This window comes from Maricaulis maris (assembly GCF_003634045.1).
GTDB classification, from domain to species: domain Bacteria; phylum Pseudomonadota; class Alphaproteobacteria; order Caulobacterales; family Maricaulaceae; genus Maricaulis; species Maricaulis maris.
This window is the reverse complement of record NZ_RBIM01000002.1, coordinates 227,722-339,063: the sequence shown is the minus strand read 5'-3', so window position 1 is coordinate 339,063 and position 111,342 is coordinate 227,722. Positions and strand designations below refer to the sequence as shown.

At 62.8% G+C, this 111,342-nt stretch carries 112 protein-coding genes and 1 tRNA gene (2 of these 113 cut by a window edge); 80 read left to right on the top strand and 33 right to left on the bottom strand.

Going from position 1 to position 111,342, the window contains the following annotated elements; genetic code table 11:
* The 4 genes from C7435_RS04775 to C7435_RS04760 form a co-directional block, all read left to right on the top strand.
* Positions 1–240 carry the 3' portion of an adenosylmethionine--8-amino-7-oxononanoate transaminase gene (locus C7435_RS04775; protein WP_121210241.1) on the top strand. It extends 1,050 nt beyond the left edge of the window, so the window shows 240 of its 1,290 coding nt (coding positions 1,051–1,290); the start codon falls outside the window, past its left edge; it ends in the stop codon at positions 238–240.
* 56 nt (positions 241–296) lie between these two features.
* A complete protein-coding gene (locus C7435_RS04770; RefSeq protein ID WP_075190710.1) occupies positions 297–641 on the top strand; it encodes an ArsR/SmtB family transcription factor in 345 nt (114 codons plus the stop codon).
* Positions 638–1,042, top strand: a complete 405-nt coding sequence (locus tag C7435_RS04765) for a VOC family protein (protein ID WP_121210240.1) — start codon at positions 638–640, stop codon at positions 1,040–1,042. Before C7435_RS04770 ends, C7435_RS04765 begins: the two co-directional genes overlap by 4 nt.
* 103 nt (positions 1,043–1,145) lie before the next feature.
* Positions 1,146–1,222: transfer RNA gene (locus tag C7435_RS04760), tRNA-Asp, on the top strand.
* Between the two features lie 80 nt (positions 1,223–1,302).
* On the opposite strand, the gene C7435_RS04755 is transcribed toward C7435_RS04760, so the two are convergent.
* A complete protein-coding gene (locus C7435_RS04755; protein WP_121210239.1) occupies positions 1,303–2,154 on the bottom strand; it encodes a metal-dependent hydrolase in 852 nt (283 codons plus the stop codon).
* Between the two features lie 356 nt (positions 2,155–2,510).
* Between C7435_RS04755 and C7435_RS04750 the strand changes: the two genes are divergently transcribed.
* On the top strand, positions 2,511–3,878 hold the full coding sequence (locus C7435_RS04750; protein WP_075190707.1) for a DEAD/DEAH box helicase: 1,368 nt from the start codon (positions 2,511–2,513) through the stop codon (positions 3,876–3,878).
* A gap of 21 nt (positions 3,879–3,899) precedes the next feature.
* On the opposite strand, the gene C7435_RS04745 is transcribed toward C7435_RS04750, so the two are convergent.
* Both C7435_RS04745 and C7435_RS04740 read right to left on the bottom strand, forming a co-directional pair.
* Positions 3,900–5,453 (bottom strand): AbgT family transporter, encoded by a 1,554-nt coding sequence (locus C7435_RS04745; protein ID WP_121210238.1) that lies wholly within the window; start codon positions 5,451–5,453, stop codon positions 3,900–3,902.
* A 95-nt stretch (positions 5,454–5,548) separates the two neighbouring features.
* Positions 5,549–6,292 carry a DUF599 domain-containing protein gene (locus C7435_RS04740; protein ID WP_075190705.1) on the bottom strand — a complete coding sequence of 248 codons (744 nt, stop codon included), beginning with the start codon at positions 6,290–6,292 and terminating at the stop codon, positions 5,549–5,551.
* A 156-nt stretch (positions 6,293–6,448) separates the two neighbouring features.
* Between C7435_RS04740 and C7435_RS04735 the strand changes: the two genes are divergently transcribed.
* The 21 genes from C7435_RS04735 (at position 6,449) to C7435_RS04635 (ending at position 27,324) form a co-directional block, all read left to right on the top strand.
* The gene (locus tag C7435_RS04735) at positions 6,449–6,898 is read left to right on the top strand and encodes a hypothetical protein (RefSeq protein WP_075190704.1); all 450 of its coding nucleotides are present in this window, start codon (positions 6,449–6,451) and stop codon (positions 6,896–6,898) included.
* A gap of 259 nt (positions 6,899–7,157) precedes the next feature.
* A complete protein-coding gene (locus C7435_RS04730) occupies positions 7,158–7,526 on the top strand; it encodes an NADH-quinone oxidoreductase subunit A (protein WP_075190703.1) in 369 nt (122 codons plus the stop codon).
* Positions 7,527–7,533: 7 nt separating this feature from the next.
* Positions 7,534–8,100 (top strand): NuoB/complex I 20 kDa subunit family protein, encoded by a 567-nt coding sequence (locus C7435_RS04725; RefSeq protein WP_011643295.1) that lies wholly within the window; start codon positions 7,534–7,536, stop codon positions 8,098–8,100.
* A gap of 13 nt (positions 8,101–8,113) precedes the next feature.
* A complete protein-coding gene (locus C7435_RS04720) occupies positions 8,114–8,731 on the top strand; it encodes an NADH-quinone oxidoreductase subunit C (RefSeq protein ID WP_121210237.1) in 618 nt (205 codons plus the stop codon).
* A 2-nt stretch (positions 8,732–8,733) separates the two neighbouring features.
* Complete coding sequence (locus C7435_RS04715; RefSeq protein ID WP_198928888.1) at positions 8,734–9,942, top strand: NADH-quinone oxidoreductase subunit D; 1,209 nt, start codon at positions 8,734–8,736, stop codon at positions 9,940–9,942.
* The gene (nuoE, locus tag C7435_RS04710; protein ID WP_121210236.1) at positions 9,939–10,619 is read left to right on the top strand and encodes an NADH-quinone oxidoreductase subunit NuoE; all 681 of its coding nucleotides are present in this window, start codon (positions 9,939–9,941) and stop codon (positions 10,617–10,619) included. Before C7435_RS04715 ends, nuoE begins: the two co-directional genes overlap by 4 nt.
* 3 nt (positions 10,620–10,622) lie before the next feature.
* Positions 10,623–11,936 (top strand): NADH-quinone oxidoreductase subunit NuoF, encoded by a 1,314-nt coding sequence (gene nuoF, locus C7435_RS04705; protein ID WP_121210235.1) that lies wholly within the window; start codon positions 10,623–10,625, stop codon positions 11,934–11,936.
* Positions 11,937–11,948: 12 nt separating this feature from the next.
* Positions 11,949–14,036 carry an NADH-quinone oxidoreductase subunit NuoG gene (nuoG, locus tag C7435_RS04700; protein ID WP_121210234.1) on the top strand — a complete coding sequence of 696 codons (2,088 nt, stop codon included), beginning with the start codon at positions 11,949–11,951 and terminating at the stop codon, positions 14,034–14,036.
* A 3-nt stretch (positions 14,037–14,039) separates the two neighbouring features.
* Positions 14,040–15,110, top strand: a complete 1,071-nt coding sequence (gene nuoH / locus C7435_RS04695) for an NADH-quinone oxidoreductase subunit NuoH (protein ID WP_121210233.1) — start codon at positions 14,040–14,042, stop codon at positions 15,108–15,110.
* Between the two features lie 3 nt (positions 15,111–15,113).
* A complete protein-coding gene (gene nuoI, locus C7435_RS04690; protein WP_011643302.1) occupies positions 15,114–15,602 on the top strand; it encodes an NADH-quinone oxidoreductase subunit NuoI in 489 nt (162 codons plus the stop codon).
* Positions 15,603–15,646: 44 nt separating this feature from the next.
* Positions 15,647–16,258, top strand: coding sequence for an NADH-quinone oxidoreductase subunit J (locus C7435_RS04685; RefSeq protein WP_075190697.1), 612 nt, complete (start codon positions 15,647–15,649; stop codon positions 16,256–16,258).
* Entirely contained in the window at positions 16,258–16,566 is a 309-nt protein-coding gene (nuoK, locus tag C7435_RS04680; RefSeq protein ID WP_121210232.1) for an NADH-quinone oxidoreductase subunit NuoK, read from the top strand. The genes C7435_RS04685 and nuoK overlap by 1 nt, the downstream gene beginning before the upstream one ends.
* Before the next feature lie 6 nt (positions 16,567–16,572).
* Entirely contained in the window at positions 16,573–18,711 is a 2,139-nt protein-coding gene (gene nuoL / locus C7435_RS04675; RefSeq protein WP_121210231.1) for an NADH-quinone oxidoreductase subunit L, read from the top strand.
* Positions 18,712–20,226 carry an NADH-quinone oxidoreductase subunit M gene (locus C7435_RS04670; RefSeq protein ID WP_121210230.1) on the top strand — a complete coding sequence of 505 codons (1,515 nt, stop codon included), beginning with the start codon at positions 18,712–18,714 and terminating at the stop codon, positions 20,224–20,226. It begins immediately after the preceding gene.
* Positions 20,227–20,238: 12 nt separating this feature from the next.
* Positions 20,239–21,681 (top strand): NADH-quinone oxidoreductase subunit NuoN, encoded by a 1,443-nt coding sequence (gene nuoN / locus C7435_RS04665; RefSeq protein ID WP_121210229.1) that lies wholly within the window; start codon positions 20,239–20,241, stop codon positions 21,679–21,681.
* A 4-nt stretch (positions 21,682–21,685) separates the two neighbouring features.
* The gene (locus tag C7435_RS04660; RefSeq protein ID WP_121210228.1) at positions 21,686–22,438 is read left to right on the top strand and encodes a biotin--[acetyl-CoA-carboxylase] ligase; all 753 of its coding nucleotides are present in this window, start codon (positions 21,686–21,688) and stop codon (positions 22,436–22,438) included.
* 2 nt (positions 22,439–22,440) lie between these two features.
* The gene (locus tag C7435_RS04655) at positions 22,441–23,220 is read left to right on the top strand and encodes a type III pantothenate kinase (protein WP_075190691.1); all 780 of its coding nucleotides are present in this window, start codon (positions 22,441–22,443) and stop codon (positions 23,218–23,220) included.
* A gap of 47 nt (positions 23,221–23,267) precedes the next feature.
* Positions 23,268–24,887, top strand: a complete 1,620-nt coding sequence (locus C7435_RS04650) for a ribonuclease J (RefSeq protein ID WP_407658336.1) — start codon at positions 23,268–23,270, stop codon at positions 24,885–24,887.
* Between the two features lie 16 nt (positions 24,888–24,903).
* Entirely contained in the window at positions 24,904–25,323 is a 420-nt protein-coding gene (mce, locus tag C7435_RS04645; protein WP_121210226.1) for a methylmalonyl-CoA epimerase, read from the top strand.
* Entirely contained in the window at positions 25,320–25,658 is a 339-nt protein-coding gene (locus C7435_RS04640; protein ID WP_083635167.1) for a DUF1467 family protein, read from the top strand. Before mce ends, C7435_RS04640 begins: the two co-directional genes overlap by 4 nt.
* Positions 25,659–25,728: 70 nt before the next feature.
* Positions 25,729–27,324, top strand: coding sequence for an AbgT family transporter (locus C7435_RS04635; protein ID WP_075190688.1), 1,596 nt, complete (start codon positions 25,729–25,731; stop codon positions 27,322–27,324).
* Positions 27,325–27,335: 11 nt separating this feature from the next.
* On the opposite strand, the gene C7435_RS04630 is transcribed toward C7435_RS04635, so the two are convergent.
* Positions 27,336–27,803, bottom strand: coding sequence for a DUF1203 domain-containing protein (locus tag C7435_RS04630; protein WP_121210225.1), 468 nt, complete (start codon positions 27,801–27,803; stop codon positions 27,336–27,338).
* A 280-nt stretch (positions 27,804–28,083) separates the two neighbouring features.
* Between C7435_RS04630 and C7435_RS04625 the strand changes: the two genes are divergently transcribed.
* The gene (locus tag C7435_RS04625) at positions 28,084–29,175 is read left to right on the top strand and encodes a ferritin-like domain-containing protein (protein WP_121210224.1); all 1,092 of its coding nucleotides are present in this window, start codon (positions 28,084–28,086) and stop codon (positions 29,173–29,175) included.
* 71 nt (positions 29,176–29,246) lie between these two features.
* Here C7435_RS04625 and C7435_RS04620 read toward each other — a convergent pair whose 3' ends face one another.
* The 3 genes from C7435_RS04620 to C7435_RS04610 all read right to left on the bottom strand — a co-directional run bounded on the left by C7435_RS04620 (position 29,247) and on the right by C7435_RS04610 (position 31,483).
* The gene (locus C7435_RS04620) at positions 29,247–29,537 is read right to left on the bottom strand and encodes a type II toxin-antitoxin system RelE/ParE family toxin (RefSeq protein WP_121210223.1); all 291 of its coding nucleotides are present in this window, start codon (positions 29,535–29,537) and stop codon (positions 29,247–29,249) included.
* On the bottom strand, positions 29,534–29,782 hold the full coding sequence (locus C7435_RS04615; RefSeq protein ID WP_121210222.1) for a type II toxin-antitoxin system ParD family antitoxin: 249 nt from the start codon (positions 29,780–29,782) through the stop codon (positions 29,534–29,536). The genes C7435_RS04620 and C7435_RS04615 overlap by 4 nt, the downstream gene beginning before the upstream one ends.
* A gap of 270 nt (positions 29,783–30,052) precedes the next feature.
* Positions 30,053–31,483 carry a helix-turn-helix domain-containing protein gene (locus C7435_RS04610; RefSeq protein WP_121210221.1) on the bottom strand — a complete coding sequence of 477 codons (1,431 nt, stop codon included), beginning with the start codon at positions 31,481–31,483 and terminating at the stop codon, positions 30,053–30,055.
* Between the two features lie 159 nt (positions 31,484–31,642).
* Here C7435_RS04610 and aceA point away from each other — a divergent pair, with 159 nt between their 5' ends.
* Positions 31,643–32,929 carry an isocitrate lyase gene (gene aceA / locus C7435_RS04605; protein ID WP_121210220.1) on the top strand — a complete coding sequence of 429 codons (1,287 nt, stop codon included), beginning with the start codon at positions 31,643–31,645 and terminating at the stop codon, positions 32,927–32,929.
* An 82-nt stretch (positions 32,930–33,011) separates the two neighbouring features.
* The gene (gene aceB / locus C7435_RS04600) at positions 33,012–34,655 is read left to right on the top strand and encodes a malate synthase A (protein ID WP_121210219.1); all 1,644 of its coding nucleotides are present in this window, start codon (positions 33,012–33,014) and stop codon (positions 34,653–34,655) included.
* A gap of 86 nt (positions 34,656–34,741) precedes the next feature.
* Here aceB and C7435_RS04595 read toward each other — a convergent pair whose 3' ends face one another.
* From C7435_RS04595 to C7435_RS04580, 4 genes are all read right to left on the bottom strand, one after another.
* Positions 34,742–35,263, bottom strand: a complete 522-nt coding sequence (locus tag C7435_RS04595; protein ID WP_147422626.1) for a hypothetical protein — start codon at positions 35,261–35,263, stop codon at positions 34,742–34,744.
* Positions 35,260–37,215 carry an acetate--CoA ligase gene (gene acs / locus C7435_RS04590; RefSeq protein ID WP_121210217.1) on the bottom strand — a complete coding sequence of 652 codons (1,956 nt, stop codon included), beginning with the start codon at positions 37,213–37,215 and terminating at the stop codon, positions 35,260–35,262. Before acs ends, C7435_RS04595 begins: the two co-directional genes overlap by 4 nt.
* An 85-nt stretch (positions 37,216–37,300) precedes the next feature.
* Positions 37,301–39,064 (bottom strand): SulP family inorganic anion transporter, encoded by a 1,764-nt coding sequence (locus C7435_RS04585; protein WP_233350684.1) that lies wholly within the window; start codon positions 39,062–39,064, stop codon positions 37,301–37,303.
* 1 nt (position 39,065) lies between these two features.
* The gene (locus tag C7435_RS04580) at positions 39,066–39,935 is read right to left on the bottom strand and encodes an MBL fold metallo-hydrolase (protein ID WP_075190678.1); all 870 of its coding nucleotides are present in this window, start codon (positions 39,933–39,935) and stop codon (positions 39,066–39,068) included.
* A gap of 134 nt (positions 39,936–40,069) precedes the next feature.
* Between C7435_RS04580 and C7435_RS04575 the strand changes: the two genes are divergently transcribed.
* Entirely contained in the window at positions 40,070–40,597 is a 528-nt protein-coding gene (locus C7435_RS04575; RefSeq protein WP_075190677.1) for a rhodanese-like domain-containing protein, read from the top strand.
* Here the strand turns inward: C7435_RS04575 and C7435_RS04570 are convergent.
* Positions 40,594–40,908, bottom strand: coding sequence for an ArsR/SmtB family transcription factor (locus tag C7435_RS04570; protein WP_170150335.1), 315 nt, complete (start codon positions 40,906–40,908; stop codon positions 40,594–40,596). The two genes, C7435_RS04575 and C7435_RS04570, sit on opposite strands and share 4 nt — an antisense overlap.
* Before the next feature lie 142 nt (positions 40,909–41,050).
* Between C7435_RS04570 and C7435_RS04565 the strand changes: the two genes are divergently transcribed.
* Genes C7435_RS04565 through hisIE form a run of 7 tightly spaced genes read left to right on the top strand, consistent with a single transcriptional unit; the run spans position 41,051 to position 46,863 of the window.
* The gene (locus C7435_RS04565; protein ID WP_233350683.1) at positions 41,051–41,371 is read left to right on the top strand and encodes a YerC/YecD family TrpR-related protein; all 321 of its coding nucleotides are present in this window, start codon (positions 41,051–41,053) and stop codon (positions 41,369–41,371) included.
* On the top strand, positions 41,368–42,252 hold the full coding sequence (gene hisG / locus C7435_RS04560; RefSeq protein ID WP_121210215.1) for an ATP phosphoribosyltransferase: 885 nt from the start codon (positions 41,368–41,370) through the stop codon (positions 42,250–42,252). The genes C7435_RS04565 and hisG overlap by 4 nt, the downstream gene beginning before the upstream one ends.
* Positions 42,253–42,262: 10 nt before the next feature.
* The gene (hisD, locus tag C7435_RS04555; protein ID WP_121210214.1) at positions 42,263–44,161 is read left to right on the top strand and encodes a histidinol dehydrogenase; all 1,899 of its coding nucleotides are present in this window, start codon (positions 42,263–42,265) and stop codon (positions 44,159–44,161) included.
* The gene (gene hisH / locus C7435_RS04550; protein WP_121210213.1) at positions 44,158–44,757 is read left to right on the top strand and encodes an imidazole glycerol phosphate synthase subunit HisH; all 600 of its coding nucleotides are present in this window, start codon (positions 44,158–44,160) and stop codon (positions 44,755–44,757) included. Before hisD ends, hisH begins: the two co-directional genes overlap by 4 nt.
* The gene (gene hisA / locus C7435_RS04545; protein ID WP_121210212.1) at positions 44,754–45,488 is read left to right on the top strand and encodes a 1-(5-phosphoribosyl)-5-[(5-phosphoribosylamino)methylideneamino]imidazole-4-carboxamide isomerase; all 735 of its coding nucleotides are present in this window, start codon (positions 44,754–44,756) and stop codon (positions 45,486–45,488) included. The genes hisH and hisA overlap by 4 nt, the downstream gene beginning before the upstream one ends.
* Complete coding sequence (gene hisF, locus C7435_RS04540) at positions 45,470–46,237, top strand: imidazole glycerol phosphate synthase subunit HisF (protein WP_075190671.1); 768 nt, start codon at positions 45,470–45,472, stop codon at positions 46,235–46,237. The genes hisA and hisF overlap by 19 nt, the downstream gene beginning before the upstream one ends.
* Positions 46,234–46,863 carry a bifunctional phosphoribosyl-AMP cyclohydrolase/phosphoribosyl-ATP diphosphatase HisIE gene (gene hisIE, locus C7435_RS04535; RefSeq protein ID WP_075190670.1) on the top strand — a complete coding sequence of 210 codons (630 nt, stop codon included), beginning with the start codon at positions 46,234–46,236 and terminating at the stop codon, positions 46,861–46,863. Before hisF ends, hisIE begins: the two co-directional genes overlap by 4 nt.
* A gap of 67 nt (positions 46,864–46,930) precedes the next feature.
* Here hisIE and hutC read toward each other — a convergent pair whose 3' ends face one another.
* Together hutC and C7435_RS04525 are read right to left on the bottom strand one after the other, a co-directional pair.
* Positions 46,931–47,683, bottom strand: coding sequence for a histidine utilization transcriptional repressor HutC (hutC, locus tag C7435_RS04530; RefSeq protein WP_075190669.1), 753 nt, complete (start codon positions 47,681–47,683; stop codon positions 46,931–46,933).
* Positions 47,680–49,053: a formimidoylglutamate deiminase gene (locus C7435_RS04525; protein WP_121210211.1), complete on the bottom strand. Its 1,374-nt coding sequence runs from the start codon at positions 49,051–49,053 to the stop codon at positions 47,680–47,682. The genes hutC and C7435_RS04525 overlap by 4 nt, the downstream gene beginning before the upstream one ends.
* A 104-nt stretch (positions 49,054–49,157) precedes the next feature.
* Between C7435_RS04525 and hutI the strand changes: the two genes are divergently transcribed.
* From hutI to C7435_RS04500, 5 genes are all read left to right on the top strand, one after another.
* Complete coding sequence (gene hutI / locus C7435_RS04520; RefSeq protein WP_121210210.1) at positions 49,158–50,366, top strand: imidazolonepropionase; 1,209 nt, start codon at positions 49,158–49,160, stop codon at positions 50,364–50,366.
* Positions 50,357–51,886: a histidine ammonia-lyase gene (gene hutH / locus C7435_RS04515; RefSeq protein ID WP_407658333.1), complete on the top strand. Its 1,530-nt coding sequence runs from the start codon at positions 50,357–50,359 to the stop codon at positions 51,884–51,886. Before hutI ends, hutH begins: the two co-directional genes overlap by 10 nt.
* Positions 51,886–52,698 (top strand): N-formylglutamate deformylase, encoded by an 813-nt coding sequence (hutG, locus tag C7435_RS04510; protein WP_121210209.1) that lies wholly within the window; start codon positions 51,886–51,888, stop codon positions 52,696–52,698. Before hutH ends, hutG begins: the two co-directional genes overlap by 1 nt.
* Complete coding sequence (gene hutU, locus C7435_RS04505; RefSeq protein ID WP_121210208.1) at positions 52,699–54,369, top strand: urocanate hydratase; 1,671 nt, start codon at positions 52,699–52,701, stop codon at positions 54,367–54,369.
* 67 nt (positions 54,370–54,436) lie between these two features.
* Positions 54,437–54,838, top strand: coding sequence for a hypothetical protein (locus C7435_RS04500; protein ID WP_075190664.1), 402 nt, complete (start codon positions 54,437–54,439; stop codon positions 54,836–54,838).
* Positions 54,839–55,232: 394 nt separating this feature from the next.
* Here the strand turns inward: C7435_RS04500 and C7435_RS04495 are convergent, their stop codons facing one another.
* Positions 55,233–55,877, bottom strand: a complete 645-nt coding sequence (locus C7435_RS04495; RefSeq protein ID WP_121210207.1) for a hypothetical protein — start codon at positions 55,875–55,877, stop codon at positions 55,233–55,235.
* Positions 55,878–56,041: 164 nt separating this feature from the next.
* Here C7435_RS04495 and C7435_RS04490 point away from each other — a divergent pair, with 164 nt between their 5' ends.
* From C7435_RS04490 to C7435_RS04460, 7 genes are all read left to right on the top strand, one after another.
* Positions 56,042–57,190: a serine hydrolase domain-containing protein gene (locus C7435_RS04490; protein WP_121210206.1), complete on the top strand. Its 1,149-nt coding sequence runs from the start codon at positions 56,042–56,044 to the stop codon at positions 57,188–57,190.
* A 320-nt stretch (positions 57,191–57,510) separates the two neighbouring features.
* Positions 57,511–58,713, top strand: coding sequence for a glycine C-acetyltransferase (locus C7435_RS04485; protein WP_121210205.1), 1,203 nt, complete (start codon positions 57,511–57,513; stop codon positions 58,711–58,713).
* Positions 58,714–58,875: 162 nt separating this feature from the next.
* Positions 58,876–60,054 carry a hypothetical protein gene (locus tag C7435_RS04480; protein WP_121210204.1) on the top strand — a complete coding sequence of 393 codons (1,179 nt, stop codon included), beginning with the start codon at positions 58,876–58,878 and terminating at the stop codon, positions 60,052–60,054.
* A 149-nt stretch (positions 60,055–60,203) separates the two neighbouring features.
* A complete protein-coding gene (locus C7435_RS04475) occupies positions 60,204–61,313 on the top strand; it encodes an NAD(P)/FAD-dependent oxidoreductase (protein WP_121210203.1) in 1,110 nt (369 codons plus the stop codon).
* A 45-nt stretch (positions 61,314–61,358) separates the two neighbouring features.
* The gene (locus tag C7435_RS04470) at positions 61,359–62,198 is read left to right on the top strand and encodes a hypothetical protein (protein ID WP_121210202.1); all 840 of its coding nucleotides are present in this window, start codon (positions 61,359–61,361) and stop codon (positions 62,196–62,198) included.
* Entirely contained in the window at positions 62,195–63,223 is a 1,029-nt protein-coding gene (tdh, locus tag C7435_RS04465; protein ID WP_121210201.1) for an L-threonine 3-dehydrogenase, zinc-binding type, read from the top strand. The genes C7435_RS04470 and tdh overlap by 4 nt, the downstream gene beginning before the upstream one ends.
* A 40-nt stretch (positions 63,224–63,263) precedes the next feature.
* Positions 63,264–63,932 carry a nitroreductase family protein gene (locus C7435_RS04460; protein WP_121210200.1) on the top strand — a complete coding sequence of 223 codons (669 nt, stop codon included), beginning with the start codon at positions 63,264–63,266 and terminating at the stop codon, positions 63,930–63,932.
* A 33-nt stretch (positions 63,933–63,965) separates the two neighbouring features.
* On the opposite strand, the gene C7435_RS04455 is transcribed toward C7435_RS04460, so the two are convergent.
* From C7435_RS04455 to C7435_RS04440, 4 genes are all read right to left on the bottom strand, one after another.
* Positions 63,966–64,655, bottom strand: coding sequence for a phytanoyl-CoA dioxygenase family protein (locus C7435_RS04455; protein ID WP_121210199.1), 690 nt, complete (start codon positions 64,653–64,655; stop codon positions 63,966–63,968).
* A 126-nt stretch (positions 64,656–64,781) separates the two neighbouring features.
* Positions 64,782–66,524 (bottom strand): alpha/beta hydrolase family protein, encoded by a 1,743-nt coding sequence (locus C7435_RS04450; RefSeq protein ID WP_121210398.1) that lies wholly within the window; start codon positions 66,522–66,524, stop codon positions 64,782–64,784.
* Positions 66,525–66,855: 331 nt separating this feature from the next.
* Complete coding sequence (locus tag C7435_RS04445) at positions 66,856–67,059, bottom strand: superinfection immunity protein (RefSeq protein ID WP_075190654.1); 204 nt, start codon at positions 67,057–67,059, stop codon at positions 66,856–66,858.
* A gap of 195 nt (positions 67,060–67,254) precedes the next feature.
* Positions 67,255–68,898, bottom strand: a complete 1,644-nt coding sequence (locus tag C7435_RS04440; protein ID WP_121210198.1) for a long-chain-fatty-acid--CoA ligase — start codon at positions 68,896–68,898, stop codon at positions 67,255–67,257.
* A 164-nt stretch (positions 68,899–69,062) separates the two neighbouring features.
* On the opposite strand from C7435_RS04440, the gene C7435_RS04435 reads away from it, so the two are divergent.
* From C7435_RS04435 to C7435_RS04415, 5 genes are all read left to right on the top strand, one after another.
* Positions 69,063–70,052 (top strand): threonine ammonia-lyase, encoded by a 990-nt coding sequence (locus tag C7435_RS04435; protein WP_121210197.1) that lies wholly within the window; start codon positions 69,063–69,065, stop codon positions 70,050–70,052.
* A gap of 98 nt (positions 70,053–70,150) precedes the next feature.
* Positions 70,151–70,894 (top strand): hypothetical protein, encoded by a 744-nt coding sequence (locus C7435_RS04430; RefSeq protein ID WP_147422625.1) that lies wholly within the window; start codon positions 70,151–70,153, stop codon positions 70,892–70,894.
* A complete protein-coding gene (locus C7435_RS04425) occupies positions 70,882–73,866 on the top strand; it encodes a hypothetical protein (RefSeq protein WP_121210195.1) in 2,985 nt (994 codons plus the stop codon). The genes C7435_RS04430 and C7435_RS04425 overlap by 13 nt, the downstream gene beginning before the upstream one ends.
* A gap of 211 nt (positions 73,867–74,077) precedes the next feature.
* The gene (locus tag C7435_RS04420) at positions 74,078–74,521 is read left to right on the top strand and encodes a helix-turn-helix domain-containing protein (protein WP_121210194.1); all 444 of its coding nucleotides are present in this window, start codon (positions 74,078–74,080) and stop codon (positions 74,519–74,521) included.
* 68 nt (positions 74,522–74,589) lie between these two features.
* The gene (locus C7435_RS04415) at positions 74,590–74,961 is read left to right on the top strand and encodes a hypothetical protein (protein ID WP_121210193.1); all 372 of its coding nucleotides are present in this window, start codon (positions 74,590–74,592) and stop codon (positions 74,959–74,961) included.
* 18 nt (positions 74,962–74,979) lie between these two features.
* Here the strand turns inward: C7435_RS04415 and C7435_RS04410 are convergent, their stop codons facing one another.
* Positions 74,980–75,336, bottom strand: coding sequence for a VOC family protein (locus C7435_RS04410; RefSeq protein WP_121210192.1), 357 nt, complete (start codon positions 75,334–75,336; stop codon positions 74,980–74,982).
* 130 nt (positions 75,337–75,466) lie between these two features.
* On the opposite strand from C7435_RS04410, the gene C7435_RS04405 reads away from it, so the two are divergent.
* A complete protein-coding gene (locus C7435_RS04405) occupies positions 75,467–76,159 on the top strand; it encodes a helix-turn-helix transcriptional regulator (protein WP_233350680.1) in 693 nt (230 codons plus the stop codon).
* Positions 76,160–76,175: 16 nt separating this feature from the next.
* Here the strand turns inward: C7435_RS04405 and C7435_RS04400 are convergent, their stop codons facing one another.
* Positions 76,176–78,236, bottom strand: a complete 2,061-nt coding sequence (locus C7435_RS04400) for a lytic transglycosylase domain-containing protein (protein ID WP_121210191.1) — start codon at positions 78,234–78,236, stop codon at positions 76,176–76,178.
* Positions 78,237–78,381: 145 nt separating this feature from the next.
* On the opposite strand from C7435_RS04400, the gene dapA reads away from it, so the two are divergent.
* Together dapA and smpB are read left to right on the top strand one after the other, a co-directional pair.
* Positions 78,382–79,263 (top strand): 4-hydroxy-tetrahydrodipicolinate synthase, encoded by an 882-nt coding sequence (gene dapA / locus C7435_RS04395; RefSeq protein ID WP_075190643.1) that lies wholly within the window; start codon positions 78,382–78,384, stop codon positions 79,261–79,263.
* An 11-nt stretch (positions 79,264–79,274) separates the two neighbouring features.
* Complete coding sequence (gene smpB, locus C7435_RS04390; RefSeq protein WP_075190642.1) at positions 79,275–79,745, top strand: SsrA-binding protein SmpB; 471 nt, start codon at positions 79,275–79,277, stop codon at positions 79,743–79,745.
* 14 nt (positions 79,746–79,759) lie between these two features.
* On the opposite strand, the gene C7435_RS04385 is transcribed toward smpB, so the two are convergent.
* On the bottom strand, positions 79,760–80,767 hold the full coding sequence (locus C7435_RS04385) for a GlxA family transcriptional regulator (protein ID WP_075190641.1): 1,008 nt from the start codon (positions 80,765–80,767) through the stop codon (positions 79,760–79,762).
* A gap of 73 nt (positions 80,768–80,840) precedes the next feature.
* Between C7435_RS04385 and C7435_RS17235 the strand changes: the two genes are divergently transcribed.
* Entirely contained in the window at positions 80,841–81,074 is a 234-nt protein-coding gene (locus C7435_RS17235; protein ID WP_407658335.1) for a glutathione S-transferase, read from the top strand.
* A 41-nt stretch (positions 81,075–81,115) separates the two neighbouring features.
* On the opposite strand, the gene C7435_RS04375 is transcribed toward C7435_RS17235, so the two are convergent.
* Together C7435_RS04375 and C7435_RS04370 are read right to left on the bottom strand one after the other, a co-directional pair.
* Positions 81,116–81,778 carry a uracil-DNA glycosylase gene (locus C7435_RS04375; protein ID WP_121210190.1) on the bottom strand — a complete coding sequence of 221 codons (663 nt, stop codon included), beginning with the start codon at positions 81,776–81,778 and terminating at the stop codon, positions 81,116–81,118.
* Complete coding sequence (locus C7435_RS04370) at positions 81,775–82,314, bottom strand: LabA-like NYN domain-containing protein (RefSeq protein WP_121210189.1); 540 nt, start codon at positions 82,312–82,314, stop codon at positions 81,775–81,777. Before C7435_RS04370 ends, C7435_RS04375 begins: the two co-directional genes overlap by 4 nt.
* A 35-nt stretch (positions 82,315–82,349) precedes the next feature.
* On the opposite strand from C7435_RS04370, the gene folK reads away from it, so the two are divergent.
* The 13 genes from folK to C7435_RS04305 all read left to right on the top strand — a co-directional run bounded on the left by folK (position 82,350) and on the right by C7435_RS04305 (position 91,782).
* On the top strand, positions 82,350–82,910 hold the full coding sequence (gene folK / locus C7435_RS04365; RefSeq protein ID WP_121210188.1) for a 2-amino-4-hydroxy-6-hydroxymethyldihydropteridine diphosphokinase: 561 nt from the start codon (positions 82,350–82,352) through the stop codon (positions 82,908–82,910).
* 48 nt (positions 82,911–82,958) lie between these two features.
* Positions 82,959–83,330: a DNA-directed RNA polymerase subunit omega gene (rpoZ, locus tag C7435_RS17385; RefSeq protein WP_075190637.1), complete on the top strand. Its 372-nt coding sequence runs from the start codon at positions 82,959–82,961 to the stop codon at positions 83,328–83,330.
* Positions 83,331–83,336: 6 nt separating this feature from the next.
* The gene (locus tag C7435_RS04355) at positions 83,337–85,565 is read left to right on the top strand and encodes a RelA/SpoT family protein (protein ID WP_075190636.1); all 2,229 of its coding nucleotides are present in this window, start codon (positions 83,337–83,339) and stop codon (positions 85,563–85,565) included.
* On the top strand, positions 85,565–86,149 hold the full coding sequence (gene pyrE / locus C7435_RS04350) for an orotate phosphoribosyltransferase (protein WP_121210187.1): 585 nt from the start codon (positions 85,565–85,567) through the stop codon (positions 86,147–86,149). Before C7435_RS04355 ends, pyrE begins: the two co-directional genes overlap by 1 nt.
* A 28-nt stretch (positions 86,150–86,177) precedes the next feature.
* Positions 86,178–86,918, top strand: coding sequence for a pyridoxine 5'-phosphate synthase (locus tag C7435_RS04345; RefSeq protein ID WP_075190634.1), 741 nt, complete (start codon positions 86,178–86,180; stop codon positions 86,916–86,918).
* The gene (acpS, locus tag C7435_RS04340; RefSeq protein WP_121210186.1) at positions 86,915–87,343 is read left to right on the top strand and encodes a holo-ACP synthase; all 429 of its coding nucleotides are present in this window, start codon (positions 86,915–86,917) and stop codon (positions 87,341–87,343) included. Before C7435_RS04345 ends, acpS begins: the two co-directional genes overlap by 4 nt.
* Complete coding sequence (gene rnc, locus C7435_RS04335; RefSeq protein ID WP_121210185.1) at positions 87,336–88,022, top strand: ribonuclease III; 687 nt, start codon at positions 87,336–87,338, stop codon at positions 88,020–88,022. Before acpS ends, rnc begins: the two co-directional genes overlap by 8 nt.
* On the top strand, positions 88,015–88,959 hold the full coding sequence (gene era, locus C7435_RS04330) for a GTPase Era (RefSeq protein WP_075190631.1): 945 nt from the start codon (positions 88,015–88,017) through the stop codon (positions 88,957–88,959). Before rnc ends, era begins: the two co-directional genes overlap by 8 nt.
* Positions 88,960–89,112: 153 nt before the next feature.
* Positions 89,113–89,841, top strand: a complete 729-nt coding sequence (gene recO / locus C7435_RS04325; RefSeq protein ID WP_121210184.1) for a DNA repair protein RecO — start codon at positions 89,113–89,115, stop codon at positions 89,839–89,841.
* A 19-nt stretch (positions 89,842–89,860) separates the two neighbouring features.
* Positions 89,861–90,163, top strand: a complete 303-nt coding sequence (locus C7435_RS04320; RefSeq protein WP_233350678.1) for a hypothetical protein — start codon at positions 89,861–89,863, stop codon at positions 90,161–90,163.
* Positions 90,156–90,377: a nucleotidyl transferase AbiEii/AbiGii toxin family protein gene (locus tag C7435_RS17315; protein WP_121210183.1), complete on the top strand. Its 222-nt coding sequence runs from the start codon at positions 90,156–90,158 to the stop codon at positions 90,375–90,377. The genes C7435_RS04320 and C7435_RS17315 overlap by 8 nt, the downstream gene beginning before the upstream one ends.
* 20 nt (positions 90,378–90,397) lie before the next feature.
* Positions 90,398–90,847, top strand: a complete 450-nt coding sequence (locus tag C7435_RS04310; RefSeq protein ID WP_121210182.1) for a nucleotidyl transferase AbiEii/AbiGii toxin family protein — start codon at positions 90,398–90,400, stop codon at positions 90,845–90,847.
* Between the two features lie 182 nt (positions 90,848–91,029).
* A complete protein-coding gene (locus tag C7435_RS04305) occupies positions 91,030–91,782 on the top strand; it encodes an SDR family oxidoreductase (RefSeq protein WP_075190628.1) in 753 nt (250 codons plus the stop codon).
* Between the two features lie 76 nt (positions 91,783–91,858).
* Here C7435_RS04305 and C7435_RS04300 read toward each other — a convergent pair whose 3' ends face one another.
* Positions 91,859–92,299 (bottom strand): MarR family winged helix-turn-helix transcriptional regulator, encoded by a 441-nt coding sequence (locus tag C7435_RS04300; RefSeq protein ID WP_170150334.1) that lies wholly within the window; start codon positions 92,297–92,299, stop codon positions 91,859–91,861.
* Between the two features lie 60 nt (positions 92,300–92,359).
* Between C7435_RS04300 and C7435_RS04295 the strand changes: the two genes are divergently transcribed.
* The 5 genes from C7435_RS04295 to C7435_RS04275 all read left to right on the top strand — a co-directional run bounded on the left by C7435_RS04295 (position 92,360) and on the right by C7435_RS04275 (position 98,226).
* Positions 92,360–93,049: a glutathione S-transferase family protein gene (locus tag C7435_RS04295; RefSeq protein ID WP_121210180.1), complete on the top strand. Its 690-nt coding sequence runs from the start codon at positions 92,360–92,362 to the stop codon at positions 93,047–93,049.
* Positions 93,050–93,142: 93 nt separating this feature from the next.
* The gene (gene parC / locus C7435_RS04290) at positions 93,143–95,419 is read left to right on the top strand and encodes a DNA topoisomerase IV subunit A (RefSeq protein WP_121210179.1); all 2,277 of its coding nucleotides are present in this window, start codon (positions 93,143–93,145) and stop codon (positions 95,417–95,419) included.
* Positions 95,420–95,494: 75 nt separating this feature from the next.
* On the top strand, positions 95,495–96,046 hold the full coding sequence (locus C7435_RS04285; protein ID WP_121210178.1) for a LemA family protein: 552 nt from the start codon (positions 95,495–95,497) through the stop codon (positions 96,044–96,046).
* Positions 96,047–96,049: 3 nt separating this feature from the next.
* A complete protein-coding gene (locus C7435_RS04280) occupies positions 96,050–97,069 on the top strand; it encodes a M48 family metallopeptidase (protein WP_121210177.1) in 1,020 nt (339 codons plus the stop codon).
* A gap of 338 nt (positions 97,070–97,407) precedes the next feature.
* Positions 97,408–98,226 carry a hypothetical protein gene (locus C7435_RS04275; protein ID WP_121210176.1) on the top strand — a complete coding sequence of 273 codons (819 nt, stop codon included), beginning with the start codon at positions 97,408–97,410 and terminating at the stop codon, positions 98,224–98,226.
* Positions 98,227–98,230: 4 nt separating this feature from the next.
* Here the strand turns inward: C7435_RS04275 and C7435_RS04270 are convergent, their stop codons facing one another.
* Genes C7435_RS04270 through C7435_RS04245 form a run of 6 tightly spaced genes read right to left on the bottom strand, consistent with a single transcriptional unit; the run spans position 98,231 to position 105,555 of the window.
* Positions 98,231–99,397, bottom strand: a complete 1,167-nt coding sequence (locus tag C7435_RS04270) for an AI-2E family transporter (RefSeq protein ID WP_121210175.1) — start codon at positions 99,395–99,397, stop codon at positions 98,231–98,233.
* Positions 99,398–99,407: 10 nt separating this feature from the next.
* Positions 99,408–101,000: a TRAP transporter large permease gene (locus C7435_RS04265; protein WP_121210174.1), complete on the bottom strand. Its 1,593-nt coding sequence runs from the start codon at positions 100,998–101,000 to the stop codon at positions 99,408–99,410.
* A gap of 3 nt (positions 101,001–101,003) precedes the next feature.
* Positions 101,004–101,783, bottom strand: coding sequence for a TRAP transporter small permease subunit (locus C7435_RS04260; protein WP_121210173.1), 780 nt, complete (start codon positions 101,781–101,783; stop codon positions 101,004–101,006).
* A gap of 2 nt (positions 101,784–101,785) precedes the next feature.
* Positions 101,786–102,907 (bottom strand): TRAP transporter substrate-binding protein, encoded by a 1,122-nt coding sequence (locus C7435_RS04255; protein ID WP_121210172.1) that lies wholly within the window; start codon positions 102,905–102,907, stop codon positions 101,786–101,788.
* A 36-nt stretch (positions 102,908–102,943) separates the two neighbouring features.
* On the bottom strand, positions 102,944–103,708 hold the full coding sequence (locus C7435_RS04250) for an arginyltransferase (RefSeq protein ID WP_075190617.1): 765 nt from the start codon (positions 103,706–103,708) through the stop codon (positions 102,944–102,946).
* A gap of 38 nt (positions 103,709–103,746) precedes the next feature.
* Positions 103,747–105,555 (bottom strand): SLC13 family permease, encoded by a 1,809-nt coding sequence (locus C7435_RS04245; RefSeq protein ID WP_233128311.1) that lies wholly within the window; start codon positions 105,553–105,555, stop codon positions 103,747–103,749.
* A 255-nt stretch (positions 105,556–105,810) separates the two neighbouring features.
* On the opposite strand from C7435_RS04245, the gene C7435_RS04240 reads away from it, so the two are divergent.
* Both C7435_RS04240 and C7435_RS04235 read left to right on the top strand, forming a co-directional pair.
* Positions 105,811–106,149, top strand: coding sequence for an ArsR/SmtB family transcription factor (locus tag C7435_RS04240; RefSeq protein WP_121210171.1), 339 nt, complete (start codon positions 105,811–105,813; stop codon positions 106,147–106,149).
* Positions 106,142–106,624 (top strand): SRPBCC family protein, encoded by a 483-nt coding sequence (locus C7435_RS04235; RefSeq protein WP_121210170.1) that lies wholly within the window; start codon positions 106,142–106,144, stop codon positions 106,622–106,624. The genes C7435_RS04240 and C7435_RS04235 overlap by 8 nt, the downstream gene beginning before the upstream one ends.
* On the opposite strand, the gene C7435_RS04230 is transcribed toward C7435_RS04235, so the two are convergent.
* Positions 106,621–107,544 carry a flagellar motor protein MotB gene (locus tag C7435_RS04230; RefSeq protein WP_075190613.1) on the bottom strand — a complete coding sequence of 308 codons (924 nt, stop codon included), beginning with the start codon at positions 107,542–107,544 and terminating at the stop codon, positions 106,621–106,623. The two genes, C7435_RS04235 and C7435_RS04230, sit on opposite strands and share 4 nt — an antisense overlap.
* A 100-nt stretch (positions 107,545–107,644) precedes the next feature.
* On the opposite strand from C7435_RS04230, the gene C7435_RS04225 reads away from it, so the two are divergent.
* A complete protein-coding gene (locus C7435_RS04225) occupies positions 107,645–108,109 on the top strand; it encodes a flavin reductase family protein (RefSeq protein WP_121210169.1) in 465 nt (154 codons plus the stop codon).
* Here C7435_RS04225 and C7435_RS04220 read toward each other — a convergent pair.
* The gene (locus tag C7435_RS04220) at positions 108,091–110,415 is read right to left on the bottom strand and encodes a penicillin acylase family protein (protein ID WP_121210168.1); all 2,325 of its coding nucleotides are present in this window, start codon (positions 110,413–110,415) and stop codon (positions 108,091–108,093) included. The two genes, C7435_RS04225 and C7435_RS04220, sit on opposite strands and share 19 nt — an antisense overlap.
* A 61-nt stretch (positions 110,416–110,476) precedes the next feature.
* Here C7435_RS04220 and C7435_RS04215 point away from each other — a divergent pair, with 61 nt between their 5' ends.
* A protein-coding gene (locus C7435_RS04215; RefSeq protein WP_121210167.1) for an NAD(P)-dependent oxidoreductase crosses the window boundary here: on the top strand, positions 110,477–111,342 show its 5' portion. The gene runs 13 nt beyond the window's last position; the window shows 866 of its 879 coding nt (coding positions 1–866); the start codon lies at positions 110,477–110,479; its stop codon lies beyond the right edge, outside the window.

Sequence of the window (111,342 nt, the reverse complement as noted above, 5' to 3'; positions counted from 1 at the left end):
GACTTGCCGGGCGTGCTCGATGTGCGTTGGCAGGGCGCCATTGGCGTCATCGAAATGCAGAGCCTGCCCGAGTTGGACACGCTCAAGGCGGCCTTCGTTGGTGCCGGTGTCTGGGTGCGACCGTTCAACAATATCATCTATCTCATGCCGCCCTACGTGATCAGTGCCGAGGACTTGCAGGCGCTGATCGAGGCGGCGCTGCGCGTGACAGAGGCTTGGGCGCGCCGCCATTTCCTTTAATTTCAATATTTTGAAATTGAGCTTGTACAATCATTTAATTTCATTATATTGAAATTATGAAAAAGACTGACGCCATAGCCGCGCTCGCGGCGCTTGCCCATTCCGCCCGACTGGATGTGTTCCGTCTGCTCGTTGCTTCGGCATCGCCGCGTGACGGTGAGGGGGGGCTGACGCCTGGCCTGATGGCCGAAAAATTGGGCCTGCCCGCACCGACGCTGTCCTTCCATCTGAAGGAGTTGTCGCGCGCCGGACTGGTAACGTACGAACGGCGTGGGCGATCATTGATCTACTCGCCTTGCGTTGCCGCACTGGAAGCGTTGGCCGGATTTCTTCTCGACGATTGTTGCAAGGGCGTGGCCGCTCAGGGCGCCCCAACCGAAACCAAGGAGACCTGTTTATGAAACGCCTGCATGTCAGTTTCAATGTCCGCGATCTCGATGCGTCTATCCGCTTTTATTCCAAGCTGTTTGACAGTGAGCCGACCCTGGTTCGTAAGGATTATGCCAAATGGCTGTTGGACGATCCGCGCATGAATTTCGTGATCGAAAGCGGTGACGGGCCGGTCGGTTTCAGTCATGCGGGTCTGCAGTCCGACAGCAGTGACGAATTGCATGATGTCTTTGAGCGCATGAAATCGGCGGAAGCGCCCTATCTCCCGGAAGGCGTGACAACCTGCTGCTATCACAAGTCCGAGAAGAGTTGGACGTCCGACCCTGATGGCGTGATGTGGGAAGCATTTCACACCCAACACCGGACTGAAGAGCGCGGGGAAGTTTCACAATTTCTGCCGCAGGAACGCTGACTGCCTTCGATCTGCATTCGGTCTGCAAAGCGTGCTGAAACCCGCTTGACCGGGCCGCGCTCTGCCCATAAACAACGCACCTCGCTTCGGCGAGACGCCTCAAGCGGGTGTAGCTCAGTTGGTTAGAGCGCCGGCCTGTCACGCCGGAGGTCGCGGGTTCGAGTCCCGTCACTCGCGCCATTTCCCACAATGGAAATGACGCAAAACAAAACGGTCGCCCTTCGGGGCGACCGTTTGCGTTTGGGGCCTGCGCAATGCGCCTATTCCGCAGCGACCGGCTCGGCGAGGTCGAGACGGGTCTCGGTGTCAGCAATCAGATTGCGGTCATCGATCTGCCAAGGGTGAAAACCAGGCTGGAAATAGGCCAGCCAGGCCGGCAGGACACGGCGCAGGATGCCTGGTCGTCCCCACAGATACCAGGCGAGACGCGCGCGCGCGCGAACGCCCTTGATACCGTCCTGGGCCAGCAGGTCGAGACTCTCCCGCCAGCGCTTGACAATGAAGTCGCGGGAGACCCGTGCAAAGACCGCGCAGCGGATAGCCCAGCGTTTGATCGGCTTCACCTCACGCATGACATGGGCATAGGTGTCGAAGGCGACACTCTTGTGCTCGATCTCCTCGATCGCATGCCACAGCCACATGCGCTGCGATTCGCGGTCGGTATCGGCGTAGAGGGTGCGGTCTTTCAAGGCGAGGTGGGCGAAGATGGCCGTGAAATGCTCCAGCGAGACCGTGATGCTCAGCTGGGCGACCGGATGGCCTTCGCGGGCCTGGGCCAGGCTCTCCTCGACGGTCTTGAGGGCACGGCTGACATCATAGCCGTCGGCGATGACACGCGCGTTGAAGGCGTTGTGCTCGCGGGTGTGGAAGGCCTCCTGACGGGCGAAGTCCTTGATCTGTGCGGCCAGTTCCGGCGGCACGTCCTTCTGGAAACGACGCACGCTCTCGATGAAGAAGGTTTCGCCGGCCGGGAAAGTGACGGAGAGGGCATTGTGCCAGGCCGTGGCAAAGGCGTTGCCGCCCATCCACCAACGGACCCGTCCGGGCGTGTCCTCAAACCGGCGATTGCGCGGGGTGATGACCAGGTCGGCAGGCGTTGCTGTACGGGCCATTGCAAGTCTCCAATCACGTTACCACCAGCAGGTGAACACCGTTCACATTCTGCGTGAGTTCCCGGCCATGTCAATCAAACGGCCATGCTGCGCTTGCGAAATGATTTGCCATGGCCGGCGAAACATGGGACATGGCCCTCACGACCTGCCGCGTGTAGGCAGCCCTGTGGCTGCGAACGGCAGGCGTTGGCGAGACAGTCCGTCGGTGATCCGGCGCGTATTGATCATTGCCACCGCGGTGCTAGGTCCGGCGCCAGTCAATTGGCAGCTGATCTACGCAAGCTTCCGCAACGCAAAACCCCAAGGATCCGCCAAGCGATGTTTCGCGGCAGGATTTCCAAGAAAGATATTGATTTTTGACCCAGTTTACTGATCTCGGCCTGGCCGAGCCCATTCTCCGCGCCCTGTCCGATGAAGGCTATGAAACGCCGACCCCGATCCAGTGCGAAGTGATTCCCGCGATGATCGACGGACGTGACGTCCTCGGCATCGCCCAGACGGGTACCGGCAAGACCGCCGCCTTCACCCTGCCGATCCTGAATCGGCTCCATACCGAAAATCTTCGGACGCAGCCGAAGACCTGCAGCGCCCTGATTCTGTCGCCGACCCGCGAGCTGTCCGCCCAGATCCTCGAGAATGTCCGCGCCTATGGTCGTCACATGCGTGTCACCTCGACGCTTGTCGTTGGCGGTGTGAAGCCGGGACCGCAGATCCGGGCCCTGTCCAAGGGTGTTGATGTGCTGGTGGCCACGCCAGGCCGTTTGCTCGACCTGATGGAATCCGGTGCCATTCGCCTGAACCAGACCTCGACGCTGATCCTTGATGAAGCCGACCAGATGCTCGATCTCGGCTTTTTCCCGGCGATCCGCAAGATTGTCGGCTTCCTGCCGAAAAAGCGCCAGACCGCATTCCTCTCAGCGACCATGCCCAAGCCGATCCGGGCGCTGGCGCACGAGATGCTGGATGATCCGAAACAGGTTTCCGTCGCCCCGGAATCGCGCCCGATCGAGCGGATTGAACAATCGGTCGTCCTGCTGCCGAAGGAGTCCAAGAAGGACCTCCTGCTCGAACTGATGTCGGATCGTGCCGTCGAGCGGGCCATTGTCTTCTCGCGCACCAAGCACGGTGCCGACAAGATCAACCGCCATCTGGTCGATTACGGCCTCAAATCGGCCGCCATCCATGGCAACAAGTCCCAGGCCCAGCGCATCAAGGCGCTCGATGGTTTCAAGACGGGGGCGGTGAAAATCCTGGTCGCGACCGACATCGCCGCCCGCGGCATCGACGTCGACAATGTCTCGCACGTCGTCAATCACGACCTGCCCAACATTCCCGAAGCCTATGTCCACCGGATCGGCCGGACGGCACGGGCCGGCAAGTCCGGAGTCGCGGTCTCGATGTGCGAACCGGGTGAGTACGAATATCTGCGCGATATCGAACGCCTGACCGGGCTCGATATCGAGCGTGTCTATCTGGGCGATGAGGACAAGTTTCTCGCCGAAGCCAAGAAGGCGACGCCGGCGGCTTCGCAGAAGAAGCAACAGCGTCCGGCCCGCAAGAAGCCCTTTACCGGTGGCTCACGGCCGCAGGGACAGGGTAATGGCCAACGCCAGGGTGGCGGCAATCGTGGTGGTGGATCAGGCCAGCCCGGTGGCGGTCAGTCCGGCGGCGGTGCCAAACGGCCGCGTCGTCGCAACCGTTCGGGCGCCCGCACGCCGGCCTGATCCAGCGCCCGGTATCAGGCGTCAGCCGCCCGTCCCGGCTTCGGCCGGGGCGCTGGCGGCGGCGGGCACCTCATAGGTAAAGTTCGCATCGCCCGGCCCCAGCGGTAGGTCGAAGGCAAACCAGACGAAAATCATGGCCAGGGACGACACCAGGATGGCCATGGAATAGGGCAGCATGACCGCGATCAGGCTGCCGAGACCGAATTCCGGCACATAGCGCTGGCAGAAGATCAGGATCAGCGGCAGATAGGGCATCAGCGGCGTGATGATATTGGTCGCCTGGTCCCCCATCCGGTAAGCGAGTGTCGAGCCTTCCGGTGAAATGCCCAGCAACATCAGCATCGGCACGAAGACCGGTGCCAGAAGCGCCCATTTCGCCGATGCCGAACCCATGAAGAGGTTCAGGACGGCCACCAGCAACACCATGCCCACAATCAATAACGGGGCCGGCAGGTTCAGCGCTTGCAGGCCTTCAGCGCCCGAGATCGCGATCACGGTGTCAATTTCCGACGCACCGAACAGGAAGATGAAGTGCGCCATGGCGAAGGCGAGGATGATGTAGCCGCCCATGTCGGCCATCGATTTCGTGCCGAGTTGCACGACGTCCTTGTCGGACTTCACATTGCCGACCGCGATCCCGTAAAGCGTGCCCGAGACCAGAAAGGCAATCATCAGTATGGCGACGATCGACCGGAAGAAGGGCCCGAGCCCGCCATTGGCGTCGCGCAGGATCCCGCCGGCCGGCACGGTCAGGAAGAGTACGATCACCGTCATGACGAGCAGTGAGAGGCCGGCCCAGGCAAGCCCCTTGCGCTCATTGGCGCTGAGCGAGCCATCGCCTTCCGGGGCGGCGAAATCTGCAGGGCGCTGCCATTCGCCCAGTCGAGGTTCGACCACATAGTTGTTCACCAGCGTGCCGACGAGCACCAGCAGCGGCGTGAGGGCGAAGGTGAAGTAATAATTGTCCAGATTGTTCAGCGTCCAGCCGGGTTCGATTGTCTGGGCGGCGGTCTGGGTAATGCCAAAGAGGAGGGGTTCGAGCGAGGTCACCACCAGATTGGCCGAGAAACCGGCCGAGACACCGGCGAAGACCGCCGCGATACCGGCAATCGGATGGCGTCCGGCGGCAGCAAAAACGACGGCACCCAGCGGCACCATGACGATATAGCCGGAATCAACCGCCAGATTGCCCATTACGCCGGCAAAGACGAGAACGGGCGTGAGCAGGGAACGTGGCGCACTGGAGACCATCACCCGCATGCCGGCCGAAAGCAGGCCGGTTTTCTCGGCGATGCCGGCGCCGATCATCACGACCAGGACCATGCCGAGTGGGGCGAAGCCGGTCAGCACGGCCGGCATGCCAACCAGCAGGGTCTGCAGCTGGCTTCCGGTTAGAAGGTTGATCACCGAGATCGATTCCCCGGTCACCGGATTCTCGACACCGGTACCGAGGGCCGACAGGCCAAGCGAGGCCAGCATGACCACGCCGATCAGGACCAGAAAGATCGTCACCGGGTCGGGCAGTTTATTGCCCGCCTTCTCGACCGAATTGAGAATGGCTGATCCGATGCTCATGGTGTCTCTCCCCCGTGATAAAGCAAGGCGAGTTTGGACGCATTTGATGTCGCGCGGCAATCCTCAACGCAGCATGTGACGGGAGTTATGCGTGATCACACGGCCTCTTGGCCGGTTTCCGGGGCGTTGGCAGACGGTATCGAAACCTCGCCCATGGCGTCATCACCGGCGGCGAGTGCAGCCAGGGCCGGTGAGAAAAACTGCCGTGAAATGAGCAGGCCGGCGACCAGCAGGGTGCCGCCAATCTGAGCCATTGGTCCCGCGATCCAGGCCAGATAGCCGATCGACAGGAAGAGGGCCCGCAAGCCGCGGTTGAATTGTCGTCCGGCGACCACATTCATGGCGCCGGCCCGGTAGGCGCCGCGCAGGGCCTCGGCCGTGGTGTCTTGGTCGCGCGGCACGTCCGGTGTCGCGCCGAGCAGCATGGCGGAATAATTCACCAGCCGGTAGGCCCAGCCGAATTTGAAGAAGGCATAGGCGTAGATCACCAAAAGGCCCAGTGACATGACTTCCCACTGGATACGGGAGGTGGTGTCGAGGAAGGGCACATCGCCGACCGCCGACATGACCGGGTCGAGGGCCGTGATCAGCGTGAAACCGGCGCCGATCCCCAGAAGCGCCGTTGAGGCAAAGAAGGCGATGCCGTTCTGCAGCCCGGCGATGATCTGGCTGTCCATGATGCGGACCGAGCGGGCGGCCATGTTCATCATCCATTGCTTGCGATGTTCATCCATCCGCCGCGACAGGGTGTGTTTGGCCAGCGGGCTGTGGTCGACCAGCCAGGAAAAACCGAGCGCGATCACCGCGAAACCGATGACTCCGTAATAGTTTTCCAGCATGGCCTGCCCTTTCGCCCTTTGGCGGCATGCAGCCATGGGTGAGCGCGGACTTCAAGCTGAAAGCGTCGCTGTGGCCGCGATCCGGCGACCTGGCAGGGGACAGGCCCCGGTTCAGTCCCGCTGGTATTGTCGGTCTGAACAGGTGAAACCTGACGCATGCAGACACAAACCACCGATCCGGCCCGTCATATCTGGTTTCTGCGCGCGACCTGGCCACCGCTGGTGTTGGCAGTGTGCTGTGCGCTGTTGTCACTGGTGCATGCGCAGTTGTGGTGGGGGCTGGTCTGTCTCGGTGGGGCAAGCCTGTTGTGTTTCGACAGTGTGGCCCGTCATCGCGAGTTTCGGGCGCTGCGGCATTCTGTCCGGGTGGCCAAGGGCCTGACCGGCGAAGCGCTGGCGCGGTTCCGGGCGGCGCGATCGACCTGGTGTTCGCGCCGGGCTGCGATCGCTGCGGCGCATGCCGAGGGGTTTGGTGCCGATGCCCGCGCCCTGGTCGATGGCTGGGGGTACAAGCCCTGGCACGTCTTTCCCGATCGGGCGTTCACCTTCGGATCGCCCTTCTTCAAGCCGGCCTTCTGGCAATCCGTGCTCGGTCTGAGGCGGTGAGGGCGATGTCGTCACGCAATGACTGAAATGAGTAGTTGAAAATCATTCTCATCTAGGCTTCCCTATCCGTCGACCCTGACGCAGGCAACTGATGTCAGGCGGTCTTTAGCCCTTGCTCCGAGCGTCCACGCGCTCTAGCTTCCGCGCCAAATCGGGCAGGGGGCCTGATTGGCGTTGGCGATTCGCTTGAAGCGTGTCTTGCCAGCCAATCCGCGGTCTCCCATACCCTACCGGACGCTCTTCAAGGCGAGGCTTGGCGATGGACGCATTGCTTCTGGAATACCTGCCCATCCTGATCTTTTTCGCGATCGCTGCGGCGATCGGGATCGGGTTCATGGTCGCCGCTTTCGTGATCGCGCCGTCGCGGCCTGATCCGGAAAAAGTGTCGACCTATGAGTGCGGGTTCAACGCCTTTGACGACGCCCGGATGAAGTTCGATGTGCGATTCTACCTCGTCGCCATTCTCTTCATCATCTTCGATCTCGAGGTCGCCTTCCTCTTTCCCTGGGCGGTGACCCTTCGCGAGCATCTCGGCCCGTTCGAATTCTGGTCGATGATGGTCTTCCTCACCGTTCTGACCATCGGCTTCGTTTACGAGCTGAGAAAAGGCGCGCTGGATTGGGAGTAGTCCAAAAATGGCATCTGATCTGACACCTCATGCCGGCATGGCCGGACGCGCGACCGTTCCCGGCTATGACCCGAAAAAGCACGACCCGTTCTTTGACGGCGTCAGCGATGCGCTGGCCGACAAGGGTTTCGTGGTTGCGGCCGCCGATGATCTCGTCACCTGGGCCCGTACCGGCTCGCTGATGTGGATGACCTTTGGTCTGGCCTGCTGCGCCGTGGAAATGATGCAGGCCTCGATGCCGCGTTATGACGTCGAGCGCTTCGGCTTTGCGCCGCGCGCCTCCCCGCGCCAGTCGGACGTGATGATTGTCGCCGGTACATTGACCAACAAGATGGCGCCGGCCCTGCGCAAGGTCTACGACCAGATGCCCGAGCCGCGTTACGTCATCTCGATGGGCTCGTGCGCCAATGGCGGCGGCTATTATCACTACTCATACTCGGTCGTGCGTGGCTGCGACCGGATCGTTCCGGTGGATATCTATGTACCGGGCTGCCCGCCGACCGCGGAAGCCCTGGTTTATGGCATTTTGCAATTGCAAAAGAAGATCCGCCGCGAAGGCTCGATCGAGCGCTAGGAGAGAGCGGGAAATGAGCGAAGCCCTCAAACTTCTCGGCGAGCACGTTGCCAACGCCCAGGATGCCGCCGTCACCGGTTGGTCGATCGCCAATGGTGAGTTGACGGTCGAGATCCATCGTGACCGGATCGAAAGCGTGCTGACCTGGCTGCGTGATGATCCGGCCTGCCGGTTCACGACGCTGATCGACATTTGCGGGGTCGACTATCCGCAGCGCGCCGAGCGCTTCGAGGTCGTCTATCACCTGCTCTCGATGCACCAGAATCACCGCATCCGCGTGAAACTGTCGACGGATGAGGAAACCCCGGTCCCGACCGTTATCCCGGTCTATCCGGTGGCCGACTGGTTCGAGCGCGAAGCCTTTGACATGTATGGCATCGTCTTCGCCGACCATCCGGACCTGCGCCGCCTGCTGACCGATTACGGCTTTGAGGGCCATCCGCTGCGCAAGGACTTCCCGCTCACCGGTTATGTCGAAGTGCGCTGGGATGAAGAGCAAAAACGGGTCGTCTACGAGCCGGTCGAGCTGGTCCAGGAATATCGCGACTTTGATTTCATGAGCCCGTGGGAAGGTGCCAAATACATCATCCCGGGTGATGAGAAGGCCCAAGACGGCCAGAAGGGTGGCTGAGCATGGCTGATGACATGATCGAAACCGGCAAGTCCGAACGCAATTTCACGATCAATTTCGGCCCGCAGCACCCGGCTGCGCACGGCGTGCTGCGCCTGGTGCTGGAGCTGGATGGCGAGGTTGTCGAGCGCGTTGATCCGCATATCGGCCTTCTGCACCGTGGCACCGAGAAACTGCTCGAGCACAAGACCTATCTCCAGGGCATCGGCTATTTCGACCGTCTCGACTATGTCGCGCCGATGAACCAGGAGCACGCCTTCTGCATGGCCGCTGAAAAGCTGGCCGGCATTACCGTGCCCAAGCGCGGCGAATATGTCCGCGTGCTCTATTGCGAGATCGGCCGGGTGCTGAACCACCTCTTGAACGTGACCACGCAGGCCATGGATGTTGGCGCGCTGACGCCGCCGCTCTGGGGTTTTGAAGAGCGCGAAAAGCTGATGGTGTTCTATGAGCGCGCTTCCGGTTCGCGCATGCATGCCCATTATTTCCGGCCGGGCGGGGTCCATCAGGACTTGCCGATGAAGCTGGTCGAGGACATTCGCGCCTGGTGTGACCAATTCCCGGCCAAGCTGGACGATATCGACAGCCTTCTGACCGAAAACCGCATCTTCAAACAGCGCAATGTCGATATCGGCGTTGTGACCAAGGAAGACGTGCTGGCCTGGGGCTTCTCCGGTGTCATGGTGCGCGGTTCGGGCCTGGCTTGGGACCTGCGCCGCTCGCAGCCCTATTCGGTCTATGACGAGCTGAAATTCGACATTCCGGTCGGCAAGAATGGCGACTGCTATGATCGTTACCTCTGCCGCATGGAAGAGATGCGCGAGAGCGTGAAAATCATGATCCAGTGCTGCGACTGGCTCATGAAGGACGAGAATGCGGGCGAGGTGCTGGCCACCGACTCGAAATTCTCGCCGCCGCGCCGGGCCGAGATGAAGCGCTCGATGGAAGCGCTGATCCAGCACTTCAAACTGTACACCGAGGGTGTGCGGGTGGAAGAGGGCGAGGTCTATGTTGCCGTCGAGGCGCCCAAGGGCGAATTTGGCGTCTATCTGGTCTCGGATGGCTCGAACAAGCCTTACCGCCTGAAGATCCGCGCACCGGGCTTCGCCCACCTCGCGGCGATGGATTACATGAGCAAGGGCCACATGCTGGCCGACGTGTCCGCGATCATCGGCTCGCTGGATGTCGTGTTCGGGGAGATCGACCGATGAGCGTTCGTCGTCTCGCAAAAGAGCAGCCGGAAAGCTTTGCCTTCAACAAGAAGAGCGAAGCCGAGATCAAGTTCTGGCTGGCCAAATATCCCGAAGCCAAGAAGGCCTCGGCGGTCATTCCCATGCTGTGGATCGCGCAAAAGCAGGAAGGCTGGGTGTCCGAACCCGCCATTCGCGAGATCGCGAACCGGCTGGAAATGCCCTATATCCGCGTCTACGAAGTCGCGACCTTCTACACCATGTTCAATCTCGAGCCGGTCGGGACGCACCTGATCCAGGTCTGCGGCACCACGCCCTGCATGCTGCGCGGTTCGGACGAGCTGATTGATGTGTGCAAGAAGCGCATCGGCAAGCCGCACGAGATTTCCGCCGACGGCAAGTTCACCTGGGTCGAGGTCGAGTGCATGGGCGCCTGCGCCAATGCCCCGATGATCCAGCTCGCCAACCCCGATGGCGACCATTACATTGAGGATCTGGACGGCGCCAAGCTGGAAGCCCTGATGGACGATCTGGCGGCCGGCAAGACGGTCAAGTACGGCCCGCAATCGGATCGCAATGCTTCCGAGCCGCACGGCACCAAGGTGCTGACGGATCCGTCGCTTTATGACGGCTCTCGCGCAAAGAAAATCAAGCTGCCGAATACGGCCAAGCCTGAAACCAGCAAGGCGGAGGGCTAACCCATGGCGACGCAACTCCTCCAGGACAAAGACCGTATCTTCACCAACCTGTTCGGGCATCATGATGCCGGGCTGGACGGTGCCAAGCAGCGCGGCTGCTGGAACGGGACCAAGGAAATCCTCGAACAGGGTCGTGACTGGATCATCGACCAGATGAAAGCCTCCGGCCTGCGCGGCCGTGGTGGCGCCGGTTTCCCGACCGGTCTGAAATGGTCCTTCATGCCCAAGGAAGTGGGCGCCCGCCCGCATTATCTCGTCGTCAATGCCGACGAATCCGAGCCGGGCACCTGCAAGGACCGCGAGATCATGCGGCATGATCCGCACCTTCTCATCGAAGGCTGCCTGATCGCCTCATTCTCGATGCAGGCCCATGCCTGCTACATCTATCTGCGCGGTGAATATGTCACCGAGCGCCTGGCCATGGAGAAAGCCGTCAAGGAGGCCTATGAGGCCAAGCTGATCGGCGATGACAATATTCATGGCTGGCCCTTCCACGTCTATATCCATCACGGCGCCGGCGCCTATATCTGCGGCGAAGAGACGGCCCTGCTGGAAAGCCTGGAAGGCAAGAAGGGGCAACCGCGCCTCAAGCCGCCATTCCCGGCCAATGCCGGCCTCTATGGCTGCCCGACCACGGTCAATAATGTCGAATCGATCGCCGTTGCCGGCACCATTTTGCGCCGCGGCGCCGACTGGTTCGCCAGCTTCGGTCGCGAGCGCAATGTCGGCACCAAGATCTTCTCGATCTCCGGCCATGTGAACAATCCGTGCAATGTCGAAGAAGCCATGTCGATCCCGATGAAGACCCTCATCGAGACGCATGCCGGCGGTGTGCGCGGTGGCTGGGATAATCTGAAAGCCGTCATTCCCGGCGGCTCCTCGGTCTCGCTCCTGCCGAAAGACATTTGCGACGACGTGCTGATGGATTTCGACGCGCTTTCCGCGCACAAATCGGGGCTGGGCACCGCCGCCGTCATCGTCATGGACAAGTCCACCGACGTGGTGAAGGCGATCGCCCGAATCTCCTATTTCTACCGCCATGAAAGCTGCGGCCAGTGCACGCCGTGCCGCGAAGGCACCGGCTGGATGTGGCGCGTCTTGACCCGCATGGCGGCCGGGGAGTCGACGATTGAAGAGATCGACATGCTGCTGGACGTCGCCGGTCAGGTCGAAGGTCACACGATCTGCGCCCTGGGTGACGCGGCCGCCTGGCCGGTCCAGGGCCTGATCCGCCATTTCCGGTCCGAGATCGAGGACCGCATCAACAATTACCGCGCTGGCAAGCCTGTCTTTGTCAGCCAGGTCGCGGCCGAGTAGGGGCATCATCCGATGAGCGAAGATCTCCGCAAAATCATTATCGACGGCGAGGAAATCGAGGTTCCGACTTCCTATACGCTGTTGCAGGCGGCTGAAGCGGCTGGCCGGGAAATCCCGCGCTTTTGCTATCACGAGCGCCTTTCGGTCGCCGGTAATTGCCGGATGTGCCTGGTCGAGCTCGTCGGCGCGCCGAAACCGGCGGCCTCCTGTGCGATGAATGTGCGTGACATGCGCGGCGGGCCGAATGGCGAGCCGCCGGCGATGAATACGCTGTCGCCGCTGGTCAAGAAGGCCCGTGAAGGGGTGATGGAATTCCTGCTCATCAACCACCCGCTCGATTGCCCGATCTGCGACCAGGGCGGGGAATGCGACCTGCAGGACCAGTCGCTTGTCTATGGCCGTACCGGTTCCCGTTTCCCGGAGAACAAGCGCGCGGTTGAAGACAAGGAAATGGGTCCGATCATCGCCACGGAGATGACGCGCTGCATCCAGTGCACGCGCTGCGTCCGTTTCGTGACCGAAGTCGCCGGTTCGCCCGAGATCGGCATGATCGGTCGCGGCGAGGATGCCGAAATCACCACCTATCTGGAAAGCGCTGTGACGTCGGAGCTTTCGGGCAATGTCATTGATCTTTGCCCGGTCGGCGCGTTGACCTCCAAGCCTTATGCCTTCAATGCCCGCCCGTGGGAGCTGACAAAGACCGAGACCATTGATGTGATGGACGCGCTCGGCTCGAATATCCGTGTCGATGCGCGCGGCTCCGCCGTGCTGCGCATTCTGCCGCGTGTCCATGAGGGCGTGAATGAGGAATGGATTTCCGACAAGACGCGCTACGCCTGGGAGGGCCTTGGCCGTCAGCGTCTCGACAAGGCTTATGTCCGCGAGAACGGCAAGCTGCGTCCGGCCGACTGGCCTGAAGCGCTGACAATCGCGGCTGAGAAGCTGGGCGGTGACGCCTCCAAGATCGGCATGATCGCCGGCGATCTGTGCTCGGCCGAAGAGATGAAGGCCGCCAAGGATCTCGCCGATGCGCTTGGTGTTACCTCGGTTGATTGCCGCCAGGATGGCGCGAAAGTTGGAGGCGGTGCGCGTGAGGATTATCTCTTCAACGCGACCATTGCCGGGATCGAGGAGGCCGATGCCATCCTCATCATCGGCGCCAATCCGCGTACCGAGGCTGCCGTCCTCAATGCCCGCATCCGCAAGACCTGGCTGCACAATGACACAAAGGTCGGGCTGATCGGTGAAGCGGTCGATCTGACCTACCCCTATGAGCATGTCGGCACCTCGGCCGCTATTCTCGCCGGTCTCAAGAAAAAGCGCTCCGGCTTCATCAAGACGCTCAAGGACGCCAAGCGTCCGCTCATCCTGGTTGGTTCCGGCGCCCTGACGCGCGCCGATGGCGCCCAGGTGCTGCGCGCCGCCGGTGAACTGGCCGATGCGGTCGGGGCTGTCAGCGCCGAGTGGAATGGCCTGTCCATCCTGCACACGGCGGCCAGCCGCGTTGCCGGTCTCGATCTCGGCTTTGTGCCGGGCGAGGGCGGTCATGATGTCGCCGGCATGCAGTCCAATCCGCTCGACACGGTTGTCCTGATGGGCGCTGACGAGCTGGACTTGGCTCAGTTTGGCGATGCCTTCGTGATCTATGTCGGCAGTCATGGTGATGCCGGCGCGCACCGCGCCGATCTCATTCTGCCGAGTGCCGCCTGGACCGAGCAGGACGGCCTGTTTGCCAATACCGAAGGTCGCGTGCAGCTGGCCTATCGCGCGACCTTCCCGAAGGGCGACGCGAAAGAGGGTTGGGCGATCTTCCGGGCCCTGTCCGAGCGTCTGGGCAAGACGCTGCCCTATAACAACCTCACCGAATTGCGCCACAAACTGTTCGAGGATGTTCCCGTCCTGGCGGGAATCGATCACGCACCGGGTGCAAGTGAGGGGTATGACGCGAAGGCGGCCGGTGCGGCCGGTGATGTCGAGGCGACAGATTTCGTCCCGGCCGTGCGGAATTTCTACTTCACCAACCCGATCGTACGGGCCTCCGAGACGCTGGCGGAATGTTCCGCCCTCGCATCCGGTCCGGCCCAGATGGCTGCGGAGTAAGCGATGACGGATTTCATCGAACAATTCGGTGTCTGGGGCGGGCTTGGCATGGCCGTGGCGCAAATCCTCGCCTTTGCCATCGTCCTCCTGATCTCGCTGGCCTTCCTCCTGCTGATGGACCGCAAGGTCTGGGCGGCGGTACAGATGCGCAAGGGCCCGAACGTGGTCGGCGCGTTTGGTCTGCTGCAGTCTTTCGCTGATTTCTTCAAATTCGTGTTCAAGGAAATCGTCGTGCCGGCCGGGGCGGATCGCTCGCTCTACCTGTTGGCGCCGCTGATCACGCTGATCCTTGCCTTCGTGACCTGGGCCGTGGTTCCGGCCGCACCGGGCTGGGTGATTGCCGACCTCAATGTCGGCCTGCTCTACCTGTTCGCCATGTCGAGCCTGGGTGTCTACGGCATCATCATCGGCGGCTGGGCCTCGAACTCGAAATATCCTTTCCTCGGGGCGCTGCGTTCGGCGGCTCAGATGGTCTCCTACGAGGTCTCGATCGGCTTCATCATCGTCACGGTGTTGTTGTTTGCCGGATCGATGAACCTGTCCGAGATCATCGAAATGCAGGCGGGCGGCTTCTGGAACTGGAATGTGTTGTCCTTCCACGCCTGGCCGATGCCGATGTTCCTGGTGATGATCCCGATGGCGGTGATCTTCTTCATCTCGGCCCTGGCCGAAACCAACCGTCCGCCGTTTGACCTGCCGGAAGCCGAGTCGGAACTGGTGGCGGGTTATCAGGTCGAATACTCCTCGACCCCGTATCTCCTGTTCATGGTCGGCGAGTATCTCAACATCGTGCTGATGTGTGCGATGACGTCGATCCTCTTCTTCGGCGGCTGGAATGACCCGTTCGGCCTGGACGTGTCGGGCTGGCCCTACCTGGCCTCGCATGCGTGGTACTTCTTCTGGTTCGCCGCCAAGATCGTCTTCTTCTTCTTCATGTTCGCGATGGTGAAGGCCTTGGTGCCACGCTACCGCTACGACCAGCTGATGCGGCTGGGCTGGAAAATCTTCCTGCCCATCTCGCTCGCGGCAGTCGCCCTGGTCGGCGCCGCCGTCGTTTACGGACCGCAGGGGTAAGTCATGGGACGCATTCAACAAGCATTTCGCGGCGCGCTCCTGATGGACTTCTGGTCCGCCTTCGGGCTCGGCATGCGCTATTTCTTCGCCAAGAAGGCGACGCTGAACTACCCGTTCGAAAAGGGACCGCTCAGCCCGCGCTTCCGCGGCCAGCACGCGCTGCGTCGCTATGCTAATGGCGAAGAGCGTTGCATCGCCTGCAAGCTGTGCGAGGCCATCTGCCCGGCCCAGGCGATCACGATCGAAGCCGAGCCTCGTTCGGATGGTTCGCGCCGTACGACTCGCTACGACATCGACATGACCAAATGCATCTATTGCGGTTATTGCCAGGAGGCATGCCCGGTCGATGCAATCGTGGAAGGCCCGAATTTCGAATTCGCCGCCGAGACCCGCGAAGAACTTTTCTACGACAAGGCAAAACTGCTCGAGAACGGCGATCGCTGGGAACGGGAAATTGCCAAGAACCTGGAACTCGACGCGCCTTACCGCTGATGCGGTGGGTGTGTCCGGGACGCATTTGAGAGGACGAGGGCACCATGCTCGCTAACCTGGCTTTCTGGGCCTTTTCCGGAGTGGCGATCTTTTCGGCCTTGATGGTCGTGATCGCGCGCAACCCGGTGCGGTCGGTCTTGTTCCTGATCCTGGCCTTCTTCTCGGCGGCCGGGCTGTTCGTGCTGCTCGGCGCGGAATTTCTCGCCATGCTGCTCATCGTTGTCTATGTCGGCGCGGTCGCGGTCTTGTTCCTGTTCGTCGTGATGATGCTGGATGTCGACTTCACCGAGCTGAAGCAGGGCTTTTTGAGCTATCTGCCATTGGGCGGGCTGGTCGCCATCATCCTGGCCGTCGAGCTGGGCATGATCGGCATGACCTGGCAGGCCTCCGACCAGGCGATGGCGCTGCGTGATGCGGCCATTCCTGAGGGCATGACCAATATCGAGGCGCTCGGCCTCGTGATCTACGACCAATATGTCTATTTCTTCCAGGCTGCAGGCCTTGTGCTGCTGGTCGCCATGATCGGCGCCATCGTGCTGACCCTGCGCCACAAGCCGGGCGTGCGTCGCCAGAGCGTGTCGGCCCAGGTCGGTCGTGATCGCAAGGACGCCGTGACCATGCATGACATCAAGCCGGGACAGGGGATTGGGGAATGATGGACGTCGGACTGGGACATTATCTCGCCGTCGCCGGTGTGCTCTTCACCATCGGGGTCTTCGGCATTTTCGTGAACCGCAAGAATGTCATCATCCTGTTGATGTCGGTCGAGCTGATCCTGCTCTCGGTCAATATCAACCTGGTGGCCTTCTCGGCCTTCCTCGGCGATCTCGCCGGGCAAGTGTTCGCACTCTTCGTCCTGACCGTGGCGGCCGCTGAAGCGGCGGTCGGTCTGGCCATTCTCGTCGTCTATTTCCGCAACCGGGGTGATATCTCGGTTGAGGGCGTCAACCTGATGAAGGGCTAGGGGATCATGGCACCCATTATCGTCTTCGGGCCGCTCCTCGCATCGGCCTTTGCCGGCCTTCTCGGCAATCATGTCGGCCACCGTACGGCGCAGATCGTCACGACCTTCTTCGTGCTCTTGTCCTTCGTGCTGTCGGTGATCACCTTCTTCGACGTCACCTATGGCGGCAATGCCCAGACCATTCATCTGGCGACCTGGATGAGCGTCGGCGCGTTCGACGTCTCCTGGGCGATCAAGCTGGACAGTCTGTCAGCCGTGATGCTCGTCGTGGTGACCTCGGTCTCCTCGCTCGTTCACATCTATTCCTGGGGCTATATGGAGCACGACCCCCACCGGGCGCGCTTCTTCTCCTACCTGTCGCTCTTCACCTTCGCCATGCTGTCGCTGGTGACCGCCGACAACTTCCTCCAGCTCTTCTTCGGCTGGGAAGGTGTGGGACTGGCCTCCTATCTGCTGATCGGTTTCTGGTATAAGAAGAAGTCGGCCAATGATGCGGCCATCAAGGCCTTCGTGACCAACCGGGTCGGCGATTTCGGCTTTGCCTTGGGCATCATGGCGATCTTCCATGTCTTTGGCTCGGTGAGCTTTGACGATGTCTTCGCGGCTGTGCCCGAACACACCGATGCGGTGCTGGCCTTTGCCGGCATGGAGCTCAATGCGATCGAGTTGATCGCCTTCCTGCTCTTCATCGGCGCGATGGGCAAGTCGGCCCAGTTCTTCCTCCATGTCTGGCTGCCGGACGCGATGGAAGGCCCGACGCCGGTCTCCGCGCTGATCCACGCCGCAACGATGGTCACCGCCGGTGTCTTCCTGGTCTGCCGGGCTTTCCCGATCTTCGAGAATGCCGAGGCGGCTTCGGCCTTCGTGACGGTAATCGGTGCATCAACCGCGCTGTTCGCGGCGACGGTTGGTGTGGCGCAGAACGACATCAAGCGCGTGGTCGCCTATTCGACCTGTTCGCAGCTTGGCTACATGTTCTTTGCCGCCGGCTTGGGCCTCTATGGCGCCGCGATGTTCCACCTGTTCACGCACGCCTTCTTCAAGGCGCTGTTGTTCCTCGGCTCCGGCGCGGTCATCCACGGCGTCCACGACGAGCAGGACATGCGCAAGATGGGCGGCCTCTACAAGATGATGCCGATGACCTGGCTGATGATGCTCATCGGTACGGTCGCGCTGACCGGTGTCGGTTTCTCCTTCGGGGCCCTGGGCCTTCTGCCTTGGGATCTGGGCTTTGCCGGCTTCTTCTCCAAGGACGCGATCATCGAGGGCGCCTTCATGGCGGGCCGCGAAGGTGTCTTCTTCGGCATCCCGGCCTTCTGGATCGGCTGTGTCGCAGCCCTCCTGACGAGTTTCTACTCCTGGCGCCTGATCTTCATGACCTTCCACGGCAAATATCGGGGTCCCAAGGACGTTTACGATCACGCCCACGACCCGAAATTCGCCATGGCGATGCCGCTGGTCGTGCTGGCTGTCGGCGCGGTCCTGGCGGGCGGTCTCTTCAAGTCGGATTTCATCGGCGAGAATGCTGGTCATTTCTGGCACGACGCCGTCCCGGCCGCCTCGCACGGCCCGGCCGTTGCCGGTGATCACGCTGTGGCTGACAGCCAGGTTGACGACCATGCCATAGCCGATGATCACGCAACCGAGACAAGTCATGACGCGCCGCCATCACAAGTGGTCGCGGATACCCACGCCGTCGTCGATGATCACGCCGAAGAGGCCGAAGGCGATCATGGTGGCGGACATCATCCGCCGACATGGGTCTTGCTGTCGCCTTTCATCGCGACCCTGATCGGCTTTGCCATGGCGATCTGGTTCTACCTGGTCAATGAAGGCATGGGCGCGCGCATCGCGGCGCGTGGCGGTCCGCTTCATTCCTTCCTCTACAACAAGTGGTATGTCGACGAGATCTACCATTTTGTCTTCGTACGCGGTGCCAAGGCACTAGGTGACCTGTTCTGGAAAATCGGTGATGTGAAGCTGATTGACGGTCTTGGCCCCAACGGCGTCGCCGGCACGACGTTGGCGGCGGCGCGCCGCCTGGCCAAGGGCCAATCCGGTTTCCTCTATCACTATGCATTCGTCATGCTGATCGGCGTCCTGGGCTTCACGCTCTGGATCCTGATCGGGCAAGGGGGTCTTTAAATGTTCGGCGAATTTGAAGCCTTCCTGTCTATCCTGACCTTTGTCCCGGCGCTTGGTGCGCTGGTCATTGCGATCTTCCGGTTCACGGCCCGATCCGAGGACCAGGGTCTGATCGACCGCAATTCGCGTTGGGTGGCTTGGCTGGCGACTATGGTGACGCTGGGCATGTCGATCCTGCTTTTGGCCAATTTCGATGCCGAAGCTACCGGCTTCCAGTTCGTGCATGAAGTGACCTGGCTCGAGCAAATCGGTCTGGGCTATCGCATGGGCGTGGATGGGCTGTCGGTTCTGTTCGTCGTCCTGACCGCTTTTCTGATGCCGCTCTGCATCATGGCGTCCGGCGCGATCAAGAATCGCGTTGCTGACTACATGATCGCCTTTCTGCTGCTGGAAACCCTGGTTATCGGCGTCTTCTGTGCGCTCGACTTGGTGCTCTTCTACATCTTCTTTGAAGGTGGTCTGATCCCGATGTTCCTGATCATCGGTGTCTGGGGCGGCCAGAACCGGGTCTATGCCGCGTTCAAATTCTTCCTCTACACCCTGCTCGGCTCGGTGCTGATGCTGGTCGCGATGATCGTCATGTTCCTGCAGGCCGGCACAACCGATATCACTGTGTTGCTGGAGACTGACTTCGCGCGTAATGCGCAAATGTGGATGTGGCTGGCCTTCTTCGCGTCATTTGCCGTGAAGATGCCGATGTGGCCGGTCCATACTTGGTTGCCCGACGCCCACGTCCAGGCCCCGACTGCGGGGTCGGTCATCCTGGCCGGCGTGCTGTTGAAGCTCGGCGGTTACGGCTTCCTGCGCTTTTCCTTGCCGATGTTCCCGGAGGCGAGCGCCTATTTCGCGCCGATGGTCTTCGTCCTGTCGATCATCGCCATCATCTACACCTCCCTGGTGGCCTTCCGGCAAACCGATATCAAGAAGCTGATCGCCTATTCCTCCGTCGCCCATATGGGCTTTGTGACGATGGGTCTGTTCGCGATGAACGAGACCGGTGTCCAGGGCGCCATCTTCCAGATGATCTCGCACGGCGTGATCTCCGGCGCGCTCTTCCTCTGCGTCGGTGTCATTTATGACCGGATGCACACGCGGGAAATCGCCTTTTATGGTGGACTGGTCCACAAAATGCCGGTCTTTGCGGCGATCTTCGGCCTGTTTGCCATGGCCAATGTCGGCCTGCCTGGCACGTCGGGCTTCGTCGGCGAGATCATGACCATGGTTGGTGCCTTCCAGGTCAATTGGTGGATCGCTACCGGTGCGGCAACCGGCGTCATCCTGTCAGCGGTCTACATGCTGACTGTCTACCGCGATGTCGTGTTCGGTGAGATCACCAATCCCAAGCTCGAGACCATCACCGATATCAACCGGATGGAGTGGCTGATCTTCATCCCGCTCATCATCGGTACGCTGGTGCTCGGCCTGTTCTCGACCCTGATCACGGATGTGACGGCCACGGCCGTCGATCATCTGATTTCCAACTATGATGCGGCACTTGCCGCCTCAGCCCAGTAGGAGCAGCCAGTCATGACGGCGGACATGCTTTCCCACGACTTGTCGCTTCTGATCCCGGAACTTGTCCTGGCGGGCGGTGCGATGACGCTGCTGATGCTTGGCGTTTTCCTCAAGGGTGATCGCACCGAGACCCTGGTCCAGTGGCTGGCCATCGGCCTTCTGGTCGCCGCCGGCCTGTCGGCACTTTTCCTGGTCAGCGGTGAGGGCACGGCCTTCAATGGCAGCTTCATCTTCGACAGCCTGGCCCGTTTCTCCAAGACCGCCATCGCGCTCGTCGCGGCGATCGCCATGCTGCTCGCCATGCCGTATCTGAAGGCCGAAAAGCTGGGCAAGATCGAATACCCGGTCCTGGTCACACTGGCCGTGACCGGCATGGTGATGATGGTGTCGGCCAATGATCTCATTGCCATGTATATGGGTATCGAGCTGCAATCGCTGGCGCTCTATGTGCTCGCCGCCTTTAACCGCGACAGCCTGCGCGCCTCGGAAGCCGGCCTGAAATATTTCGTGCTTGGTGCACTGTCGTCGGGACTGCTCCTTTATGGCGCTTCGCTGGTTTATGGCTTTGCTGGCTCCACCGGTTTCGCCGATATCGCCCTGGCGGTGCAAAGCGGCAGCAATGTCGGCCTCACGGTCGGGCTGGTCTTCGTGATCTGTGGTCTGGCGTTCAAGGTTTCGGCGGCTCCCTTCCATATGTGGACCCCGGACGTCTATGAAGGCGCACCGACCCCGGTCACCGCCTTTTTTGCAACAGCGCCGAAATTCGCGGCCATTGTCCTGCTCGCCCGCGTGCTGATGGAGCCCTTTGGCGCGGTCGTCGAGCAGTGGCGCGACGTCATCTGGATCATCGCTGTCCTGTCGATGGCGGTTGGCGCCTTTGGTGCCCTGACCCAGCAGAACATCAAGCGCCTGATGGCCTATTCCTCGATCGGCAATATGGGCTATGCGCTGGTCGCCGTGGCCGCTGCCAGCCAGACCGGGCTGTGGGCATTGCTGGTCTTCATGACGCTCTACATGGTTGGCGTGATCGGCTCCTTCGCCGGTATCCTGTCAATGCGGACGCGTGAAGGCATGGTCGAGCAAATCTCCGACCTGGCCGGCCTGGCGCAGAAAAATCCGGGCCTGGGCTGGTCGATCACGGCCTTGATGTTCTCGATCGGCGGGCTGCCCTTCATGGTCGGCTTCTTCGGCAAATTCTTCGTCGTCTATGCCGCCGTCCAGGCCGACCTGATGATCCTCGCCGTACTCGCGGTGCTCTTCTCGGTGGTGGGCGCGGCCTATTATCTGCGCATCGTCAAGGTGATCTGGTTCGATACCTCAGAGGTCGAATTCGTGCCGTCGGCGGTCTCGACCTACTGGATTGCCCGCATTGCCGGCCTTGCGACGGTGCTGTTGCTGCCGGTGCTCGGCTGGCTGGTCTTCCGCGCCTATTCGGTCGGCCTGGCGCTGCTCTAGCGCCTTGCCCGACCTGCAACCCCGTATCGAATGGCTCGAGGAAACCGCCTCGACCAATGCCGATATCCGGGAGAGGGCCGTTGCCGGTGAGCGCGGCCCGCTCTGGCTGGCGGCGCGGCGGCAGACGGCGGGGCGTGGCCGGCGCGGGCGTGTCTGGTCCGGTCTGACCGGCAACCTCTTCACGACGGGCCTCTACACACTGCAGTGTGAGCCGGCGCGGGCCGCCGAATTATCCTTCGCCGCGGCGTTGGCGGTTGCGGCGGTATGCGACAGCGCTACCCGGGATCCGGCGCTCACGCGTCTCAAATGGCCCAATGATGCGCTCACGGGCGGTCGCAAGGTGGCGGGTATCCTGCTGGAAAGCGGGCCGGCGCCCGGCGGCGGTCTGTGGCTTGCCGTTGGTATTGGCATCAATCTCGCCGAGGCGCCGGATGATGCCGAGCGTCCGGCAACCGCTCTGGCGCGCCATGGCCGGACCTTGGCGCCGGATAACGCGCTTGTGACCTTGATTGACGCCTTCGAGCGCGAACGACAGGCTTGGCATTTGGCCGGCTTTGGACCGATCCGCGATCGTTGGCTGACCCGCGCTCACGGCCTCGGAGAGCGCTGTGAGGCGCGCCTGGAGGGCGAGACCGTCAAGGGCGTGTTCGCCGATCTTGGCCCTGATGGCGCGCTGCGACTGGACTTGGTTGGCGGCGGTCGCCGGTATATCTCCGCAGGTGATGTGTTTTTCCCCGGGCCGGGGATGAAAGGATAGCCATGCTGCTCGCCATCGATTGCGGCAATACCAATACGCTGTTCGCCATCCATGATGGCAGCGACTGGGTCGCCCAATGGCGCTCAGGCACCGACTCGACGCGCACGGCGGACGAGCATGCCGTGTGGCTGTCGCAATTGATGGCGCTGCAGGGGCGTGCCTTTTCCGACATTACTGACTGCGTGATTTCGACCGTCGTGCCGCAGGCCCTGTTCAATCTGCGCAACCTGTCGCGACGCTATTTCAGAACCGAACCGGTGATCGTCGGCGAGCCGGGCGTGCGCATGGATATCGAGGTCCGGCTCGAGCGGCCGCAGGATGCCGGTGCCGACCGCCTGGTCAACGCGCTGGGTGCGCGGGCGGTCTATGACGGCGCCCTGATCATCATTGACAGCGGCACTGCCACGACCTTCGACGTGATCGCAGCCGATGGCGCCTTTGAGGGCGGCATCATCGCGCCGGGGATCAATCTTTCGATGCAGGCGTTGCACGTTGCGGCCGCGAAACTGCCGCGCGTCGCCATAGCCAAGCCCACCAGGGTGATGGGCAAGGATACGGTGTCGGCGATGCAGTCGGGCGTCTTCTGGGGCTATATCGACCTGATTGACGGGCTGGTACAGCGTCTCAAGACCGAGTACGCCCAACCCATGACCGTGGTCGCGACCGGCGGCGTCGTCTCGTTGTTTGACGGAGCCTCGAAAGCCATCGACCACTATGACGCGGATCTGACCATTCGCGGCCTTCTCGAAGTCTGGAAACTCAATGGCGGTGCCGATACGTGACCGATAGCCTCTACTTCCTGCCGCTGGGCGGATCGAACGAAATCGGCATGAACCTCAATCTCTACGGTTATGGACCGCAGGGAAAACAAAAATGGATCATCGTTGATTGCGGCGTCACCTTCGGTGACCTGTCGACGCCCGGTGTCGATCTGATCATGCCCGATCCCCGTTTCATCGAGGAACGTCGTGATGACCTGATCGGCATGGTGCTGACCCATGCCCATGAAGACCATATGGGGGCCGTCGCCCATCTCTGGCGCAAGCTGCGCTGCCCGATCTGGGCAACGCCCTTCACCGCTTGGCTGGTGCGTGACAGGCTCCGGGAATACGGTTTGCTGGACGAGGTCGAACTGCACGAGGTCGCACTCGACAGCCGCTTCAATCTCGGCCCGTTCGACTTGCAACTGGTGACCCTGACCCACTCGATTCCGGAACCGAACGGGATCGCCATCCGCACCCCGGCCGGCATGGTCCTGCACACCGGCGACTGGAAAATCGACCCGGCGCCGATGATCGGCGAGGTCACTGACGGCGACGCCATTTCCGCCATTGGCGATGAAGGCGTGCTGGCAATGATTTGCGACAGCACCAATGTGTTCTCGCCGGGCGAGAGTGGCTCGGAGGGCGATGTCCGTGACGAGCTGATCAAGGTGGTCGGCGAGCACAAGACCGGCAAGGTCGCCATCGCCGCTTTCGCCTCCAATGTCGCGCGCCTGCAATCCTCGATCGAGGCTGCCGAAGCCAATGGGCGCCGGGTTTGTCTGGTCGGGCGCTCGATGCACCGCATGACGGCGGCCGCCAAGGCGGTTGGGCTGCTGCAGCACGTCCAGGACTTCATCGGCGAAGAGGAGGCGGGCTTCCTGCCGCCGGAAAAAATCCTCTATCTGTGCACCGGCTCCCAAGGCGAGCCCCGCGCCGCCCTGTCGCGCATTGCCGCCGGCAATCACCGCAATGTCTCGCTCAGCAACGGCGATACGGTGATCTTTTCCAGCCGGGTGATTCCGGGCAATGAGCTGGGCATTTTCGAGCTGCAGAACCAGCTCGCCGAGCGCGGTGTCCACATCATCACCGAGAAGACCCGGCCGATCCACGTCTCCGGCCATCCCTGCCGCGACGAGCTGGCGCAGATGTATGCCTGGGCCAAGCCGCAAGTCGCCATCCCGGTGCATGGCGAGCGCCGTCACCTGCTCGAACATGCTGATTTTGCCCGCGAGCTGCAGGTGCCGCACGCGGTCTCGGTGCGCAATGGCGACATGGTCGAAATCCGGTCGGACGGGACGGCCTCCATCATTGATGAGGCACCGGCCAGCCGGCTTCATGTCGACGGCAATTTCCTGGTGGATGCCGGTGCGGCCTCGATGCGTGAACGCCGCAAGCTGGCCCATGCCGGCCAGGTAACGCTGGCGATGGCCGTCAGCGAGAAGGGCGAGATCATGTCCGGTCCGGAAGTGCGTCTGCAGGGCGTGCCGGAGGATGCCGAAACATCGCTCGATGATTTTGCCGATGCCATGGCCGACGAGGCCGAGCGCGCCTTCGAGCGCCTGTCCAAGCGCGATCGCCGCGATGTGGAACTGGCCGAGGAAGAGGTCCGCCGCGCGGTCCGTCGCGAGGCAAGCCGGATCTGGGGCAAGAAACCCTGGGTCGAGATCATGATGCTGGAAGTCTGACCAAGGGAGATCGTCGATGAAAATCGGACGTTTGAACCATGTTGGCGTGGCCGTCCCTGATATCGAGGCGGCCAAGAAAACCTATGCCGATCTCTACGGCGCCAGTGACGCCACCGAGACGAAGAATTTCCCGCATCTGGGCGTGAAGGTGGCCTTCGTCCATCTCGACAATTCCGAGATCGAGCTGATCGAACCGTCCGGCGAGACGAGCCCGCTTCACAAATTTCTCGAGCGCAATCCCAAGGGTGGTCAGCACCATCTCTGCTTCGAGGTCGCCGATATCATCGCTGCCCGCGATGACATGGTGGCCAAGGGCGCGACCGTTCTCGGCACGGGCGAGCCCTATATCGGGGCGCATGGCGTGCCGGTGATCTTCATCCACCCCAAGGACAGCCATGGCCAGTTGATCGAGCTGATGCAGGAGCCGGCGCGATGAAACGCTATATTGGTTATCTGCCGGTCGCCATCGCCGCCATTCTTTGGCTCAAGGGCTTCTTCATCCGCGATGGCGGGGTCGGAGTCATCAATGGTCTGGTGGTTTTCCTGATCGTCTGGTGGCTGTTCTTCTTCATGATGCTGCCGATCGGTGTGCGGTCACAGGAAGAGGCCGGCGATGTCGTCTCCGGCTCCGAGCCGGGGGCGCCACAGGCCCCGAACCTGGCCCGCAAAATGTGGTGGACCACGATCGTGACTTCGATCGCCTGGATTCTCTATTTCGCGATCACCGAGAGTGGTGTGATGGCGCAATTCATGCCGACCCGGTTCTACTGAGACACGGATTTGACAGCAGGGCATCCGGACCGGGGAGCGAGCCGGAGGCCGACCATTGAGGGGACATTCAATGACCGACAGTTCGCAACAGGCCGGTGGCAAACGTCGCGGCGCCTTCACCCGTTTTCTTGATGGTGTGGAATGGCTGGGCAATCTCCTGCCTCACCCGGTGACGCTGTTCGCCCTTCTGGCAGTCGGTATCGTGCTGTTGTCCGGCCTGCTGGGTTCGTTCGGTCTGGCCGTTGAAGACCCGCGACCGGCCGGCGGACGTGGTGTCGCAGAAGACGGCATGATCCGGGTGGTCAGCCTTATGAATGGGGATGGTGTTCGCCGGATTTGGACCAGTCTCGTCACCAATTTTACCGGCTTCGCGCCGCTTGGCGTTGTCCTGGTGGCGATGCTGGGAGTCGGTGTGGCCGAGAAGTCCGGCCTGCTGTCAGCGGCGGTTCGCGCCATGGTCCTGTCGGCGCCGCGCCATGTCGTCACGGTCGCCATCGTGTTTGCCGGGATTATCTCCAACACGGCGTCCGAGGTTGGCTATGTCGTTCTGATCCCGCTCGCCGGCGCAATCTTCTACGCGCTCGGACGGCATCCCTTGGCCGGCATGGCGGCGGCCTTTGCCGGTGTGTCCGGCGGCTATAGCGCCAATCTCCTCATTGGGACGATTGATCCGCTGCTGGCCGGCATTACCCAGGAAGCGGCCCGCCTGATCGATCCGGACTATGTCGTAGTCGCGACGGCCAACTGGTATTTCATGTTCGTCTCCACCTTCCTGATCACTGGCATCGGGTCGCTGGTCACGATCTTCATCGTCGAGCCGAAACTGGGCGATTACGATCCGTCGCGGGCCGACGACACGGTGCTCGACAAGAACATGATGCAGCCGCTGCAGGACACAGAGCGCAAGGGGCTTGGCTGGGCCGGTCTTGCCATTCTCGGCGTCTTTGCCCTGATGGCGCTGACCCTCGTTCCCGAATGGGGCGTATTGCGCAATCCTGAAACCGGCGACCGCATCAACTCGCCCTTCTTCCGCGGCTTCGTGGTCTGGATCCTGATCTTCTTCGTGGCGGGCGGCTATGCCTATGGCCGCGCGACCGGGTCGATGAAGACTGATCGCGACGTCATCAACGCGATGGCGGCGGCACTCGGCTCGCTCGGTCTCTATATCGTCCTGGTCTTCTTTGCTGCCCAGTTCGTCGCCTTTTTCGGCTGGACCAATCTCGGTGCCATCACGGCGGTGACCGGTGCCCAATTCCTGCAGGACAGCGGGCTGACCGGACCGCTGGTCTTCTTCCTCTTCATCCTGATGTGTGCGGTCATCAACCTGTCGCTCGGCTCCGCCTCGGCTCAATGGGCCGTGACGGCTCCGATTTTCGTGCCGATGCTGATGCTGATCGGCTATGCCCCGGAAGTGATCCAGGCGGCCTACCGGATCGGGGACTCAACGACCAATATCATCACGCCGATGATGAGTTATTTCGGCCTCATCCTCGCCTGGGCGACGCGCTATGACCGTAATCTCGGGGTCGGCACGCTGATTGCGATGATGTTGCCGTATTCGATCTTTTTCATATTGTTCTGGTCCGGCTTCTTTTTCCTGTGGACGTTCGGATTTGACCTGCCGGTTGGGCCTGGCTCGCCGACCTATTATCCGGCCGGCGAGTAGCCCCGGGGGCGCTAGCTTCGATTGACCCGCGCCGCAAAGCACCCGTGCGCGGCATTGTGGACGTCGATATAGGCGACGTCCTCGCGGGCCAGGGCAGTCTGGATCTTGCTGGTCGGGTCACCATCCAGCGATAGGTCGGCACCGACCAGCATGCCGGTCTCGTCAAATAGGCGCAGGGCGAGGGGGCGGCCGCGCATCACCGGCGGAATTTCGTCGTGATAGCGGGCGGCTTCCCTGGCATTTTTTCGAACATAAATCGCATAACTGCTGCGATAGGGTGTTCCAGCCGAATGGCTCTCATAATTGAGCAGGAGCAGGTCTTCGCCCGGTTCGGCATCTTCCAGGGTGACCCGGCAGGGAAAGCCCGGCTTGGCGTTCGCGGTCGTGCGGACGATCTCGCGGGCGGCGAGGGTTTTATCGTCGAGGCTGAAGAGGGGCGTGAAGGCGTCCGGTGCGAGGCCGGTGATCGTGAAGGGCATGGCAAGTCTCCGCGTGATTTGACGCCGGCACGCTGCCGCGTTCGGCCGGCGGCGCCCACCCGTTACTTGCGATAGGACCGCGAGGTGCCGCGGCACGTGGTAGTTTGCGCGTGCGGGGACAAAGGTGCATGCCGATTTTGCGATCACATTTCGTATCAGGACTTGCCAAGCGGCTCGATATGACAGACGTTCGTGTTGTGAACATTGTTCACCAATTCGCGTTGCGCTATCAAGGAACAACGCAAGACACGTTTGGTCGCTCCTGGGGAGGAAACGCGCCATGGCATCGCTTCGCGATCTATATCCGATGCAGGACATCGACAAGAACTGGTCGGTGCCGGAACAATTCAACGCCACTTTCGACTTTGAGTATGACGAAGGTCGCTCGACCCTCATGCACCTGTACCAGAAGGGCAAGGACATGCAGTGGGATGCGGTCAATCGCATCGACTGGACGCTCGAGTTGGACCCGGAAAACCCGATGCAGCTGCCTGATGAAGGCATCGCGCTGCACGGCTCTCCGATGTGGGAGAAAATGACGAAAAAGGAACAGATCGAGTTCCGCCGTCATGCCCAGGCCTGGAATATCTCGCAATTCATGCAAGGCGAGCAGGCTGCTTTGATCTGCGCTGCCAAGATCGTCGAATCAGTGCCCGATCTCGACGCCAAATTCTACGCCGCCACCCAGGTCATGGACGAGGCCCGCCATGTTGAGGCCTACAAGAATCTGATGACCAAGTTCGGCGTCGCCTATCCGATGACCGAACCGCTGCGCCAACTGGTCGACCAAGCCCTGCGCGACAGCCGCTGGGACTTTACCTATCTGGCCATGCAGGTCGTCATTGAAGGCCTGGCCCTGGCCGCCTTCGGCACGATCCGTGATCTGGCCCAGAATCCGTTGGCCAAGATGGTCAATGCCTATGTGATGGAAGACGAGGCGCGCCATGTTGCCTTCGGTCGCCTGTCACTGCGCGACTATTATCCCCACCTGACCCAGGCCGAGCGCGACGAGCGCGAGGAATTCCTGGTCGAGGCCTGCTACCACATGCGCGACCGTTTCCAGGCGCGGGAAGTCTATGAAGTCATGGGCTTGCCGGTGGAAGAATGCGTCGCCTGGGCCGAGCAGTCGGAAATGAACAAGTTGTTCAAGACCTTGCTGTTTCAGCGCATCGTACCGGTGGTCAAGGATGTCGGCCTGTGGGGACCGAAAATCCAGGCCGCCTATGCCGATATGGGCGTGCTGCATTATGCCGACCAGGATCTCGACGCCCTGGCCAAGCAGGACGAGGAAATCGCTAGGGAGCTCGACACCGTCAAGCACCAGGACGTGCGCACAGCCTATGTGCATGCGGTAGGTGGCATGGCCGAGTAGGCCGGACCGGCTCACACACAGTATCCCGGACTTGGGGCCTCGCATTGCGCGGGGCCCTTTTCTTTTGGGGATCAGACTCCGTCGACATCCATGGCGCTATGCACAACTGCGAGCACGTCAATACCGTTATCGCGGATGCGATAGAAAACAATGTGCGCATTGTGGCGGAATGACCGCGAACGATCGGCGACGTCATCGCGTGCACGCCCGGTCGTCGGGTGTTCCGCGAGCCAGCTGAAGCGGGCGTCCAAGCTGCGCAGATAACTCTGACATTGCGCATGGCCCCACTTCTGCGTGGTGTAGCGGGCGGTGGCTTTGAGATCTGCAACGGCGCGTGGCGTAAGCCGCACACGTTGTGTCATGCCTCTCGCCCAGCCTCGGCGATGATGGCTTCGATATCGTAGTGATCAATAAAGGCTTCCTGGTCCGCTTCGCCAAGGCCTTCTCGGACATGGCGTTGCAGGGCAGCAAGTCGTGCGCCGCGTCCTTCGAGTTCTCGCAGGGCAGCCCGCACGACTTCACTGGCGGTGCCATAGCGACCGCTTGCGACCTCATCCCGGATGTAGGATTCCCAGTGGGGGCCGAGGGAGAGGCTGGTTGATGCCATGATTGTGCTCCTGGATATTCAAAATGAATATAACGGCAACTTGGCCAAGCGACCAGTGAAAACCGGGCGCGCTTGCGCGCGTTGGGCCATAGACCGCTTGTTAGCCAGCGGGCCGCATCCGTGTCTTCAGGTCAAGGGCGCCGCAGGCGCCGCTTCGCGGACAAGTCCCTTGAGCTGAAGACACGGATGCGGCTTTCTCTCGGCAAGCGATTTATGGATGGCCTCGCGCGGCGCGCCCTTAGTTGAGTTGTGGCGCCAGCCTCCACCCCCTCAACTCTCCCCAAACGCATAGGGCGAGGCCCTCAGCTGGTGCGGATCCATGGTCAGCTTTCTGTTGAGCGGCGGGAAGGCGCGCTGGGCGCAGTCCTCGCGTTCGCACAGGCGGCAGGCGAGGCCGATCGGGGCGGGGCGGGCGTCGCCCATCCCGTCTGCGTGGGCGATCTTGCCGGCATTGTCCCAATCACAGCCCAAGGCAATCGCGTGCAGGGTTGGCGGCTGGCCGGTCGGGCCTTGCGTCGACTGGCCTCGGGCGAGCGACAGCATGCGGGTGCCGTCGGGCAGTTCGAAGGACTGGGTCAGGATCCGCTCGGGCATCCGCAGCGCGTCGTAGAGATTCCATTTCGGGCAGCCGCCGCCGGCGCGGGCAAAGGGCATGATGCCGCCGCCGAAGCGTTTGGAGACATTGCCCGCCGCATCGACGCGGATCATGAAGAAGGGTAGGCCGCGCGCGCCGGGGCGTTGCAGTGTCGTCAGGCGATGACAGACCTGCTCATAGCTGGCTTCGAAACGGCGTTGCAGCACGCCGAGATGATAGCGATGGGTCTCGGCGGCGCGGTGGAAGGCGGCATAGGGCATTTGTACGGCGCCGGCGAAGTAGTTCGCGAGGCCGATCTTCAGCAGGCGCCGGCCTTCGGCGCTGGGCAGGTCGATCTGGTCGCACAGCCGGTCCAGCAGCTCTGCCTGCTCCAACGACGCCAGCACAACCGCCATGTGAAAGCCGCGCGAGGCGGGGGCGAGTGTTTCCGACAGCAGCAGGCGGCGACCGTGGAAATCGAGGCGCCGCCGCGCCCCGGCCATCACCTCTTCATCAAGCACACGCACCGTGAAGCCATGCTGTTCCTGCAGATAGGCGGCCAGCGCCTGGTCGCGATTGCGGCTGCGCAGCCCGGCCCGGTCGCACAGGGCCTCGGCGGCCTCTTCGAGATCCGGGAAGTGATTATGATGGGCGTCGATGGCATTGCGCACCGATTCCAGCACCGCCCCGGGACCGCCGGTCGTCGCACCGGGGCCAGACATGCGGGTCGCCATGTCAGCGGTCGCGGTCGCCATTTCGCGATAGGATTGGAAGAGGCGGGTGAGGGCCTCGGCGGCGCGCGGCTGGCTGTCGGCCAGCTCGTTGAGCTCCATCCGGTCCAGCTCCAGACCGGCAAGGACCGGGTCGGCGGCGGCTTCGGCCAGGTCGGCAATCAATTGCCGATCGCTCTCATTGGCAAAGCTGCGGACATCGACATCGAAGGCTTCGGCCAGGGCCAGCAGTACCCGCGCGGTGACCGGTCGCTGATTGCGTTCCAGGAGGTTGAGATAGCTCGCCGACAGGCCCAGCACCTCGGCGGCCTCGGCCTGGGTCATGCCGCGTTCGCGCCGCAAACGGCGCAGGCGGGCGCCGGCGAAGATTTTCTCGAAAGCCTGGTTGTCGCTCATGATTTGTACCAATATTTACAAACTGACATCAACACATTGTAATGATCATACACGCAAACCTCTTTATAGGAAAAGCCATATCGACAGGCCCCGTTCCGTTTGACAGCTTGAGGTCAATATCAAGCCAGCCAAACCGGCCAAGCCGGAACGGAGACAAAAATGACGACTTTTGCGGAACTGGTCCCCAACACGGCCGATGATCGTTTCAACGGTATCGAGCGTCCCTACTCCCCCGAAGATGTGCAAAAGCTGCGCGGCTCGGTCACCATCAGCCAGACCTTGGCCGAGCGCGGTGCCAACAAGCTGTGGGAACTCCTCAAGACCGAGCCCTACATCAACGCTCTGGGCGCGCTGTCGGGCAACCAGGCCATGCAAATGGTCCGCGCCGGGCTGAAAGCCATCTACCTGTCCGGTTGGCAGGTTGCCGCCGACGCCAATACCGCCGGCACGATGTATCCGGACCAGTCGCTCTATCCGGCCAATTCGGCCCCGGAACTGGCCAAGAAGATCAATCGCGCCCTGCAACGCGCCGACCAGATTGAAGTCAGCGAGACCGGCGAAGCCAGCCGTGACTGGTTTGCCCCGATCGTTGCCGATGCTGAAGCCGGTTTTGGTGGCACGCTGAACTGCTTTGAGATCATGAAGGCCTTCATCGAGGCCGGTGCTGCCGGCGTCCATTTCGAGGACCAGGTCGCGGCGGAAAAGAAGTGTGGCCATCTCGGCGGCAAGGTCCTGATCCCGACCAGCCAGCATGAGCGCAATCTCGCTGCGGCCCGTCTCGCCGCCGACGTGATGGGTGTCTCGACGATCACGGTTGCCCGGACAGACGCCGAATCTGCCAATCTCATCAATTCCGATATCGACGAGCGCGACCATGAATTCATCGATTTCGATGCCGGACGGACGCCGGAAGGCTTTTTCCGCCTGAAGGAAGGCGTTGGCGTTGATCACTGCATCAAGCGTGGCCTGGCCTATGCCAAGATCGCCGACCTGTTGTGGTGGGAAACCTCCAAGCCGAATCTCGACGAAGCCCGCCGTTTCGCCGAGGCAGTCCAGAAGGAATTCCCGGGCAAGATGATGGCGTATAATTGCTCGCCGTCCTTCAACTGGGAAGCCAATCTCGACAAGGCCACGATCGAAACCTACCAGCAGGAACTCGGCGCCATGGGCTACAAGTTCCAGTTCGTGACCCTGGCCGGTTTCCACCAGCTCAATCACGGCATGTTCGAACTGGCTCGCGGCTACAAGTCGCGCGGCATGGGCGCCTATTCCGAGTTGCAGCAGGCCGAGTTTGCTTCGGAAAAAGACGGCTACACCGCGACGCGCCACCAGCGCGAAGTCGGCACCGGCTATTTCGACAAGGTCTCGCTCGCCATTTCCGGCGGCACGGCCTCGACCACGGCCATGGGTGAGTCCACCGAGTCGTCCCAATTCGCAGCCGAGTAACGCCACACTCACTGCTCCTTGCCGGGGTGCGATCCCTCCGAGCGCACCCCGGTCTTCTCTCCGCCCCATCCAGGAGACTGACATGACCCTCATTGCCCCTTCCGGCGTCGAAGTCCTGGGCCATCTCGAGCCCGGCTATCGCGACATTCTCAGCCATGAAGCGCTCGGCTTCCTGGCCGGCCTGCACCGCCGTTTCGAAAAGCGTCGCCAGTCCCTGCTGCGCTATCGCAAGGAGCGCCAGGCCGAACTCGACCAGGGTGCCTTGCTGATGTTCCCGCACGAGACCGTCGATATCCGTTCGGGCGAATGGAAGGTCCGTCCGGCCCCTGCCGACCTGCAGGACCGCCGCGTCGAGATCACCGGTCCGGTTGATCGCAAGATGGTCGTCAATGCGCTCAATTCCGGCGCCAAATGTTTCATGGCCGATTTCGAGGATGCGACCGCACCCTTGTGGTCGAACCTGATCGAGGGCCAGATCAATCTGCGCGATGCCAATCTGCGCGACATCGATTTCACCGATCCGAAGAATAACAAGCGTTACCAGGTCAAGGATGATGCGGCAGTGCTGATCGTCCGTCCGCGCGGCTGGCATCTCGACGAGCGCCATGTCCATGTCAACGGCCAGGCCATTTCCGGCTCACTGTTCGATTTCGGCCTCTATGTCTTCCACAATCACGCGGCCCTGAAGGAACGCGGCACGGCGCCGTATTTCTACCTGCCCAAGCTGGAAAGCCGGCTGGAAGCGCGTCTGTGGAGCCTGGTCTTCCAGCATGCCGAGGACGAACTCGGCCTGGAGCGTGGCACGCTGCGCGCCACCGTGCTGATCGAGACCCTGCCGGCCGCCTTCGAGCTGGATGAAATCCTCTACGAGCTGAAAGACCATATCGTCGGCCTCAATTGCGGTCGTTGGGACTATATCTTCAGCTATATCAAGCGCTTGAAGTCACGCCCCGACCATGTCCTGCCGGATCGGTCTGCCGTGACGATGAGCGTGCCCTTCATGGCTGCCTATTCGCGCCGCGTGGTGGCGGTCTGTCACCGCCGTGGTGCCCACGCCATGGGCGGCATGTCGGCCTTCATCCCGGTCAAGAATGATCCGGAAGCCAATGCCGCCGCGACCGAGAAGGTCCGTGAGGATAAGCTGCGCGAAGTCAAGAATGGGCATGACGGCACCTGGGTCGCTCACCCGGACCTGGTCCCTGTCGCGATGGAGGTCTTCAACCAGCACATGAAGGGCCAGAACCAGCTGGAGCGTCCCGCCGATCCGCATGAGCGTCCGGTGACCACGCAGCAATTGCTCGAGGCTCCGGCCGGCGACATCACCGATGCCGGCGTCAACGACAATATCGACGTCGCCATCCGCTATATTGCCGCTTGGCTGGGTGGTCGCGGTGCCGTGCCGATCCGCAATCTGATGGAAGATGCCGCGACGGCCGAGATCGCCCGCGCCCAGCTCTGGCAATGGCGCACATTCGGCAAGTCGACCGCCGAAGGTGTCGAGCTGACCGGCCCGATGCTGGAGAACAAGATCGAGGACATCTGTTCCGCGATCCAGGACGAGGTGCCGGACCAGGCCGAGCTGTGCGACCGTATCCGTGCTGCTGCCGACATCCTCACCGAGTTGGTCCTGTCGACCGAGTTCGCCGAATTCCTGACCCTGCCGGCCTATGACCGGCTGACCTCGGAACTCAAGGCTCCGATGAAGCTGATGGAATTCGAGGACTAGTCAAACAATGAGCTGATGACGGTTGGTCGTCTCAGGCGCGGGGTCCGGGTGAGGTCGAAAAGACCGGCCCGGGCCCCGCATTTCGTTTAACCGGTCACGCTCGGCGCCCCCGGCATCCGATAACCGCACAGATCCGCCAGCTTCCAGCCCGTGGCGGTCTGTTCGAAACGACAGGTCATGTAATCGCCGCGATAAGTACCCCAGGGCAGCGGCGCGTCGGCCAGCGCGGTTTCCACGGGTGGGGCGACCCGGTCATGGGCGCGCTGCGGATAGACCAGGACCTGGCGCGAGGTTTCCGTCGCAACAAAGCCGGGATCGTCGAAAATGCACAATGGGGGTTGGCTCAGCATGCCGGTGACCGTGCCGCGTGTATTGCCGTCACTGCCCCAGACATGGCTGCGCACCATCGGATCGCGCGAGATGAAGGCGTTTTGCAGCAGGCCCGGCGCCATCGCGTCGGCGACCGCGGTTTCATTGTGGCTGATGATCGCGGAGAAGGCCGCCATTTCATAGGTCATCGGCGCCCGACACATGGGAACCGTTTCTGTCGCACAGGCTGACAGACCCAACACGGCGGTGGTGGAGGCAAGCGCTAAAACACGTTTCATCGATTCTTCCGGTTTGCGATCAGGTCGTCTACGACGCCCGGGTCGGCCAGTGTAGACGTGTCACCGAGATTGCCAAACTCGTTCTCGGCGATTTTGCGCAGGATGCGGCGCATGATCTTGCCGGACCGCGTCTTGGGAAGGGCGGGCGCGAACTGGATCAGGTCCGGTGTCGCGACCGGACCGATTTCCTGGCGCACCCATTTCTTCAACAGCTCGACATCCCCATCAGCCGGTTCACGGCCACCCATCAGCGTGACATAGCAGTAGATGCCCTGACCCTTCACATCGTGCGGATAGCCGACCACGGCGGCTTCCGCGACATCGTCATGGGCGACCAGTGCGCTCTCGATCTCGGCCGTACCCAGACGGTGGCCGGAGACATTGAGCACATCATCGACCCGGCCGGTAATCCACCAATATCCGTCCTCGTCGCGGCGTGCGCCGTCACCGGTGAAATAATAGCCGGGATAGGTCGAGAAATAGGTTTCCACGAAGCGGTCGTGATCGCCGTAAATGGTCCGCGCCTGACCTGGCCATGACTGGCAAATGACCAGATTGCCGCTGGCCGCGCCACTGTCGCTGACGCGCTGGCCTTCTGCATCCATCAGGGCGGGTTCGACCCCGAAGATCGGTGTGGTGGCAGAGCCGGGCTTGAGATCGGTCGCGCCGGGCAGGGGCGTGATCAGCGCACCGCCCGTCTCGGTCTGCCACCAGGTGTCCACGATCGGGCAGCGGGCCTCACCGACCACGTTGTAATACCAGTTCCAGGCTTCCGGATTGATCGGTTCGCCGACCGTTCCGAGCAGGCGCAGCGAGGCGCGGGCGTGCTTCTTCACCGGCTCATCGCCTTCGCGCATTAGGGCGCGGATGGCGGTCGGGGCGGTGTAGAACGTGTTGACCTGGTGCTTGTCGACGACCTGCCACAGACGGTCCGGACCGGGCCAGGTCGGCACGCCTTCGAACATCAGCGTGGTGGCGCCATTGGCGAGTGGTCCGTAGACGATATAGGTGTGCCCGGTCACCCAGCCGACATCAGCCGTGCACCAATAGATTTCGCCTTTTTTGTAATCGAAGACGTATTCATGCGTCATCGAGGCCCAGACCATATAGCCGCCGGTTGTGTGCAAAACGCCCTTGGGCTTTCCGGTCGAACCCGAGGTGTAGAGGATGAAGAGCGGGTCCTCGGCTTTCATCGGTTCGGGCGGGCATTCGGGACTGGCCGCCTCGACCAGTGATTCATAGGCGACATCGCGGCTGTCATCCCACCCGACCGGCCCGCCGGTGCGCTTGACCATGATCACCGTGTCGACAATGCCGGCGGTCGCCACTGCCTTGTCGACATTGGCCTTCAGCGGGATCGGCTTGCCACCGCGCAGGCCTTCATCGGCGGTGATCACGAAACGGCTTTCGCAATCGGTGATGCGGCCGGCCAAGGCGTCTGGCGAAAAGCCGCCAAAGACGACCGAGTGAACGGCACCGATGCGGGCACAGGCCAGCATGGCATAGGCCGCTTCCGGGATCATCGGCATATAGATCGTGACCCGGTCACCCTTTTTCACGCCGATCGATTTGAGCCCGTTGGCGAGGCGGCAGACCTGTTCGTGCAGCTGGCCATAGGTGATGGTGGCATCGATGGTCGGGTCGTCGCCCTCCCAGATGATGGCGGTATCGTCGGCGCGTTCGGGCAAGTGCCGGTCGATACAATTGGCCGAGGCGTTCAGCGTGCCGTCGGCGAACCAGCGGATGTGCAGGTCGGCCTTGTTCCAGCTGACGTCCGAGATCTCGGTGAAGGGGGTCATCCAGTTGATCCGCTGCGCCTCCTCCCGCCAAAAATCATCGGGCGTCTCGATCGAGCGGCGATACATGTCGGCATAGCGTGCGGCATCAATGCCGGCGGTCGCGGCACGATCGGCGGGGACCGGGAATAGGGCGTTCGGATCGGTGTGGGACATGGTCGGGCTCCGCGCGGGTCAGCACTTCAGGGTCGCCGAACGATAGCGATTCAGACCGCACTGGCAATCAGACCAATTCAATCCATCACAGGTCGTCCTTGTCTGGCATCATCCCTTCCGCCCGCAAGGTGGTTTTCGGGTCGAGCGTGCGCATGGCAGCGTAGTGCGAGAGGAAAACCTCGCCGGACAGCTCGTCAAAGAAGCCAGCGTTGATCAGCTTGTCGGCGACCGGCCCCTTGACCTCCGAGAGGTGAAGTCGGACGCCGGCATCGGACAGTCGTGAATTGATCGCGCGCAGGCTGCCCAGCGCGCTGGCGTCGACGAAGTTGACGGCCGGAAACAAGAGGACGAGATCGGTCGGGCGGCTTTCGCGGGCCAGGATGTCGCCAGCCAGTGCTTCCAGGAATCGGGCATTGGCAAAATAGAGGGCTTCATCGATCCGCAGCGAGACCACATGCGGCGAGCAGATCACCTCATGCCGGTTGATATTGCGGAAATGGTGGGTGCGCGGCACTTGGCCGACTTCGGCCCAATGTGGTCGCATCGTGCGTTGCAGCACCAGGCCGACTGACAGGGCGACACCCAGTGTCAGGCCTATCTCAACACCCAAGAATAAAACCCCGACCAGGGTCAGAAAGGCCGCAGCCCCGTCGGCATGGGAGAATTTCCAAGCGTGCCACGCGTCCTGGAAATTCGCCATGCGCCAGATTGCAGCGAGAATGGTGGCGGCGAGGGCGGCCTTGGGCAGGTGGTAGAAAAGTGGCGTCAGGAAGACGGCCACGAGCAGGATGATGATCGCCGTGAACACGCCGGCCAGCGGGGTTTCGGCGCCGGCGCTCTCATTGACCACCGAGCGGGCAAACCCGCCGGTTACCGGATAGCCGCCGGTCAACGCCGAGGCGGCATTGGCGGCCCCAAGGCCCAGTAATTCGCGGTTCGGCTCGATTGTCTCACGGCGCCGGGCCGCCAGTGACTGGCCGACTGATACGCTCTCGACAAATCCGACCAGGGAGATCAGGGCGGCCGGTCCGATCAGGGCGCGCCAGGTTTCCAGCGGCACAAGCGGGAAGGCAAGCGGCGGCAATCCCGACGGCAATTCTCCGACAATCGCCAACCCAGCCCGTTCATTGAGTCCGAGCGTCCACGCCGCCAATGCTGTCAGGGCCACCAGTGCTGCCGGTGCTGCGCGGGTCAGCGAGGTGACGAGTCCATCGGCCATGCCAGACCGCTTGAGCAATTGGGGCAGGAGGGAGCGGGCGCCGATCAGGAAAGCAAGGCTGATTAGCCCGACAAGGAGCGCGACTGCGTTGATTCCGTCAAACTCGTGCGCAAAGGAGACGATCAGCTCGGGAATGGTCGCGCCTTCCATTGATACGCCGAGGAAATGACGCAGCTGGCTGGCGATGATCAGTACCGTCGATGCGGTGATGAAGGCTTCGACCACCGGACGAGACAGGAAGTTGGCGACACTGCCAAGGCGCAAGACGCCGAAGAGCAGGAGAAAGGCGCTCGACAGGAGGGCGAGGGCCCCCGCTGCGGCCATGATTTCAGCAGGATTGGTGAGCCCAAGCGAACCGATGGCCGCCGCTGTCATCAGCGAGATCACCGCCACCGGGCCGACCGCGAGGACCCGGCTCGACCCGAACAGGGCATAGGCGATCAGCGGCGCGATCGAGGCATAGAGCCCGGCCTGCGGCGGCAGCCCGGCGAGCAGGGCGTAGGCCAGACTCTGCGGGATCAACAGGACGGCCGTGACCAGGCTGGCCAAACCGTCCCGGGTCAGCTGGGTCCGGCGATAGCCGTCCAGCCATTCCAATCCGGGCAAGAAACGACGCAGGACCTTCAACATCTCACAGCGCATCCAACGGAAGCTTGAGATAGCGCGTGCCATTATCTGCCGGCGGCGGCAGGTTGCCGGCGCGCATATTGACCTGGACCGAGGGCAGGATCAGGCGCGGCATGCTCAATTCCTTGTCGCGAGCGGTGCGCATCGCCACAAATTCGTCCTCGGTGATGCCGGCATGGACATGGATATTGCCCGCCTTTTGTTCGGCCACCGTGGTTTCCCAAGCGTAGTGGTCCCGCCCCGGCGCCTTGTAGTCGTGGCACATATAAAGCCGGGTTTCGTCGGGCAGGGCGAAAATCTTTTGGATCGAGGTGTAGAGGCTCCGGGCATCGCCGCCGGGAAAATCGCAGCGAGCGGTCCCGAAGTCGGGCATGAAAAGCGTGTCGCCGACAAAGGCGACATCGCCGACATGATAGACCATGCAGGCTGGCGTATGGCCCGGCGTATAGATCGCTTCGGCTTCAATGGAACCGATCTTGAAGCGCTCGCCATCCTTGAACAAATGCCCGAACTGCGAGCCGTCGCGGGCGAAGTCCGGCTCGGCGTCAAACAGGTCGCCGAACACTGCCTGGACATGGGTGACATGCGAGCCGATGCCGATCCGGCCCCCGGTTTCGCGCGCCAGATAGGGCGCGGCAGAGAGATGGTCGGCATGGACATGGGTTTCCAGAACCCAGTTGACGGTCAACCCTTCGCGGCGAATGTGCTCAAGCAGGCGATCGGCGGACTGGGTCGAGGTGCGGCCGGAAGCCGGGTCGAAATCGAGGACCGAGTCAATGATGGCGGCCTGCTTGGTCATCGGGTCGGAGACGACATAGCTGACGGTGAAGGTGTCTTCGTCGAAGAAGGCCTTGACGGTTGGGGTCTGGGTCATGAGTTCGGCCTTTCCTGTTGCCGAATGGGATCGCGTTGAGACCTTCATATAATATATTTGCAAAACTATGCAAGTACGATTATATAGATCGCAACGGCCCACATCCGGGCATCAACACTCGATGGAAGATCACTATGACAGACCACAAGGATTTTGAACCAGCCGAGGTGCAGGCCGGGCTCGAGGCCGGCCGCTATCTCTTGGTGGACGTGCGTGAAGCCGGCGAGTTTGCAGACGAACGCATTCCCGGCGCAATCTTGGCGCCGCTGTCGGGCTTCAAGCCGGACTGCCTGCCGCGCGGCGACGACCGCGAGATCATCCTGCACTGCAAGTCGGGCGGCCGTTCCGGGCGGGCGCTGCAGATGTGCCGCGAGGCTGACATAAAGGTCGCCGGCCATGTGAAGGGCGGAATCCTCGGCTGGAAGGCCAGCAAGCTGCCGACACTGCGTGCAGAAGATGCGCCGACCGGCATGACCATCCAGCAGGCGGTCATGGCGATGGCGTCTTTCCTGGTGCTCGTCTCTATCGGCCTGTCGCTGGTTTTCTCGCCCTGGTTCCTGGTCCTCGGGGCCGGCGTCAGCGCCATGTTGCTGCAAGCGAGCTTCACCGGCTTCTGTCCGGCCAGCTCGGTCTTCGCCAGTCTCGGTTTCCGGCCGGGCTAAGCCGCTGCGCCGTCTTCCGGCGCGCAGTAGGTCGCATAAAGCGCCGACATCACCGTCGCAATCCGCGCATCGGCCAGGCCATAATAGATGGTCTGGCCATTGCGCCGCGTGGTCACCAGGCCCTTGTTGCGCAGGATGGCCAATTGCTGCGACATCGCCTGGTCGCGCATGCCGAGCGCTTCGGCCAGCTCGCCGACCGAGCGCTCCTTTTCCATCATCGCACACAGGGCCAAAAGGCGGTTGGGGTGGGCCAGCGTCTTCATGAGATCGGCGACGGTCTCGGCCATCGGCTTCATGTCATCATATTGCATTGGCTGACCCGGTAGTTGCGTAGCTTCGCAACTATATAGGGGAGGACCTGTCATCCGCAATCATCGGGCCATGCTGCACGTCAACTGAATCTGTCATTGTGTTAGCGCGCTAATACGCTATATCGACCTCAAGGAGATCGACATGATGACCGATACGCCCACCAGCCGACCCGACGGACCGACCGACCTGACTTCCCTGAGCGAGGCCATTCTTGCTTTGCGCGATATCGGCGAGGCCGAACGTTTTCTGCGCGACCTGCTGACGCCGGGTGAGATGAAGACGCTGACCGAGCGCTGGCGGGTCGCCGGCTTGCTCGCCGAGGGTGGCCATTCCTATCGGGAAATCTCCGACATGACCGGCGCCAGCACGACCACTGTCACCCGGGTCGCACGCTTTCTCAGCCAGGAACCCTGGCAGGGCTATCGCACCATTCTCAACCGTCTCAAGGAGAGCCGATCGTGACCTCTCGCCTGCGTATTGCCGTTCAGAGCAAGGGCCGCCTCGCTGAAGGTGGCATGGACCTGCTGAAACGCTGTGGCCTGCGGTTCGCCTATGGCCGCGACAAGCTGCACCAGCGGGCCGAGAACATGCCCGTCGACCTGATGCTGGTGCGCGATGATGACATTCCCAATTTCGTCGGCAGCGGTGCGTGTGATTACGGCATTGTTGGCGAGAATGTTCTGGCCGAGGAGCAGGCCTCCAGCGTCCGAGCCCGTGAACTCGAAGTCGCCCTGCGACTGGGTTTTGCCGGCTGCACGCTGAAACTGGCCGCGCCGCAGGATGGCGATATCCGCTCGGTTGAGGACTTGGCGGGCAAGGCGATCGCAACCTCCTATCCCGGGCTGACCGCGCAATTCCTCAAGGATCGCGGTATCGAGGCCGAGATCGTCGAAATGCGCGGCTCGGTCGAAGTCGCGCCAAGGCTGCGCATTGCCGATGCAATCTGCGATTTGGTGTCGTCCGGTGCCACCCTGCAGGCCAATGGTCTCAAGGCGTTTGAAACCGTCCTGCGCAGCGAGGCGGTGCTGATCCGCCGCAAGTCCGGGCGCCCGGCTGACAGCGATGCCATCGCCAATATCCTGATGCGGCGCGCCGAAGGCGTGATCGCGTCGGCCCAGACCAAATACATCATGCTGAATGCGCCGACCGATCGGCTTGACGCGATCCGGGCGCTGCTGCCGGGCGCGGATGCTCCGACCATCGCCAAGGTCGCCGGTCGCGAGGATGTCGTTGCCGTGCATGCCGTCTGCCGCGAACGCGTCTTCTGGGAGACGCTGGAAGCGCTGGAGAAAGAGGGCGCCCGCGCCATCCTCGTCCTGCCGATCGAAAAAATGCTCGCCTGAGGCCAAGACCATGCTGGACATCATCAACTGGACGCAGACCTCATCCGAGGATCGCGCTGCCGCGCTGGCCCGGCCGCTCAGTGCCGGCACGGCGGACGCCGCGGCGCGCGACATCGTCAATGCCGTGCGCGATCAGGGCGAGACGGCCGTCCGCGCCTATGCCCAACGGCTCGACGGATATGCGCCGTCGGATTTCCGGGTCCCGGCCGGCACCATTGCCGCTGCACGTGCTTCCCTCGACCCGGCTGATGCCGAGGCGATCAAGGCGGCAGCCGATGCGGTCCGGCGTTTTCACATCGAACAGGGCTATCGCAATTATTCTGTCGAGACCTGGCCCGGGGTGACGGCCTCGCGCCGCGCCACCCCGATCGACACGGCCGCACTCTATGTGCCAGCCGGTTCGGCGCCGCTGGTGTCCTCCCTGATCATGCTGGCCGTGCCGGCACAGCTCGCCGGCGTGCCGCGTATTGCCGTCGTCGCGCCGCCCCAGGGCAAGGCCGGTGTCAATCCGGCGCTGCTCGCCGCCGCCGATCTGCTGGGCCTCGACGAAGTCTATGCCATCGGCGGTGCCCAAGCCGTCGCGGCCCTGTCGCTGGGTGTTGCGGGACTGCCGCGGGCTGACAAGATTTTTGGCCCTGGCAATGCCTATGTTGCGGCCGCCAAGGCCTATGTCAGCAGCCTGCCCGGCGGGCCTGCGGTCGACCTGCCGGCCGGACCCAGCGAGGTCATGGTCATCGCCGACGGCCAAGCGGACCCAGACCTGGTCGCCAGCGATTTGCTCAGCCAGGCTGAACATGATCCCTCGGCCCAGGTCATGCTGGTCTGCTTTGATGGAGACACAGCGAACCGCGTGGCGGCATCTGTCGGACGTCTGATTGCCGACCTGCCCCGTGCTGATATCGCCCGCCAGGCACTTGCGGCCTCGCGTATCCTCATCTGCGACACGGTCGAGGATGCCGCCGATATCGCCAATGTCTACGCGCCGGAACACTTGATCCTGCAGGCCGAGAGCGCCGAGCGCCTGCTCGGGCTGGTCCGTCATGCCGGCTCGATCTTTGTGGGTGCCTGGACGCCGGAAGCGGCGGGTGATTATGCCGCCGGACCAAACCACACCCTGCCCACAGCCGGCACCGCCAAGGCGCATGGCGGCGTCTCGGTGGAAAGCTTCCAGAAGACGACCACCATCCTGCGCGCCAGCCGGGGCGGCGCCGCTGCCATGGCACCGACGGTCGAACGCCTGGCCGCGCTGGAACAGCTGGATGCCCACGCCCTGGCCATGCGCCTGCGGCGCGAAAAGGCGGAGCGGGAGACGACAGCCGCTGCTCCGGTCGGCCCGCGTGCCGGCAGCAAGCGCCGCAAGACCAAGGAGACGGACGTCACGGTGACGGTCAATCTGGATCGCGACGGCCCGATCCGGATCGCCACCGGTATCGGCTATTTCGATCACATGCTCGACCAGATTGCCCGGCACGGCGGTTTCGCGCTGGACGTGGCCGTGGAAGGTGATCTCGAGATTGATGGCCACCACACGATTGAGGATGTCTGCCTGACCTTTGGTGAGGCCCTGCGCACGGCGCTTGGTGACAAGCGCGGGCTTGGTCGTTTCGGTTTCGAACTGCCGATGGATGAGAGCCGGGCGGCGGTCTGGATTGACCTGTCTGGTCGACCGTTTGCGCGCTTCGATGGGGAAATCCCCGGCGACAGTGTCGGCGAATTCCCGGTCGAGATGACGCCCCACTGTTTCCGCTCAATCGCCGAGAGTCTCGGCGCGGCCATCCATGTGAAGGTCGAGGGCGAGAACGCCCACCACATGGTGGAAAGCTGTTTCAAGGCCTTCGGTCGCGCCTTGCGTCAGGCCTTGCGGGTTGAGGGCGATGCCTTACCGTCGACCAAGGGCATGCTGGCATGAGCATCGGCCTGATCGACACGGGCTGCGCCAATCTGGCGTCGGTCCGATTTGCGCTCGAGCGGGCGGGACTGACCTATCGGGTCATTGACACGCCGGCCAGGATGGCTGGCTGTGACCGTTTCATCCTGCCCGGTGTCGGTGCGGCCGGCCCGGCGATGCGGCGCCTGCGTACTGCCGGCTGGGACCAGGCTCTGGCGACCGACACGCGCCCCTTGCTCGGGATTTGTCTCGGCATGCAGATGCTGTTCGAGCGCTCGGCCGAAGGGGAGGTCGCGTGCCTTGGCCTGATCCCGGGGGCGATCGAAAAACTGCCACCGCCGGCTGACGGTGTCTGGCCGCACATGGGCTGGAATGCCCTTGAGATCCTTGATCCGGACGAGCCCTTGCTGGCCGGAATCGAGACCGGTGAGCATGTCTATTTCGTGCATGGGTTTTACGCCCCGCCCGGACCAGTAACTGCGGCGGTCTGTGATTATGGGCGTCCAGTCTCGGCATTGGTCCGGCATCGGCATATCGCTGGCTGCCAGTTTCACCCGGAACGTTCCGGGGCTGCCGGAGCGCGTATTCTGGCAAATTTTGCAATGAGTTCGAGATGATACTTTATCCAGCAATTGATCTTTTGGATGGCCGCGTCGTGCGGCTCCACAAGGGTGAATTCGACGCCGTAACTGATTATGGCGACGATCCGCGGGCCGTTGCCGAGCAGTTTGGCGAGGCCGGGGCGGTATGGATCCATGTCGTCGATCTTAGCGGCGCCCGCGATGGAGCCCGACGTCAGGGCGCGATTATTCGCACCATCTGCGAGACCGGATTGCGGGTGCAGACCGGTGGTGGCGTTCGCACGGCGGAGGATATCGAAGACCTGCTGGCCAGCGGTGTCGAGCGGGTCATCGTCGGATCGCTTGCCGTGACCGAACCGGAACGGGTGCGAGACTGGCTCGACCGCTATGGCGGCGATCGCCTGACACTGGCGCTCGATGTGCGCCAGATTGGCGGGCGCTACCGGCCGGCCCTGAAAGGGTGGACGGATACGACCGACACCACGTTGGAGGATGTCCTCGTATCCTATGCTGAGAGTGGATTGGCGCATGCCCTGGTCACCGATATCGGCCGCGACGGAGACCTCTCCGGGCCCAATATCGGTCTCTACACGCGCCTCGCGACCGACTATCCCGATATCGCCTGGCAAGCTTCGGGCGGTGTCGCCTCGCTGGAGGATTTGCGCGCCGCCAAACAGGCCGGCGCGGCTGGCGCGATTACCGGCAAGGCGCTGTATGAGGGACGCTTCACCGTGGCGGAGGCAGTGGCATGCTTGCGCGACGCATAATCCCCTGTCTCGACGTGCGTGACGGGCGCGTGGTCAAAGGCGTGCGCTTTCGTGATCACGAGGATGTCGGCGACATTGTCGATCTGGCGCGTCGCTATGCCCGGGAAGGGGCCGACGAGCTGGTCTTCTACGACATCGCCGCCAGCGCCCGCGGTCGGACAGTCGAGCCGGAATGGGTCAGTGCGGTGGCGCGCGAACTCGACATTCCGTTTTGCGTCGCGGGCGGCATCCGCTCGGTCGACGATGCCCGGGCGCGCCTGTTTGCCGGAGCGGACAAGATTTCGGTCAATACGCCGGCGCTGGAGGATCCTGCCATCATTGATCGGCTGGCGGCCGAGTTTGGCAGCCAGTGCGTGGTGCTCGGTGTCGATAGTCGAATCATTGAGGGCGCTTGGCGAGTGCACCAATATACTGGCGATCCGGACAAGACCGTGATCGGTCATCGCCGAACGCTGGACTGGATCGCCGAGGGAATCGACCGCGGGGCTGGCGAGGTTGTGCTCAACTGCATGGACCAGGATGGTGTTCGCGACGGCTATGATATCGAGCAATTGCAGGCGGTCCGGCAGGTGTGTTCCACACCTTTGATCGCCTCCGGCGGGGCCGGGCGAAAAGAGCACTTCAAATCCGTGTTCGAACTTGCCAAGGTCGAGGGCGCGCTGGCTGCCAGCGTGTTTCACAAGGGGGTCATCGAGATCGGGCAGTTGAAGGCTTGGCTTGGTGGTGAGGGAATCAGGGTTCGGCCATGATTGATGCAGATACGCTCGACTGGAAAAAGGGCGATGGCCTGATCCCGGCGATCGTCCAGGATGTGGCGACCCGTCAGGTCCTCATGCTCGGCTATATGAATGCCGAAGCGCTTGCGGCGACGGTTGAGAGCGGCAAGGTCCATTTCTTCTCGCGCTCCAAACAGCGCCTGTGGAAGAAGGGCGAAACCTCCGGCAATACGTTCAAGCTGGTCAATCTGACCGCTGATTGTGATAGCGATGCGCTGCTGGTCGAGGTCAAGCCGAAAGGCGTGGCCTGCCATACCGGCACGGTCAGCTGTTTCGGCGATGATCCGGGGCCGGGGCTTGGCTTCCTGGCGCATTTGCGGGCGATCATCCGCAAGCGCAAGAAGGACAAGACCAAGGGCTCCTATGTCGGCAGCTTGATGGCCAAGGCGCCCAAGCGACCGGCCCAGAAGGTCGGCGAAGAGGGGGTCGAGGTGGCGATGGCGGCCGTGTCGGAAAGCAAGACCGCGCTGGCGGCCGAGTCGGCGGACCTTCTCTTCCACCTCATGGTCTTGCTGGAATCACGTGAGCTGAGCCTGGACGATGTCGTCAATGTTCTGCGCAAGCGGCATGCGGTGCGGGCATCGAAGCCGACCGCGTAGTCGGACGGCGGCTGGCGGTGTGTGCTGGTTCCGGTCGAAAGCGTGTCGCAGGCATATCCGCGACAGTCTAGCTTCGCCGCGTGTCGGACGGTCCGAATCGCTCGCTCATGACATGGCGGTCACCGGGATGGGTCAGCCGGGCGACGGTAACCACCTCGTCGCCTTGGAACGTCCGCCTTTCCAGCACAAGGCAGGCCGTGCCTGGGGTGATGTCGAGACAAGTTGCAAGGGTCTCGTCGGCATTGATGGCCGACACGGTGTGTTCAGCTTCGGTCCACGGTGTCTTGCGCAATAGCCAGCCACCGGGCGCTTCCGTGTTGAAATCGGCTTGGGCGGCGTCGGGAAGCAGCGCCAGATTGATCCAGCGCTCCTCGAACTCCACGGCCGCGCCGTCGGCGGTATGGATGCAGCTGACATGCTGCACGCGTGCGCCCGGTCGGAGGCGCATCAACCGGGCGACGTCGTCATCAACTGGCCCGGTCCGGTTCAGCAGGCAGCGATAGCCATAACGCTGGCCGCGTGCCGGAATGGCACTGGCCATGTCGACGATTTTGAGAATGGCCGCCGGGGCATCCGGACGCGCGACAAAGCTGCCGGCCCGGCGTTTGCGTACCACGAGGCCTTCATCAGTCAGAGCGCGCAGCGCGCGGCTGACAGTCATTCGGGCGGTGCCGAAATGGTCGCAGAGATCGGCCTCTGATGGCAGGCGATGGCCGGGCTCCCAGCTGCCCGACCTGATCCGGTCGAGCAGGGTGCGCCGGATCTGGTCATAGACCGGGCCGTCGCCGTCGAGCTTGAGCTGATCTCGCCAATCACTCATGCGGACCAGCCTTCCAAGATCGATTGCAGCGTATTGGCATAACGTAGCTCGACGGCGTCCCGGACAAGGGACCGGCCTTCGGTCACGCACAATCGCCCGCCGACATGCACGCTGCGGACCTGACGGGCATCACCGGCAAACAGCCAGCTGTCGAGCAAGGCGTCATCGCGGCGACCGGTCAGCACGGGATGTCGGGTCTCGAGTTCGACCAGATCCGCGCGCAGGCCCACTTGCAGACGCCCCATCGGTTGGCCCAACGCTTGGGCCCCGCCGGCAAGACAGGCATCGAACAGGTTGTGGCCGGTGCTGGTGCCGGGGCGTGTGAGGAGATTGCGTTGGCGGTGCGTCAGGCGCTGACCATACTCCAGGAGACGGATTTCCTCGGCCAGATCAATGCGGATATGGCTGTCCGAACCGATGCCGATCGCCCCACCGGCGGCGAGGTAATCGACGGCCGGGAAGAGGCCATCGCCCAGGCTGGCCTCGGTCAATGGACACAGGCCGGCGACAGCGCCGGAGGCGGCGAGGTCGCGAATTTCACCCGAGTCCATGTGGGTGGCGTGGACCAGACACCAGCGGTCATTGACGGGCTGGTGGTCGAGCAGATGGCGGACCGGGCGCTGGCCGGTGGCAGCAAGACAGGCCTCGACCTCCCCGGTCTGTTCGGCGATGTGGATGTGGATGGGGTCCTTTCCGGCGAGGGGCAGGATGGTGGTGATATCGTCCATCGAGGCGGCGCGCAGCGAGTGCGGGGCGATGCCGACACGGGCGTTTGGCAGGGGTCCGGCATGATGCCGGGCACGCTCCATCAAACGGGCATAACTATCTGGATCATTGAGGAAACGGCGCTGTCCCTGCGTGGCGGGAGTCTGGTTGAAACCGGCATGGCGGTAGAAGACCGGCAGCAGGGTGAGGGCGATCCCGCTCGTGTTCGCTGCCGCGCAGATACGGCCCGCCATTTCACCCGGGTCATCGTAGGGGGTACCGTCGGCATCATGGTGAAGATAGTGGAATTCGCCGACGGCGGTAAAACCGGCTTCCAGCATTTCGACCTGAACCAGCGCGGCGATCGCTTCGACGGCGTCGGGATCGAGTCGGTCGAGGAAGCGATACATCACCTCGCGCCAGGACCAGAAACTGTCACGGCCCGGACCGCGCCTTTCCGACAAGCCGGCCATGGCGCGCTGGAAGGCGTGTGAGTGGAGATTGGCCATGCCCGGCACGACGGTTCCCAGACGCGTATCGCGTGCTTGTGCCGAAACGCCGCTTGTTACCGCGCAAATATGACCGTCGTCATCGCAGGACAGGCGGACATTGCTAGCCCATCCATCGGGCAGCAAAGCGTGCGCGAGATGAAAATCAGTGGACACGGTGTCTCCCCGCTGGACAGACTCGAAAACCGGGATTTATTGTATAGACAATTAGACGCGAGCAAAGCCCTTTTCACAAGCCCGCTCGCCGGGAGATCGCCGCGATGATGTTCGACCGCCTGCTCACCGAAGCCCGTCTTGCGACCATGGTCGCCGGCCGTGATGCCTATGGCGTGATCGAGAAGGCGGCGCTGGGCATCAAGGACGGGCGGATCGCCTGGATCGGACCGATGTCCGAAATTCCGGGCGAGGCTCGCGAAACGGAACGCCTGGCCAGTCGCTGGGTGACGCCGGCGCTGATCGATTGCCACGCCCATCTGGTCTTTGCCGGTGACCGGTCCGACGAGTTCGAGCGGCGCCTGGGCGGTGAAAGCTATGAGAGTATCGCCCGGTCAGGCGGCGGAATTGCCCGCACGGTCGTTGCGACCCGCGAAGCCGGTGCCGCCGAGCTGGCCGCGTCGGCGCTGACCCGGCTCGATGCCCTGGCCCAGGAAGGGGTCGGCACCGTCGAGATCAAGTCGGGCTATGGCCTGTCCCGCGACAGTGAGCGCACCATGTTGCGCGCCGCACGCGGTGTCGCCCGAGCCTCGGGCATGCGGGTCTCGGCGACCTTGCTCGCCGCTCATGCCGTGCCGCCGGAATACAAGGGTGAGAGCGGTCGCTATATAGACGAGGTCTGCATCCCGCTGATCCGCGAAGCGGCCCGTGAAGGTCTGGCCGATGCGGTTGATGCCTATTGCGAGGGGATCGCCTTCACGCCGGAAGAGACCCGCCGCCTCTTCATCGCCGCCAAGGCCGCCGGCCTGCCGATCAAGCTGCATGCTGACCAACTCTCCGACACGGGCGGCGCCAAGCTGGTCGCCGAGTTCGGCGGCCTGTCGGCCGACCATATCGAATACACCAATGCCGACGGCATCGCCGCGATGGCCAAGGCCGGCACGGTGGGGGTGCTGTTGCCGGGCGCTTTCTATACGCTCCGGGAGACGAAGAAACCGCCAGTTGACGCGCTGCGGGCGGCGGGTGTGCCGATGGCGGTCGCGACCGATGCCAATCCAGGCACGTCTCCGATGGTCTCGCTCCTTACCGCTGCGAACATGGCTTGCATCCTGTTCGGTCTGACCTTGCCGGAAGCCTTTGCCGGCATGACCCGCAATGCGGCGCGGGCGCTGGGTCTGCAAGACGAAATCGGCACGCTGGAGGTTGGCAAGGCGGCTGACCTCGCCATCTGGGATGTCGAACGTCCCGCAGAAATCATTCAATGGATCGGACGCCGGCCGCTGCATGGTCGCATCCTCGCAGGAGAATGGCAGTGACAGCTGTGACCATCAAACCGGGCGCCATGACGCTGGCCGACTGGGCGAAAATCTGGCGCGGCGCCGAGATCCGGATCGATGCGGCTGCAAAGGTCGATGTCGATGCGGCGGCGGCCACGGTCGACCGGCTGATCGCTTCGGGCAAGGCGGTCTATGGCCTCAATACCGGTTTCGGCAAGCTGGCCCAGACCCGTATCGCCGATGACGAATTGGCCACCTTGCAGGAACGGCTTGTCCTGTCGCATGCGGCTGGAGTCGGCGACCCGCTCGCCCCCCGTATCGTGCGCCTGATCATGGCGCTGAAACTGGCCAGTCTCGGGCGCGGCGCGTCCGGCATTCGCTGGGCCACGATCGAGGCCATGCAGGCCATGCTGGATGCCGATGTGCTGCCGGTCATCCCGTCGCAGGGCTCGGTCGGCGCCTCCGGCGACCTGGCGCCGCTGGCGCACATGTCTGCAGCACTAATCGGGGCCGGAGACGTGACCGTCGGCGGCGAGCGCATGCCCGCCCGGGCCGGGCTGGAAAAGGCCGGCCTCAAACCGGTCGAGCTTGGTCCCAAGGAAGGTCTGGCCCTCCTGAATGGTACCCAGACTTCAACCGCGCTGGCCCTGGCCGGCTTGTTTGAAGTTGAAGCCGGTTTCCAGGCCGCCCTTGTTTCCGGCGCACTGAGCGTCGATGCGGCCAAGGGCTCGGTCGCGCCGTTTGACCCCCGCATTCACGCGTTGCGCGGCCATCCCGGTCAGATCGATGTTGCCGCGGCCTTGCGCGGTCTGCTCGACGATTCGGGCATCCTCGAAAGCCATGTCGGCTGCGAGAAAATCCAGGACCCGTACTGCCTGCGTTGCCAGCCCCAGGTGATGGGCGCCGTGCTCGACCTCCTGCGTCAGGCGGGAGAGGTACTGCAACGCGAAGCCAATGCGGTGACTGACAATCCGCTGATTTTCACGGATACGGACGAAGCCATTTCCGGCGGCAATTTTCACGCGGAACCGGTTGCTTTCGCCGCCGACCAGATTGCCATGGCAGCCTGTGAGATCGGTTCGATCTGCGAACGGCGGATCGCGCTTCTCACAGACCCGGCCGTCTCCGGCCTGCCGGCCTTCCTGACGCCCAATCCGGGCATCAATTCCGGCTTCATGATTGCCCATGTGACGGCGGCAGCGCTGGTCTCGGAGAACAAGCAGAAAGCCTATCCGGCCTCGGTCGATTCCATCCCCACAAGCGCCAACCAGGAAGACCATGTCTCGATGGCGACCCATGGTGCCTTCCGCCTCCTGAAAATGGCGGAGAATCTGCATGCCGTGGTGGGAATAGAGCTGCTTTGCGGGGCCCAGGGTACGGACTTTCATGCCGGCGTGAATTCGTCCGCCTCGCTGGAAACTGCCAAGGCGACATTGCGCAAACAGGTTCCCGCCTATGGCGATGACCGCTACTTTGCCACCGATATCGCCAATGCGCGCGATCTGGTGGCGGGCAGGGGGCTTGTTGCGGATGCGGGCACGCTTCCCGGGATTGCCTGATGGACGTTTTCACGCTGAGACGCGGTACGTCGCCGCTGGTTGTTTCCATGCCGCATTCGGGCACGGCGCTGGCGCCGGGTCTGGCGGATCGCTTGAGCGAGCCTGCAGGCGGGCTGCCGGATACGGACTGGCACATACCGGAACTCTACGATTTCCTCGATGCGATGGGCGCGACGGTCATCCGGGCCAATTATTCGCGCTATGTCATCGATCTCAATCGCGACCCGACCGGCACGTCGCTCTACCCGGGGCAGGCGACCACCGACCTGGTGCCGACCACCCTGTTTGACGGCACGCCGATCTACAAGGACGGCGAGGCCCCGCACGATGCCGAGATCGAACAACGCCGGACCGAGTTCTATGACCCCTACCATCGCGCCCTGACCGAGACCTTGATGGCGACCCGGATGGAGCATGGCTATGCCTTGCTCTGGGATGCCCATTCGATCGCCTCGCAAGTGCCGCGCCTGTTCGAAGGCGTGCTGCCGGATCTCAATCTGGGCACGAATGGCGGCGAGAGCTGCGACCGGATGATCGAACGCTGGGCGGTCAAGGCGATGATGGATCACGAGGAGTATGCCTCCATCGTCAATGGCCGCTTCAAGGGAGGCTTCATCACCCGCGTCTTTGGTCGTCCGAGCCAGAATATCCATGCCCTGCAAATGGAACTCGCCCAGTCCGCCTATATGAGCGAGGCGCCGCCCTGGACGCTGGACACAGCCAAGGCCGACCAGCTGCGCGCTGCCCTCAAGGACGTCATGAAAGCCGCGCTCGACGCGGCCAAAAATCTCTATTCCGGAGAAGTGAAGTAAATGTCCCAGACCCGCCGCGACAATTCCCGCATCATCCGCGCCAAGCATGGCTCCAAGCTCGACGCCACCCATTGGGCCGCCGAAGCGCCCTTGCGCATGCTGATGAATAATCTCGACCCCGACGTGGCCGAGAAGCCGGAAGAGCTGGTGGTTTATGGCGGCATCGGTCGGGCGGCGCGTGACTGGGAGAGCTATGACCGCATTGTCGCGACGCTGAAGCGGCTGAAGGAAGACGAGACGCTTCTGGTCCAGTCCGGCAAGCCGGTCGGCGTGTTTCCGACCCACAAGAATGCGCCGCGTGTGCTGATTGCCAACTCCAATCTCGTGCCCAACTGGGCCAATTGGGACCATTTCCGCGAACTCGATAAAAAGGGCCTGATGATGTACGGCCAGATGACGGCTGGCTCGTGGATTTATATCGGCTCGCAGGGCATCGTTCAGGGCACGTATGAGACTTTCGTCGAGGCCGGTCGCCAGCATTATGACGGCGATCTCACCGGCAAGTGGATCCTGACCGGCGGGCTCGGCGGCATGGGCGGCGCCCAGCCGCTGGCTGCGACCATGGCCGGCGCTTCCATGCTGGCGGTGGAATGCCAGCCGAGCCGGATCGAGATGCGCTTGAAGACCGGCTATCTCGACAAAAGCGCCACCACGCTGGACGAGGCGCTGGAGATCATCAATGCGGCCTGTGCCAGGGGCGAGGCGGTCTCCGTCGGCCTGCTGGGCAATGCGGCCGAGGTCTTCCCGGAACTGGTGAAGCGCGGCGTCAAACCTGACATGGTCACCGACCAGACCTCCGCCCACGACCCGGCCAATGGCTATCTGCCGGCCGGCTGGACGCTGGCGGAATGGGACGCCAAGCGCGAGAGCGATCCTGATGCCGTTGAAGCCGCCGCAAAAGCTTCCATGGCGGAGCAGGTCAAGGCCATGCTGGCCTTCTGGGAGCAGGGCATTCCGACGCTGGATTATGGCAATAATATCCGCCAGATGGCGCATGATGAGGGCGTCAGCAACGCCTTCGATTTCCCCGGCTTCGTGCCGGCCTATATCCGCCCGCTCTTCTGCCGCGGTATCGGTCCCTTCCGCTGGGCGGCCCTGTCAGGCGATCCGGAAGACATCTACAAGACCGACGCCAAGGTCAAAGAGCTTATCCCGGACAATCCGCATCTTCACCGCTGGCTCGACATGGCCCGCGAGCGCATCCATTTCCAGGGCCTGCCGGCGCGCATCTGCTGGGTCGGTCTGGGTGAACGTCACAAGCTGGGCCTCGCTTTCAACGAGATGGTTCGCACCGGCGAGCTTTCTGCCCCGGTCGTGATCGGCCGCGACCATCTCGATTCAGGCTCGGTCGCCAGCCCCAATCGCGAGACCGAAGCCATGATGGACGGTTCCGACGCCGTCGCCGACTGGCCGCTCCTCAACGCGCTCTTGAACACCGCCTCCGGCGCCACCTGGGTCTCGCTGCATCATGGCGGCGGGGTCGGCATGGGCTATTCGATGCATTCCGGCCAGGTCGTCCTCGCCGACGGCACCGAAGACGCCGCCGCCCGCGTTGGCCGCGTGTTGTGGAATGACCCGGCGACCGGTGTGATGCGTCATGCCGATGCGGGCTATGAGATTGCCAAGGACTGCGCGCGGGAGCAGGGGTTGGATTTGCCGAGTGTGAAGTAGGGAGTGTTGTGGTCACTCTGCATCGCGCTTAGCGTGAAACACGTATTCCGTCGGTCGGGGAGTCACGATGCTTCGCTTCCTGTTTGTGCTGATTCCGCTGGCGGCTTCCTTCTTTTGCGCCAGCGCCTTCGACGGCATGATTTACAATGCGGAGTTGGGCACCGGGATCGGGTTGTTGCTGACGGGCGTGGCACTGACTGTGGCGACGGGGTTTTGGATCGCAGGCTGCTTGATGGCGCTCGCGCGTCCGCGGGTCGTTGCGGGTTGGGGAACCTTCTCGGTTTTCTTGAGCGCGGGCGGCGTGTTCGTCGCGATAGCCGGTCTTGCCGGTCTCTATGTTCATTACACACAAGGTGGGTTTGGTCCGCATAGCCATCGGTTCGGATACTTCCCGTATGTCTGGTGGCTGATGACCTATGCGGGAGCTCTCACAGCCATCGGTAGTTGGTTCCAACACGGGCGCGACTGACTGAAAATCCACCGCCGTTGTAGCCCTCATTCGGTCCTGTGGGCCACCTTCGCTCTAGGAGAGCAGGAAGATCCAGCGCGCGCCTTTCTCTCTCCGCGAGGAGCAAGGGAATCGCCGGGAGGGCGAGACGGAGGGGCGGCGCCGAAGGCGACGTGCGGGTTTCCTCGCTCACGCTCGGCCCCATCGACCCGATGCTTCGCACCGGCCCACTTCCCCATGAAATGGGGAAGAAACCCGTTCCCATTTTTCCCGGAAGCGCGCCAGCGCTATCCGGGACCGACAGGATACTCATCGCTTGCGAAAACGCGCGGTCGGTCCCGGCTCTCCAACCGGCTTTCGCCGGTTTGCGGCCGGGAGAAATGGGGTTCGCCTGTCCATATTCACCCGCAAATTGTCATCCCGGCGGCGGAGACGTCGCCAGAATTAGGCTGACGATGTAGATCCCATTGATCGCGACCGCGAACGCGCTGGCGGCGGTGATCCTGCGCTGGGTGATCAGGTCGTAAACCGGCACGGCCAGCAGGAAGGCCAGCCACATGGGCAGGACGAGATAGACGTCCACGTGGAGAATATAGGTCACCCGCGAAAAGGCGGGAAACATCAGGGCGAGGCCGGCGAACAGCATGAAGCGCTTGTGCAGGGCGGCCTTGGCCCGGTTGAGCAGGGCCGCGCTATAGAAGACCAGAAAGACAGCGGCATTGGCGATGTTGGCGATCAGGATGGTGTTGTCGCCGGTGCGAACCAAATTCTCCCAGGAGATATAAAGGCCCGTTCCCAGCATGACCGGCACCAGCGCCAGGCTGCTGACCCCCAGTGTCTTGTGCAAACCGTAATTCCCGCGCCCGATCAGCGACGTCTGGCCCATCATCAAAGCGAACCAAAGCCCCATCGAGACCGCATGCACATGCATGTGCGGGAGCAGGGGGGGCAGCTCATCGCCATTGACCAGCGCATGCAGTGGAAAGGCTGTCGCCACGATGGCGAACAGCGCCAGCGCATAGAAAAAGAAAAAACGCTCACCGCGCCTGGTCATTGTCATGATGTCTCCCCCCGGATCCTGTTGTGCGAGCGTGTGGGTCGGGGGGATGGGTGTCAACGGGAAACAAGGTGATGCGCGGGAGGGAGACACACGCGCTCAGCGTCCCGCTTACCGCGCTCAAGCGCCGCGCATAACCTTTCCCCGTGCGATGCAAAGGAAATCCCATGCGTGCCTTGTTGGCTGCTGCCACCTCTTTTTTCGCTCTGACCGGGGCCGCCCTGGCCCAGCCCGATGGTTGGAGCGAGGCGGAGATCACTGAACTCGACAGCGCGATCCAGTCGCTGATGGCGGAGGAGGAGGTGGTCGGACTGGCCTATGCCCTGATTGACGAGGGCGAGGTCGCCCATGTCGCCGCCTTCGGCTATCGCAATCGCAAGAATGCGGCACCGCTCGAGACCGACAGCATCATGTATGGCGCCTCGCTGACCAAGGCGGCCTTTGGCTATTATGTGTTGATGCTGGTCGATGAGGGGCTGATCGATCTCGATGCCTCGATCGCCGACTATCTGCCGCGGCCCTTGCCCGAGTATGACGAATGGGCCGATCTCGCCGACCAGCCGCAATGGCGCGATCTGACAGCGCGGATCATCCTGTCCAACGGCACCGGTTTCGCCAATTTCCGCTGGCTGGAAGAGGATGGCCGCCTGCAATTCCATTTCCCGCCGGGCGAACGTCAGGCCTATTCGGCGGAAGGGTTTTACATCCTCCAGCATGTGATCGAGGAAGGTCTCGGTCTCGACCTGAAAGAAGAGATGCAGACCCGTATTTTCGACCTTTTCGGCATGACCGACACTTCGATGCAATGGCGCGAGGATTTTGCTGACAATCTCGCCGATGGCTATGCCATGGACGGCACGTTCGAGCCGCATGATGAACGTTCCGGTGTGTCGGCGGCGGGATCGATGGACACGACCATCGCCGACCAGGCGCGGATGTGGGCCGGCATGGTTCGCGGCGAGGGGCTGAGCGCCGAGGCGCGTGCCGAATTTGTCTCCCCCTCTCAGGTGATCCGTTCGCCAGGCCAGTTTCCGACAATCACCACCGAGGAAGACCCGCGCGCGGCGGCGATCGGACTGGCAGCCGGACTGGGCGTGATCACCTTCCAGGACGAGACCGGTCACTGGTTCGACAAGGGTGGCCACAATCCCTGGACCGGCAACCGCGCGACCTGTCATCAGGAGACGCAGCGCTGCATCGTCCTGCTCGCCAATTCAGTCCGCGCCGAGCTGATCTATTCGCAGATCGTCGAGCAGGCGATGGGTGAAAACCCGATGCCTTGGTGGTGGGTCTATCCGGAGCAGTTTGTGGAGTAGGGGGAATGCCGTGTTGCGAGGAAGGAGATCCAGGTTTCCATTTTTCCCGGAAGCGCGTCAGCGCTATCCGGGACCGACCGGATACTCATCATTTGTGAAAACGTGCAGTCGGTCCCGGCTCTCCAACCGGCTTTCGCCGGTTTGCGGCCGGGAAAAATGGGTTTTGCCTCTCCTTGTTTACCAGCAAATTGTCATCCGGCTCTGCGCCCCGCTTTTGCGGGGCAGGAGCCTGCGCCCGCGAAAGCGGGTGGCCGGGATGACAAGTTTGAGGCATGGCAATAGAAACAGGGCCAACACAGACTCACCCTTGGGAGCCCTCCATGTCCGACGCTTTTTACGCCCACCTGTCCGACGAGTTGAAGCAGATCGAGGCGGACGGGCTCTACAAGCGCGAACGCATCATCACCTCGCAGCAATTCTCCGAGATCGATGTGACGGCGGACGGGGCGTCGAGCCATGTCATCAATTTCTGCGCCAACAACTATCTCGGCCTGGCCAATCGTCCCGAATTGATCGAGGCCGCCAAGACGACGCTGGACAGTCATGGTTTCGGTGTCGCCTCGGTGCGCTTCATCTGTGGCACGCAGGACCTGCACAAGCAGCTGGAAGCCAAGATTGCCGCCTTTGCCGGCTGTGAGGACGCCATCCTCTATGCCGCCGCCTTTGACGCCAATGGCGGGGTGTTCGAGCCGCTTTTGGGGCCGGAGGATGCGATCATCTCCGACGCGCTCAACCATGCCTCGATCATTGATGGCGTGCGCCTGTGCAAGGCGAAACGCTATCGCTATGCCAATTCGGACATGGCCGATCTCGAGACCCAGCTCAAACAGGCCCGGGCGGATGGCGCACGGCATATCCTGATTGTTACCGATGGCGTCTTCTCGATGGATGGCTATATCGCCGACCTGAAATCCATCGTCCGCCTCGCCAAACAGTATGACGCGCTGACCATGGTCGATGACTGCCATGCCCATGGCTTCATGGGCGCACAAGGCCGCGGCACGCCGGAACATTGCGGTGTGCTGGGTGAGATCGACATCATCACCGGCACGTTCGGCAAGGCGCTGGGCGGGGCGATGGGCGGTTTCACGGCCGCGCGGCGCGAGATCATCGACATGCTGCGCCAGCGCTCGCGGCCCTATCTGTTCTCCAATTCACTGGCGCCCGCCATCGCAGGAGCCTCGCTCAAGGCGCTCGACATGGTCGCCGCGGGTGAAGATCTGCGCGCCCGCCTGTTCGACAATGCCAAACGCTTCCGCACAGGCATGAGTGAGGCCGGTTTCGACCTTCTGCCCGGCGAGCACCCGATCATTCCGGTCATGCTGGGCGATGCCAAGCTGGCCCAGGAGATGGCTTCGAAACTGATGGATGAGGGCGTCTATGTGATCGGCTTTTTCTTCCCGGTCGTGCCCAAGGGCAAGGCGCGAATCCGCACCCAGATGTCGGCGGCGCATACGCCGGAGATGATTGATCGCGCAGTGGCGGCCTTTACGAAGGTGGGCCGGGAGTTGGGAGTTATTTGATGGGTACTCGTCCCGCTCGCCGGGACGCCGCCCCATCCAGTCCCCCTGACGCTTTCCCCAAATACGCGTAGTCTTCCCCGGTCAGACTCGCTTTTTTGGCGAAATCTGCATCCGAATGATCGCTTGGGGGCATCACACGGGTATGTGACACAGGGGACTGCCATGACGGATACCAGCGAAGTGCGTGCCAGCAGCGCGCGTCCATCGGACGAGATGCTGCCTTTCCTGAACAATTTCCACGACATCTTCACCACGATCGGGGTTTTGATCTTGCTCGCCGGCCTGGGTGCCGGTGCCGGCCAGGTGATGGCCGGGCTTGGCCTGGAAGAGGGCGAACAGGCCTTCCAGAACGCGCTGATGGCGCTGATTGGCGGGATCGCGATCTTTACCTGGCTGTTGTCGGCCCTGCTGGTCGGCAAGCAACGCCGCATCCTGCCGGGCATTGTGCTCAGTTCGGTCTTCGGCGTGACGACGATGATCGTCCTGGTCTGGGGTTATGCCCAATTCCTGATCCATGGTGCCGGAATTTCCGAGGAAAGCTTCGAGCTCGCCGGAGCCGGTGTCGACGATATGGAATTCGGCCGCGAGGCGGTGATGATGGTGCTGGCGCAATTGCCGGTCTCCATCCGTTTCATGCCGATCGTGTTCGGCCTCGCCTTCCTGCTGCCGGTCACGGCCTATTATGTCAGCTACCGTCTGCCCTTCGCCGGCGGGCTGATGGGGGTCGGTTTGGTTCTGACCGCTGTGATGACCCTGCTGGCAGTCGATCCCTATACGGTGATCATCTGGTCACCGAGCATCAATGTTGCTGCCGGTGGGGCCCTGTTGCTGGCCGGCATCCTGTTTGATGCCCGTGATCCGGGTCGCGAGACGCGCCTGTCGGGAACGGCCTTTTGGCTTCACTTCTTTGCGGCGCCGGTCCTGCTGGGGGCCGTTCTGAACTTCACTCAGACCGGCATGACCCTTCAGGAGAGTGATTTCGCCAATCCGGAGAACCTCAACTTGTTTGCAGCCATGGCATCGGACAGTGCCGAGTCGATGCGGCTCGCCATTACGGCGCTGACAGTGATCGGCCTGTTTGCCCTGGTCTCGCTGCTGATCAATCGCCGCGCCCTGATCGTCTCCGGACTGGTCACGGCGGGTGTTTCAATCGGCGTGATTGTCAATGGGTCCGATCTGGGCGCTGGTGCGGTCGTCGCCGTGACGCTGCTGGTCCTGGGTGCAATCGTGGTCCTGCTGGGCGCAGCCTGGAACCCGGTCCGCCGCATCCTGCTGATGCCGATCCCGCAGGTCGGCCCGCTGGGTCGCATCTTCCCGCCGGTCAGTACAGCGGAAGGCTGATCACGCGTCGCGTTGAATGAAGAACCGCCCGGCGCCCAGCGCCGGGCGGATTTTTTCGGGCGTTGCCAGGTCAGGCAACCGAACGTCTTCCCGGGCCACGGACTCATGCCAAACTGCGGTTTTTCGCGCGCCGGGCCGGGAGATTGTGCATGGCTTTGGAGACAGATGCGATCATCGTCGGGGCCGGTGCCGTCGGGTTGGCCACCGCACGGGCCTTCGCCCGGCGCGGCCACGAGACCATCGTGCTGGAAGCCGCCACCAAGATCGCCCAGGGCATTTCCTCGCGCAATTCCGAGGTCATCCATGGCGGGCTCTATTATCCGACCGGATCGCTGAAAGCGCGGCTCTGCGTGGCGGGCCGGCTGATGCTCTACGCCTTTCTCGAACACCATCATCTGCCACACGAGAAATGCGGCAAGCTCGTCGTCGCGACCGAGCCGCACGAGATTGAGCGGCTCGACGCCATCCTCGATCAGGCCAAGGCCAACCAGGTCGGCGGCATGCGGCGGTTGAGCGGTGCCGAAGCGCGGGCGTTGGAGCCGGAATTGCGGGCCGAGGCGGCATTGTTGTCGGAAGAAAGCGGCGTCATGGATGCCCACGCCTATATGGATGCGCTGGCCGGCGAGATCGCCGGGCATGGCGGCGCCATCGCCGTCAATACGCCCTTTGCCGGCGCGACGCCGCTCACGGGGGGCGGCTTTGTCGTGCGGACGGGCGGCGAGCATGCGACCGAGGTCACGACACGCTATCTGGTGATCGCGGCCGGGCTGGGCGCACAGGCGGCTGCGGCGATGATCGAGACCATGCCGGCCGAGCGGATCCCGCCGCTGCATTATGGCAAGGGCGTCTACTTCACCCTGTCCGGAAAAGCGCCGTTCTCGCGGCTGGTCTATCCGCTGCCGATACCCGGCGCGCTGGGCACGCATTACCGCCGCGATCTGGGTGGGCAGGCGCGGTTCGGTCCGGATCTCGCCTTTGTCGAGGCTGAGGACTACACGGTCGATCCGGCGCGGGCGCAGGCGTTTTATGCCACCGCGCGGCGCTTCTGGCCGTCGCTGCCGGACGGGGGCCTGATGCCGGATTATGCCGGCATTCGCCCCAAGCTGCATGGGCCGGGTGAGCCGCAGCCGGATTTCCGGATGGACGGACCGGAAAGCCATGGCGTTGCCGGCTTGATGGCCCTGTTCGGGATTGAAAGTCCGGGCCTGACGGCCTCGCTGGCCATCGGGGAAACGGTGGCGGAACGTTTATCCGCTTGATCCGGCCCGGCGACAGGCCACTATGGCGCCGGATCGGGAGGCGATATGACACCTGCACGCTGGGCCTTTGTGGCCACACTGGTTCTCACCCTGGCGACCTTGGCCTTCCCGTTGGCGTTGTTCGGCTCGCCGCCCGATCTGGGCAGTGCGCCGATGGCTGAGGGGTTCAAAACCCCGATCCTCGCCCTGGAGTTCGCCGAGGATGTTGGGGGTATTGCCTTTCTGCAGGGCGAGGCGGCGGCGGCGCTGCGCGCTTGGCTGGTCGAGGTCCAGTTTCTCGACTGGTTCTTCCCGGTCGCCTATGCCGGTATGGCAGCGACCTTCTTTCTTGGCATGGCCCTGCGCGGGCGCTTTCTCGCCGCAGTTGGTGTCGGACTGGCGCTGGCGACCATTCCGGCTGACTGGCAGGAAAATGCCACCATCAACGGCATTCTTGCCGAGATCGAAAACCCGCTGTGCAGCTCCGACATCGAACCGGCGGACGGGCGTGATGATGTCGTCCTGCGCGATTGCCTGCCGCGCGGCTATTTCGACCGGGCCAGCCCTGAAGTCGAATTGGTCTCCTATGCCTTTGACAGCTTCCTGCCGGTGCGGATCGAGATGCTGCGCATCGACACCTGGATCAAATGGGGGCTGATCGCCGCCTATGCCGCCTGGCTGGCCGCCATGCTGTGGATGGATCGGCGCCGCATCCTGGCCATACCGGCTGCGGTCGGCGCGCTCTCCATCGCCGCGACCTGGATCAGCGGCTCGAACGGACATGTCGCTGAACTGATGGGCATACTGCTCATTCCGATGATGCTGACTTTCCCCATCGCCGCGGTGATGTATCTTCGCGACAAACCCGCCAAGACGGGGACGCCACAAGGTGAGGACGCTGCATGAAAGCCCTGGTCAAAGCCAAGCCGGAAGAAGGCATCTGGATGGAGGACGTGCCGGAGCCGCAAATCGGTCCGGATGATGTCCTGATCAAGATCAAACGCACCGCCATCTGCGGCACGGACATCCATATCTACAATTGGGATGACTGGGCGGCCAAGAATGTGCCGACGCCCATGGTGGTCGGCCATGAATATGCCGGCGAGATCGTCGATACGGGCTCGAACGTGACCCGGGTCAAGGTCGGCCAGCGTGTCTCCGGCGAAGGGCATGTGGTTGGCGTCACCAGCCGCGCCGCCCGCGCCGGTCGTTTCCATCTCGATCCGGAAACCCGCGGTGTCGGGGTCAACATTCCCGGCGCCTTCGCCGAATACATGAAGCTGCCGGCCTTCAATGTCGTGCCGCTGTCCGAGGATGTGCCCGACGAGATCGGCTCCATCCTCGATCCGCTCGGCAATGCGGTCCACACAGCGCTGCAGTTCGACATGATCGGCGAGGATGTGCTGATCACCGGCGCCGGACCGATCGGCATCATGGCCGCCGCCATTGCCCGCCATGTCGGCGCCCGCCATGTCGTGTTGACCGACATCAACACGCACCGCCTGCACCTGGCGAGCCAGGTCGCGCCGAAGATCCGCACGGTCGATGTCTCGAAAGAGAAGATCGAGGATGTGGCCAAAGAGCTCGGCATGACCGAGGGCTTTGATGTCGGCCTGGAAATGTCCGGCGCGCCGCAGGCTTTCGGCTCCATGCTTAACAATATGGTGATGGGCGGCAAGGTCGCCATGCTCGGTCTGCCGTCCAGGCCGATCGAGGTCGATTTCGGCCAGCTCGTCCTGAAGGCGATCACGCTGAAGGGCATTTATGGCCGTGAGATGTTCGAGACCTGGTACAAGATGATCGCCATGCTCGAGAGCGGTCTCGACGTCTCGCGCATCATCACCCACCGCTACAAGGCCGATGAGTTCCAGAAGGGTTTCGACGCCATGCGCGCCGGCAAGTCCGGCAAGGTGGTTCTGGACTGGGATTGAGCGTGTCACCTCGCTTGGGCCGGGGAGGGTCCTGATGGGTATGGAAAAACGCGTACCGCTTGAAAACTACATTGAATATCCGCAAGCCGAGATGCGCGAGCGGGTCAGCCGGTTCACGCAGAACCTGTTGCGCCGGCGCACGGTGCGGGATTATGCCGACAAGCCAGTCGAGCGGGCGGTGATCGAACAGGCCATCATCGCCGCCGGTTCGGCGCCTTCAGGTGCCAATCACCAGCCCTGGCATTTTGTTGTGCTCAGCGACCCGGCCAAGCGTCGGGCCCTGCGTGAGGCGGCCGAGGCGGAAGAAGCGGCCTTCTACAATGGCAAGGCACCGCAGGAATGGCTCGACGCGCTGGCGCCGCTGGGCACCGATGCCAGCAAGCCTTTCCTCGAACATGCGCCGGTCCTGATCGCCGTCTTCGCCCAGAAGCGCGGTGGTGAGGAGATCGGCCAGGACAAGAAGAATTACTACATCCACGAGAGCGTCGGCATTGCCTGCGGCTTCCTGCTGGCCGCGCTGCACGAGGCCGGCTTGGTCACGCTGACCCACACGCCCAATCCGATGCGCTTCCTCAACGAGGTCTGCGAACGCCCGGCCGGGGAAAAACCCTACATGCTGATCGTCGGCGGCTATCCGGCCGAGGATGCGACCGTGCCGGAGCACGCCCTGGTCAAGAAGCGGCTGGACGAGATCACGACCTGGCTTTGATGAGGGAATCCTGACGGTTGCAGGCTAGCGCGGTCAGGTCCGCCAGTTGAGATCGCCGGGGAGCTCCAGGTCGGCAAAGTCGATGCGAATTACGCGCCGTGGCCGCAGTGAGCGGGATGCGAGGGATCGGTGCAGCGTGAGCATTGGTAGCACGATCGCGTCGCCCGCCGCACATTGAGGGGTGGTGGTCTGGCAGGATCGAGCGATTGCCTCGGCGTTATCGGCAGAAACCCGGCCATGCCGCGCGCTGTCCAATGCGATCTCCATCGCGCCATCGGCCTCTGCCGCATCATCCAGATGGAGGCGGACAAAGAGCATGCGAGCCAATACCGATTCCGGGGCTTCGCAGTGCCAGACACCGTCCTTCCGTGACCAGTTTTTGAACCCGTTGATATCAACTCGGTCGTGAACTGCGATGACGCGATCCTGATGCCACGGCACCGCCCAGTTTGTGTCGGCTATCTTGTTGAATGAAATCATGCGGACCGGCCGCATTTTCGGCCATATGGTGCGGATGCGCTTGCAGAGTGCCGCGATGCCTTTGCTCTCGTAGAGGGGCGCGCTTTCCTCAATCCGTCTGCCGGGTTGATCATGGTGCCCGACCATCTCGCGCATTGCGTGAAGTGCGCTTTGTGAAAGCACTTGGCGCAAAAGCCAAACCTCGCCGGCGGAGATATTCTCTTGGCTTGTTTGTGTAGGTGAAGGATGGGAAGAATCTGACATCGACACCGCTTGTACCGTGAAGGGCTGGGCGGGCGTAGGCCAAATTTAGCAGATGTCGCAGTGGCCATTGTTCGCCCAACAGACGCCCGGACCTGTAGGTCCAGGCGCCGTGCGGCTTATGCGGTGCTAGTCCAAGAAACGCGCCGCGATCCAGTCCGAGATAAGGTCCAGCGCGTGTGGGGCGAAGGTTTCTTCGATCTCGGCATATTCGGCGATGGTCCCGGTCTGCGCCGTCTGGAACATGTGATTGAGACCCTCCAGCTCCAGCACCGTGACGTCGGGATTGCCGGACAGGCCCGCTTCCAGCCCGGCCAGATTGGGGCCGGGGAGAACCTGAAGGTCCAGCGAACCATTCACGGCCAGCACCGGCTGATCAACCTGCGGCAGATAGGCGGCCGGGTCGTGACGCAGGAAGGTGCGCTGCCAAGCGCGAACATTCTGGCTGACCAGCAGTTCGCGCTGCGCCGGTGCGGCGCCGAGCAGGGCGAGGGTCTCGTCGGTAAACAGGGCGTTCAAGGCCGAGCGGGCTGCCTCTTCATCCGCTGCCGCGCTCACCGTGCCGGTGATTTGCGGGATCAGGCGGGCCAGCACTTCCAGCTCTTCCTCGCTGCGACCACCGGCGCGGGCTGCGGCCAGCGACTGGTCCAGGATGATCTGCTCGCCTGTCGTACCGGGACCCGCCAGCAGCACCAGGAAAGCGACCGCGTCATTGTCGGCAGCGACAACCGGGGCAATCAGACCGCCTTCGCTATGGCCGATCAGCCCGATGGCGGAGGTATCGATCTCCGGCCGGGCCCGAAGCCAGGCCAGCGCGGCCGCGGTATCGGACGCGAAATCCATCGAGGTGGAGGATGCAAAATCGCCGGTCGACTCGGCAAAGCCGCGATCATCATAGCGCAGGACGGCGATGCCATTGCGGGTGAGATGATCGGCCAGAACGGCGAAGGGGCGATGGGTCCACACGGTCTCGTCGCGGTCCTGGGGGCCGGAACCGGAGATCAGGATGGCGGCAGGGAAGGGGCCGTCGCCAGCGGGAATGGTCAGCGTGCCGGCAAGGGTCACGCCTTCGGCCTCGGGATTGTCGAAGCGGACCGGCTCGACGCGGTAGGGGAAGGGGCCGACCGGTTCCTGCGGGCGGTTGGGACCGGTCACGAGGTTGGCCGTGCGCTGAAAGCTGACCTCCGCGTCGGGAAAGCCGGGACGGATCCATTGACCGGTCAGCATGTCGCCGCCCGCATCCAGCGTGCCGCGATAGGTGACATTGGCGGCCGGGATGCGAAAGCCGACTGCGTCACCGTCACGGGTGAACTCCGTGACCGGGATGCCATAGGCAGCCTGGGTGACGGAATCGAGCGTGGCCTGGGTGCCGTCCTCGCCGGTTTCGATATTGAGGGTGAAAGCCAGTTCGGTCTCGCCGCGTGTCAGCATGCCTTCCCAGACACCGTCCATACCGTCGATGACCGTCACCTCGACAGTCTCGGGCCGGGCAAATGCCAGGGGCAGGTTCATGCCCTGGCTGAACTCGCCTTCATAGCGCCGGGTCTGTTCATTCCATTCGCCGCTGTAGGACACGCCCATCGCGGTGATGGCGAAGCGCATCGCGTTGGCATCGATCGCAAACTCATCGATGGGAATTTTCTGGCCGGGGGCCTGGTCGAGGCTTTCCAGCTCGCCACGATGACTGCCGTCCGGATGTTCCGTGGCGGTGATCAACAAGCGCAATTCGCCGCCGGGCGTTGTCAGGACGCCGAGCCAGTCGCCGGATGGGGGGATATTCGGGCTGTTGTCGGCGGAGGCTTGGGCTATCGTGATCAGGAATGTGATCACGAGGCCTGTCAGCCAGGCGGTGATGGTTCGGATAATCGGCATTTGGCCCTCCGGGATTTGGCCAGCCGGATGCATTCGCCTGCAATGAGGCGGGCAGCCGGTTGTGATGGATGGTTGGGCCCGTTGGCCGGGGACGGTTGGAGCCCGCTTACAACTCGATAATTAGCTAATGATCAAAATGAATGCAAGCTTTAGTTCGAAGTCGATCTAAATGAGTGACGCGTTCCGGACAAAAAACGCCCGGATCGTTGGGGGCGATCCGGGCGTAGCATTGTCCGGTTTGGGGCCGGTTGGGGTAGGCGCGTTTGCCAAGGCTGACCGTTGGGGTGTGAGGCTGGGCGGTCAACCCGTGAGCGAGGTCTTGGGGAAACCTCTAGGCCCGCACGCGCCGGCGGATGGCTGTGAACGACCAGATGAACGCGATGATCCAGCCGATAAAGGTCCAACCCAAAAGCAGGTTGGTGAGGAAGATCGCGAATGTGTTGTCGTGACCGCGCAGAAGGCCGATCAGGGTTGGCAGGAAATAGGCCAGCAGACCAATCACCGCGACTTCACCACCCATGACGTAAACCTCCATTGTCCTGTCTCCTTTGCCCCGTCGGTCGTGCGTTCAGGGGCTTATCGAATTTCGATATGAATGTAGGAGCGGTTGCGAAACCGCACAAGGGAGGACGAGGGGGGATTAATCCGATTTAAGTCCCGGGTCAGACGCCGGACATGAAAAAGCCCCGGCCAGTGAGCCGGGGCTTGATCGTTCCAGCGGTGTCAGGACCTACGCCTCAACTGTCGGGAATTCATAATCCTTGTAGATTTCCCGCAGCTTGGTCTTGAGGATCTTGCCGGTCGCGCCGATCGGCATTTCCTCAATGAACTCGACCGCGTCGGGCAGCCACCATTTCGGCACCTCGCCGCGCAGGTAGTCGATGATCGACGCGGCATCCGGTTCGGCACCCGGCTTGAGCTGGACGACGAGCAGCGGACGTTCCTGCCATTTCGGGTGCGGCATGCCGACGGCGGCGGCCATTGCCACGGACGGGTGTCCCATGGCGGCGTTTTCCAGATCGATCGAGGAAATCCATTCGCCGCCGGTCTTGATGACGTCCTTGGAGCGGTCGGTGATGGTCATGAAACCGCTGCCGTCGAGATGGGCGACATCGCCGGTCTGGAACCAGCCATCCTCGGTGAAGCTTTCGGCACCGGCACCGCGATAATAGCCGGAAGCGATCCATGGCCCGCGGACCTGGACATGACCGGAGGACTCGCCGTCCCAGGGAAGTTCCTTGCCTTCATCATCGACAATGCGCATGCCGACACCGAAGACGAGGCGGCCCTGTTTCAGCTTGACCTTGATGATCTCCTCGCGATCGAGACCTTCATGCTTGGGCAGAAGGACATTGACCGTACCCAGCGGGCTCATTTCGGTCATGCCCCAGCCTTGCTGCATGACCACACCATACTTGTCCTCATAGGCGCGCAGCAGGGCTTCGGGCAGCGCCGAACCGCCGATCAGAACCCGTTCGACACTGTCGATGCGCTTGCCTTCGGCCTCGAGATAATTGAGCAGGCCGAGCCAGACCGTCGGCACGCCGGCGACGTAATTGACGTTCTCGCCCTCGATCAGTTCGTGAATGGAGGCGCCGTCCATCTGGGCGCCCGGCATCACCAGCTTGGCGCCATTCATCGGCGCGGCGTAGGGAATGCCCCAGGCATTGACGTGGAACATCGGCACGACCGGCAAAATCGTGCCGCGAGCGCCAACGCCGATCACATCAGCGGCGGCCGATGCCATGGCATGCAGGACGGTCGAACGGTGGGAATACAAAACGCCCTTGGGATCGCCCGTGGTGCCGGACGTATAGCACAAACCGGCGGCGGCATATTCGTCGAAGACCGGCCAGTCGAAATCGGCCGGATAATCACTGATCAGCTCTTCATAGCTCTTGCACTTGGTCTGGACGCCCTCGAGATGGGTCTTGTCGGTCATCAGAACCCAGTTCTTGACCGATTTGCACGCTTTCGAGATGGCATCGATCAGCGGTGCGAACTGCTTGTCGAAGAACACCGTCTTGGACTGCGCATGGTCGAGCATCCAGATCAGCTGCTTGGGATCAAGGCGCGGATTGACAGTGTGGACGACGGCGCCGACCCCGGAAATCGCGTAGTAAAGCTCGAAATGGCGGTGCGAATTCCAGGCGATGGTGGCGACGCGGTCGCCCTCGCGGATTTTGAGTTTCTTTTGCAGGGCGTTGGCCAGCTGCTGCGTACGCTTGTAGGTCGTCGTGTAATTCTGGCGATGGATCTGGCCGCTCTCCGGCAGCCGCGTGACAATTTCCTGATCGCCATGGCATTTTGCCGCGTGAACCAGAATGTCCGAGATCATGAGCGGACAGTCCATCATGTGTGCGCGCAAAGTCATGTATTTCCCCTGATAATCAACCGTTGGTCCGTTTTTGTGTTTTGCCAATCAAACGGTCTAACGGGCCACGGCGCAATCCCTTTGCTCAATCGGTTTGAATTGCTTATGCGTTTTTTGCACATGAGGCGCCGCCCGGTGCTGCCATCTGTCGAGGAGTTCTGCCCGTGACCCATCCCGTCAACCTGCCGACCCATGCCGATATTCTCGATGCAGCGGGCAGGCTGGCCGGGCATGCGGTCGCCACGCCGCTCCTGCGCAATGACCGGCTCGACGCCGAGACGGGTTGTCGGCTGTTTGTGAAGGCCGAGTGCCTGCAACGCACCGGCTCGTTCAAGTTCCGTGGCGCCTTCAACCGTATTTCCCGGCTGGATGACGCCGAGAAGGCACGCGGCATTCTGGCCTATTCCTCCGGGAATCATGCCCAGGGCGTCGCGGCGGCGGCCAAGCTGAACGGTACTACCGCCAAGATCCTGATGCCGGCCGATGCACCGCGTTCGAAGGTCGAGGGGGTCCTGTTCTGGGGCGGCGAAGTGGTGACCTATGACCGCGCTACCGAGAGCCGCGAAGCGATGGGGCTGGCGATTGCCGAGGCCGAGGGGCGCATTCTCGTGCCGCCTTATGAGGACCCCTACATCATTGCCGGGCAGGGCACGGCCGGTCTTGAAGCCGCACAGCAATTGCAGGCGCTCGGAGAAACGCCGGACATTGTGGTCTGTTGCGCCGGTGGCGGAGGTCTTATCGCCGGCGTCGGCTTGGCCATGTCCCACGCCTTCCCGGACGTCGCGATCTGGTCGGCGGAACCGGAAGGCTTTGACGATCACAAGCGCTCGCTCGCCAGCGGCCAGCGCGAGACCAATACCAAGCTTACCGGCTCGATCTGTGATGCGATCATCACGCCGACGCCGGGCGCTCTGACCTGGGCGCTCAATTCAACCCAGCTGAGCGCTGGCGCCGCGATCTCTGATGACGAGGCGCTTGATGCCATGGTGGCTGCGTGGCGGCACCTCAAAATCGTCGTCGAGCCCGGCGGTGTCGCGGCGCTGGCGGCTGTGCTGTCCGGCAAGATGGATGTTGCCGGCAAGACAGTCTGCGTGCTGGCAACCGGCGGCAATGTGGATGCTGCAGTCTTTCAAAAAGCCCTCGACCGGGCTTGATGGCACACATGATATGCGTGCCGGTCAGGCCTGACCGGGTCCTGTTTGCGCTTACCCGGCCAGCTTGTTAACCTTCGTCCGAAAATCGGGGAGGTTGCATGCCTGTGTCGAGAACCGGGTACGCCTTGGGGATTGCTGCTGCGCTGGTCATTCAGGGTGGCGCGTCCGCGGCCTTTTCCCAGCCTTCCCCTGCACCCGTTGACCCCTCTGGCGACGGGTCGGCCGAGACCCGGCTGGCGGTCGAACCACCCCTGACCGGTGCCGAGCAGGCGCTGTTGGACCAGATCCGGGCGGCCGGTCCGATTGAACCGAACTCTGACCGGCCTTGTCCGTTCGGGACTTACGGCCCGCCTTTGAATGTCCGCGACCCAGATGCCGGCGAGTCCGGGATCGAGATATTTGATCCCTGCGGCTTGCGGTTCACCGACCTGTCGGGGATCTGGGAGATGTCAGGCGGTTTCCAGCTGATTGCCTATCATGAGCGTCGCGGTGGTGAGCTGGCAATGCGCTTCACCCATGTCGATGCCGACCATGATTACTACCAGATATGGCGCTACATGTTTGGGGACGACTGGCTTCTCGGACAGGTCGCGCCAAATCTGATCAACCTTGTCGCGGTTATCCGGTTTCCCGAACGCATCCGCGAAACCTGTCCAGATCAATGGGAGACACCTTATCCGGTCCACGCCGTTTTCTTTGGCTACACAGACACGGGTCAGGTTCGGATCGGCGGCTCCCGAATACGGAACAATCTCTCCACCAGTTGTGAAACAAGCTATATCGAGACGGTGACGGATGTGTATGTCCGCACCGAAGCGGGGGTGCGGTCATGGACGGATTGACGCGACATGTGACACCGGTCCGGGCCGGTATCGCGGTAGTGATCACGCTCGGCTTGCTGCTCCTGGGTTTGATGGGTAGCGGGCAGGCCGACCGTCAGCGCGACCTGTTGGAACTACTTCGCGCGGCGGAAGCAGACTATGCCGCGCCGGGCCTGACCGTGGCTGAAGCGGCGCCCGAACTGGCAACGCCGGAGGCGATGCTGGCCTTTGTGCGTGATCGGGTCTGGCTGCAATCCTATGACGGGCGCGGCCTGTCTCCTGACGATGTCCTTGTCCTGCGCGGCGGCAATTCAGCCGATCAGGCCATGCTGCTGGCGGCGTTGCTGGACATGCAGGGTTATCCTGTCCGGCTGCAGCGGGCTGATTGGCCTGATGCGGACCCGGTGCTTGGCACCGTCGAGAGTGATCGCCGGGACAGTCTCTCCGTGCTTTATGACGCGCTTGATGTCGACGAGGCGGCTGCCCGACAGTCTGCCCTGGCCGACGCCAGCGCCATCCCCGCCAATCTGCGCGCTGAGCTGGAACAGGCTGAAGCCCTTCTGGACACCTATCTCCGTGTGCCGCTCGCACCCCGTGTCGAGCGGGCGAATCCTGATTGGGTCTGGGTCGAGTATCAGGTTGATGGAGAATGGCTGGTTGCGGATCCGGTCTTTCCGCACCTCGCGCGCCCCCGTTCTGCCTCCGCCTATGTTGATCCCGGCCTTACGCCTATCGAGTTGGCGCTTGATCTGGTGACGCCGGGTGGATCTCGCCAGCGCCTGCTCGACTGGGCCGGCCGGATGGCGGATGAACCGATTCTTCGTTTCCTCCCCGCAGCCCAGCTCGGGTCATTCCTGGATAGCGCGCCGGGCGCGGTCGATGTGCCGGCCTGGCGCCCGGTCATTTCGGGGGCCGGCGACCCCGTTGCCGGGCGTAGTTTTTCCACCGGCGGTGATTTGCTGCCGGTTCCGGGTGAGGGGCCGCCGGACCTGGCCGCAGGCTTGCCACCCGCACCGGCGATCACACAGGCCACGCTGACCGGGATTGATACGGCCGACTGGCCGGAAGTTGGTCTGACGGTCCAGACCGATACCCCGGACGGGGCATACTGGTATGCGCCGCATCTTCGCCTGATGGTCGATGGCGCGCCTGTGACGCCGCGCATTCTGGCGCAGCCGCGGCGCGCGCCGCAGGTTGTCTTCATCACGGATGTGTCGCCCTCGATGATTGATGAGGGGCACTTGTTCTCGGCCGGCTTGCTCGGACGTGCCCTGGTTGAGTCCATGGGACGGATGGAGTCTTTCGTCGCGGTCTCCGCCGCCGGCGAGCCCGTTCTGGCCGCGGGCAACCAGCTCTACTTTCAGCGGCGCGATGCGGTGCTCGCCTATAATTCCGGTCTGGTCGTCCGCGACGGCGATGATTTGCCGGCGGCGCTGCAGCTGGCAGCGGCCGAAGCCCGGGGGGAGGTGATCTTCCTGGTCATGACGGATGGCGAGCTGGGCGATGCCGAGGCGGCGTTTCAGGCCGCGGTCGAGGCGCTGCCCGGGCGGGTCTTTGGCGTCGTGCCTGAATCGCAAACAGGCCGGTTCCAGCCGGTCTTCGATCAGGTCTGGGCGCTGCCGCCCGACGATCAGCCGGACGCGACAGCCGCCTCGATCCGGCGCGCCTTCGGGACCCAGTTGGAAATCCGATACACCGCCCCGCCGGGGCTTGCCGACGCGATTCAGAGCGTGGAGCTCTCGCTGGGCGAGGGCGGTGTGGCCGTTGATGGCGCGTATCCGGTGCCGGAGACGACCGTCCCGACATCCGCCCGTCTGGAATTGCAGGTGATGCGCGGTGGTCAAGCGCTCGGCGGGCGACGGACGCTGATCGAGCTGGCGCGGGATGACAGCCAGGAGCAATTGCTGGGGAGCCGCGCCATCTTCTCGGGCGGCGGTCAATTTGCTCCGGAAGCCCTGTATCGCCGATATTTTGCTGAATGGCGGGTCGAGTTGGAAACGCAACTGGCGCCGGATGCCGGCACGGCAGGCAGGTTGCCAGCCCCGCTGGGCCCGAGTCTGGATGCGCTGGCCGCAATTAACGGGCTGGTCGGGCAGGTCGACCGGTTATTGGGTGAGCGTGCGAGTCGCCTGGACCCGTTGGTGACCCTGCGCTCGGCTGTGGTTGATGTTCATGATGCCGAAAACGCGGACCTGGTGCGCGGTCTGGATGTCTTGCATGACGGGCGTGCCCGGCATGCCGATGGCCGCGTGTCGCCGCGGCTCGGTCTGGCACTCGCGGTTGCCGAGGCACAGGTATTGGGTGGCTCGGGTGTCAATGCGCAGTTGGCGGATAGCGGTGAACTCGTCCTGATCAATCCCGACACGGCGATTCCGGACGCCTGGCCGGCGGCAATCGGGCGGGTTCTGGCCGACCAGGGTGGCAGTTTGCTGGCGACGGTTGATGGTCGGGCCGGATGGTTGATCGATCGCGACGGAGCGCTCCGGGCGCGCTTGTTCGACCCGGACGCGAAGGGCGCGCGGGCACGGCAGGCGATCGCCGAATTCCAGCGCATTCGGAATATGCTTACCGTGCTGGGGATTACAGCCAGTGGAATCGGATCCCCGATGGGGGTGAGCGGTGCCCAGCTGGGCGGGCTGGTCGGCATACTCGACACCAATTTGCGCCTCTGGTGCTTTTCCACGGTGATGCTGGGCTTTGTCACGGACGCGATAGAGACCGGCGAGCTGGAGGCTGATGCCCAGGCCCAGGCGGCAGAAGGTTGTCAGATCAATCCCGATGACATCTATGCCGAGTATTTCTCCGCCTTTGGCAAGGGGTTCATCACGGGTGCGATGGGCGACCGGGCCACCGATGCCGTCAAGGGGATTGCGGGCGGTACGCTGCCTGCCGTGACGGAGGCCCTAGTCAATACCGAAGCCGGCGTCCTGATCGAGATCAGTGGTATCGGCGACCCGATCGGCGATGCCATCCGCAACGCGGTCCATGACTGACGGTTCAGCGCTGCAATTGCCGGCCAAACGGTGTGAACATTGCCCGACCGACCGTCCGCAACACTCTTGGCAGTGAGTTTGTGCTTTTCGGCGCCTTGGCGGCATGATGGCGGGGCTTTGGCGTGTCGGTGACGCATGTCTGGCGTGGCCAGCCGGCGGTCGGTCTGGTTTTTCGAGCCAATCGGATTGCACAGCCTTTCAGGAGACGAGCATGGCTTTCAAGGCAGACGCCGCCAAAATCAAACGCTGGCGCGAGGAGCGTCATTGGTCACAGGAACACCTCGCCGAGCTGGCCGGGATCGGGCTGCGCACCGTCCAGCGTATCGAGAATGGCGAGCCGGCCTCCCGCGACTCGCTGATGGCGCTGGCAGCGGCGTTCAATGTCGAGGCGCTGGCGTTGTGTGTCGACCCGGAAGCGGAGGCCGTCGAGCGGATTCGGCAACATAAAGCCAAGGGGCGGGCGGCGCTGCAGCTGTCCTTCTGGATACATCTGGCCAGCTATGTGCTCGGCATGGTGATTTTCGCGGGGATCAGTCTCGGCATGGGCGGTTTCACAATGAAGTGGCCGATGATCTGGTGGACGGTGGGAATCGTCGGGCACGCCTTCCCGGTTGTCCTGTTGGACATCGTGACCCGATACCAGGAACAGCACTGAATTGCTGGTGATTGGATAATCGCGCCGAATTTTCACCTGTTTCGCGACGAGCTATGCTAACAGATTGCATGGCTCGTCTTTCGATCATGGACCGGATCGGCATCACGCTTGCCGGGGGCGCTCTCATTGCCGTCGGTGTGGTGATCCGTGCCGGTCTGCTCGACATTGCCGACCGCATGCCGCTCCATCGCGAAATCGGGACCGCTTTCCTGGCACTGGGTGTGCTGACCTTGCTGGCTAATGTAAGTGTGCGGGTGAAGTCCCTGGTGATCATTCTCATCACCGGCGGTTGGGCCGCCGCCGCGATTTGGGCGGCGGTGACGATGGGCGAACTCTTCATCCTGCAACGTGGCCTGATCGGTCTGACTGGCGTGCTGGCGGCGATCTTCGCGATCAGCTCGATCCCGAAACTGGTGACCGGCGAGGATGCGGCGGACTGACTCCGCCGCCTGACAGCCTCAAGCGGAGAAGCAAAGCTTGTTGTTGTCGAGGTCCCGAACATAGGCTGAAAACATCGGTCCGCGCTCGCCGGGTTCACCCTCGCAGCGGCCACCCAGCTCAAGGACCTTGCTGTGGAGACGTTTCACGGCGTCGACGGATCCGAGCGCGAAACCGACCATGGTCCCATTGCCATGGGTTGCGGGTTGTTCATCGAACGGGGTGGCGACTGCAAAGGCAAAGCTGTCGCTCTGCCAGTAGGTCATCCTGTCATTCGACTTCACCTGATTGATGCCGAACTCCTTGAAAAACGAGTCATAAAACCGGGTCGCGGCGTCCTTGTCGTTCGTGCCGACGACGAAATAATTCATTTGCATGTCTTGCGCTCCTGTCTGCCAAGGCACCGTCCTGGTGTCTGACCCGAGGTGTATCGCCAAATAGGACATTTTATGTCTTATTTGTTGGATGGCGCGTTCGAATTCGAAAGACAGGCTGCGGCGGATCGACATGCTGGCCGTTCAGCTGAAGCAGGACGGCCTGTGCACGGTCGGGGATCTCGCTCGGCAGCACGGTGTCAGCGAGCGCACGATTGCCCGCGACTTGTTGCTCATGCGCGAGCAGGGGCTGCCCATCGACGCGGACCGCGGGCGCGGTGGCGGCGTGCGGCTTGACCGCAATTGGGGTATCGGCCGGTTGAACCTGTCCTATGCCGAAGCTGTCGACCTGCTCATCAGCATCGAGGTGTCCGAACAGATGCGCTCGCCGATGTTTCTGGCCAGTTTGGGATCGGTGCGGCGACAGCTTGTGGCGTCCTTCTCTCCGGACAAACGCCACAAGGTGACCCGGATGAAGTCCCGAATCCTGATTGGCGATACGGCCTCTACCTATGTCCAGTCGGGTGTTGCTGCACCGCCGAAAAGCGTTGTGCAGGCCCTGCATCAGGCTTTCCTGGATCAGGAAATTCTGGCGATCAAATACCGGCGCGAAGACGGCAAGGCGTCCGTCCGGCAGATCGAGCCTCACTATCTCCTGCTGAAATACCCGGTCTGGTATGTGGTCGCCTTCGATCATCTCCGGGACGCGTCGCGTGTGTTCCGATGCGACCGGATCCTGTCGGCCAGACGGACTGGCACGCCATTCAGCCTGCTGCCGAAGGACGCGTTCGCGTCCTCGCTGGATGGCAATGATCTGCTGGTTTGACCTGTGGGCGCTCCGTCTACTCGTCCGGGTCGACCATGATCCGTACCGGCATGCCGCCGCGTTGCAAATCATCCTCGATCAATAGCGGCACCGCTGCGTCGTCATTCAGACGCGAGCGGTAGACCTGCAGGTTTTCCATCACGCGCTGCACGTAATTGCGGGTCTCCGAGAAGGGGATGCTCTCAACCCAGTCGACCGGGTCGACATCGGGGTCGCGCGGATCGCCATAATCCCGGATCCAGCGATTGGCCCGGTGCGCGCCGGCATTATAGGCGGCCAAGGCGATCACATAGGAGCCGTCATAATCATCCACAACCTCGGCCAGATGGTGCATGGCGAGGGTGAGATTATAGTCGAGATCATCGGTCAACCAGTTGAAGCGATAGGTTTCGCCCAGGTCGCGGGCTGTTGCCCGGGCTGTACCCGGCATCAGCTGCATCATGCCGCGGGCACCGGCACCGGAGATGGCGTGCTGCCCGAACTCGGTTTCCTGCCGGATGATGGACAGGGTGAGGGCGTCTTCCGGGCGTTGGGCGCGGGCATTGGTTTGCGGCGGCAAGGTGATGGTCGGATAGGCGCTCTGCGGCAGAATGATGCCGCGCAGGCGGGCGGCCTTGGCGGCGCGCACCGATTGACGCAGATAGAGATAATTGCTGGCCAGGCGCGACAGCAACACGGCTTCTTGCGGATCGGTCAGCTGGTCGTCCAGGCGATAGCTGAACAGGCGGAAATAATATTCCTCATTCTGTTCGGCGAGCAGGCGCATGGCGCGCACCAGGGGCCGCGCTTCGAAACGCACAATGGTTTCAGGCGTCGGTTCCGGATCGCGCTCCAGGCTGAGTTGGCCGCTGGTATCGGTCAGCTGCGTCAGTGCGATCTGGCCGTAATAGGCCGTCGAATGCTGACCGGCTTCAGCATAGAGAACGGCGGCTTCGTCAGAGCGGCCAAGCGTGTCGAGCGCGCGTGCCATCCAGTAGGAACCGCGCGACTGGCTGACCGGGGTGGAGACATTGTCGCGCAGCCGGGTGAAATGGGCGAGGGCATCGTCGGCCCGGTCGAGATGGACCAGGGCGAGCCAGCCGGCAAGGAATTCGGCGTCGGCGAAATCGGCGCCGGAATTCATGCCATGGGCGCGCGCCAGCTGGTAGGCCGTGTCGAACTCCTGGTCGCGGATCAGCGTCAGGATCATCAGCTTGCGCTCGGTCCACATCAGTTCGAGCGCAGTGACATCAGTGTGGCTGTCGGGCAGTTGCAGCAGCAGCGGCAGGGTTGAATCCCGCATCCCCGAACGGCGGCGCCAACGTGCCCGTTCAAAGACCAGTCCGGGGTCGTTGGACAGGCTGGCCGGAATACGGTTGACGGCGCGATCAACACCGCTTTGTCGACCGGCAAGGCGCAGGCGGGCATCGGCCAGATCGCGATTACTGCCGGACAGGAGCGGAAGGACGCGGCGCGCCAAGGTGCGTTGGTTGGACCAGATCAGATAGTCGATCCGGGCCATGTGGTCCTCTTCGGTGAACAGGTCGCTATGACGTTGATAGGTGTCGCTTTGCACCGTGCTGGCCAGATAGCTTGACCGCCAGGTCTCGCGCAGCAGGTTCTCGCCTTCACTGACACGTCCGACCCCGATCAGCGCTTCGGCATAGCTGATACTGCCGCGCCCGGTGGTCGGTGGCGTGTCTTCAAACCAGGACACGATGAAGGGGGCTGTCAGGCCGGATGTGGAAATCTTCGACTCGGCCTCGGAGCGGATGAAACTGTCGCGCGGCCAATTGTCGAGTTCGCTCAGGGCGAGGTCGAGTTCGAGAAAACTGGAGCGGGCATCGCCCAGGGCGATCCGCCACAACAGGATGTCGCGCGCAGCCGTGTCGGTCAGTTCCAGGCGCAGCTCGCGCACACGCTGCCAGTCCTCATCGTCGGCAGCATCAAGACCTTCGCGGAAACGGGTAAAGTCCGCATCCGAGAGATATTGCGAAAAATTCAGCGGTTCCGGACGGATACGAGGCGTCGGAATCTGCGCATCGGCGGGAACCGAAACGGCAATCAACACAAGCGCGGCAAGGCAACGTGCGATCATGGCAAACGGGACACTCTCTGATCGACTGGGACGCATATCATCACAGCAAATCCTGTCGCCTGTCCAGCCTTGACAAGAACACTTGGCCGTGTGCGACGCGGTCGATATGGTCGCGCGCTGATTTGGCCGTATCCGGGAATGAAACATGTTCAAAGGGTCCATTACTGCGCTTGTCACCCCATTCAAGAATGGGGCCGTTGACGAGGCTGCTGTCGCGGCGCTGGCCGAGCGCCAGATTGCTGCCGGTACGCATGGCCTAGTCCCCTGCGGCACAACCGGGGAAAGCGCCACGCTGACCTTTGAAGAACACATGCGCGTCGTCGAGATCGTGGTCGAGACCGCCGCTGGCCGGGTGCCGGTCATTGCGGGAACGGGGTCCAACAACACTGCCGTCGCGATCGAGAACCAGCGCCGTGCCAAGGAGATCGGCGCCGATGCCGGCCTGGTGGTCGCGCCCTATTACAACAAGCCGAATGCCGAAGGCCTCTACCAGCACTTTAAGGCTATCCACGACGCCGTCGATCTGCCGATCGTGCTGTATAATGTGCCCGGTCGCACCGTGGTCGATATCCTGGCCGAGACTGTGGCCCGGATCGCGCAGCTGGAGCGGGTGGTCGGCATCAAGGACGCGACGGGCGACATGGCGCGCGTATCGGCCCATCGGCGCCTTGCCGGCGCGGATTTCGTGCAGTTGTCCGGCGATGACCCGTCGGCGCTCGGCTTCAACGCGACCGGCGGTGTCGGTGCGATCTCGGTGACCTCGAATGTGGCGCCGGACTTGTGTGCGCAGTTCCAGGACGCCACATTGGCCGGAGACTGGGAGGCAGCGCGGACGCTCAATGACCGCCTGATGCCACTGCATCACGCGCTGTTCACCTCCTCCAGCCCCGGGCCGACGAAATATGCCATGTCGGTGCTGGGTGTCATGAATACTGAGCTGCGCCTGCCAATGACCGAGCCGAATGAGGCCTCGAACGCGGCGGTGAGGGCAGCGCTCGTCCATGCCGGCCTGCTTGACCAGGCCTGATTGAAAGCGCCATGAGCAAACCGAAATCCGAGACCGGACCTGTCGCCGTTAACCGGCGCGCCCGTTTTGACTATGAGATTGAAGAGACCTTCGAAGCCGGCCTGATGCTGATGGGGTCGGAGGTCAAATCCCTGCGCGAGGGCCGCGCCAATATCGCCGAGAGCTATGTCAGCCCGGAGCGGGAGGGGTTGTGGCTGATCAATGCCGACATCCCGCCCTACGGGCCGGCCAACCGTTTCAACCACGAGCCCAAACGGCACCGCAAACTCCTGTTGAAGGCCAAGGAAATTGCCAAGCTTACCGGTGCAGCGACGCAGCAGGGCCGAACGATTGTCGCCTTGCGTCTCTATTTCAACGGGCGCGGCCTGGCCAAGCTCCAGATCGGGTTGGCGACGGGGAAAAAGAACGTCGACAAGCGCCAGACGATCAAGGATCGCGAGTGGAACAAGCAGAAGTCGCGGCTGATGAAGAATTACGGCTAGCCGCACATCGCCGTTCAGACCAAGTCAGTGACCTCGACCGCGAAGCGTTCGCGATAAGCCTGCGGTGTCACGCCGATCAGGCGGGCGAAGGAGCGCCGCATGCGCTCGTCATTACCAAAGCCGGTCTGGTTGGCGACGGTCTTGATCGAGACATTGGGGTTTTCCAGCATCGCACGGGCCGCATCGACCCGGAATTGCTCGACGGCGCGGGCCGGCGTCATGCCGGTATCTTCGGTGTAGAGACGCGCGAAATTGCGCGGGCTCATGCCGGAGCGTTCGGCGAGGGCTTCGACCTTGAGATCGGCGGTCAGATTGTCCTTCATCCAGAAATGCAGGGCGTCGAACCGGCCGGTCGCCGAGCGTTTTTGCTGTTTCAGCGCCTCGGAGAATTGTGACTGGCCGCCGGGGCGTTTGACATAGACCAGGAGTGAGCGTGCCAGTTCCAGCGCCAGCTCGCGACCGTGATCGCGTTCGACCATCGCCAGGGCGAGGTCGATGCCGGCGGTGACACCGGCCGAGGTCCAGACCCGCCCGTCTTCAATGAAGATGGGATCGGGATCGACGTCGCAATCGGGATAGTTGTCCGCCAACTGCCCGCAATGGCGCCAATGGGTGACGGCGCGCTTGCCATCGAGCAGGCCGGCCGCACCCAGCAGGAAGGCGCCGGTACAGGTTGATGAGACGCGTCCGGCCTTTTCTGCCGCGCGCTGGATCGCTTGCACCAGGCGGGTATCGCGACAGGCGGTATGCACACCGCCGCCGCCCGCGATCATCAGCGTGTCGGACTCGTCCAGTCCGACACCCGCCAGGCGACGTGTGTTGAGCAGCACACCGGCATCGGTCTCGATCGGGCCACCATAATAGGATGCAATCGGCGTCGAATAAGCGGCCCGGCCAAGCAATTGGTTGGCGTCCTCGAACACCTGCAACGGACCAGTCACATCCAGCAGTTTCACACCCGGATAGGTGAGAAATGCGATGCAGCTTTCGATTTGTTGCGGTTTGGCAGAAAAGGGGAGCATGTGGTCATTTATGCCATTGTCCCGCCAGCTTATCCAGCAGAAACAGTTGGAAACAGGACGAAAGGTTAACGCGATGACGCTAGCGTTGGAAGATGTCATCAATGCGACATGTCCGTGGTCGGGCCAACCGGTCGCAGCGGATGCGCTCACGATTTATCGTGGCGCCGTGGTCGGGTTCTGCAATCCCGGCTGTCGTGACAAGTTCGAAGCGGCGATCTCGATGTTTGACAATTGCCGCGCAGCGGGACCCGGACATTCTGCCACTCCAGGTCAAGGCCAGGACCTGCCCATCGCCGATAAGGCTTGATACAGGCGCCTGGGCGTTAACGATAAACAAGCGGCAGAAAATCAGGGTCTGGTGTCGAGCCAGGCCCGTATATCGGCAAAGACAGCGTCGAACATGGCCTCGGTCAAACGCCCGGTATTCGTGTTGTAGCGGGAGCAATGATAGCTGTCGAAAAGACGGACCGGACCGTTGGGGCCGTCGAGGTCGGCCGTCGCCGCATGGCCGAACACGGCGGTCTTGAGCGGCAGGCCGAGCGCGCGCAGCGTGTTGTCATGCGAGATCTTGCCGAGGCAGAGGATGGCGTCCAGTTTCGGCATAGCCGCGATCCGGCTGGTCAGATAGGGGCGGCAGGCATTGGCTTCGGCGCCGACCGGCTTGTTCTCCGGCGGCACGCACCGCACGGCATTGGTGATCATGGCGTCGACCAGCTCCACACCGTCATCGGCATGGCTGGCATAGGTGCCGCGCGAAAAGCCGAACCGGTCGAGCGTGGCGTAGAGCAAATCGCCGGCCCAGTCGCCGGTGAAGGGGCGTCCGGTACGGTTGGCGCCGCGCAGGCCTGGCGCCAGCCCGATGATCAACAGGCGGGCCTGATCCGAACCGAACGACTCAACCGGTGCATTATGCCAGTCGGGATGCTCGGCGGCGATGGCGTCGCGAAAGGCGACCAGCCGCGGGCACAGCGGACAGTCCAGTGGTGCTTCGGGTGGGACGGGCGCGCTCACGAGCTGGCCGGGGCCCGTCCGATCATCGCCCGCAGATCGTCCAATTCGATGAAGGCATCGGCCTCGCGGCGCAGATCATCGGAAATCATCGACGGGCTGGTTTTCAGCGACGACACGACCGAGACGCGGACACCCTTGGCCCGGGCGGCTGCCAGCGCGTAGCGGAAATCGCCATCGCCGGAAAACAGGATGATGTGGTCGAGATAGGTGGCGGCCTGCAGCATGTCGACGGCCAGCTCGATATCCATGTCGCCCTTGATGCGACGGCGACCATGCTCGTCGGTGTATTCCTTGGCCGGCTTCGTGATCACCGAGAAGCCGTTATAGTCGAGCCAGTCGACCAGCGGTCGCAGCGGATTATAGTCCTCCTGCTCAAGGAGGGCGGTGTAGTAATTGGCTCGGATCAGCTTGCCACGCTTGCGGAATTCATCGAGAAGGCGTTTGAAATCAATGTCAAAATCGAGTCCCTTGGTGGTCGAAAACAGGTTGGCACCGTCAATGAACAGGCCAATGCGCTCGTCGGGGTAAAATGCCATGGGAATATCCTTGGACGGGAAGGGTGAATAAGGCGATGCAATCTGCCCCGATCTATATCGCGCTCGGCGCCAACCTTCCACTGGGCGTATGTAGCCCGCGCGAAACGCTGGCCCGTGCCCGCCAGGCCTTGACCGAGGCCGGGCTGGTGGTGGTCTCGGCATCATCGGACTGGCACAGCCCGGCTTGGCCGGACCCGAGCGACCCGCCTTACGTCAACGCAGTCGTGGAAGTTGAAACGGACCGCCGGGCGCGCGACATCCTCGACACGCTGCACGCGATCGAGGCCGAGTTCGGTCGGGCCCGTGGTGAACGCAATGCACCGCGGCCGCTGGATCTCGACCTGATCGACTGGTGCGGTGCCGAGATCAATGACGCGGACGGGCTGGTGGTACCGCACCCGCGCGCGACCGGACGAGCGTTTGTCCTCCTGCCGCTGGCCGAGATCGCGCCGCACTGGTCCGACCCGGCCAGCAAGCGCAGCATCCGCGATCTGATCGCCGCATTGCCGCAGGCGGATCGCACCGCAACATACAAGCTGCAAGAGGCCGGAAAACTCTCACCCGACAGCCTTGCTTTTGCAGGGCGAGGGGATTAGGTAACGCGGTTCCAAAACCTCTAGCGCTGGTTCAAGGAGTTCGCGCGCATGGCTCGCGTTACCGTCGAAGACTGCATTGACAAAATTCCCAATCGTTTCCGTCTGGTCCTGATGGCGGCACATCGTGCCCGCAACATCTCGGCCGGTTCCGAGCTGACGATTGATCGCGACAATGACAAGAATCCGGTCGTTGCCCTGCGCGAGATCGCCGACGAAACACTCGACATGGATGCGCTGAAGGACAGCCTCATCAACGGTCTGCAGCGCGTGCTGCCGAGCGAAGACGAGGAAGATGCTGCCCGCGAAGAGCGTGGCCAGCCGCTCGAAGCCTTGCCGGCACCGCCCGTGCCGCTGGACGAGGCCGAGATGCTCAAGGCGCTGCAAAACGACCGGGATGGCGCGCCTGACGGCCGCCTCTAAAGCGTCTTGACCCCCGGCGCGACGTCACCCGATCTGGAATCGTCGCCGCCCGCCATACCCAGCGCGGACGAGCTGATAGCGCGTATCCGCCGGTATTTTCCCAAAGTCGATGCCGACTTCGTTCGGCGTGCCTATGACTTTGCCGAGGAAGCGCACCGGCCGCAACGCCGCCAGTCGGGCGAACCCTATTTTGCCCATGTTGCCCAGGTCGCGGTGATCCTGGCCGAGCTGCGCATGGATGTTGCGACGGTCTGCACCGGCCTGCTCCACGATACGGTCGAGGATACGCCGGCGACGCTGGAAGATCTGACCGACGCCTTCTCCGAGGAGGTTGCGGGCCTGGTCGACGGCGTTACCAAGCTGGGCCAGATGGAACTGCGTTCCAAGCGCACCAAACAGGCGGAAAATCTGCAGAAACTGGTCGTCGCCATCTCGGCCGATGTCCGCGTCCTGATCGTCAAATTGTGCGACCGCCTGCACAATATGCGCACGCTGGATGCCATTGCCCGTCAGGACAAACGCGAGCGGATCGCGCTGGAGACGCTGGAGATCTACGCGCCGCTGGCTCGCCGGATCGGCATCAACAGGGTCTGTGTCGAGCTGGAAGATCTGGCCTTTGAACATCTCAATCCGGCGGCCCATGAATCGATCAATACCCGCCTGAAACGTTTGCGCGATGCCCATGCGGAGGAAGTCTCCGCGGTGTCGGCGGCGATGACCGACAGTCTCGCCCAGGCCGGCATTGACGGGCGCATTTTCGGGCGCGAGAAGCGGCCCTATTCGATCTGGCGCAAGCTGGAGCGCAAAGGGCTGACCTTCGAGGAAATCGCCGATATTTACGCCTTCCGGCTGATCGTCAACACGCCGGATGATTGCTATCGGGCCTTGGGCGTCATCCATCAGGCGTGGCGCTGTGTGCCGGAGCGTTTCCGCGACTTCATTTCCCTGCCCAAGCCGAACAACTACCGCTCCCTGCACACCACGGTGATGGGGCCGAAGAATGTCCGGGTCGAGCTGCAGATACGCACCGAGGAGATGGAAGCGATCGCCGAAAGCGGCGTCGCGGCACATTGGCGCTACAAGAATTCGACCTATACCTATGACGCAGATGCTGCCCAGGCAGCCGGTGGCGATCCGCTGGAACGCTTGCGTCCCTTCGTGGAAATCCTCAACCAGGGCGGCGATCCGGAAGAGTTTCTCGAGCATGCCAAGCTCGAAATGTTCGCCGACCAGGTCTATTGCTTCACGCCCAAGGGCGACCTGATTTCGCTGCCGGTCGGCGCCACGCCACTCGACTTTGCCTATGCCGTCCATACCGAACTCGGTCACACCACGGTGGCAGCGAAGGTCAATGGCCGCGAACGACCGCTGCGGACCCGGCTTCGCAATGGTGATGTTGTGTCGATCGTGAAGGGCGGCGTTCGTCAACCGCCGGCCGGTTGGGAAAATCTCGCCGCCACCGGCCGGGCCCGCGCCGCCATCCGCCGCCTGATCCGCGAGAGCGAGCGTGAGGAGTTCCAGCGGATCGGCAAGATCATGGCCGAACACGCCTTCCGCCGTGAAGGCCGGACCCTGATCGAGGCCGACCTCAAGGACGCGTTGGCGCGGCTCGAGGTCAAGGATGTCCATGAAATGTACGAGACGCTCGGGCGCGGCCGGATCTCGTCGGGCAATCTTCTGAACGCCGCTTTCCCGGGCCGGCTCGATGAACGCCCGGACACGGTGGGGCGTGACCTCATCCAGGACTCCCAGGCCCGGCTTTATGTGCGTGGTCGCGGTCTGACCCAGGGCGTGACCCTGCACTTTGCCGAATGCTGTTCGCCGCTGCCCGGGGACCGGATCGTCGGTCTTTTGCGCAAGGACAAGGGTATCGAGATCCACACCATCGATTGCGAACGCCTTGCCCAGTTCGAGGAAAGCGCGATGGATGACTGGCTCGATCTGGCCTGGACCGCCGAGGCCGAGGACAATGCGGTGTCCATGGCGCGTATCAAGGCGGTCATGCACAACGAACCGGGCGCCTTGGCCGAGATTGCCAAGACGGTGTCGGAGAACCGCGGCAATATCGCCAGCGTGACCACCCGCAACCGCTCGTCGGACTTCTTCGATATGGAATTTGACGTCGAAGTGTTCGATACCCGCCATCTGGCAAATATCCTGGCCGCGATCCGCATGTGCGAGACGGTTGTCTCGGCCGAGCGGGCGCGCGCCGAGGTCGAGGAGATAAATGACTGATGACACGCGACGAAGTCCTGGCCGAATTCCGCGCCGCCGGTGCCCTGCTCGAGGGCCATTTCATCCTGTCTTCCGGATTGCGCAGCGCGGTTTTCCTGCAAAAGGCCCGCGTCTTCTCCGAGCCGGACCGCACTGAACGCCTCTGCAAGGCGCTGGCGGCCAAGGTGCGCGAGCAATTGGGCGATGCCCCGACCGTGATTGTTTCACCGGCCACGGGCGGCATCGTGCCGGGTTATGAAATGGCACGGCAACTGGGTCTCAAAGGCCTCTATGTCGAACGCGAGAATGGCGAATTCACCCTGCGCCGCGGTTTCGAGCTGAGCAAGGACGACAAGGTATTGGTGGTCGAGGACATCGTCTCGACCGGCCTGTCCTCGCGCGAATGCATTGAAGCCATCAACAAGACCGGTGCTACGGTGATCGCCGAGGCCTGCCTCGTGGACCGCTCCGGCGGCGAGGCCGATGTCGGCGTGCCCTTGATCGCGCTGACTGAATACAAGGTTCCCGCTTACCCCGCCGACCAGCTTCCGCCGGAACTGGAAGCCATTCCCGCCATCAAGCCGGGCAGCCGCGGTCTCGCCTGAGGCGGGCAGGACAAAACAGGAGCAGCCGGTGAGCATTCGTCTCGGCGTCAATATCGACCATGTGGCCACGATCCGGAATGCCCGCGGCGGCGAGCATCCTGATCCGGTGCGCGCGGCCCGTCAGGCCTCTGAGGCCGGCGCCGACGGCATCACCGCGCATTTGCGCGAAGACCGCCGCCACATCACCGATACCGATATCGACCGGCTGATGGCCGAGATCGATCTGCCGCTCAATCTGGAAATGGCGGCCACGCCGGAGATGCTCGACATCGCCCTGCGTCACAGGCCGCACGCGGTCTGCCTGGTGCCCGAAAAGCGCGAGGAGCGCACCACCGAGGGCGGTCTCGATGTGGCGGCTGGCCACAACACGATTGCGCCCTATGTCCGTCAGCTCGGCGAGGCCGGCTGCCGCGTCTCGCTCTTCATCGAGCCGGATCCGGTCCAGATCGCGGTCGCCGAAGCGATGGGGGCGGCCGTTGTGGAACTCCATACCGGTGCTTATTGCGAGGCTTTCCTTGCTGGCGACACCGCCAAGGTGGACCATCATCTCAAGCGCCTGCAATCGGCCGCCACCGTGGCCCATGAGCGCGGTCTGGAAGTCCATGCCGGTCACGGCCTGACCTATGACACCGTCAAGCCGATTGCCGCCATCCCGGAAGTGATCGAGCTCAATATCGGCCATTTCCTGATCGGTGAGGCAATCTTCCGGGGTCTGCGCGAAGCGGTCGGGACCATGCGCGGGCTGATTGAAGAGGCGCGGGCCTCATGATCATCGGCCTCGGCTCAGACCTGATGGATATCCGTCGTATCGAGAAATCGATCGAGCGTTTCGGTGACCGCTTCATCCAGCGCGTCTTCACCCAGATCGAGCAAGCCAAATCCGACAAGCGCCGCATGCGCGCGGCCAGCTATGCCAAGCGCTTCGCGGCCAAGGAGGCCGGTGCCAAGGCGCTTGGGACCGGGATTGCGCGCGGCGTGTCGTGGAAAGAGATCGGCGTGGTCAATCTGCCCGGCGGCAAGCCGACACTGGAATTCAAGGGTCGGGCGCTGGAACGGGCGCGGGCCCTGACCCCGCCCGGTCATGAACCGATCGCCCATATCACCATCACCGACGACCATCCCTGGGCCCAAGCCTTCGTGGTGCTGGAAGCGCGGCCGGTCGGCCATCATTTCGACGGTCTCGCCCATGGTTGATCCGATTGCTGATCTGGAAGCCCGTATCGGCTATGTCTTCAGCGACAAGTCATTGATCGAGCGCGCCCTGACCCATGGCAGCTACGCCGAGGGCCGCAAGACCATTCCGACCTATGAGCGGCTGGAATTCCTCGGCGACCGCGTCCTCGGCCTGATGACGGCGGAAGCGCTGTTCAAGTCCTTCGACAAGGCCGATGAGGGCGCCCTGGCGCCGCGGCTCAATTCCATGGTCCGCAAGGAAACCTGTGCCGATGTCGCGCGCGAGGTCGATCTGGGCGCCGCGCTGCGGATCGGGCGGTCCGAGGAAAAGGGTGGCGGTCGCAACAAGACCTCGATCCTTGGCGATGCCTGCGAAGCGCTTATGGCGGCGATCTATCTGGATGGCGGGCGTCCGGCGGTGCAGGCCTTTTACGATCATCATTGGGGCGCGCGCATTGAGGCGCTCAAGGCCAAGCCCAGTGACGGCAAGTCGGCGCTGCAGGAATGGGCGGCCCGGGCCGGTCATGGCGTGCCGCGCTACCAGCTCACCGAACGTTCGGGTCCCGATCACCGACCCGTTTTCACCGTGCAGGTCACGGTCACCCCCCTAGCGCCCGCTGTGGGCGAGGGCGGTTCCAAGCAGGCCGCCGAACGGGCCGCCGCCGAGGAATTGCTGAAACGCGAAGGACAGCATGTCTGATACTCCCAAACGCTGCGGTTTTGCCGCGGTCATCGGCTCGCCCAATGCCGGCAAGTCCACCCTCGTCAACGCGCTGGTCGGCGAGAAGGTCACCATCGTCACCCACAAGGTGCAGACGACCCGTTTCGCCGTGCGCGGCGTGGCCCTGGCCGGTGAAACCCAGATCGTCCTTGTCGACACGCCCGGCGTGTTCGCGCCGAAAACCCGGCTCGACAAGTCCATGGTGGCGGCGGCCTGGTCCGGCGCCGGTGAGGCCGACACCATCATGCATGTCGTCGATGCCGGTGCCCGCGCCCGCATGATCCATGGTGGCGCCAAGAGCGGTGACAGCCGCATGGTCGAGGATGATGACCGGGTCACGGAAGGCCTGAAGAAGACCGAACAGAAGGCCATCCTTGTCCTCAACAAGGTCGATCTCATGCCGCGCGACCAGCTTTTGGCCATGTCGCAAGAGTTATATGAAACAGGGGTTTATTCGGAGGTCTTCATGATTTCCGCCAAGACCGGCTCGGGCGTGCCGCAATTGCGCGAATTTATCGCGCAGCAAATGCCGGAAGGCGTCTGGCACTACCCCGCCGACCAGGTCGCCGACCTGCCGGCCCGCATCCTCGCCGCCGAGATCACCCGCGAAAAAGTCTATCTGCGCCTGCACGAAGAGCTGCCCTACGCCTCCATGGTCGAGACCGAGGTCTGGAAGAAGCTGCGCGACGGCTCCCTGCGGATCGAGCAATCCATCATCGTCGAGCGCGAAACCCAAAAACCCATCGTGCTGGGCAAGGGCGGCAGCGCCGTCAAATCAATCGGTGAAGCCTCCCGCAAGGAGCTGGAAGAGGTGCTGGGCTGCAAGGTCCACCTGTTCCTCAATGTGAAGGTCGATGCCAAATGGATGGCACGGCGCTCGCACTACAAGGATGTGGGTCTGGATTTCGATGTCTGAACAGCAGCGCTGATCCCCCTCATCCGCGCTGCGCGCACCTTCTCCCCGGGGAGAAGGAATACTGTCCCTCTCCCATGGGAGAGGGTGGCCCGCAGGGCCGGGTGAGGGGGAAATCACGGTGTCTCCGCGACAAGACTCACCTACAACCACCCCATGGAATGGCGCGATCAGGGCATAGTGCTGGCGGTGCGGCCGCATGGCGAGACGTCGGCGATTGTCGAGGTATTGACGGCCGGGCAGGGGCGTCATGCCGGGCTGGTGCGGGGCGGGCGGTCGCGGTCGATGCGGCCGATTCTGCAGCCGGGCAACCAGATCACGGTCAATTGGCGTGCCCGCCTGTCGGAACATTTGGGCATGTTCCAGATCGAGGCCGATGATTTGACCGCCGGCATGGTGATGGAGGATCGCACCGCGCTGGCCGGCCTCAATTCCGCTTGCGCCGTTGCCGTGATGTGCCTGCCGGAGCGCGAAGCCCATCCGCGTGTCCACCAGGGTTTCCAGCTGCTGCTGAACGCTTTCGACAATCCCGATATCTGGCCGGCGCTCTATGTGCGTTGGGAGGCGGGGCTCTTGTCTGACCTCGGCTATGGCCTCGACATGTCGGCCTGTGCCGTGACCGGCGTTACCGAGGATCTGACCCATATCTCGCCGCGCACCGGCCGCGCCGTCTGCCGTGAGGAAGCTGCCCCCTATGCCCCCAAACTCCTCGAACTCCCGCCCTTCATGGCCGGGTCCGGCAAGATCGGCGAGGGCGATATTGCGCGCGGTTTGGCGCTAACCGGCTATTTCCTCGAACGCCGGGTGCTGTGGCCGATCGACAAGCAATTGCCGGAGGCGCGGGGACGGCTGACGGCGGAATTGGAGCGGGTGGGGCGGCTTTAGGGGCGGGGCTTCCCGGGCAATGGAGGATGGTCTTCAATCTGTCCGTTACGGGGTGAAACAGCCGCCTATGGAAACGGGTATCGAGATCGCTTATGTTGAGGGCTGCAAAGGGAAGATGATGCAAGTCCGGGTTAAAGACTATCCGCAGTTGGAACAACTCTGCTGGAACCGTCCCGCTGACGCGGTTTTGGACGGGGCGGATGCGCTTGCGATCTACGAACGGAATTGGCGCTTTGTGGTGCCCGAAGCACTGACTGTCGACGAACGCCGGATGCTGGATACCCTCGTTGCCCGCTATGGCAACGGCGCGATGAATGTATAAGCGCGCTCACCACAACGCGATCGCCAAGCTTCTTGCCGCATTCAATTCGGACCTGCTGCAGGATGCCGAATGTTATTTTGGCGGTGGAACGGCAATTGTTCTGTTGCTGGACGAATATCGCGAAAGCGTCGATGTCGATTTTCGGTGCGCTTCGGCGCAAGGGTATCGGCGGTTGCGTGAACTCACCTTCAAGGGGCAAACTCCCCGCTCCTGAACCCGGGCGCGCGCATTGACATGCTTCGCGAGCTACGCGCCGATCAATACGGGATCAGAACTGTGCTTGATGTGGATGGCATCAAAATCAAGTTCGAAATTATCCGCGAGGGCCGCGTGGACCTGTCAGGCGCGATGACCGGGCAACTCGATGTCCCGGTATTGGCTCGCGAGGATCTGTATTGCGAGAAATTGCTGGCTAATGCGGACCGGTATGCCGACCGCGCCGTGAGAAGCCGGGACATTATCGACCTCGGATTGATGATGTCCCGTTGGGGGGCGATTCCCGAGTCCGCGTGGACGAAAGGGCGCGCGGCCTATGGCTCGGCGATCGATGCCGCCTACGATGCGGCTGTGGCCGGTATACGAAACCCTGAATGGCTCCGCATGTGCATGCAAGACATGGCCATGGACCTTAGCCTCACTGATGAAATCATGGACACATTCGGTGGACCTGTCGTGCAAGCCTGAACGGCGCTTGGTAACCGATTGTTTTCCTGAACGCGGCGCCCAGGCCTAATCGACAAGCAATTGCCGCGGGCGGGGCGGCTCTAGGCGCAAGAAACGTAAAATGCGCGGTGATCACAAGGATCGGGTCGGGAGGCGCCGGGGCGGGTGGTCAACTCCGTTTGTTCGCAAACAGGAGATTGAGCATGCGACTGAAACAGAAAACCGCCATCATTACCGGGGCCAGCAGCGGCATTGGTGCCGCGGCCGCGGAACTCTTTGCCAGCGAGGGCGCGCGTCTTGTGCTGGGCGCGCGCCGGGCGGTTGAACTCGATGCCGTTGCCGGGCGGATCCGCGAGGCCGGCGGCGAGGCGGAATGCGTTGTCGGCGACGTCGTCGACCCGGAATTCCACGCCGCGATGGTCAATCGTGCCAGCGACCGGTTTGGCGGATTGGACATTGCCTTCAACAATGCCGGGACGCTGGGAGAAATGGGGCCGGCCCATGAGGTCAGCGCAGCCGGCTGGCGCGAGACGCTTGCCGTCAATCTGGACAGTGCGCACCTGGCGGCCTGTGCCCAGGTGCCGGCGATGCTGGCTCGCGGCGGCGGTTCCATCACCTTTACCGGTTCCTTCGTCGGTCACACCATCGGCATACCCGGCATGGGGGCCTATGCGGCCAGCAAGGCGGGCCTGATCGGCCTGGTGCAGACTTTGGCCGTGGAGCTCGGGCAGGCCGGGGTGCGGGTCAATGCGCTCTTGCCCGGCGGTACGAAAACCGCGATGGCGGGCGATGATCCGGACTATCACGCGCAGATCGCGAGTTTCCACGCCCTGAAACGGATGGCCGAGCCGATCGAGATCGCCCGGGCGGCGCTGTTCCTCGCCAGCGAGGAGTCAAGCTTTGTGACCGGCACCGCTTTCCTCGCGGACGGCGGAAACTCGATTCTGAAGGCCTGAGCCAGGGGCGGGAGACAGGCGTGCGTGCCCCAGTCTCCCGTCACCACCGGAAGTGTTCGCACCCGGGCCGGCGCGCTTACCTGCCCAAACGGTCAAGCTGTTCGGCGAGTTGCCGCGCTTCGGCGGGCGCCAGCCCCTCCAGCGCTGCATCCAGGGCGGGCCGATAGATCTCCCACATGGCTTTGCGGGTTCGCCGTCCGGCCGGCGTCAGCTCGATGCGCAGGCTGCGCCCGTCCTCGGGACAGCTGAGTTTTTTGACCAGGCCGGCCGTCGCCATCCGGGTGAGAAGGCGGGAGAGATTGTGCTGCCGGATCAGGAGGCGGGCTTCCAGCTCGATCGGACGCAGGCAACAAGCCTCGGCCTTTTCCAGCTCCCACAACACATCATACCAGGCGAGCGGCGGATGGCCGGCGCGTTTCAGCTGCGCCTCGACCGCGCCGGAAATGCGTGTCCAGGCGCGGTTGAGCGCGACCCAGGCGCCAATTTTGGCAATTGAAGATGAAATTTTCTGTTCCATGCACTTGCATATAGTTTCGTACATCCCATTTTCCATGCATCTGCATGAAAGGGAAGTCCGATGTCCACCGCAAAGCCGCAACTCCGGCTGATCAGCCACAAACTCTGCCCCTATGCCCAACGGGTGGCCATCACGCTTTTCGAGAAGCGGATACCCTTTGAACGGGTCGATATCGACCTTGCCAACAAGCCTGACTGGTTTTTGGGCATTTCACCGCTGGGCAAGGTCCCGGTCCTGCTGGTCGACGGGGTGCCGGTCTTTGAATCGGCCGTGATCCTCGAATATCTGGAAGACAGGTTCGAACCGCGACTGCATCCAGGCGACACGCTGGACCGGGCCCGCCACCGCGCCTGGATCGAATTCGGCTCCGCCCAGCTTGCGCTCATTGCCGGCCTTTACAACGCGCCGGACCGACAGGGTTTTCAGGACAAGGCGGATGCGCTGTCGCTGAATTTCGCGCGACTGGCCGGTGTGCTGGGCGAAGGTCCGTATTTTGCCGGGCCGGACTTTTCCCTCGTTGATGCCGTCTATGCGCCAATCTTCCGTTATTTCGACATATTCGACGCGATCGGTGATTTCGGTGTTTTCACCGGTCTTGGCCCGGTGACGCGCTGGCGTCAGGCGCTGGCGGACCGCTCCTCTGTGCGCGATGCCGTAGCGGGCGATTACCCGGTTCGTTTGCGGGAATTTCTCGTCCGACGTGAGAGTTATGTATCGACTTTGCTGGGCGCGCAGCTAGAGACGGTCTGATACCGGTTCCCCACAGCAAAGCCTGCGACTGGGTCCTGCCACGCAAGCCCGGTTCGCTATACTGATCGTCTCCGAATCACGAGGCGGTGGACGATGGGCGATCATTTTGATCCCGACGGCGGGCATATCATTGAAGAGAAATTCGACGAGGCCTTGTCCCGGCGATATCTCGCCTATGCGCTCTCGACGATCACCCAGCGGGCGCTGCCCGATGCCCGCGATGGCCTGAAACCGGTCCACCGGCGTCTTCTCTACGCCATGCGTGAGCTGAAGCTGAACCCGGACCAGGCGTTCAAGAAGTCGGCCCGTGTGGTCGGTGACGTGATCGGTAAATACCACCCGCATGGCGACCAGTCGGTCTATGAGGCGCTGGTCCGTCTGGCCCAGGATTTTGCCTCGCGCTATCCGCTGGTCGAAGGGCAGGGCAATTTCGGCAATATCGACGGCGATGGCGCGGCCGCCATGCGTTACACCGAAGCCCGTCTGACCAAGGCGGCGGAACTGCTGCTGCAGGATATCGACCAGGGCACGGTTGATTTCGAGGAGACCTATGACGGCTCCGAGCGTGAACCGCTGGTCCTGCCCGGCGCTTTCCCCAACCTCCTGGCCAATGGCTCGACCGGTATTGCTGTCGGCATGGCGACCTCGGTTCCGCCGCACAATGTCGCCGAGATCTGCGCCGCCGCGATGACGCTGATCGACAATCCGGAGACCGAAACCGAAGCGCTGCTGAAACATATCAAGGGGCCGGACCTGCCGACCGGCGGCACGATTGTCGAACCGCCCGAAGCGATCCGTTCCGCCTATGAGACCGGGCGCGGCGGCTTCCGGGTACGGGCCAAGTGGGAGAAGGAAGATATCGGCCGCGGCATGTGGCGGATCGTTGTCACCGAGATCCCGTATCTGGTGCAAAAATCCAAGCTGGTCGAACGCATCGCCCAGTTGATGGACGCCAAGAAACTGCCGCTGCTCGATGATGTGCTCGATGAGAGTACCGAGGATATCCGCCTCGTGCTCGAGCCGAAATCCAAACTGGTCGATCCGGACATGCTCATGGAGAGCCTGTTCAAGCTGACCGATCTGGAAACCCGCGTCTCGCTGAACCTCAATGTGCTCGACCCGAACGGCGTGCCACGGGTGATGAGTCTGCGCGAAGTGCTGCAAATCTGGCTCGAGCATCGCCGCGAGGTCGCGGTCCGCCGGGCCACGACGCGTCTGGCCAAGGTCGAGGATCGGTTGGAAGTGCTGGCCGGCTATCTCATCGTCTATGCCGATCTGGACGAGGTGATCCGCATCATCCGTTTCGAGGATGAGCCCAAGGCCAAGCTGATGGCCCATTTCGAGCTGACCGAGCGTCAGGCCGAAGCCATTCTCAACATGCGCCTGCGCGCCTTGCGCAAGTTGGAAGAGCTGGAAATCCGCAAGGAGGACGAGAACCTTCGCGGCGAGCGCAAGACGCTGAAAGAATTGATCGGGTCGACGGCGCTGCAATGGGACAAGGTCCGCGGCGAGGTGAAAAGCCTGGGCGAGATCTATGCCGAGACCACACCGCTGGGCAAACGTCGCACCGTGTTCGGTGACGCGCCGGACATTTCCGGCGAGGCGCCCATCGAGGCGTTCGTGGTGCGCGAACCCATCACCGCCGTCCTCTCCGAGCGCGGCTGGGTGCGGGCGCTGAAGGGCCATATCAACGATGTCACCGAGCTGAAATTCAAGGAGGGCGACAAGTCCGCCTTCGCGGTCAAATGCGAGACGACCGACCGATTGTTGATGTTCGCCACCGATGGCAAATTCTACACGCTGGAAGCGTCCAAACTGCCCGGCGGTCGCGGCCATGGCGAGCCGGTGCGTCTGCATGTCGACCTGCCCGACGACGCCGCGCCGATCGGCCTGTTCAAATATGACCCCGAACGCACGCTGCTGGTCGCGTCGGATGGCAATTCCGGCTTCCGTATCCAGGAGAAGGATTGCCTGGCCCTGAAAAAAGGTGGCAAGCAGATCCTCAATCTGGCCGAAGGCGACGAGGCCTTTCTGTGTATTCCGGCCACTGGCGACCGCGTCGCCCTGATCGGCGAGAACAAGAAGCTGTTGGTGTTCGAACTGGAGGAAATCCCGGTCATGAGCCGCGGCAAGGGGGTGCGCCTTCTGGGCGGCAAGGGGGCCAAGCTGGCCGACGCCACCGTGTTCAATGCCGAAGATGGGCTGACCTGGCTCGACGGTGCCGGTCGCCGCTTCAATCTGGATGACTGGTTGTTATGGACCGCCAAACGGGCCCAGGCTGGCAAGATGGCGCCGCGCGGTTTCCCGCGCTCGCTCCGTTTTTCGCCCCGCGGTTCGGAATTCCTCGCTTCACAGGCGAAAGCGGAATAGGTAGTGATTTGAAAGCGCAGCGCCCGGTCCGGGCGTTGGGTTTGTTTCAGTTTTGCCCCTCAAGGAGAGACAGGCATGGATACCGGCCTCATTCTTTTGCTCGTGATCATCGCCCTCGGCGTGTTTCTGGTCATGGTCTACAACCGGCTGGTCGCGCTGCGGCAGACCTGCAACCAGGCTTGGGGCGATATCGATGTCCAGCTGAAACAGCGCCATGATCTGGTGCCCAATCTGGTCAGCACGGTCCAGGGCTATGCCAGCCATGAGAAAGAGACGCTGGAAAACGTCATCAAGGCGCGCCAGACCGCGATTGATGCGACCTCGGTGAAGGATCTGGCCGGCGCCGAGAACATGCTTTCCGGCGCGCTGCGCCAGCTGTTCGCCCTGTCGGAAGCCTATCCCGATCTCAAGGCCAATCAGAATTTCATGCAGCTCCAGGCAGAGCTGTCCGATCTGGAAAACAAGATCGCTGCCGCCCGCCGCTTCTTCAACAACGCCGTCAACGAGTACAACACCTCGACCGAGCAATTCCCGGCCGTTGTGATCGCCAATGCGATGGGCTTCAAGATGCGCGAATATTTCGAAGTGGCCGAGGCCGAACGCGGCGCTCCGAAGGTGCAGTTCTAAGTCATGTTGGGCGGCGCAACAGGGCTCCGCACCCATATCTGGAACAATAATCTGCGGTCGGTTTTCCTGCTGGCGGCATTCCCGCTTCTGCTGATCGCCATTGGCTATGCCCTGACAATCCTGATGACCGGATTTGGCGACCCGTCCTATCCGCAAGCCGGCAAGGACGGGGGCGGGACTGATTTCCTGACGTCGGAAATCTCCCGCTTGCCGATGATCGCGGCTTGGTCACTGGGGATTGCCGGTGTCTGGTTCATCATCGCCTGGTTTGGCCATCAGGCCATGATCAATGCCGCGACCGGTGCGCATTCGGTGACGCGCAAGGACGAGCCGGAACTCTATAATCTGCTGGAAAACCTGTGCATCTCACGCGGGCTGACCATGCCGAAACTGGCCGTGATCGAAAGCGGTGCGCTCAATGCCTATGCCTCGGGTGTCCGCGAGGGGCAATACACGGTCACTGTGACCCGCGGTCTGATGCAGCGGCTCAACAAGGCCGAGCTGGAAGCCGTTCTGGCTCACGAGCTTTCGCATATCCGGCATCAGGATGTGCGACTGCTGGTCATCTCGATCATCTTTGTGGGCATCATCTCCTTTGTCGCCGAGATCATGTTTCGCCGCATGTTCTGGATGGGCATGCGCGCAGGTGGCGACCGCCGTTCGGGCGGACGCGGCGGCGGGCTGGTCATCGTGATCGCCATTGCGATCATCGCCGTGGCCTATTTCCTCGCCATCATGATCCGCTTTTCCCTGTCGCGCCGCCGCGAATACATGGCCGATGCCGGCGCCGTCGAGCTGACCCGAAATCCTGACGCCATGATCTCGGCGCTGGAGAAGATTTCCGGGAATTCCGACATCGAGGACTCACCGGACGAAGTCCGCGAGATGTTCATCGAGAATCCGAAGTCCGGCTTCATGGGCGTTTTCGCCACCCACCCACCGATTGAAAAACGCATCGAGATGCTGGTCGAACACGCCGGCGGCAAACGGCGCGTGCCGGTGAGTGCCGTGCCTGAGGTCTAGGGCGAGGCAGAAATGGTTCATTGATCGCGCCCGGGCGCGCGATTGTCCGTAAATCGCTTGCCGAGACGTCGCCGCATCCTGTTTTCCAGGTCAAGGGCCGCGCAGCGGCCGCTTCGCGGTTTCACCCTTGAGCTGGAAAACAGGATGCGGCTTGCTGGCTGACAAGCGATCTATGGATCAGTCCTGCACGCTGCGCAGTGCGAACTTACCGAAATGGCTGGACCATGGGTGCAGTGTTGGGAACGTGTTTCATGCAGTAGGCGGCAATCCTTTGGCAGAAGCGTCCCCACCCTCTAACCTCCCCGAAAGGGGCGCTTCACGCCCGGGGGACGAACCACATGAAATTTCTGCTTCGCACGGCCGCACTGGTGTCACTCACCGCGCTCGCGGCCTGCTCGACGCCGGGCTATCGCAGCCTCAATCCCAATTGCCTGGAGGCCCATGTTCAGCCGAAATACCAGCGTGACGGGCATCAGGAGACGACCTATGTGATTGCCCGTCTCGCCGGGCATGGCTCCGAAGATGCGGCCCGGCTGGCCTTTTTCAACCAGGCCGCCGACGATCTGGCGATGCGCTATGCGGCGCCGCAGGTCAGCGTCTGGGCGTCGTTCGGAGCCTGGGGTTATCGGCACCGGATCAATGCCGTCCTGCATTCGCTGCATGGCGGGGACCCGGCCGCCGTTGCGCAACGCCGGCTCGATCTGGCCAACATGATTGAAGCGCGCAACCGGTCCGAAGCCCGGGCCTCCTGGCAGACCGGCTTTTTGGTCCATGCGCTGGGCGACAGCTATGCCCACACCAATCCGGTGGGTCAGGCCTATGGCGAAACCTATGGCCATCTGTTTGACGGCCACGCCCCGGACCTCGTCGGCAATCGGCCTGAACTCTATCTTGACTATGTCGACGCCTTGTTTGCGGCGCTGGAAATGCCGACCGCGAGTGATCGTGAAGCCCTGTCCGAGTTCAAGGCGCTTTTGCGCGCCGCGCCGCCCGGCGATATTGCGGCCCATCGCACCGCGATTTCCGCCATGCGGGGCTATTACTCCGACACGGCCAGGCTGGAATGCGATGCCTTGGCGGCCTCGCTCAGCATGCGCGAAGTCAGCCGTTTCCTGCGCGAGGTTGAGGCGGGTTTCGACCGGACCGGCGAGAGCTGACGGGTCAGTCCGTCACCGGTTCGATCGAGGCGTCGGGACTGGGCCCGCTGTCCGGTGGCGCGATCTCGTCCGGGTCTTGCTCGCGGGTTTCCTCGTCCGCCTCCTCATCCTCCAGCAGGCCCGCAAAACTCTCGCGGAAAATGAACCAGACCGAGGTGAATAGGGCCGCGATGACCGGGCCGATGATGATGCCGACGGCACCGAACAGGGTCAGCCCGCCGAGCGTCGAGATCAACACCATCAGGTCGGACATCTTGGCGTCCTTGCCGACCAGGATGGGCCGCAGGACATTGTCCGAGGTCGAGACCACAATGGCACCCCAGGCAGCCAGACCGGCGGCGGCGATGGGGTGGCCGGTGGCACCCAGCCAGATGGCGGCTGGCACCCAGATCAGCGGCGGTCCGATCATCGGGATGATGGAGAGCAGGGCGGCGACCGCGGCCCAGAAGATCGAACCCGGCACACCGGCCACGAACAGGCCGACTCCGGTCAACCCGCCTTGCACCAGCGCGATCAGGAAGGAGCCCTTCACCGTGGCGCGAATGGTCGAGACCGCACGTTCGGCCAACAGGTCACGCGACTCCACCGTCATCGGCAGCAGGGTCACGGCAGAGCGCGCTGCCTGGCGGCCGGTCATCAGGAAGAAGAAGAGCGCGTAGACAAGAATGAAAAAGTTCAGAGTCGCGACCAGGAAACCGCCCGTGCCGGCGCGCAGGGAATTGACCAGGACGCGGCCGACCGTGCCGGCCAGATTGCCGATCTGGGCGGTGATCGAAGCCTGGTATTCGATCATCTCATCACGGAAGGGCAGCCAGTCAGGCAGGCCGTCCAGCCCGTCCTGGCGGATCTGGCTGACCTGGTCCTGCACCCAGGGTGTGACCATGCCGGTCACATCGATCGCCTGCTCGGCGACAATGCCCATCAAAATGGCGGCGGGGATGACGAAAGCGAGCACGGCCCCGGCGACCAGCAGGCCGGCAGCAAGGCCGCGGCGCTCACCCAGCTTGGTGGACAGCCAGTCGTGCGGTCTGGCCAGGAAAAGCGTCACCACGCCGGCCAGGAAAAGCGCTGCGAGATAGTCGCGGATCATCCACAGGAAGATGCCTGAAATGATCAGGGCGAGGGCGGCAATGAAGCCGCGCTGGAGTTCCAGTTTGCGGAACGGGGTCATGCCGGCTCTCCTATCCGTACAGCCACTCCGGCAGGCCGGTGGCCAGCCATGGGAAAATGGCGACGGCGATGATGGCCAGGATCTGGATGATCACAAAGGGAATGGCGCCGCGATAGATGTCGGTGGTCTTGACCGCTTTGGGTGCCACGCCGCGCAGATAGAAGAGTGCAAAACCGAAGGGCGGCGTCAAAAAGCTGGTCTGCAAATTCATCGCCATCAGCACGCCAAGCCAGACCGGGTCGACGCCCATCATCAACAGGATCGGCGCGACGATCGGCACCACCACGAAGGTGATCTCGATGAAGTCGAGGAAGAATCCGAGGATGAACATGACCAGCATGACCACGGCGACGGCGCCGAACACGCCGCCCGGAACCGCCTCGAGCGCAGCGGCCACGGTGTCATCGCCACCCAGCTCCCTGAAGATCAGCGAGAACAGCGAGGCGCCGATCAGGATCACGAAGACCATGGCCGAGATCATGGCGGTCGAGCTCATCACCTCGTCGAGCACGCCGGAGCGCTTCAGCCGGACCAGGCTCCAGCCAGCGCCGAGCAGGGTGAGGGTCACCAGGACGCCGGTCACAAGGCCGCCCAGCGTCCCCAGATCCGTGACATAGAGGCGGCGCTCGGCGCCGATATTGGCAAACACGACCAAGGCGATCAGGCCGAGCAGGGCGGCGAGGCCGAGATAGCTGATGATCTGGCCAAGCCTGGGATTGCTGTCGCGCCCGGCATTGCGCGCGGCCGCGATGAAGGTTGCCCCGACTGCGCCGACACCGGCCGCCTCTGTTGGGGTTGCCAGCCCGGTGAGGATCGATCCGAGCACGCCGATGATCAGCGCCAGTGGCGGCACCAGCGCATGCATCAGGCCGGCGATCGAGACTTCGCCTTCCGCCGGTGCGGCGGGAGCGCTGTCGGGCTTCATGATCGCCATCACGATCTGGTAGCCGATATAGAGCGTCACCAGCAGGATGCCGGGGATGAGCGCGCCGGCGAACAGGTCACCGACCGAGACAATGTCCGGTGAGAAGATGCCCTGGGCGCGCTGGGCTTCCTGGTAGGCGTTGGAAATCTGATCGCCGAGCAGGACCAGCACGATGGAGGGCGGGATGATCTGGCCCAGCGTGCCGGAGGCGGCAATCGTGCCGGTTGCGAGGGCCGGGTCATAGCCGCGCTTGAGCATGGTCGGCAGCGACAAAAGCCCCATCGTCACCACGGTGGCGCCGACAATCCCGGTCGAGGCCGCCAGCAGGCCGCCGACGATGACCACGGAAATGCCCAGCCCGCCGCGCATGGTGCCGAAGAGGGCGCCCATCGCTTCGAGCAGTTCCTCAGCGATCTTGGATTTTTCCAGCATCACGCCCATGAAGACGAAGAGCGGCACGGCGACGAGGATGGAGCGGTCCATCTCCATCAGATTGCCGTAGATGCGTTGCGGGAAGGCGCGGAAATGGATCGGGTCGAACGCACCAATAGCCATGCCGATCAGGGCAAAGGCGAGGGCGACGCCGGCGAGGGTGAAGGCAACCGGATAGCCGCGCAAAAGGGCGGCAAAGGCTGCGAGAAACATCGCGAAGGGCAGGAGTTCGATGAACAGGGCCATGACTCAGACCTCCCGCGCGCCGGTCGCCGGCAGGGCCGGTGAGGCTTGTCCGGCCAGCGTCATCGCAGCCCGGGCGGCCATGGAGAACCCCTGCAGGATCATCAGGATGGCAAAGAGCGGGATGGCGGTTTTCAGGAGAAAGACGAAGGCCAGTCCATCGCTTTCGCGTGAACTTTCCAGGATGCGCCAGGTCGACCCCAGATAACCGGTCGAGGACCACAGGATGAGTGCGCTCATCGGCATCAAGGCGAGATACGTCCCGAGGAGATCGACCCAGGCTTTCCCGCGCTCGCTCATCTTGGCGAAGGAAACATCGACCCGGACATGAGCGCCATGCAGGAGCGCGCTGCCGGAGGACAAGAGGAAAAGGCCAGCATGCATGTAGATCACGCTCTCGGCGAGCTTGGTCGAGGCATAGCCGAAAACATAGCGCTGGATGACGATGATCGCGGTTGCCAGCACCAGGCCGAGCGCGAACCAGCGCGCCGCACCGGCGACCTGCTCGGTCAGGCTGTCGATCAGGTCGACGGCCCGGCTTTCAAGCGACCAGAGCGAGGTCGGCAATGCCACAAAACGTCCCAGCACGCCCGATAACAGTGGCAGCAGGAGGAGGGGCGACAGCCAGACACCGATCCGGCCGATCCAGCCGCCGGCCGATTGGGCCAACCCGGGCAGATGCGCGCCGGACCAATCCGAGACATTGCCGCCGGTCGCCATGTCGACCAGAATCAGGCCCAGCGACAGGGCGATCAGCGCCAGTAGAAGACCGTCACCCTTGCGCATGATCAGCGGCCCAGGACCCGCTCGCGCTGGACCATGTAGGGCATTTCGGAGATTCGGCCCCAGCTGCGCATGGCGTCACGCGCCGCCAGATAGCTGTCATAAACGCGGCGGGTCATGTCATCGGCATTGCCGGTGTCGGCGACGACCTGTTCGGAGATTTCGCCGATCCGGGTCCAGATTTCGTCGGAGAATTGGCGCAGCTCGACACCGTGCTCATTGACCAGCACGTCGAGCGCGAGGCCATTCTGGTACTGGAATTCGGCGATCGAGATATTGTTGGCCGTGCGACAGGCCGAGGCGATGATCGCCTGATGGTCGCTCGCCAGACCGTCCCAGACTGTCTTGTTGATCCCGACACCGAGGCAGGAGCCCGGCTCGTGGAAGCCCGGGCCGTAATAATAGGGCGCTTCGCGATAAAAGCCGAAAGCGAGGTCATTCCACGGACCGACCCATTCGGTACCGTCAATCGCGCCCGATTGCAGGGCCGGATAGATCTCGCCGCCGGACAGGGTCACCGCCGCGCCGCCGAGCTCGCGCAGCACATTGCCGCCGAGGCCGGGGATACGCATGCGCAGGCCGCGGAAGTCCTCCAGTGAATTGATCTCGCGCTTGAACCAGCCACCCATCTGGTGACCGGAATTGCCGGCCTGGAAGGGCTTGATGTTGAACTGGGCCGACAACTCGTCCCACAGAGCCTGACCACCACCGGCCTCGACCCAGCCCATGATCTCATAAGCGGTCATGCCCATCGGCACGGCGGTGAAGAAGTTGAAGGCTGGCGACTTGCCCTGCCAGTAATACTCGGCGCCGTGATACATGTCGGCGGTGCCTTCGGAGACGGCATCAAAGGCCTCGAAGGCCGAGACGATCTCGCCGGCGGCATAGACCCGCACTTCCAGCGACCCGCCCGACATGCGGTTGATATAATCGGCGACATTATTGGCGGCCGTGCCCAGGCCCGGGAAATTGGCTGGCCAGGTGGTGACCATGCGCAGGCGGGTGACGCCGCGATTGATGTTCGGCGCCGCCGGGCCGCCGGACGTGTCCTGCCCGGTTTCACCGCAGGCCGTGGCAACCGTGGCCGCAGCGACGGCGCCGCCGCTGATGAATGTGCGTCGATCCATGTCTGTCTCCCCCGGGATTTCGCTGCACGCTTTTGGTCAGTCGAAATCGTCGTATTCGTCCTCGTCCTCATGGTTAGCGAGTTCGGCATGCGGCTGCCAGCCCGAGGGCGTCAAAACTTGCAGCGGCTGGTATTGCGCCTTGTAATTCATCTTGCGGCTCTCGCTCACCCAATAGCCTAGATAGACGAAGGGCAGGCCGGCCAATTCCGCCTGGCGGACAGCGTCGAGGATCATGTAGGCGCCCGGGCTGCGACGATCCCAGTCGGGATCGAAATAGCTGTAGATCAGCGACAAGCCGTCCTTGAGGACATCGGTGAGGGCGGCCGCACGCAGCACGCCGTGCCCGTCACGATATTCGGTGACATGGGTGCGCTGGGCACCTTCCTCAACCATCATCACGTATTCGCCAAACGACATGCCGGCCATGTCGCCATCGCCGTGGCGACTGTCGAGATAGCGTGAGAGCAGGTCGAACTGTTCCATCGTCGCGGTCTGCTGATCGATCGATACGTGCAAATCGTCATTGCGGTTGAGAATCTTGCGCCAGCGCCGCTTCCAGTCGAAGGCCTCGGCATCGATGCGCACTGATTTGCAGGCATCGCAGGCTTCACAGGCCGGGCGGTAGAGCACGCCTTGGGAACGGCGAAAGCCGGCATGGGTCAGGGCGTCATTGAGAGCCGGACCCTCACTGACCTCGATTCGTGTGAAGACCTTGCGTTCAAACCGACCCGGCAGATAGGGGCACGGCCCGGACGCCGTCAGGAAGAAGGGGATTTGCCGTGTCGCAAACGGGTGTGTCACGCCATTCGCCTCTTTCCGCTCGAAGGATCGACCATGACCTAAGCCATGCCGAAGACATGGAGCAGGCTGACATAGACGGTGAAAGCAATCCAGAACAGAACCACCATCGGCGTACCGGCGCGCAAATAGTCGGCAAAGCGGTAATGACCCGGCCCCATGACGAGTAGGTTGGTTTGATAGCCGATTGGTGTGGCAAAGCAGGTGTTGGCCGCAAAAAGCACGGTTAGCGCGAAGAGTGTCGGATCGGCCCCGATCTGGTTGGCAGCACCCACCGCGATCGGGGTGAACAGGATGGCCGTGGCGCTGTTCGACAGGACATTGGTCAGTACAGCGACCAGCAGGAAGAGCGCTGACATGAGGACGATCGGTCCGAACGGCGCGAAAACTGAAACCACGCCCGTCGCCAGCAGGTCAGCGCCGCCGGTTACTTGCAGGGCCGTGCCCAGTGCAATGGCCGAGCCAATCAACAGGTAGACCCGCATGTCAAAAGCGCGCGCCGCCTGGCGGGTATTGAGACAACCGGCCACGATCATTCCCACGGCGCCGAGGAAGGAGGCGAGGATGATTGGCAGGATGCCGGTCGCGGCGGTGATCACCACCCCGCCGAAAATGGCACGCGCGAAATTGGCGCGTCTTGGATCGGCCAGCGATGTGGTGGCCCATTCCATGACCAGCAGATCGCGGTCGGCGCGCAGGCTGCGCAGCGAGCCGGAAGCACCGAACAGGAGGAGTGTGTCACCGGCCTCAAGGCGGATTTCGCCCATGCGCGAGCGGATCATGCGCGAGCGGCGCTGGATTCCGAGCACAACGCAGCCGGTCGTATGACGAAAGCCGATCTGCTGGATGGTGCGGCCAATGACACGTGACCCCGGCGCCACGACGGCTTCGGCCATCACCAGATTGTCGCCGGGTGTCGGATTGTCGCCCGGACCGGAGGCTTCCAGCATGCCGCGCATGAAATCGGCACGCTTGGCCAGCAGGTTTGTCAGGGTTTGCCGGGTCGCGGCGACGATCACCAAATCCCCGGCCTTCAACTCAATCTGGTCGAAGGGTGGGAGCAGGGCGTGCTCGCCGCGCTGGATCATCCGGACAGTCATGTCGGGCAGGTCCGCGAACATGCCGGCGACCGGCTTCTTGCCAACCAGCGGGTGGTCGCTGGTGACGTCCAGTTGCGCGATATATTGCTTGCCGCCTGCGCCGGCGATCTCGCTTTCCATCGACGCCCGGTCGGGCAGCAAATGGGGCAGGATGAAGATGATGTAGACGATGCCGACCGCCGCCAGGAAAAGGCCGGGAATGGACGGGCTGAAAAATGCCAGCTGTTCGCCGGTCACATTCATCAGCGTGTCGGCCACAAGCAGGTTGGTCGACGAGCCGATCAGCGTCGTCATACCGGCCAGAATGCACATATAGCTCAGCGGGATCAGGAGTTTAGACGGGCTTTTCTCCATCCGCTTGGCGATCGCCACGAGGATCGGCACGAACATCACAACGACCGGCGTGTTGTTGATGAAGGCACTGATCACGAAGACGAAGGCGAACATTCCCACCAGCGTCGCCTTGGGGTGCTGGTCGTAGGCGTTGAGCAGCCGCTGGGTCGGGCCTTCCATGGCGCCGGTCTGGAAAATGCCCTGGCCGACGATCAACAAGCACAGAATGGTGATCAGGGCGGGATTGGCAAAACCGGCCAGCAGGTCTGCTGTCGTGGGGTTGCTCGTCTCCAGCGGGAAGAGATGGAAGAAGGCCATCAGGACTGCCACGATCGAGGCCGAAACGATCTCGATCGGGAAGCGGTCCCAGACATAAAAGGCAATCGCCAGCGATAACCCGCCGAGAATTGCCCACATTTGCCACGCATCAAGTGACGCTGATTCAATCATCGCGATTTGTTGGAATCCATGGACCCGATATGTCCATGCAAAACGCTAGCATGTGGCTTGGGCGCTTGCGAAGCCTTTCATGTGACGAGTTGCAGGTCGATACGGTTTTCTTGCCAGGGCTGCTGGGGCGGCATGCTTGGCTTGTCCGGCCTCGTTGCCATCGTGGCGCCCACAGTAAAATAAACCAGTTGATTAATTAACTAATCAGTTTAATTTGTGGGCATGACTGATTCCGACCCTCTCGACGCCGTGTTCGGCGCCCTGGCGCATCCTGTTCGCCGGCAGATACTGGCCCGGCTTGCCGAGCAGGACGCGACGGTCAACGAGTTGGCAGAGCCCTTCGATATGAGTTTGCCGGCGATCTCCAAACACCTGCGCGTGCTGGAGGCGGCCGGTATCATCTCCCGGGGCAAACGGGCCCAGTTCCGGCCCTGCCATCTGGAACCGGAGCCGCTTGAGGCGGTCGCGGGCTGGGCCGACCAATACCGGCATATCTGGCAGGCAAGGTTCGACGCCATGACCCGCGCCATTGAAACCATGAAAGGCAAGGCCGATGACTGATGTGAAGGACTGGGTGAAAATCGAACGGCGTTTCGATGCGCCGCTTGAGACGGTGTGGAAAATGTGGACCGATCCGGACTTGTTCAAGCAATGGTACGGGCCGATGGGCTTTTCTGTTCCGGTTGCTCACATGGACTTGGAAGTCGGCGGAATACGGAAAATCTGTATGGAGATGCAGCGTCCGGATCGGACGATGAGCCTGTGGTTCACAGGCGTCTTCACGGAAATTTCGGCGCCGCGCCGCCTGCGCTACACGGAAAGCATGTGTGATGCGGAGGGCAATATCTTGTCACCGCAATCCATGGGCATGCCGGAGGGCAGTCCTGACGTCACCGAGGTCATCGTCGAACTGACGCCAAGCGGTGACCAGACCCTGATGAGGATGGTGCATGTCGGCGTTCCGGCAGGCAGCGCGGGTGAAGGCGGCTGGATGCAGGCCTTCGACAAGCTCGCAGGGCAGTTTTCTGGCGGCTAGAGTTCATGCCCGCTGGGCAGGACCGGCGCTTCACGCAGCAGGACGACCGAGATGCGGCGATTGCCGGGCATGTAGGGATCGTCCGGATAGAGTGGTTCCGAGCCGGCCTTGCCGCGCACCTCATAGATGCGGTCATCGGTGATGCCAGCGCGCTGAAGAACGGCGCGGGAGGCGTTGGCGCGGTCGGCCGAGAGTTCCCAATTCGTGTAGTCCGCGCCCGGTGCCGAGGGCGCACTGTCGGTGTGGCCGGCGATCGACAAACGGTTGGGCAGGCGTTCCGCGATCCGGGCAACGGCGCGCAGGAGGGTGATGGCCCGCTCATTGGGCGTGACGGCACCCGGGTCAAACATCGGCCGCCCTTCCTGGTCGACCAGCTGGATACGCAGGCCTTCCGGCGTTTCGTCAATCAGGACGTGATTGGACAATTCTGCCAGCTCCGGCATGTCCTGCATCGCCTGGCGCAGCGACATGGCGGCTGAATGCAGTTCGGCTGCATCGCGGCGTTGGCGCGCTTCGGCCATGGCGGTGGCCATCACCGTGGATTCGCTCTCGACCGCTTCCGGCGAGCCTTCCGGTGATTGCTGGCGGTCACGGTCATTGAGTTGTGGCGCTGTTGGGGCCAGGCGCTGGCGCATCGAGCTGTCGCCGGAGCCCTGGACGCCGTCATCACCCGGCGATGTCCCGGCAAGCGGGGCGCCGGAGCCGGAGTTCGACGGTGATACGCTGGCGGGCGCGAAATAGTCGGCAATGCCGCGCTTTTGCTCGGGTGTGGTGGTGTTGATCAGCCACATCAGCAGGAAGAAAGCCATCATCGCGGTGACGAAGTCGGCATAGGCGACTTTCCACGCGCCGCCATGATGGCCGCCGCCGCCGCCCTTGATGACTTTCTTGATGACAATCGGCCGATCAGAGGCTGCCATGTCCACCCACCTTGTTTACTTACCTAGGCGTCTTGTAGACCGTTAGCGTTAAGGTCCGGTTTCAAAACCCGAACCGATCTGGAACAGATGAGGACTTGCCGTGGTCGACAGCCGCTCTTTCCGCGACGCGCTTGGGCGCTACCCGACTGGCGTTGCCATTGTCACCGCCTTTGTCGACGGCAAGGCGCTCGGCATGACGGTGAATTCCTTCGCCTCGGTTTCGCTGGACCCGCCGCTGGTCTTGTGGTCGATCGAGACATCGACCGAGCGCTACGGCATTTTCGAGCAAGCGACCCATTGGGGTGTCAACGTCCTAGCGGCCGATCAGGCCGGGCTGGCGCATGCCTGTGCGCTGGAAGCTGATCTCGCCGCCTGCCGCACCGGTTGGAGCGGCGATCTGGTGCCGTTGATCGATGGTGCCGTGGCCCGCTTCACCTGCCAGGCGGACGCCGTCCATCCCGGCGGCGACCATGACATCATGGTCGGCCGGGTGATGGCAATCGACGAACCGCGCGACGCGCCCGCCCTGGTCTTTTACCGCTCGACCTATTGCGAGCCGGGCTGAAGGGTCAGCACCGACAGGCCTTCGGGCATGGTCTCCAGCGTCCAGCCGGTCGGAATGGTGATGTATTCACCGCGCCCCCACAGCGGGGCCAGATCATCATAATGGCGAGACATCACATTACCGGACTGTCCTGTCGTGATCATGAAGCGCGACGTGTCCGGAGCTGCCATGTCGTAGAGCGCCCGGTAGGAGGCGCCGTGGAACACGTCATATCCCGGCGAGCGGTAAGAGTAGTGGGCGACATTGACCGTCGACCCGTCACCCGGCACCGGCGTGGTGATGGTGAACCAGTCCGACAGGACCGGGAAGTCCGAGAAGGGCCGGTGGGCGTGGCGGGCATAATGCACATCACCCCAGCGCCAGGCCGTGAAATCATCGCCATAGTCGGCCATGGCTGCTGACATCGCCTGATCCAGAGCCGGCCCGGTCAGGTCCTGACAGGTCACGGTGCGTGCCACGGCCGGATTGTCGCACCAATGGCCCAGATCGCCGGTCAGGACATCCATCATGAAAACACGCCGGTCGCCGTGCCAGCGTGGCATCAGGGCGTCCAACTCGTCGCCATAAATGTCCTGGCTGAGCTGTCGCATCCAGGCGGAATAGATCAGCGGTTCGGGCCGATCGACGGCCATGTCGGCATTCCAGTCCGCCAACAGGGCAAGGGCGGCCCGGCCTGCTTCACTGCTTGGTTCGGCCTCGAGCAGGACCGGCAGGAGACGGCGGGCGGTGTCGCTGACCGTATCGATCTGCAGCGCCTGCATGCTGTCGAGATCGTGGACAGGCTGCTCCTCGATGCCCTCGTAAATCCGGCGGATGCGTGACACGCCATACCATTCCGACGTGATGTAGTGCGGGTAATCGTCCGGCACGATCTTGTTGTTGGCGGTGGCGACGAAGCCGCGGTCCGGGTTCAGCGTGTGCGGCAGCTCCTCGAAGGGGATGGTGGAGACCCAATTGCCGGCCTCGTCGCGGACCGGGATACGGGCCGGTGCGTAAAAGCCGATATCACCGTCGCGGTCGGCGAAGACCATGTTCTGCTGCGGGGCGACAAAGCCGCGAACAGCGGCAACAAAACCGTCCCAGTCATCGGCCTCGATAATGTGCAAGCCGACGCCGGTCGTGGCGTCATCGGGTTCGTCGAGCATCCACTGAAGCGCGAAGAAATCGCTGCCTTCGGGCACGGGATAATTGAAATTTTTCGGGTCGAGCACAGGGCCGGTCGCGGTTTCGCGGCGCTGGATGATCACGTCCTCGCCAAAGCGCACGCGGATATGCTCCTCGCGCTGACCGGTCACATCGGCCTCGGTGACGGGGTGAAGGTCACCGACATCGGGTCCGGTATTGGTAAAGCCCCAGGCGATCTCGTCGGTACGGCCCAGGGTGACAAAAGGTGTGCCGGGCAGGGTGGCGCCGACAACGGAGCCGTTCGGCGTGGTCAGGCGGGCCAGATACCAGATCGCCGGAGCTGCGAGGCCCAGATGCGGGTCATTGGCGAGGATTGGCAGGCCGCTTGTGGTCCGCGACCCGGCCAGAACCCAATTGTTCGAGCCGTCGCGACCAGTGTCTTCAGGCCCCACCATGGGCGCGGGCTCCTGCGCCGGCGGCAAGTCGGTCGCCTCGATACCGATATCGGCCATGCTCAGCGAGCGCGGCGCGTCATCGGGATAGCGGCCAATGAATTCAGCGGCGCGCTGTTCGCCCAGATGGTCAACCAGGGCTGCCATTGCCGGTTCCTGGAACGCATTGCCGAACAGGTCGAGCGCAATCGCCTTGTAAACCACAACGGTGTCGGCCGGCTGCCAGGGTTCCGGTGCGAACATCAGGATCTGGAATTCCGGTGGCGGCACGAATCCGGGCGCTGCCATGACCGCATTGACCCCATCGGCATAGGCCTGCAGCGCGGCCCGGACATCGGCGGGCAGATTTTCGACGGCTGTGTCGGCCGCCGCGCCCAGTCCCATCGTGCGGAAGAAAATATCGGCGTCGAGACCGGGTTCGCCGAGGATTTCCGCCAGTCTGCCACGAAGGGCGCGACGGGTGATCTCCATCTGCCAGAGCCGGTCCTGGGCGTGGGCCACCCCCATGGCGTAAAACCCGTCATGATCGGTCTGCGCGAAGATGTGCGGCACGCCATACCCGTCACGCACGATGCTGGCATCGGCCTCAAGCCCGGCCATTTCCATCGTGCCGGTCGTCTGGGGCAGGGAGGCATAGAGCCGGTTGGCAAAGATCAGGGCGCCAACGAGGACAAGCGCGACAAGTCCTCCGACCGCCCAGCCGAGATAGCGCAGAACACGTTTGATCATGATGACTTGCTCCCCATTCGCGAGGAGACTAGCAAGGGGCGAGATGATTGGGGAGAGCGCAATGGCACGCTGTACGTTTTTGGGTCTGGGCGTAATGGGCTACCCGATGGCCGGACATCTCGCTGCTGCCGGTCATCAGGTGACGGTCTGGAACCGCACCGCCGGCAAGGCCACGGACTGGGCGTCGCGGCATCCTGGCGTTGCCGCTGATACGGTGGAGGCCGCGGTCGGCGACGCTGATTTCGTCTTGATGTGCCTTGGCGATGATCCCGATGTACGGCTTGTCGCCGAACAGGCGATACCTGCCATGAAGTCGGGCTCGGTTCTGGTTGACCACACCACGGCCTCTGCCGAGTTGGCACGCGAGCTGGATATCGAGGCGCGCGATGCCGGCATCGGTTTTGTCGACGCGCCGGTCTCGGGTGGCCAGGCCGGGGCCGAAAACGGTCAGTTGACCATCATGTGTGGCGGCGAGGCGGACACGTTTGCGGCAGCCGAACCGGTGATGAACGCCTATGCCAAGGCGATCTCGCTGATCGGCCCGGCCGGCTCCGGCCAGTTGGCCAAGATGGTCAACCAGATCTGCATTGCCGGCATTGTGCAGGGCCTGTCGGAAGGCCTGCACTTTGCCCAGCGCGCCGGGCTCGACCCGGCCCTGGTGATCGGCGCCATCTCGAAAGGTGCGGCCCAATCCTGGCAGATGGAAAACCGCTGGGAGACCATGGTCGCCGGCAAGTTCGACTATGGCTTCGCCATCGACTGGATGCGCAAGGACCTCCGCATCACGCTGGATGAAGCGCGCCGCAATGGCGCCACGCTGCCGGTCGCAGCCCAGGTCGATCAATTCTATGCCGACGTGCAGGCCATGGGCGGCAATCGCTGGGACACGTCGAGCCTGATTGCGCGGCTGGAGCGTCCAAAAGGCGG

Excerpts from the sequence above, each read along its gene's own strand:
- C7435_RS04475 (WP_121210203.1), top strand. The coding sequence starts at position 60,204 with ATGGCTTTGGAGACAGATGCGATCATCGTCGGGGCCGGTGCCGTCGGG.
- C7435_RS04615 (WP_121210222.1), bottom strand. The coding sequence starts at position 29,782 with ATGGCATCAACCAGCCTCTCCCTCGGCCCCCACTGGGAATCCTACATC.
- tdh (WP_121210201.1), top strand. The coding sequence starts at position 62,195 with ATGAAAGCCCTGGTCAAAGCCAAGCCGGAAGAAGGCATCTGGATGGAG.
- hutH (WP_407658333.1), top strand. The coding sequence starts at position 50,357 with ATGGCAGTGACAGCTGTGACCATCAAACCGGGCGCCATGACGCTGGCC.
- C7435_RS04480 (WP_121210204.1), top strand. The coding sequence starts at position 58,876 with ATGACGGATACCAGCGAAGTGCGTGCCAGCAGCGCGCGTCCATCGGAC.
- C7435_RS04230 (WP_075190613.1), bottom strand. The coding sequence starts at position 107,544 with ATGGCAGCCTCTGATCGGCCGATTGTCATCAAGAAAGTCATCAAGGGC.
- hisD (WP_121210214.1), top strand. The coding sequence starts at position 42,263 with ATGCTGGACATCATCAACTGGACGCAGACCTCATCCGAGGATCGCGCT.
- C7435_RS04495 (WP_121210207.1), bottom strand. The coding sequence starts at position 55,877 with ATGACAATGACCAGGCGCGGTGAGCGTTTTTTCTTTTTCTATGCGCTG.
- C7435_RS04240 (WP_121210171.1), top strand. The coding sequence starts at position 105,811 with ATGACTGATTCCGACCCTCTCGACGCCGTGTTCGGCGCCCTGGCGCAT.
- mce (WP_121210226.1), top strand. The coding sequence starts at position 24,904 with ATGAAAATCGGACGTTTGAACCATGTTGGCGTGGCCGTCCCTGATATC.
- C7435_RS04575 (WP_075190677.1), top strand. The coding sequence starts at position 40,070 with ATGACAGACCACAAGGATTTTGAACCAGCCGAGGTGCAGGCCGGGCTC.
- era (WP_075190631.1), top strand. The coding sequence starts at position 88,015 with ATGTCTGATACTCCCAAACGCTGCGGTTTTGCCGCGGTCATCGGCTCG.
- C7435_RS04755 (WP_121210239.1), bottom strand. The coding sequence starts at position 2,154 with ATGGCCCGTACAGCAACGCCTGCCGACCTGGTCATCACCCCGCGCAAT.
- C7435_RS04580 (WP_075190678.1), bottom strand. The coding sequence starts at position 39,935 with ATGACCCAGACCCCAACCGTCAAGGCCTTCTTCGACGAAGACACCTTC.
- C7435_RS04620 (WP_121210223.1), bottom strand. The coding sequence starts at position 29,537 with ATGACACAACGTGTGCGGCTTACGCCACGCGCCGTTGCAGATCTCAAA.
- C7435_RS04650 (WP_407658336.1), top strand. The coding sequence starts at position 23,268 with ATGAACCTCAATCTCTACGGTTATGGACCGCAGGGAAAACAAAAATGG.
- C7435_RS04410 (WP_121210192.1), bottom strand. The coding sequence starts at position 75,336 with ATGCAAATGAATTATTTCGTCGTCGGCACGAACGACAAGGACGCCGCG.
- C7435_RS04500 (WP_075190664.1), top strand. The coding sequence starts at position 54,437 with ATGCTTCGCTTCCTGTTTGTGCTGATTCCGCTGGCGGCTTCCTTCTTT.
- C7435_RS04730 (WP_075190703.1), top strand. The coding sequence starts at position 7,158 with ATGGACGCATTGCTTCTGGAATACCTGCCCATCCTGATCTTTTTCGCG.
- recO (WP_121210184.1), top strand. The coding sequence starts at position 89,113 with ATGGAATGGCGCGATCAGGGCATAGTGCTGGCGGTGCGGCCGCATGGC.
- acpS (WP_121210186.1), top strand. The coding sequence starts at position 86,915 with ATGATCATCGGCCTCGGCTCAGACCTGATGGATATCCGTCGTATCGAG.
- C7435_RS04370 (WP_121210189.1), bottom strand. The coding sequence starts at position 82,314 with ATGGCATTTTACCCCGACGAGCGCATTGGCCTGTTCATTGACGGTGCC.
- nuoG (WP_121210234.1), top strand. The coding sequence starts at position 11,949 with ATGAGCGAAGATCTCCGCAAAATCATTATCGACGGCGAGGAAATCGAG.
- C7435_RS04235 (WP_121210170.1), top strand. The coding sequence starts at position 106,142 with ATGACTGATGTGAAGGACTGGGTGAAAATCGAACGGCGTTTCGATGCG.
- C7435_RS04630 (WP_121210225.1), bottom strand. The coding sequence starts at position 27,803 with ATGCCCTTCACGATCACCGGCCTCGCACCGGACGCCTTCACGCCCCTC.
- C7435_RS04570 (WP_170150335.1), bottom strand. The coding sequence starts at position 40,908 with ATGCAATATGATGACATGAAGCCGATGGCCGAGACCGTCGCCGATCTC.
- parC (WP_121210179.1), top strand. The coding sequence starts at position 93,143 with ATGGGCGATCATTTTGATCCCGACGGCGGGCATATCATTGAAGAGAAA.
- nuoF (WP_121210235.1), top strand. The coding sequence starts at position 10,623 with ATGGCGACGCAACTCCTCCAGGACAAAGACCGTATCTTCACCAACCTG.
- C7435_RS04450 (WP_121210398.1), bottom strand. The coding sequence starts at position 66,524 with ATGCCGATTATCCGAACCATCACCGCCTGGCTGACAGGCCTCGTGATC.
- folK (WP_121210188.1), top strand. The coding sequence starts at position 82,350 with ATGCAATCTGCCCCGATCTATATCGCGCTCGGCGCCAACCTTCCACTG.
- C7435_RS04445 (WP_075190654.1), bottom strand. The coding sequence starts at position 67,059 with ATGGAGGTTTACGTCATGGGTGGTGAAGTCGCGGTGATTGGTCTGCTG.
- C7435_RS04385 (WP_075190641.1), bottom strand. The coding sequence starts at position 80,767 with ATGCTCCCCTTTTCTGCCAAACCGCAACAAATCGAAAGCTGCATCGCA.
- C7435_RS04320 (WP_233350678.1), top strand. The coding sequence starts at position 89,861 with ATGGAGGATGGTCTTCAATCTGTCCGTTACGGGGTGAAACAGCCGCCT.
- nuoI (WP_011643302.1), top strand. The coding sequence starts at position 15,114 with ATGGGACGCATTCAACAAGCATTTCGCGGCGCGCTCCTGATGGACTTC.
- C7435_RS04245 (WP_233128311.1), bottom strand. The coding sequence starts at position 105,555 with ATGTGGGCAATTCTCGGCGGGTTATCGCTGGCGATTGCCTTTTATGTC.
- C7435_RS04280 (WP_121210177.1), top strand. The coding sequence starts at position 96,050 with ATGTTGGGCGGCGCAACAGGGCTCCGCACCCATATCTGGAACAATAAT.
- C7435_RS04425 (WP_121210195.1), top strand. The coding sequence starts at position 70,882 with ATGGACGGATTGACGCGACATGTGACACCGGTCCGGGCCGGTATCGCG.
- acs (WP_121210217.1), bottom strand. The coding sequence starts at position 37,215 with ATGTCCCACACCGATCCGAACGCCCTATTCCCGGTCCCCGCCGATCGT.
- C7435_RS04455 (WP_121210199.1), bottom strand. The coding sequence starts at position 64,655 with ATGTCAGATTCTTCCCATCCTTCACCTACACAAACAAGCCAAGAGAAT.
- nuoL (WP_121210231.1), top strand. The coding sequence starts at position 16,573 with ATGGCACCCATTATCGTCTTCGGGCCGCTCCTCGCATCGGCCTTTGCC.
- C7435_RS04640 (WP_083635167.1), top strand. The coding sequence starts at position 25,320 with ATGAAACGCTATATTGGTTATCTGCCGGTCGCCATCGCCGCCATTCTT.
- C7435_RS04430 (WP_147422625.1), top strand. The coding sequence starts at position 70,151 with ATGCCTGTGTCGAGAACCGGGTACGCCTTGGGGATTGCTGCTGCGCTG.
- C7435_RS04765 (WP_121210240.1), top strand. The coding sequence starts at position 638 with ATGAAACGCCTGCATGTCAGTTTCAATGTCCGCGATCTCGATGCGTCT.
- C7435_RS04270 (WP_121210175.1), bottom strand. The coding sequence starts at position 99,397 with ATGACCCCGTTCCGCAAACTGGAACTCCAGCGCGGCTTCATTGCCGCC.
- C7435_RS04460 (WP_121210200.1), top strand. The coding sequence starts at position 63,264 with ATGGAAAAACGCGTACCGCTTGAAAACTACATTGAATATCCGCAAGCC.
- hutI (WP_121210210.1), top strand. The coding sequence starts at position 49,158 with ATGATGTTCGACCGCCTGCTCACCGAAGCCCGTCTTGCGACCATGGTC.
- C7435_RS04255 (WP_121210172.1), bottom strand. The coding sequence starts at position 102,907 with ATGGATCGACGCACATTCATCAGCGGCGGCGCCGTCGCTGCGGCCACG.
- hisA (WP_121210212.1), top strand. The coding sequence starts at position 44,754 with ATGATACTTTATCCAGCAATTGATCTTTTGGATGGCCGCGTCGTGCGG.
- C7435_RS04400 (WP_121210191.1), bottom strand. The coding sequence starts at position 78,236 with ATGATCGCACGTTGCCTTGCCGCGCTTGTGTTGATTGCCGTTTCGGTT.
- rpoZ (WP_075190637.1), top strand. The coding sequence starts at position 82,959 with ATGGCTCGCGTTACCGTCGAAGACTGCATTGACAAAATTCCCAATCGT.
- hutU (WP_121210208.1), top strand. The coding sequence starts at position 52,699 with ATGTCCCAGACCCGCCGCGACAATTCCCGCATCATCCGCGCCAAGCAT.
- C7435_RS04720 (WP_121210237.1), top strand. The coding sequence starts at position 8,114 with ATGAGCGAAGCCCTCAAACTTCTCGGCGAGCACGTTGCCAACGCCCAG.
- C7435_RS17315 (WP_121210183.1), top strand. The coding sequence starts at position 90,156 with ATGTATAAGCGCGCTCACCACAACGCGATCGCCAAGCTTCTTGCCGCA.
- C7435_RS04220 (WP_121210168.1), bottom strand. The coding sequence starts at position 110,415 with ATGATCAAACGTGTTCTGCGCTATCTCGGCTGGGCGGTCGGAGGACTT.
- smpB (WP_075190642.1), top strand. The coding sequence starts at position 79,275 with ATGAGCAAACCGAAATCCGAGACCGGACCTGTCGCCGTTAACCGGCGC.
- C7435_RS04625 (WP_121210224.1), top strand. The coding sequence starts at position 28,084 with ATGGCATCGCTTCGCGATCTATATCCGATGCAGGACATCGACAAGAAC.
- dapA (WP_075190643.1), top strand. The coding sequence starts at position 78,382 with ATGTTCAAAGGGTCCATTACTGCGCTTGTCACCCCATTCAAGAATGGG.
- C7435_RS04655 (WP_075190691.1), top strand. The coding sequence starts at position 22,441 with ATGCTGCTCGCCATCGATTGCGGCAATACCAATACGCTGTTCGCCATC.
- C7435_RS04685 (WP_075190697.1), top strand. The coding sequence starts at position 15,647 with ATGCTCGCTAACCTGGCTTTCTGGGCCTTTTCCGGAGTGGCGATCTTT.
- C7435_RS04440 (WP_121210198.1), bottom strand. The coding sequence starts at position 68,898 with ATGACTTTGCGCGCACACATGATGGACTGTCCGCTCATGATCTCGGAC.
- rnc (WP_121210185.1), top strand. The coding sequence starts at position 87,336 with ATGGTTGATCCGATTGCTGATCTGGAAGCCCGTATCGGCTATGTCTTC.
- C7435_RS04565 (WP_233350683.1), top strand. The coding sequence starts at position 41,051 with ATGATGACCGATACGCCCACCAGCCGACCCGACGGACCGACCGACCTG.
- C7435_RS04470 (WP_121210202.1), top strand. The coding sequence starts at position 61,359 with ATGACACCTGCACGCTGGGCCTTTGTGGCCACACTGGTTCTCACCCTG.
- C7435_RS04595 (WP_147422626.1), bottom strand. The coding sequence starts at position 35,263 with ATGAAACGTGTTTTAGCGCTTGCCTCCACCACCGCCGTGTTGGGTCTG.
- C7435_RS04715 (WP_198928888.1), top strand. The coding sequence starts at position 8,734 with ATGGCTGATGACATGATCGAAACCGGCAAGTCCGAACGCAATTTCACG.
- C7435_RS04295 (WP_121210180.1), top strand. The coding sequence starts at position 92,360 with ATGTCCACCGCAAAGCCGCAACTCCGGCTGATCAGCCACAAACTCTGC.
- nuoH (WP_121210233.1), top strand. The coding sequence starts at position 14,040 with ATGACGGATTTCATCGAACAATTCGGTGTCTGGGGCGGGCTTGGCATG.
- pyrE (WP_121210187.1), top strand. The coding sequence starts at position 85,565 with ATGACACGCGACGAAGTCCTGGCCGAATTCCGCGCCGCCGGTGCCCTG.
- C7435_RS04260 (WP_121210173.1), bottom strand. The coding sequence starts at position 101,783 with ATGCGCAAGGGTGACGGTCTTCTACTGGCGCTGATCGCCCTGTCGCTG.
- C7435_RS04725 (WP_011643295.1), top strand. The coding sequence starts at position 7,534 with ATGGCATCTGATCTGACACCTCATGCCGGCATGGCCGGACGCGCGACC.
- C7435_RS04300 (WP_170150334.1), bottom strand. The coding sequence starts at position 92,299 with ATGGAACAGAAAATTTCATCTTCAATTGCCAAAATTGGCGCCTGGGTC.
- C7435_RS04420 (WP_121210194.1), top strand. The coding sequence starts at position 74,078 with ATGGCTTTCAAGGCAGACGCCGCCAAAATCAAACGCTGGCGCGAGGAG.
- aceB (WP_121210219.1), top strand. The coding sequence starts at position 33,012 with ATGACCCTCATTGCCCCTTCCGGCGTCGAAGTCCTGGGCCATCTCGAG.
- C7435_RS04740 (WP_075190705.1), bottom strand. The coding sequence starts at position 6,292 with ATGCTGGAAAACTATTACGGAGTCATCGGTTTCGCGGTGATCGCGCTC.
- C7435_RS04770 (WP_075190710.1), top strand. The coding sequence starts at position 297 with ATGAAAAAGACTGACGCCATAGCCGCGCTCGCGGCGCTTGCCCATTCC.
- C7435_RS04415 (WP_121210193.1), top strand. The coding sequence starts at position 74,590 with ATGGCTCGTCTTTCGATCATGGACCGGATCGGCATCACGCTTGCCGGG.
- C7435_RS04305 (WP_075190628.1), top strand. The coding sequence starts at position 91,030 with ATGCGACTGAAACAGAAAACCGCCATCATTACCGGGGCCAGCAGCGGC.
- C7435_RS04310 (WP_121210182.1), top strand. The coding sequence starts at position 90,398 with ATGCTTCGCGAGCTACGCGCCGATCAATACGGGATCAGAACTGTGCTT.
- C7435_RS04670 (WP_121210230.1), top strand. The coding sequence starts at position 18,712 with ATGTTCGGCGAATTTGAAGCCTTCCTGTCTATCCTGACCTTTGTCCCG.
- C7435_RS04285 (WP_121210178.1), top strand. The coding sequence starts at position 95,495 with ATGGATACCGGCCTCATTCTTTTGCTCGTGATCATCGCCCTCGGCGTG.
- C7435_RS04585 (WP_233350684.1), bottom strand. The coding sequence starts at position 39,064 with ATGTTGAAGGTCCTGCGTCGTTTCTTGCCCGGATTGGAATGGCTGGAC.
- C7435_RS04485 (WP_121210205.1), top strand. The coding sequence starts at position 57,511 with ATGTCCGACGCTTTTTACGCCCACCTGTCCGACGAGTTGAAGCAGATC.
- hisF (WP_075190671.1), top strand. The coding sequence starts at position 45,470 with ATGCTTGCGCGACGCATAATCCCCTGTCTCGACGTGCGTGACGGGCGC.
- C7435_RS04275 (WP_121210176.1), top strand. The coding sequence starts at position 97,408 with ATGAAATTTCTGCTTCGCACGGCCGCACTGGTGTCACTCACCGCGCTC.
- C7435_RS04405 (WP_233350680.1), top strand. The coding sequence starts at position 75,467 with ATGCTGGCCGTTCAGCTGAAGCAGGACGGCCTGTGCACGGTCGGGGAT.
- hutG (WP_121210209.1), top strand. The coding sequence starts at position 51,886 with ATGGACGTTTTCACGCTGAGACGCGGTACGTCGCCGCTGGTTGTTTCC.
- C7435_RS17235 (WP_407658335.1), top strand. The coding sequence starts at position 80,841 with ATGACGCTAGCGTTGGAAGATGTCATCAATGCGACATGTCCGTGGTCG.
- C7435_RS04735 (WP_075190704.1), top strand. The coding sequence starts at position 6,449 with ATGCAGACACAAACCACCGATCCGGCCCGTCATATCTGGTTTCTGCGC.
- hutC (WP_075190669.1), bottom strand. The coding sequence starts at position 47,683 with ATGAGTGATTGGCGAGATCAGCTCAAGCTCGACGGCGACGGCCCGGTC.
- C7435_RS04610 (WP_121210221.1), bottom strand. The coding sequence starts at position 31,483 with ATGAGCGACAACCAGGCTTTCGAGAAAATCTTCGCCGGCGCCCGCCTG.
- nuoK (WP_121210232.1), top strand. The coding sequence starts at position 16,258 with ATGGACGTCGGACTGGGACATTATCTCGCCGTCGCCGGTGTGCTCTTC.
- nuoN (WP_121210229.1), top strand. The coding sequence starts at position 20,239 with ATGACGGCGGACATGCTTTCCCACGACTTGTCGCTTCTGATCCCGGAA.
- nuoE (WP_121210236.1), top strand. The coding sequence starts at position 9,939 with ATGAGCGTTCGTCGTCTCGCAAAAGAGCAGCCGGAAAGCTTTGCCTTC.
- C7435_RS04635 (WP_075190688.1), top strand. The coding sequence starts at position 25,729 with ATGACCGACAGTTCGCAACAGGCCGGTGGCAAACGTCGCGGCGCCTTC.
- C7435_RS04490 (WP_121210206.1), top strand. The coding sequence starts at position 56,042 with ATGCGTGCCTTGTTGGCTGCTGCCACCTCTTTTTTCGCTCTGACCGGG.
- hisIE (WP_075190670.1), top strand. The coding sequence starts at position 46,234 with ATGATTGATGCAGATACGCTCGACTGGAAAAAGGGCGATGGCCTGATC.
- C7435_RS04745 (WP_121210238.1), bottom strand. The coding sequence starts at position 5,453 with ATGAGCATCGGATCAGCCATTCTCAATTCGGTCGAGAAGGCGGGCAAT.
- hisH (WP_121210213.1), top strand. The coding sequence starts at position 44,158 with ATGAGCATCGGCCTGATCGACACGGGCTGCGCCAATCTGGCGTCGGTC.
- aceA (WP_121210220.1), top strand. The coding sequence starts at position 31,643 with ATGACGACTTTTGCGGAACTGGTCCCCAACACGGCCGATGATCGTTTC.
- C7435_RS04265 (WP_121210174.1), bottom strand. The coding sequence starts at position 101,000 with ATGGCCCTGTTCATCGAACTCCTGCCCTTCGCGATGTTTCTCGCAGCC.